We start from the raw sequence: 115343 nt of genomic DNA on the forward strand, positions 1-115343 counted from the left end.
CATTGGCGGGACGGTCACAAGAGTGATCGAAATAAGATATTGACCAATGGTCCCGTAGCTCAGCTGGATAGAGCATCCCGCATTGGCGGGACGGTCACAAGAGTGATCGAAATAAGATATTGACCAATGGTCCCGTAGCTCAGCTGGATAGAGCATCTGCCTTCTAAGCAGACGGTCACAGGTTCGAATCCTGTCGGGATCACCATTAAACTCCCCATTACCTACAGGGGAGTTTTTTTATGACGCACTTTATAACGTATATTCTATTTTCCAAAACGCTCAACACCTATTACGTAGGACACACTGGGGAAGTAGTTTCAGAACGATTACGTAAGCACAATACACACCATAAAGGCTTTACCGGAAAAGTCAACGATTGGAAACTTGTTTATACTGAAATATTCCAAACAAAAAAGGAAGCCTATCTAAGGGAGCGAGAAATCAAAGCTAAAAAATCTCGAGTTTATATTGAGACATTATTAAACAGAAGAAATAGAGCATCCCGCTAATGCGGGACGGTCACAGGTTCGAATCCTGTCGGGATCACCATTAAACTCCCCATTACCTACAGGGGAGTTTTTTTATGACGCACTTTATAACGTATATTCTATTTTCCAAAACGCTCAACACCTATTACGTAGGACACACTGGGGAAGTAGTTTCAGAACGATTACGTAAGCACAATACACACCATAAAGGCTTTACCGGAAAAGTCAACGATTGGAAACTTGTTTATACTGAAATATTCCAAACAAAAAAGGAAGCCTATCTAAGGGAGCGAGAAATCAAAGCTAAAAAATCTCGAGTTTATATTGAGACATTGATATACAGAAGAAATAGAGCATCCCCTTACACATAATCTATACCTTCTCACAAACCAGCACACTACGCTTTCCAGAGGCTAGCGTAGTAAAGAACAGAAAGTTATTTCCTCCATCTTTGAGCTTCCATTTTTTTCGCAAAACAGCTACTGATTCCGGAAAATTTCGCGTGGTAATGTGCGCTTTTCCCAAGGCAGATAGCGCGCGCATAGATTGTTTAGAATAGGGGAGTTGCTGAGTGATCTTGAACCTTCTTCCCGGAAATGCAATCAAGGTACGATGAGTGTATAAATGGGTATGCGCTGCTAGTTTTTGAACGTTAAAACGTCGTGCAATATCATGAAATACTCCCGCTTTCAGGAGCGCAGCATTGGGTTCATAGAGGTAACGATCGGGAGAAGCATAGTTTGCTTCAGACCGATCATAAAATTCAAACCGAAGCGAGTGATCATATTCAGATTGTAAGTTAATCGCAACGATTTGAGGGGTTTTCGGTTCAGAATGTTCTATTTTCCAAAGCAGTTCTTTGACTTCATTTTTTACAGCAACTATATGTATTTCCGAAACACATTTCAGCGATTGCAACCCTACGTGAAGATCTAACATAGGCGAAGTTTTTACCCATAACGTTTCACATCGCTGCATCAGATAGTCTAAATGCTTAGGAACATTAGGCTCACAATCTTCCAAATAGAACACTTTGCCTTTGGTATCGTGACGTCGCGAAGGATCTATATAAATCGCCTCGAAAGTCAAATTTTCAATTCCCTGAAGCCCCTCATTGCAATGAAGGGAAAGTTGGGTTGCCTGTAAAACAGTAGCATTATGTCGAGATATTTCAGTAAGCGCTGAATCTCGTTCGAACGCGGTGGTTACCATCCCTGCTTTTGAGAAATAATAGCTATCCACACCCCAGCCCGCAGTGAGATCGGCGATACTGTTCGCTTTTATGAGAGAAGCTTTATATCGAGCTGTTTCTTCGGAAGAGGTTTGTTCTAGGTTCACTCTAGGAGGATAGAGTATCCCGCGCGTGTGAAACCAGGTTGGTAACTTTTTCTCAATGCGTCTCCTTCCTTCGATCTGCTGCAATACTTCCTGTATAGAGAGCTCAGGAAACGGACTTCCAGAAAAAGCCAAGGCCGAAATATCTCCATCAAATTCATGAATAAACTGTTGAACGTCTGGGTCGAGCAAAGCTTCGGAAAAGGACATTACTAAAGGTTTTTCGTCAAGTGTTTCACGATTTTATATTCGGAAAGAAACTCTTTTGAAATCACTTTAAGGGTAGTGTATACCGGCACAGCGAGAATCATTCCTGCAATACCGAAGACAAAACCTCCCATAAGAATTATAAGGAAGATTTCGAGCGGATGTGATCGCACGCTCTTTCCAAAGATCACCGGTTGACAGATCAAATTATCGAACAATTGCGCGATGGAATACCCAATTAAGGTAATTACCAATAGCGGTAGTAATTCAGAAGAGAAATCGGCACCCAAATTATTGGAAATAACAACAAGCATCATGACCACACTTCCCAGCAGAGGACCGAGATAAGGGACGATATTAAGGAAAGCGCAAATAATGGCAATAGCTAGCGAATTTGAAATATCTAAATAGAGGAGAAGTACAGTATAGAAAAGTGTCAAGATCATTATTTGCAAGAGCAGTCCCATAAAATAGCGCGACAATAGCTCTTTTACTTTATCTAACACCCGCAGGAAACGAATCTCCTTTCCCGGCTTAGCAAAAACCGTCACGGCATTCGTTACGATTTCATCATCTTTCAATAGAAAGAACGAAATGAACAGTACCGAAAGCAAGCCAATTACAAACGCTCCCACGTTTCCGAAGAAAATATCAATAAAGCTTGGTATGATTTCCAAATTAAAGTTTTGAACGTAGCTGGTGTCTTTAATCGCCTCGACTATATCCAGTTGTTGCACGCCCAGATAGTCACTCGCCTGAATATTCAATTCATTCAGGTCTTTTTTCACCATCCGAAAATCAATTTCTGAAATATTCTTGCTCTGCTGAACGATAATCGGCACAAACACATATAACAGTCCGACGATCGCCATCATCACCACGAGTAGCGTTGTTAAGGATGCGAGCGTACGATGGAATTTAAGGTTGTCTTGTAAGAAAAGGACCATGGGCCGACACAAAAGCGCAATAAAGGCGGCGATACCAATGTAGAGGATAAGCGCTTTGATTTTGAAAAGCAACCAAACGAGGAGCACTCCTCCTAGCAGGATCCCAATAGCTTTAAGAATTCCAAACGATATGGTCTTTGCTTTCACAGGCTAAAGATACCGAAATCTGACACGGGAATTACAAATCTTTTGTTAACGCATACAGGGCTATTGCGGTCGCTTGGATCACATTCATACTACTGTTTTGCCCAAACATAGGAATGTGTAACGATTGGTCCACTACCTTTAAAACGTTTTCTGAAACGCCATGCCGCTCATTTCCAATCACTAACGCTAATGATTGTTGCTGCGTTCTTGAAAGTTGCTGAAGCGGGATACTGTCTGTGGTAATTTCTAGTGCATAGACCGGAATTTGTTTGCTTCGAAATTGCTGAATAATCGCTTGGGAACTAACGTCAGAAACATAGGGTATTCTTCTTACCGTATTTCTTGCGGTTCGTTTTAAGCGTTCCGAATTAAAATTGATTGATGCATTCGCAAAATAAAGCTGAGTAACACCAAAGGCCTCAGCCAATCGAAAGAGTCCGCCTACATTTGCTGGCGACTGTACCCCGTCGCAAAGAAGATGAATGCCCGATGAACGATGTTGGAATGGACTTTGCGTGTGTGAGGTTTGACGTCCCATCCCGCTAAAACTCAAAGGCGTATTTAATAATATTGGCCCCCATCTGCAACGCCTTTTGTCGCACTTCCGGCGGATCATTGTGAATTTCTGGACTTTCCCAACCATCCCCCAGATCACTTTCAAAAGTGTATAACAATACGAGTCGGCCTTCCACAGTAATGCCAAGGGCCTGAGGCCGCTTATTGTCATGCTCGTGAATTTTGGGTAATCCTCCCGGGAAGGAATAAGCCGAATTAAAGATGGGATGATTGCCTGCGAGTTCTGCAAGTTGTTGATCTGGAAATAATTTCTTTATCTCTTTCCGAACATACGTATCCATTCCATAATTATCGTCAATGTGCAAGAAGCCACCACTAAGCAGGTAGTTTCTAAGGTTTTCGACATCGTCTGACGAAAAGAAAACATTGCCATGGCCCGTCATGTGTACGTAGGGATATTCAAAAAGATCTACGCTAGACGGCGCTACTGAAGGAATTTGGGTGTCTATAGCCGTTTGTATTTCTTGATTGCAAAAAGAAGCCAAATTAGGCAAGGCAGTTGGGTTACTATACCAATCGCCGCCGCCGCTGTACTTCAATATCGCGATTTGTTGCGAGTAACTACATGCGCAAACTAAGAGAACTAGGGTAATCAGGATATTCCGCATATTCAAAGGTACAAATCTTCGAATGAAATTTGGCTAGAATATTTTACTCGTCATGTCGATATGTAAGTTCCGCGTGAAGCGATCCCAATCATTTTTTAGATCGATAGTGGATTGTTCAGCCTTATGATCAAGAAGATTGTGAAGTATCGATTTCATATCCGCCGAAGTGTAAGCATCTTTTGCTTCGTCTTCTACGGAAGTAGTAGGGTAGGGACCTGAGGAAGTAAGCATAGTTTTTTGTTAGGTTGTATTGGGGAACAAATACAGCGGCAATGTACTATAAAATTGCATTTCAACCAAAAAAAGTGGTGTTTTAACGATTATATAACAAAAAAGCAACGTGGTTAAGTCTGAATTAACAATTCAACAACCTTATGGGAATACGTAACGAAGCATATACTTTATTTCTTTCAATTATTTTATTAAATGTGGCACGCCTCATCGGTTGAACGAAACTTAAGGATATCGCAGGAGATGCTCTTGCATTTCATAGATCTCAACAAAATTCTTGATTCTAACTGCTTTCAGACTTTAAACGAAAACTACCTTCCTTTGTGAGAACGAGACAGCAGAACAGCACCTGTTTTATGCGTAGTATTCAGACATGTATAGCCGGCACAAACATTTATTTTAGCGTACATTCAAAACGTATTATGAGGTAAACTTTTATCGGGAGGAACTAATCCGCTTTCTTTTTACCCAAATCCATTGTACATTTAAAATAAATATTAACGCCGTTGAAAACTATTCCTCGAACATCGCTGATCGTTGTGATTCTCCTTCTCATTTTAGGAGGATCCACTCAGTTTTCTACAGCACAAAACCAACTCACAGCGAAAGAAATGCGTGCCAAGGCGTTGGAAGCAGCACAACATGAAGATGCTACCACTGCCGCCTATTTTTTAGACGCCTATATAAAAGAGTCACTAGATGTAGCGGTCATTCAAAACAGTGCGTTCAATTCCATTCGAGAGCAGCCTCCGTTTCAATCGATTAACAATCGATATCGAACAAAATTATCTTGGGGCCCTAGTCTGTATATTTACGCCGGACTTATCGGGTTTTTTATTGTCATCCTATTTGCATTTCAGCGGAAAATTGATCGCGTTTCCACCATTCTTTTAAGTGCGTTGATTTTTATCCACTCTTTCTATATCATACACGTAGGGCTGCACTATATGAATTATAACCTCTATGCGCCGCACACCTATTCAATGTCCACCGTATTCGCCTTTCTCTATGGGCCTTTATTCTATTTTTACTTTAAACGTATTAAGACGGGGTATTCATTTCAGTGGAAAGACTTGCTACACCTGTTACCTACTATGGTTTTACTCGTTTATTTCCTGCCTATTTATGTGCTCTCTGCGGAAGAAAAATTAAAAATAATGTTGGGCGTAGGGAGGTACCCCGATCGGGAATACGGATTGGAAATTTCTTTCGGAAAAATGCTTTCGTTAATTATCTACGTATTCTTTACGGTGCTGTTGTTCTTGAAAAAACGCAAACACATTGACAATCCGGAGTATCGACCCATTTTCCTCTGGCAACGAAATATCGTAGGGTTTATGGTGGTGTTCACCGTTATCTATACGGTTTATATGCTACTCCTAATCAACTACAGTTCGCCCAGTATCATGTTCCATTTACAGCTGATCACCCTTTCTTCTTTTGTGCTCTATGGGGCGTACGTGGCCTTTGCCTATCCTAAGACCCTGATGGGATATCAACTAGAAGCGTCTTTTCTGAAATATAAGAATTCTGGCCTTACGGCTTCCTATTCCATAGAACTGAAAGAAGCGCTGTTAGACCTGCTGGAAAATAAAAAAGTATACCGTGAAAACGGTCTTAACTTGAATTCCCTCGCTGAGCGACTTGGCACCACCCGTCATAGTGCTTCCCAGATCATCAATGAACATTTTGATTTAAACTTTTTTGAGCTAATTAATCAATTTCGCATCGAAGACGCCATGCAACAAATGGAAGCGGATCTTACCGGCCAAAAGAACATCATAGATATTGCATACGACGTTGGGTATAATAATAAGGCTACCTTCAATAAGTCATTCAAAAAGATCAATGAAATGACCCCCTCTCAATACCGAAAACAACTGAAAAAAAAAGTCTTTGAAGTAGCTGCTTCCTAACCGTTTCCTGCTATTGATTGATCAATGCAATTGTATGACAAGCCACAATAGCAGCCGTTTCGGTACGAAGTCGGTAGTTCCCTAAATCAATAAATTGAAACGAGGCGTCATGAGCGGTTTTTATTTCTTCGGAAGAGAAATCGCCTTCGGGTCCAATCGCAATGACCACCGAAGCTCCAGAGGACACCACATCTTTAAGCTGCTTTTTATTTCCTTCTTCGCAATGCGCTAAAAATAGTGCCGCCCGGGCATCATGTTGCTTATGAATAAATTCTAAAAACGACTGGGCCTTATTCAATGTGGGCAAATAGGCCCGAAGCGATTGCTTCATGGCGCTTTGTACTATTTTTTCATAGCGCTCTGGTTTGATGGTTTTCCGCTCGCTATGATCGCAGTAAATGGGCGTTATTTCCGTGACTCCAATTTCGGTCGCTTTTTCGAGGAACCACTCAAATCGATCGTTGAGTTTGGTAGGTGCCACCGCCATATGCAAAGCATAGGGCAGTGGAGGATGTTCGTTGACCTTCAGAATGGCACCCGAACAACTTTTTGGCGTCACATGGGTAAGCTCGGCTTCTATAATGAGTCCGTTGCCATTCGTGATCGTAATAACATCCCCTTCCCGTTTTCGCAGTACTTTATGTAGATGCCTACTTTCTTCTTTTCCGAAGTGAACTTCAGCATCTGAGGAGGTAATATCAGGTTGATAAAACAGTTGCATACGTATTAAAACTTCATCCGTGGGGTAGCGGCGATGGCTTGTGATGAAAAATCATTCCGCTCGTATTTCAACTGCCCCACCATGGCGATCATGGCGGCATTGTCGGTACAATATTCAAATTTAGGAATGTAGGTAGTCCAACCATAGCCTTCTTGCGCCTCTTTTATGGCGTTTCGAACGCCGCTATTGGCCGAAACCCCACCCCCGATAGCAACTTGAGTGATGCCGGTTGCTTCTACTGCATTTTTGAGTTTATCCATCAAATAGTCTACAATCGTGAATTGAATACTCGCGCAAATATCATTGATATTTTCGGCTACGAAGTTCGGGTTCGCCTTTGTTTCTTTTTCGATAAAATACAGCACCGCTGTTTTTAAACCGCTGAAACTGAAGTCCAACGGACTCACTTTTGGCTTCGGAAATGCAAATCGTTTGGAATCTCCTTGTTGCGCATATTTGTCGAGCAAGGGTCCGCCAGGGTAGGGAAGCCCTAAGAGTTTAGCAGATTTATCAAACGCTTCTCCCACGGCATCATCCAGCGTTTCTCCGATCACTTCCATGTCAAAATAATCGGTCACTTTAACGATCTGGGTATGTCCTCCGCTAATCGTCATCGCTAAAAAAGGAAAGGAGGGCGCGGATTGCGATTCTGCCTTGATAAAATGGGCTAAAATATGCGCTTGCATATGATTCACTTCAATCAAAGGAAGCTGTAATCCAAGGGCTAACGACTTAGCGAAAGAGGTGCCTACCAAAAGCGATCCCATAAGCCCGGGACCTCGTGTAAAAGCTATGGCACTTAATTGATTTTTGTCGATATTTGCGATACGCAATGCCTGGTGCACTACAGGAACGATGTTTTGTTGATGCGCACGCGAGGCTAGTTCGGGGACGACTCCTCCGTATTCGCGATGAATTTCTTGGGTAGCCACAACATTAGAAAGCACCCGACCGTTAGCAATAACAGCGGCTCCCGTGTCATCGCAGGAAGATTCAATTCCTAAAATATAGCTTTTGTTATCAGACATAATACCTGGGCACGAAAATTGGTTGACAAAATTAAAACTTTAAAGGCGTATCAAAAAACTTCGTAAAATAATCATTCGAACGTTTCTAGCGATAGTGATCTTACTTCTTTTGATCATTATCGTTTTTTCTATTCCTGCCGTTCAAACTTATGTTGCTAAAAAAGTTACAGACGACTTGAATGAAACCTACGGTACCGATATTAACATACACCGTCTGGGGTTAAATTGGAAGGGAGAGGTGGATGTTCGCGAAGTGTATATTGCCGATCATCACCAGGACACCTTAATCTACGCGAAACGACTGCAAACCAATATTCTTAGTTTTCAGAATCTAATCAGAGGCGATCTTGGCTTCGGAAATATTGACCTGGAAGAGGCCAAGTTGTACGTTAAAACATACCAAGGGGAAGCAGCCGACAATCTTTACATATTTTCAGAAAAATTCAATACGGGACAACCGCCATCCGAAAACCCATTTTCCCTCTTTAGTAACGATGTAACCCTCACCAACAGCAAGGTGAAGATCACCGATGAAAACCTGGATACACCGGAAATCTTCAATTTAGATCAGGTGAATATCACCGCCGATGATTTTAAAATCACAGGGCCTAACATCGATGTGAATATTCTAGACCTCTCCATGGTGGCCCAACGAGGCTTTACGATCGAAGCCCTTCAGTCGAAATTCTCTTACAGTCTGGAGAAGATGGTCATGGACGATCTCTATCTCAAAACAACGCATTCTACTATTCAAGGCAATATCATCCTAGACTATGCCGAGTCGGGGATGGCCGATTTTCAGAATAACGTGACCATCACCGCATCGTTCGATGATACGCAAATAGGCACAAACGATATCAACGCCTTTTACGATGAATTTGGCCCCAATCAAACCCTATACCTTGATGGATTGCTAGAAGGCACCTTGAATGATTTCAGATTTACAGAAGGGGCTGTCGCCTACGGAAACACCCGAATGTCGGGAACCTTTCGCTTTCAGAACTTAATTTCCGAGGAGAACAACATTCGAATCGATGCCCGCAATCATTATGTGCGTGCCAATTATTATGATTTACGCCGACTCATGCCACGGGTTCTCGGAAATTCGTTACCGGAGGTACTAAAAGAGTTCAACTCCATGACCTTGCAAGGAAATACTGTTTTGAATGGCGATGAGCTTACCACCACCAGTATTTTTAATAGCGGAATTGGGAATGCCGATCTGGATGTGACTATTGGAAACTTTAACGATGTGGATAATGCCTTCTACGACGGAAAAATAAAACTGGACAAATTAAATCTCGGCACCTTGGCAAACACTTCTTCTTTGGGAACCATCACCGCCAATGTGGAAGTTAATGGAAGAGGATTTTCTCAAAACACTGTAAACACCAGGGTCTCCGGAAGCATTTCTGCCATTACTTTTGAAGACTACACCTACCAAAATATAACCCTCAGCGGAACGCTTCGCAACCCAGTATTTAATGGTTCCCTGCGTATTGACGATCCCAATGTGAAATTAAGGTTTGACGGACTTGTAGATGTTTCTAAAGAATTTAACCAATACGATTTTGAGGCCGATGTAGAATACGCCGAACTGAATACCCTCAATCTGTTTACCCGAGATAGTATTTCGGTATTTTCAGGAAGAGTGATTATGGACATGGATGGTACCACGATTAATGACGCGGCCGGAACTATCGAGTTTGTACAGACCTTCTATCAGAATGAAGAGGAAGATTATTACTTCGACGATTTCCTCATTATATCTAGTTTCGATGGTCCCGAACGAACCATTGAGATCATCTCTCCAGATATTATCGACGGGAAGATCACAGGAGAATTTTTAATTGAAGACATTCCGAATCTGTTCCGAAATGGAATTGGAAGTATTTACGCCAATTACATTCCCAACGAAGTTACGGTTGATCAATACCTCAATTACGAATTTGAAGTCTACAATAAGATCGTAGAAGTATTCGTGCCACAGTTGCAGTTAGGCGAGAACACCCGGGTACAGGGATCGGTGGCTTCAGACGAGTCTGAATTTATAATGAATTTCAGGTCACCCATGATCACGGTCTTTGACAATTATCTTGAGAAAGTCAACATTCAGGTAGATAATGATAACCCTTTGTACAACGCTTACATTTCCATAGATTCCATAGATGCCGGGTTTTATGGTGCGAAAGATTTCAACTTGATCAACAAAACCCTGAATGACACCCTCTATGTGCGTAGTGAGTTTAAAGGCGGTACCGAAGGGGACGATATTTTTAACCTGTCGTTATACCATACGATTAACCCGGCCGGAAAATCGGTGGTAGGCGTGCGTAAGTCGGATGTCACCTTCAAAGACAACGTTTGGTACATCAACGAAGAGAACAACGATTTGAACAAAGTGGTTTTCGACGACAACTTCAGCAATGTACGCATCGATTCGCTGGTAATCAGTCATGAGAACGAATCAATACAACTCGCGGGCGAGGTTCGTGACACCGACTATAAAAACATTAAGGCGCAATTTAATAATGTAGATATTGGCAAGATCACGCCGGAAGTAGATAGCTTAGATCTCCGCGGAAACGTGAATGGGACGCTACAGTTTTTAGAGCAGAACGGCGCGTATTACCCCAATTCCTCGGTGGTCATTGATAATGTAGTAATTAACGATATCCCATTTGGTGATCTTGACCTCTTTATTGAAGGAAATGAAGACCTCACGCAATACGCCATAGACATTTCCTTGCTAGATCAGGGCAAAAAACCCTTAAGTGCCGTAGGAACAGTAGATGTGGCACCCGAAAACCCACAAATTGATCTTACCGTTACGATGGACGCTTTCAACCTGCAAGCTTTTAGTCCGTTTGGTGGCGATGTGATTACCAACATACGCGGCTTTGCTACCGGAAACGCTCGGGTTACTGGTAATTATAAATCGCCCAACATCGACGGGCGGATTGATTTAGCAAATAGCGGACTCACCATTCCGTATCTGAATGTGGATTTTGATATCAGTAACAATACGCCTGTTTTTATTTCAAAAAATGCGCTAGAAATCCGTCCAACCAATATTACCGACACGAAATACAACACAGTAGGAACGCTTATGGGAAGTGCCACACACGATAATTTTGGTGACTGGGAACTCGATATGAACATTACCACCAATCGTTTGTTGGTATTAGACACCCCTCCGGATGAAGACGCCTTGTATTACGGAACCGCCTTTATTAGTGGTGCAGCCGACATTACCGGACCTGTAGATGATTTGGCGATAGATGTGCTCGCCACCACCGAAAGTGGGACCACCTTTAAAATTCCGCTAGATGATACCGAGGCCATTGGCGATGACTCCTTTATTCGCTTTTTATCTCCGGAAGAAAAAGAAGCCCGTATTCGTGGCGAGACTATTTTTCAGGAAGAGGTAAAGGGCTTATCGCTGAACTTCGATCTTGACATTACAGACGAAGCAGAAGTAGAGGTAGTAGTTGATAAAGTCAATAATTCCACACTTAAAGGGAGAGGTGCCGGAACCCTACTGATTCGGATCAACACCAACGGTAAATTCCAGATGTGGGGTGAGTTTACGGTGATTGAAGGAAATTATGATTTTCGCTACAGCGGAATCATTCAGAAGGAATTTGAGGTGGTTCCAGGAGGTTTTATTGTTTGGGAAGGCGACCCGATTCGCGGCCGCTTAGACCTGAGTGCGAAATATAAAACCACGGCAAATCCTTCCGTCTTACTGGATAACCCAGGAATCAACCGAAAAATTCCGGTAGAGGTGATTGTCGACCTCAATGGGCAAATCATCCAGCCCGATCTGGCCTTCCAAATCGAATTTCCGGAAGCGAGTTCTATTGTTAGATCCGAATTAGAATACAAACTTCAGAATAGAGAACAACGACAAACACAAGCTTTGTTCTTGGTGTCGACGGGCTCGTTCCAAAGCGATGCAGCGGCCGTACAAAACTCCATCGCCGGTACGTTGGCCGAGCGAGTAAATGCTATTGTAGCCGATATTTTTGCGGATAGCGATTCTAAATTTAAGGTATTGCCGTACTATCAGCCTGCTACGAGAACGGTAAATCAGGAAACCGCCGACCAATTAGGGGTACAATTCTCAACTAATATCAGTGAACGCGTGTTGATCAATGGAACGGTGGGGGTTCCGGTAGGAGGGGTAAACGAATCTACCGTCGCCGGAGACATTGAAGTACAATGGCTGTTAAATCAGGATGGAAGTCTGCGATTGAATTTCTTCAACCGTCAGGCCGATATTCAATTTATCGGGGAAGACCAGATCTTTGAACAGGGCGTAGGGGCTTCGTATTCAGTGGACTTTGATACCTTCCGAGAATTAATTCGGAAACTTTTCAATAAAGAACTCACTTTGGAGTCGGAACTGCAGCCGGTGGTCCCAGACGACAATGAAATTCCCGAAACCTTTCCGGATAGTAATTCCGACGGAATTATAGAAGAAAACGACTAAAGTCCCTTACTTCGAAGCGATCATCGAGATCTCTACATTTACATATTTCGGCAAGTTAGCAACCTCTACCGTTTCCCGAGCAGGAGCCGTCGCTTCCGAAGCAAAATAGGAAGCATACACCTCATTGATCGCCGCGAAATTTTCCATATCACTCACAAAAATGGATGTCTTGATAACGTCTTCGAAATCCATGGAAGCTTCAGCAAGGACAGCCTGTAAATTTTTCATGACCCGATGCGTTTCATCTTTAATGTCTTGTGTTTCTAATGCGCCTGTTTCCGGATGTAATGCGATTTGTCCGGAAGTGTATAAAAATCCGTTTTTAAGTACCGCCTGACTGTAAGGACCAATGGGTGCCGGGGCGTTTGCCGTTTGAATGATTTTTTTCATTGTAGTTTTCTTTATTAGAGTCCGCGATCAGGCTCTCGACGCTGATCGTACTTGATATCTTTCAAAATACTCGCCTTGATATTGATAAGGAAATACCAAGAGGTATTACGCGCACCAATAGGAGTCCATTGGAAACTCATCTGCCAGCTTTCCAAATCTCTTTGAAAGCGCAGTTGTGTCAAGGTAACCCCTTTATTAGTAAAATCATATCCCGAAGACACCCCAACGCTCCAACGCGGCGATAGTTCAACATTCGAGCTGAACATCAGCGATTGAGAGGAAATTCGATTCTCTCTGGCGTTGTTTGAGTAGGTTAGGGTATAGGCCAAGCGCAGATTCCAGGGCACTGTATAGTCGTACCAACTACTCCCCAGCTTGTTGGTGGTGGCGCGGTCGTCCCTATCGATATTCCTATTAAAATCATCGGTATCTCCAAACAAGTCATCGGGCCGCCCTCCATTTCTAAAGGTATCATTATCGAACCGGTTGGGATCTCGGTCGCCCTCATCGTCGGTAACTCGTTCAAAATCTTTGCTAGAGAAGGAGTAGTTCAAACTAATGTTTCCAGCAGTTAAGCGAAACAGGCTTCCTCCATTATTGATGTTCCATTCATCGATCATGCGATTGTTATTGTCAAGCGCATAAGGATTTAGCGTACCATTAAAATTGAGGTCTAGTTTATCTACTATGGGAAGCCCTCCTCGTACCTGAACCGGACTTAATTTCAAAGAATCTTGTGAAAACGAGTAGCCCGACGTCAAATTAAAGTTGTTTAATAACGTGATTTTCTTGGGCTCGGTGGCCGTTGTATCGGGATTGCGGACTTTAGCCTCTAAGGTATTGCTGATACCAAAAGACAAGCCACTGGAGTATTGCGCACTTGGCGCTCCAAATAAAGTGTTCTGAAATCTTGAATACTGTACTACTTCGTCGACTACTTCTGGGTCTATGGAAGGGATCGTATACTCGTCAAAGAATTGATCGAAACCGGGGGAGATGGAGTAGGAAATCGAAGGTCGAACCACATGCCGGATGGCTTCAATTTTCTTCCCCTTTCCAAAATTAAAGGTTCCGTAGAGCGTGGTTCCTAGATTCGTAGAAAAATTATAGGTACGGTAACTATCAAAACCGCGAACGGTATCTCGAACCACAGCCCCGGCTCCATTATTCGCCTCTGGATCAAAACGCTGCGGAAACACAGTCCCTACCCACGTTTCTTGATAGGTAGTACCGGCAGTAGCACTCAAATATTTTAAGATCTTGAAGTTGGTACTTATAGGGATGGTATGCTGTGCACCTAGTTGCGCAGTGTCGAACATCTCACTTTTGAAAAAAAGCGAATCGGTGGTTTGAATGCGGTTCTGTGCGGAAACATCGTATTGTAAATTGATATTTTGTAAAATTCCCTTTTTCGTTCCAGTCTTTGGAGCGAATGGAAAGATCCTAGCAATGTTGGCGGTCACATTGGGGAGCGACATGGTGATTTCCTGAGTATTGGTATTCTGGGTATGTGTTGCCGCTGCTTGAATGTTAATTTCAGGTTGGGTCTCAAAGGTTTTGCTATAGGAAACCGAAGAGCTTAACGTATTCACCAACGAACTGGCGTTGTTGTTCTGGTTGATAGATTGCGTGAAATACCGACTACTACCCAGGTTGACAGAAGCCGAGAAACGGGACAGCGGACTCGATTTTGGGTCTTGCTGATGCGTCCAGCGAATGTTGTATACAGAGCTTTCACTAAAATCGGGAAAACCACGTTCACTGTTGATCAGATTTTCATATCGAACACTAATGTTTCCGCGAAACTTATACCGCACCGCATACGACGACTCTCCCCGTAGCCCATAACTTCCGTTCGTATAATAATCGCCCAGAAGCGTTAAATCTACATAATCACTGATCGCAAAGTAATATCCTCCATTCTGAAAGAAAAAACCTCGGTTGTTGTTATCCCCAATGGTGGGAATGATAAATCCAGAAGTGCGATCTTCAGTTAAAGGGAAGTACGCGAAAGGGAGTCCGATAGGCGTGGGCACATCGGCAATGTACATGTTGGTAAGACCTGTAACGATCTTTCGTTGGGGAACAAATTTGGCTTTCCTTGTATAAAAATAATATTCGGGGTCTTCGATGTTTTCAGAAGTGGTAAACTTTACCTTGCTTAGGTAATAGACCGAGTCATTCTCTTTTTTGGTGGTTTCTGAAATCACTCGGAACCCATTTTGCTCGGTTCTTGAGTTATATACCAACGCCTTTTGAGTGTCAAAATTAAACCGAATGGAATCGGGACGTACTTCATTAGTCGCCTGTTTGAAGATAGGAAGTTGTGTATAAACCCCGGCACTATCTATTCCTTTCGCGTATACTTCGCTCTTGCTGTAATCAAAAATGATCAATCCCGCGTCAATACGCATGTCGCCATAGATAACATAGGCCTCATTGTACATGTATATTTTATTCTCTTTTCGGTCTAAATACACATAATCTTCACCGTAATAATCCACAATATCGGTAAGTACTTCCTCAGACTGTGGCTGTACCGAGTCGGTCCGTACGGTATCTGCTACCCGTTCGTTAGTGTCGGGTAGTATGGAGTCTACGGGAATCGTAATAGTTTCCGAAGGCGGAATACTGTCTCGCTCTGTTTCAGCGGGAATATTGACATCGTTCTTAGGAGGAATGTCCTGTCCGTACGCCGCAACGCTCAGCAACCCGATACTGAAAACTAAGGGGATCACTCTCAAATAATACCGTATACGCTGCACGTTTACCAACCTAGAATTTTGTAATTTTGGCTTAGTTTTTGACCGCTCAAAAGTACATATATTTTTTGGGCTATTATTTTTAATCATTAGTTTTTAAAATAGCGATACCCATAAGACGTTATACCTTTATGAAAACGAAACTTTTTGGCTTTCTTATATGCGCTTTCTGCTTCGGAATCTTTTCCATACAGGGAGCATCCCTCAATAATAATACCCAAAAACCCTTCGTGGTGGTTTTAGACGCCGGACATGGCGGACATGACAGTGGGAATACCGGAAACGGTTACAAAGAAAAAGACATTGCCCTACAGATCATTTTAGAAGTGGGGAAAGCCCTGGAAAAGCAACCGGGTATACGGGTTATCTATACCCGCAAGACTGACGTTTTTATCGACTTGTGGGAACGCGGCGCCATTGCCAATAGGGCAGATGCCGACTTGTTTGTGAGTGTGCATTGCAACGCCCATAATAGTCAGGCCTACGGAACCGAAACCTGGGTCTTGGGGCTGCATGCCAACAAGCGCAACATGGAAGTTGCGAAAAAAGAAAACGAGGTGATTTTCTTAGAGGAAAACTACGAGGAAAAATACGCCGGATACGACCCAAATTCTCCGGAATCCTTCATCGGGCTCACCTTAATGCAGGAAGAATATTTGGATCAAAGCATAATGTTGGCCGGACTTATTCAAAACAACTTTACGAATACGCTAAAGCGTAAAGATCGAAGCGTAAAACAAGCCGGGTTTATTGTGCTTCATCAAAGTTACATGCCTAGTGTTTTAGTGGAAACTGGTTTTTTGACCAACAATAAAGAAGGCGCCTATCTCAACTCCAAAAAAGGCCAACGCGAAATGGCTGAAGCTATTTCAGATGCGGTACTGCGGTATAAAAAGAATATTGAGCTAAGCACCAGTAAAACCAGGGATCCCGTTATTACTGAAGAAGAGATCGAAAAGGCGATTTCAGAAACAGAGACAAAAGAATACAAAGACGTCAACTTTAAAGTGCAAATTTTGGCCAGCAGTAAGCGAATGGACACCAAACCTTCCAATTTTCAGGGGTTGAAGGAAATTTCAAGGGATAAAGAAGGTGGACTCTATAAGTACTACTACGGCGACACCTCCGATTATAATAAAATTACCCTAATGAAAACCTTTGCGCAAGAGAAAGGGTATCCTTCGGCATATATCGTAGCCTTTAAAAAAGGTGAAAAAGTTAAACTTTCCCAAGTGTTAACATCCAACGATAAATAGGGTAGCGTATTGAATTTTTTATTTCTAAATTTGTTAGGTATAAAAAACAATTGCTATTGAAACTTTCTAGAGAAGTTAAAACCGGAATTCTTGCAGTCTTGGCCATACTGCTGCTCATCTTTGGCTATAACTATTTAAAAGGATCGAATCTTTTTATTGAGAGTCGGGTGTTCTACGTAAAATACGATAACGTGGAAGGACTGTCAAAGGCGGCTCCTGTGACCATCAATGGTTTTCAGGTGGGAAAAGTACAGGAAATCGGCTTTGCGAATAAGGCTGGCGGACTGGTCGTTGCCTTCACTGTTGATAAGGAATTCGAATTTTCCCGAAACAGTTTGGTGCAGATCTATAGCAGCGGGTTGATTGGTGGAAACAATCTGGCCATTGTCCCGGAATACAACCCTAATAATATTGCGCAATCGGGAGACACCCTAAACGGAGAGATCGCTCAAAGTCTGCTGGACGCGGTTACCGGAACACTCGGGCCGCTGGAACGTAAAGTGAATGGAACCTTGGCCACCGTAGATAGTCTATTGATCAACATCAATACCGTTCTCGATGACGAAACCAAAGAAAATTTAAAGTCGGCTATCGCTAACCTCAATGTTACCGCGCGTAACTTCGGAAGTGCTTCTAAACAGCTAGACGGACTTTTAGCGAACAATAGCGACAAATTAGATAATACTTTTACCAATCTGGATATCACTGCATCCAACTTTGCGAAATTATCAGACTCACTCGCGCAAATCGAAACAGGACAAATGGTTCGCGATCTGGAAACGGTAACCTCTAAGCTCAACGCCATTGTTTCAGACGTTGACAACGGAAAGGGAAGCATTGGAAAACTGCTGAAGGACGAACAACTTTACAATAATCTGGAAGGGGCTACCCGCCAGATGGAGCAACTTATTCAAGATATCAAACTCAATCCGAAACGATACGTGCATTTATCGGTCTTCGGTAGGAAAGCGAAAGAGTACGAACCTCCCGCTGATCCAGATCAATAATCAACCAACATGCAGTATCTTCCGAACATTATATTTTTAGTGGCCTTGGTCCTGGGCATTGGTTATTTTACCAAAAATATCCGCAAGGTCATCCGCAATATAAAACTGGGAAGGGCAGAAGACCATTCCGATCATACCAAAGAACGCTGGAGTAATGTAGTGCGTATCGCCCTAGGACAATCAAAAATGGTAGTGCGTCCCATTGCCGGGATCCTGCACATTATTGTGTATGTAGGCTTTATTATTATCAACATCGAGGTTTTGGAGATCATTATTGATGGTATCTTCGGAACCCATCGCATCTTCGCATTCTTAGGCCCGGTGTACGACTACCTGATCGCTTCCTTTGAAATACTGGCATTTTTGGTATTACTTGGGGTGATCTTCTTTTGGACGCGAAGAAATATTCAGAAAATAAGACGGTTCTGGGCCAACGAAATGAAAGGATGGCCAAAGAATGACGCTAATTACATCCTTTATTTTGAAATGGTGTTGATGGTTTTGTTCTTAACCATGAACGCAGCCGACCTTCAATTACAACGTCTGGGCGCCGAACATTATGTGGAGGCCGGAATGTATCCCGTGAGTCAGTATTTCCTGCCCCTGCTAGACAGCCTCTCGGAAGGAACGCTTATCCTAATCGAGCGCACCGCCTGGTGGTTGCACATCTTAGGGATCTTAGTATTCTTAAATTACCTCTACTTTAGTAAGCATCTACATATTATGCTGGCGTTTCCTAATGTGTACTTCGGAAGAGTGGTTCCCAAAGGGAAGTTTAATAACTTGGCTTCTGTCACCAAGGAAGTTGAATTGATGATGGACCCCAACGCCGATCCTTTTGCAGCGCCTGCTGATGACGCCGAGGCACCCGCAAAATTTGGTGCGAGTGACGCCATGGATCTGAGTCGGGTGCAACTTTTAAACGCCTATACTTGCACCGAATGTGGCCGATGCACCTCTGAATGTCCTGCCAATCAAACCGGAAAGAAATTATCGCCGCGAAAGATTATGATGGATACGCGCGATCGGATGGAGGAAATAGGAAAGAATATTGATAAGCACGGCGAGTTCCAACCGGATGGTAAGCAATTGTTAGATGATTATATTACCCGAGAGGAACTTTGGGCTTGTACCACCTGCAATGCATGTGTAGAAGCCTGTCCCGTAAGTATTGACCCCTTGTCTATTATTATGGACATGCGACAGTATTTGGTCATGGAACAATCCGCGGCACCAAACGAATTAAATGTTGCCATGACCAACATTGAAAATAACGGTGCCCCGTGGCCGTACAATCAAATGGACCGTTTAAACTGGAAAAACGAAGCGTAATGAAACGAGAAGAAGCAGAGAAGTTACTGCACGAAAAAGTAGAACAAGGCGAACAGGTAAGTCCGGTGCTCCCTAAAGGAGTGAAGAACTACCTGATTGATATTGATGGAACCATCACCGAGGATGTTCCCAATGAACAACCGGAACGAATGGCTACATGCGAACCCTTTCCAGACGCGCTTCGCACATGTAATAAATGGTACGAACAAGGACATCTCATCTGTTTCTTTACTTCCCGAACCGAAGATCATCGTGAGGTTACGGAATCCTGGCTTGAAAAGCACGGATTTAAGTATCACTCCCTGCTCATGGGAAAACCGAGAGGGGGAAATTACCATTGGATTGACAATCACTTGGTGAAAGCCACACGGTATAAAGGAAAGTTCACCGATTTGGTAGAGAAAGAAGTGACCATTCAAGTGTTTAAAGAATAAGTTATGAGTGATTCATTACACGTTCCTACAATGGCAGAGTACGCTGCGGAAGGCAAACAACCCGAGGTTCTCTTTTGGGTGGGCTGTGCCGGAAGTTTCGATGACAGAGCCAAAAAGATCACCAAAGCATTTGTAAAACTCTTACACAATGCCGGTGTTGACTTTGCCGTACTGGGTACCGAGGAAAGCTGTACGGGAGATCCTGCAAAACGAGCCGGAAACGAATTTTTATTCCAGATGCAGGCCATGATGAATATTCAGGTACTCAATGGATACGAAATAAAGAAGGTGGTAACGGCTTGTCCGCATTGCTTTAATACCATCAAAAACGAGTATCCCGGATTGGGTGGAAACTACGATGTCGTGCATCATACCCAATTTTTAAAATCACTGCTGAATGAAGGCCGACTCAAAGTAGAAGGGGGTAGTTATAAGGGAAAGAAAATCACCTTTCATGACCCTTGCTATTTAGGAAGAGCCAATAATGAATACGAAGCACCACGCGAGTTACTTCAAAAATTAGAAGTAGAGCTTGTTGAGATGCGTCGCTGCAAGTCACGCGGACTCTGCTGCGGGGCAGGGGGTGCACAAATGTTCAAAGAACCTGAAAAGGGAGACAAAGATGTAAATATTGAACGTACCGAAGAAGCGCTTGAAACACAGCCTGAGGTAATTGCCGCGGGGTGTCCCTTTTGTAACACCATGTTAACCGATGGCGTAAAAGCTTCAGAAAAGGAAGGCAGTGTGCAAGTGATGGACGTGGCTGAAATGATTGCGAACGCCAAAGACCTGTAAAATGTTAGTACCCTTTTCAGAACTGCCAGATGAATCAAGAATTTGGATCTATCAATCTAACCGAAAACTTTCCGAAGAAGAGGTTCGATATATCGAACAAAAAACAGAAGTCTTTCTCACCCAATGGACCGCCCATGGCGCGAATTTAGAAGCAGGATTCGAGCTGAAGCACGATCGTTTTATTGTCATAGGACTCAATCAAGAAAATGCTTCTGCCTCCGGGTGTAGTATCGATGCCTCAGTACATTTCATTCAATCGTTAGAGCAACAATTCGATATCGATCTTCTCGATAAGATGAACGTTACGTTTTATACAGGCGATTTTATAGCCCACAAAAGTTTGGCCGATTTTAAGAAAATGGCCAAGAATCGATCCGTTTCTCCTAACACCATTGTTTTCAACAATTTAGTAACGAATAAAGGAGAGTATAAAGACCATTGGGAAGTACCCGCCAAAGACAGTTGGCACAGTCGATTTTTAGCATAGTTTTTGTATCTTTCTGGGCATGATAAAAGCCCTCGTAACCTCACTTTTTATTGGTGCTGTCACATTCGTTTCAGCCCAACAAATCAACCCATTAACAGTACCCGAAGACCTGGCCAATCAACAACGCTGGGTTGATAGTGTGTATGGGACTATGTCACTTCAAGAAAAGATTGGGCAGTTATTCATGGTCGATGTCTTTTCAAGTGATCCACAAGCCAAGATCGATAAGGTGAATGATCTGATTGACAACTACTACATCGGAGGCGTTATTTTTTCTAAAGGAGGCCCGATGCGACAAGCGAAACTGAATAACGCCTTTCAGGAACGCTCTAAGCTCCCATTAATGATCGGGATGGACGCCGAATGGGGGTTGGCCATGCGATTGGACTCTACCTTTGCCTACCCATGGAATATGACCCTGGGAGCCATTCAGGAAGATCGCATCGTCGAATTAGTAGGAAAGCGGATTGGAGAACATTCCAAGCGCCTGGGAGTACATATTAATTTTGCTCCTGTAGTGGATATCAATACCAATCCAAAAAATCCCATTATCGGAAATCGCTCCTTCGGTGAGGATAAAGAAAATGTAACCAGAAAAGCCCTAGCGTTCATGAAAGGAATGCAGTCGGCTGGAGTATTGGCAAACGCAAAGCATTTCCCGGGACATGGCGATACCGACACCGATTCACATAAAACACTGCCTACTATCGACTTTAGTGAGACCCGTATTGATTCAGTCGAATTGTATCCTTACCAACGATTGATTCAGGAAGGATTGAGCAGTGTGATGGTGGCCCACTTAAATGTTCCTGCCTTGGAATCAAGAGATGGCTATCCTTCTTCCATTTCAGAAAAAATCGTGAATGACAAATTGCTGGGAGAACTGGGCTTCAACGGTCTGGTGTTTACCGACGCCCTAAACATGAAAGGAGCCTCTAATTTCAGCGAACCCGGAGAAATCGACCTGGCGGCCTTTCTTGCCGGAAATGATGTCTTGTTGATTTCCGAAGATATTCCCAAGGCACATCAATTGCTCGTAAATGCCTATCGCGAAGAGCGTATCACCGAAAAACGACTCCAGCGATCAGTTAAAAAGATTCTGTTTGCCAAATACAAGGTCGGACTGCACGACTACCAACCGGTAGTGACCGATTATCTGGTGGAAAACCTGAATGCCCCGATCGATGAAGTGCTTAATGAAGAAGCCATGGAAAATGCACTCACCGTAGTGAAAAACACCAACGCATTGCTACCCATCAAAGAGCTCAAGAACAAACGATTTGCCTATGTAAATTTCGGAGACGATTCGGGAGCCACCTTTCTCAATGAGTTGCGAAATTACACCAAAGTAGATTGGGTACGCGCGAACAATCTAGAACAGTACCTTGATCGACTGAAAGGCTATGACCATGTGATCATCGGTTTTCATCGCTCGAACGACAATCCGTGGAAGTCGTATGAATTTTCTGATAAAGAATTGGTATGGCTGTATGAGATTGCTCGTACCAACAACGTCATTTTAGATGTGTTTACACGGCCTTATGCGCTCTTAGACCTAAAAACGACTACGAATATTGAAGGGATTATCGCTTCCTATCAAAATAGTGAAGTGGCTCAGGCGCTCTCAGCACAACTTATTTTCGGCGCTCGCAAAGCGGGAGGAACGCTTCCGGTGAGTGTGGGTGAGACCTTTCCCGCCGGAACAGGGATTGATACACCTAGCTTGCGCCGCTTGCAATATGGAACTCCGGAAAGTGTTGGACTAAACCGTGAAAAACTGAAAAAGATCGACACCTTGGCCCGCTCAGGGGTTTGGGGCGCGATGATGCCCGGAGCCCAAATATTGGTGGCGCGCAAAGGTAAGGTGGTCTATCGCAAAAACTTTGGATACCACACACAAGACCGAAAAATTAGGGTTCAAGACGATCACCTCTATGATATTGCATCCATGACCAAAATACTTGCCGCACTTCCTATGGTGATGGAATTGATGAACCGCGGTGTGATCTCCATGGATACGAAACTGTCTGAAATGCTTCCGGAATATGCCAATTCTAATAAAAAGGACATCCGCCTGCAAGACATGCTTTCACACTACGCGCGCTTAACGGCCTGGATTCCGTTTTATACGAAAACCCTGGATACCGTCACGGGAGGTCCGGCTTCAGCATATTATTCACGTACCAAAAAAGAAGGGTTCGATGTGCAGGTAGCTGAAAATATGTATATGCGAAACGATTATCAAGATTCTATTTTCAGCCGAATAAAAGATAGCGATCTTCGAAATAGATTGAGCTATAAGTACAGTGACTTACCCTTTTATATTCTGAAGAAATATCTGGAAGAATTCTATGGAACGCCATTAGAAGACTTGGTGCAGAGTCATTTTTACCAACCCATGGGAATGAATTTTACTACCTACAAACCCCTGGAAAAATTTTCGAAGGCAGACATTGTTCCTACAGAAGAAGACAGCTATTTTAGAATGCAGAAAGTTCATGGATATGTACACGACCAGGGAGCCGCTATGTTAGGCGGAGTAAGCGGTCATGCAGGCCTCTTTAGCAACGCCAATGATGTTGCTAAAATCATGCAAATGTACTTGTGGAAAGGATTTTACGGAGGGCAACGATTTTTTGAACCAGAAACCATTGATGCTTTTAACACCTGTTATTATTGTGAAGAAGACGTCCGAAGAGGTGTAGGGTTCGACAAGCCTCAGTTGGGAGAATCGGGCCCCACTTGCGGGTGTGTATCTATGACAAGTTTTGGGCACAGCGGTTTTACCGGTACCTTTACCTGGGCCGATCCGGAGGAAGAAGTAGTGTATGTGTTTCTTTCGAATAGAACCTATCCCACTGCCGACAATCGCATGTTAATTAGCAGTGACTTACGCAGCAGAATACAACAGGCTATATACGAAGCCATAGAACCCCAAAACGACGACGAATTATGAACATCGCTATAGTATGTTATCCCACCTTCGGTGGAAGTGGAGTAGTAGCTACAGAATTAGGCATCGCCTTAGCCGACAACGGACACGAAGTCCATTTTATTACCTACAAGCAGCCTGTAAAGCTAGAACTACTGTCTCACAATATTCATTTTCATGAGGTTTCGGTTCCGAAGTACCCTTTGTTTCAATACCAACCCTACGAACTGGCGCTCTCAAGTAAGCTGGTGAATATGGTAAAGCTTCACAAGATAGATCTGCTACATGTTCACTATGCCATACCGCATGCCTATGCCGGATATATGGCAAAGAAAATGCTGGAAGAAGAGGGTATTCACATCCCCATGGTCACTACGTTGCACGGTACCGATATTACACTGGTTGGAAATCATCCGTTTTATAAACCTGCGGTGACCTTTAGCATCAATAAAAGCGATGTAGTGACTTCGGTTTCAGAAAGTTTAAAAGAGGATACACTGCGTTTATTCGATACGGAAAAGGAGATTCACGTAGTTCCAAACTTTATTGATGTGACGAAATACAAGCACACATTTTCCGATTGCCAGCGGGAAATGATGGCCGAAGATCACGAAAAGATAATTACCCATGTAAGCAACCTGCGAGCGGTAAAGAGAATTACAGATGTTTTGGAGGTTTTTTATAAGGTTCAGGAGCAAATTCCTGCGAAATTGATCATAGTAGGAGAGGGGCCCGAGAAAGTGCCGGCCGAAGAATGGTGCGACGAACACGGAATTGGCAAGAAAGTCATTTTTCTGGGGAATAGTAGCGAGGTAAATAAAATTCTATGTTTTAGCGATTTGTTTTTGCTTCCTTCAGAAAAGGAGAGTTTTGGACTCGCAGCGCTGGAAGCCATGGCCAGTGGTGTTCCGGTGATCTCTACCAACACAGGCGGCCTCCCGGAAGTGAATGAACACGGAGTAAGTGGATTTCTTAGTGATGTAGGCGATGTGGCCGATATGGCCGAGAATGCATTGAAGATCTTATCAGACAGTAAAGAACTTCTTCGATTTAAGATACAGGCCAAAGAGGCAGCGAAACGATTTGAAACTAAAAATATCGTTCCCCTCTACGAAGAGGTATATGATAAAGCGATGAAACAGGTGACCCCATAAAAAAAGTCCCTTCTTCAAGGGACTTTTTTATTTCTTATTCTTACGATATGTGTTACTAGAATTGATAGCGCACTCCTAACGCGATATCAAAATCGACGTCATCGTTGAAATCTCCAAATCCAATTTCCGGACGGAAATCTAATGACAATAGCAGCGGAAAGTCAAAATCATATTCTATTCCGATGTCTCCGGCAGCGTAAAGATAGGTTTCGGTATCATCTTCGAAGCCTGGTATGTCATCATCAAAATCAACTTGAGCTACACCCCCACCAGCACCAACGTACCAATTAAAGCCACCATCAATATTCCATACCCATTGATACAGCGCAGTTAGTCGATAGGCATCAAAACTGCTATTGCTGCGCCAGCCCAGATCAAATTCCAATCGGTTTTCAGTATTTAGGTAACGCTGATAACTGATCTCAGTACCAAAACCATCACTGTCCCCCAAACGGAGTCCGATGGCATTCTTGCGTTCCTGTGCCTGGGTCATCCCAGCAAAAGCTATACAAGCAATAACAGTAAACAATATTCGCTTCATAATTATTTGGTTTTTAAGGTTTGCCTCACAAATGTAATTCAGTAACCCATGTCAATTAGTTAACGTACTACTAAGGTTTTGTGTATAATTTGCCAATATTATGTTGAAAAAACCGCCGCCTTCACTACTTTTACGATATGTCAACTCCGCCTTTCGATGCCCTTCGTTCCCGCCTTGACGGAGAATGTTTCACAGACGAACTTCATCGACAAATCTATGCGACAGATGCCTCCATCTATCGTAAGCTTCCGCGCGCCGTAGTGCTTCCTAAAAACGAAGAAGACCTTCAAAAGATCCTTGAATTTTCGGTAGAACACCATATTCCCATCGTGCCACGAGCGGCCGGTACGTCACTGGCAGGACAATGTGTGGGCGAGGGAATCATTGTGGACGTATCTAAGTATTTTACCGGCATCGGTTCCGTCAATACAAGCAATAAAACCATTACGGTTCAACCGGGCGTCATTCGAGATGAGCTCAACAAAGCGATTGCCTCAAGCGGCCTCTTTTTCGGTCCTAATACCTCTACAAGCAATCGTTGTATGATAGGAGGGATGGTTGGAAACAATAGTAGTGGGACGACTTCCATCAAATATGGAGTAACACGCGACAAAGTGTTGGCGATTACCGGATATCTATCAGACGGAACGAAGATCTCCTTTTCGGAAATGACCGCGGAAGCATTTCATGAGAAACGCAAACTTCCTACTAAAGAAGGCGCAATTTACCAGACCTTGTATACTGAATTATCTAAACCCGAGGTACAGCAGGGAGTGGCTCACTATTTTCCGAAACCTGAGATCCATAGACGCAATACAGGCTATGCCATTGATCGCTTGTTGGAATCTGAGGTTTTTTCCGATACGGATAAACGCATCAATCCGTGTCATTTGATTTGCGGGAGTGAAGGCACCTTGTTCTTTATTACAGAGATCACCTTACAATTAGATCCTTTGCCACCTACCTTTACAGCCATGGTAGTGCCACAGTACAATTCCTTATCAAATTGCCTGAATGACGTGGTCATCGCCATGCAACACGATCTGTATGCCTGCGAAATGATGGATGACGTGATCCTCGATTGTACGAAGAATAACAAAACCTATGAACCCTATCGCTTTTTCGTTTCTGGGGAACCGAAAGCCTTGTTACTGTTAGAAGTAAAAGACGACTCCCGAATCGGACTTGAAGAAAAAGTAGCCGCCTTACTCACGTCACTTTCTAAAAGTAAACTGAGCTACACAGCGCCGGTACTAACAGGTATTGAGATCGATCAAGCCATGGAGTTGCGGAAGGCGGGACTCGGACTCCTCGGAAATATGATAGGCGATAACAAAGCGGTGGCTTGTATTGAAGATACCGCGGTGGCTCTGTCTGATCTACCATCGTACATTGAGGAATTCACCCAGCTAATGGATAGCTTTCAACAACAGGCAGTGTACTATGCTCATGCCGGAGCTGGAGAATTACATCTACGCCCGATTCTGAATCTAAAAAAGCCTGAAGGTATCGCGCAACTGAGAAAGATCACTACAGAAGTCGCCAAACTCACACAGCGATACCAAGGTTCCTTTTCAGGAGAACACGGAGATGGTATCGTTAGAGCAGAGTTCTTGCCCATGCTGGTTGGAGAAGCGGTTTTTCAAAGTTTAAAAGCTATCAAAAAGGCCTTCGATCCTAATCATCTTTTAAATCCGGGAAAAATAACTGATGCGTGGCCCATGGACGCCTCGCTGCGAACTGATCCTGATCGGGAAACACCAGCGGCACCTACCTTGATGAACTTTGACGACTCTTTAGGCATTACCCGACTCGCTGAAAAATGCAACGGCAGTGGAGATTGTCGCAAAACGGCAGCGGCTCCCGGCGCCATGTGTCCAAGCTATCACGTTACCAAGAACGAAAAAGATTCCACCCGAGGCAGGGCCAATGTGCTGCGGGAGACATTGTATGGAAACCAACAGAAGAATGCCTTTGATTCAGAAGCCCTCAAAGCGGCTTTTGATCTGTGTATCGGTTGTAAGGCCTGCGCTTCAGAATGCCCCAGCAATGTTGATATGGCCACTGCTAAGATTGAATTCTTATACCAATATCAAAAAACAAATGGAACCACTACAGCGACCAAACGTTTTGCTAAAAGCCGCAATTACCAAGCCCTTATGGCACGTTTCCCGGCCTTTTCACGTTGGATATTACAGCAAAAAATAACGGCTGCCTGGATCAAAAATAGCAGTGGAATTGCCCCCGAAAGAAGCCTACCATTGCCTTCAACCAAAACTTTTAGTAAAATTCATAAAAAACTGTCTTACAACATGTTAAAAAAAACAAAAAGAACTGTTTTTTTGTATGTAGATGAGTTTAGCAATTACGCAGATAGTGAAATCGCGCTTGATGCCTTTGAGTTGCTTCGGTCACTACAGTATGAAGTTGTTGTGGTGCATGGCTTAGATAGTGCGCGCGCGCTTTTGAGCAAAGGGTTTTTAGAAGAAGCCCAGCGACACATCAACAAGACACTCTCGGTCCTTACGTCTAGGCTGAATGATACTGATGTTCTTCTCGGAATAGAACCTTCAGCCATTCTTGGATTTCGGGATGAGTTTTTGCGTCTTGCGGAAGATCGAACTACTGCGCAGTTCGTTGCAGATCGCAGCTTTTTGATTGAAGAATTCTTAGCAGCCGAAATCGCAACAGGAGCGATTACTTCAGATGCTTTTACTTCCGAAGAAAAAAATATTAAAATACATGTTCATTGCCACCAAAAAGCTTTGAGTACTTCAAAGGCAACTTTTGACGTGTTGAACCTCCCTGTAAATTATCACCCTACGCTGATTCCTTCGGGATGCTGCGGAATGGCCGGTAGTTTTGGATATGAAAAAGAGCATTACAAACTGAGCATGAGTATAGGGGAGCTCAAATTGTTTCCAGCCGTTCGGAAGGCTTCGCAAGACACCCTTATTGCCGCAAATGGCACGAGTTGTCGGCATCAAATCAAGGACGGTACTCAACGCGAGGCATTGCATCCCGTCAGTATTCTACGACAAGCCCTTGTTCAATTCGGCAAAAGCCGAGAGTAAGCCAGAGGATACATCCTCTTCCTCATCCGGAACGTTGAGATCAGGTTCAGGTCGAAGATGCGGAGTCCCCTCGCCGTGGGTATACAGTTGCCAACGTTCGTTATTGTATTCTAAGGCAGTCAGATTTTCAATCCAATCGCCACTATTCAAATAAGTACATTCTCCTTTTTCGTTGGAAACCGTTTTAATGATGGGTTGGTGAATGTGACCGCATACTACGAAATCGTATTCATTCTCAATGGCCAGATCGGTGGCTGTTTTTTCAAAATTATTAATGAATTTCACCGCTCCTTTTACGCTATTCTTGATTTTCTTGGACAACGAATACTTTTCGCGCCCCAGTTTTTGCAACACTACATTTACGAAACGATTGAAGAGTATAAGCAGGTCGTACCCCCAACCGCCTAATTTTGCAATCCATTTGGTATGTTGTATCGAAGCATCAAAAACGTCACCATGAAAGAACCATGCTTTTTTACCATCGATGTTGAGCACTAATTTATCTAGGATATAGATGTTTCCCATTTTGGTATCGCTGAAGCGACGAAGTTTCTCATCGTGATTACCGGTAAGATAATAGACACGAGTGCCTTTTGCCGCGAGCGCTACGATCTTTTTAATGACTTGCAGGTGGGCCTTGGGAAAGTAGCGTTTTCGAAATTGCCAGATGTCAAAAATATCGCCGTTAAGGATCAACTTTTTGGGTTTTACGCTGTTAAGGTAATTCAATACTTCCTTCGCATGACAGCCGTAAGTACCCAAGTGAACGTCTGAAATAACAACAATTTCGATCTTTCTTTTCACGCCTTCTTTTGGGATACAAAGATTTTTATTCTACCCACAACCGAGATTACGAGAACGTTACCAATTGCTGTCGAGAAGGTTATAAATTTCATTCGCATTTATCGTGAATATTACGTGGGATGCTTATTTTTACGTTCAAATTGGAACCCATACCTTTGAGAAAACCATAGCATGGCGGGAAATACTTTCGGAACGCTTTTTAAAATTACAACCTTTGGCGAATCGCATGGCGAGGCTATAGGCGGGATTATTGATGGTTGCCCAGCGGGTATTTCGATCGATTTTGAAGCAGTGGAACGTGAGATGCAGCGCAGGAAACCGGGACAGTCTGCCATTGTAACGCAGCGTAAGGAGCCCGATAGCGTACAATTCGTATCGGGTATTTTTGAAGGAATCACAACGGGCACCCCCATCGGATTTATCATTCAGAATACCAATCAGAAGTCGAAGGACTATTCACACATAAAAGACACGTATCGCCCCTCACACGCCGATTATACCTACGATCAAAAATATGGACACCGGGACTACCGCGGTGGCGGACGGTCCTCAGCTCGGGAAACAGCTTGTCGGGTTGCTGCCGGGGCTATTGCCAAACAACTCCTGAAAAATATAGAAATTCAGGCCTTTGTAAGTGGAGTAGGTGAGTTGGAACTAAAATCACCTGAAGGCATTACCAATTTCTCAACTATTGAAGATAATCCAGTTCGTTGTCCGGATCCTACTCTGGCTTCGGAAATGGAAACATATATCAAAAAAATTCGCAAGCAAGGAGATACCGTGGGTGGACGCATCACATGTATCGTCAAAAACGTTCCCGCGGGTCTGGGAGAACCCGTCTTCGATAAATTACACGCTCAATTGGGAAAAGCGATGCTGTCCATCAATGCGGTAAAAGGCTTTGAATACGGCAGCGGTTTTTCGGGTACACGCATGAAAGGAAGCGATCACAACGATGCTTTTGATGCAAACGGAAGTACCAAAACCAACTTTAGTGGCGGTATACAAGGTGGCATTAGCAATGGCGAAGCTATTTATTTCAACGTGGCTTTTAAGCCGGTTGCCACCTTAATGCAAGATCAGGAAACCATCACTTCGAAAGGAGATACCGTGGTCATGCAAGGAAAAGGAAGACATGATCCTTGTGTGGTTCCGCGTGCGGTACCCATCGTAGAGGCCATGGCGGCTCTTGTATTGGCAGATCAACTTCTGCTTCACAAAACCTCTAAACTGTAACAACTACCTATGAAGAAATTAGCATTACACTGGCAAATCTTATTGGGAATGGCACTGGGTGTCGTATTCGCCTTAATTCTCACAAATTTTAGTTGGGGAGACGATTTTATTGGCGACTGGATCAAGCCCTTCGGAACGATTTTTATCAATGCCTTAAAACTGATTGCAGTACCCCTAATTCTTGCCTCTCTAATAAAAGGGGTATCTGACCTAAAAGATATTTCCAGCCTTTCTCAAATGGGATTGCGCACCATACTCACCTATGTTTGCACCACCGTGATCGCCGTAACCATTGGTTTACTGGTAGTAAATGCTGTACAACCGGGCGCCACTATTGGAGAAGATACGAGAGACGAACTGGTAGAAGCTTATGGAGGTGAGGCCGAAGCCAGGCAATTAGAAGCTCAAAAGCAAAAGGATGCAGGCCCGTTACAGGCCTTGGTCGATCTGGTTCCTGAAAATATTATCGGAGCCTCTTCCAGCAATCGCAACATGCTTCAGGTAATCTTCTTTGCTATCTTCTTTGGCATCGGACTCATACTGATTCCTGAAAAAACGGCCAAACCCGTTAAAGACTTTTTTGATGGTTTCAATGAAGTGATTCTGAAAATGATCGATCTTATTATGCTGGCCGCACCCTACGGTGTGTTTGCTTTACTGGCGGCTTTGGTCGTGGAAGCGCCCAGTGCCGACTTGTTTGCTGCCCTTGGTATGTACGCCTTGTGCGTGGTGGGTGGATTGATTTTGATGATTGGAGTGTATGTGCTACTCGTGTGGATATTCACAAAAAGGAGTCCGAGTTTCTTCTTAAACGGAATTAGCCCGGCACAACTATTAGCCTTTTCCACCAGCTCGAGTGCTGCTACCTTGCCGGTGACCATGGAACGCGTAGAAGAGCATCTGGGCGTTAAGAAAGAAGTAACGAGTTTTGTACTTCCTATTGGCGCTACCATCAATATGGATGGTACTAGTTTATACCAAGCCGTAGCGGCCGTATTTATTGCTCAGGCCTTCGGAATGGATCTTACTATCGGCACACAACTCGGGATCATTGTAACGGCTACCTTAGCCTCCATTGGTTCTGCGGCAGTACCCGGTGCAGGTATGGTGATGTTGGTAATCGTTTTGGCTCAGGCAGGAATCCCTGAAGCGGGCTTAGCCTTGATCTTTGCCGTAGACCGACCCTTAGACATGTGCCGAACGGTAGTGAATGTAACCGGTGACGCTTCGGTCTCCATGATGGTGGCCAAATCCCAAGGAAAACTTGGCGATCCTGCGGTCAAAGATTGGGATGATAACTATAAAAAGTAAAACCACCACAAAACCGTAATATTTTCATAACTTAGATGGGAGAAAAGTTTCTTACTCTTACACTCCCCAATAATTTTGAAGTAATCTACTGGCTTCATTTGAGAAGTTATGAAACACATTATTTTAAGACTCCTATGTCTAAGCATAGGAATCGCTACCTATTCACAGGTTGGAATCAATACTGTAACCATAAGTGATGCCGCTGTTCTTGATATCGCGAGCTCATCAGATGGAATAACTTTCGGAGGCTTTCACATCCCACATGTAAGCCTCGCAGAGCGTAACAGTATTTCAGTTTCCGCAGCAGATGATGGATTGATGGTTTATCTTTCCGAAGGAGACACACGCTGCGTTCAACTCTACAACGCTACAGAAGATCAATGGGAAAATGTTTTTTGCATGCCTGTTAACGAAGCACCAACGGCCGATCCTGTTTCAGTATCGGGTGCTTCCTACGATGTGGGGGTGCCCCTAAATGGCATTTATACCTATGCAGACAATGAAGGCGATCCTGAAGGAACTTCAACTTTTCAATGGTATCGTGCGGATGACGCCTTAGGAACCAATAGTGTTGCTATTTCTGGGGCAACCGGAAGCACCTACACACCGGTGCCCGCGGATATCGGATTTTATGTAAGTTTTGCTGTCATTCCTATCGCTACCACGGGTACCATTACGGGAATAGAAACCTTTAGCGGTTATGGCGGCCCGGTGGACGCGAATGACCCTCCAGTAGCCTCTTCGGTGTCGAACACCGGTTGCTATATTGCAGGAGAAACGCTTACAGCAACATACACGTATAGTGATGATGAAGGCGATCCGCAAGGCGCCTCCACCTTCCAATGGTATCGAGCAGTAGATGCTTCAGGCACTGGCGCTTCAGCCATTGTTGGGGCAACTGCCAGCACCTATACCTTACAGGCTGCTGATATCGCTCAATTTATTGCCGTAGAAGTAACACCGGTGGCAACGTCAGGCACCTCTCCGGGTGTGGCTGTGGTTTCCGACTATAATGGTCCCATATCAGGTACGGGTACTTGTGGCCCAACACTACTCGGAATTCAAGATTTTGAACCTACACCGGCCACACCCACATTAGGCTACGTAGAAAATGATCCGGGCACCCTTCAAACGGGTATAGGAACCGCACCTGCGAGTCCGACCTACATAGACACCCGCAGTTATGGTGCTCAAAATGATTATGTAGATATGGATTTTGGTCCTGTAGATGCTTCGGCATATACAGATGTTACTTTAAACGTACGATTGGCCGCGTTTTCCATGGGTAGTACTACGAATGGTTTGGATGCAACCGACTACGTAGATCTGTACGTTAGCGTAGACGGAGGCGTGACGTTTTCATACGAAATGGAGATTACGGGAAGCGGCAATGCCCGCTTTGATTTTACGGCAGCGGGAACACAAACGATTGCCTACGACGGCGATGGAACGCCACAAAGTTTTTCAGCAACCACGGGAGCTCCAATTACCTATCTGGAGATCACAGGAATTCCTAATTCGGCGAATTTGGTCATTGGGGTAGTCATGAATACTAATAGTAACAGCGAATTGTGGGTGATTGATAATGTGGAACTCTATGGAAACTAAGAAACCCTATATAGCAATCGTATTCTTGCTCTTTATGATGGTTGGAAACGCACAGGTAGGTGTGAATACGCAAACCCCAAGCACCGCGGCCTCCTTGCATCTTGAGTCCTTAAATGTGCGAACCATGGAATACGGTGGGTTTAAGATGCCAGTGGTTACTGAGGCGCAACAAGCCAGTATTCCGCTTTCCTCCACGAATAATGATGACGACGGTCTCATGATTTTTGTGAATGATCCTGTAACGGGGAAGCAGTGTTGGGAAATCTATGATGCCTTTGCGCAATTATGGCGCAGCATCTATTGTTTCAATTGCAATGGGGATGTTTTGTATGCCGAAAATTTTGACGCCTACGTAGACAACACAGGTATCACAGGTGACAGTGCGAGCAATGGCGATTATCCTGGCGGCGTGTCTCAATGGACGCTGACCAGCTTTCAAAGTTTCGGAAGCAGTATTCCCGATGTGCCAGGCACCTTACTAGATGATGAAGATTATGCGTTGGTTATTGGAGGGCAATTGGAGTGCCGTGACACCAACGGTAGCCTGGTATTTCAATCTACAGCCTTTCCTATTAGCGGGTATGATGAGGTTTTTATTTCGGTAGACGTTAGCGAATCAGGGACGCTGGAATACATTCCGGCCTTTCATGCCAACGACTTTAATTGCGGTGAAAATGAGTCCGATTTCGTCGATATATCCTACTCAGTAGATGGGGGCGCGACTTTCACAGAAATACCCGATTTTGGTGGTCTGGGTTCCACAAATCATACATTGATCGATGACTTGAGCAGCACCGTGACGGTCACGCAACTAGTTACTGGACTTTCGGCCAGCACGATGATCTTACGCATTCAGCTTCAGAACTGGGCGGCTTCTGAATATTATTTCATAGACAACATTGAAGTAACCTGCAATTAGCGGATTCGCAGATTTTTCTTTTGATAGCCTTTCAGAATTACTATCTTTAATATTCATCTCGAAACGAAAGAAGTATGAATGTTTGTTTTATTATGTATCCTTGGGAAGAAATCGATCCCGATAACGACTCCACCTTGGCCCTTATTCACGAATTCGTGAAACGCGGTCATGGAATGGCGATTACCACCCCCGCGAATCTCACTATACGAGACAGTGTGGCCTTCGCCTTTAGTAAATGCGTTAAGCGCATGGAAAAGGTTCCTAAATCCCTAAAAGGGTTTCACAAGCAAACCAAATTCTACGATGAAATGCTTCCTATGGCCGGCTTTGATGTGGTGGTATTGCGAAGCAATCCACCGTTAGACATGATCATGCTCAACTTTTTAGACAGTGTGAAGGATGATGTGTTCATTATGAATGACCTAGACGGAATTCGTCGGGCCAACAACAAACTGTATACGGCTGTATTTGAGAATGAAGATATGGAAATCATTCCGAAGACCCACGTTACAAAGAATAAAGAATACCTCAAAAAAGTAATCAAAGAAGGACCGGAACGAATGATCCTAAAACCCTTGAACGGTTACGGAGGCTCTGGAGTAATTTTGATCGAAAAACGAGCGATGAAAAGTATTAATTCGTTGTTAGACTTCTATATCGACAATAAGGATGGCACCACTAATTATGTGATCCTTCAAGATTATATTGAAGGAGCAGACCAGGGAGATGTACGCATACTATTACTTAATGGTCAGCCTATTGGCGCGATGCGCCGTGTTCCTGGGGACGAAGATCACCGAAGCAATATCAGTGCCGGGGGCTCGGTTCAGAAGCATTCCTTAACTAAACAAGAAAAAGAACTCTGTCGAAGAATTGGACCGAAATTGGTGAACGACGGACTCTATTTTGTGGGGATCGATGTGATTGGCGGTAAACTCGTGGAAGTAAATGTTATGTCACCTGGAGGCATTACTTATATGAACAAAGTTTATAAAACCAGAGTGCAGGAAAAGATCATCGATTTCGTAGAAGATAAAGTATTGGAACGCGTCAATGCCTTCGAACGGCGCCAAAAATTACGTAAAACGGTAAGCGAAGCCTAATGAAAAAATGGTCTGTTCAACAAATGGTGCAAGCGATTGAGGCACAAAAGTGTTTTGAAGCCGTCGCAGAAGATTATTCCTTCACCCTTAAAATTAACGAATACACACCCTATGTTTGCGGGGCCGTGCACGACGGACATCAATTTCGTCGTGAGCTATGGGACAATTGTATCCATACCGAATATGAGCGTTGGTTTGAAGAAGACCCGTGCACCAAAGCCTTTGTTGATGCGATGCCTATCGTGATCTCCGGAAATGACAGTCGGTTTGAATACGACCTCAACCGCGATCCGGAGAACGCTATTTTTGACACGGCATGGGGCAAGAAGCTATGGAAAGAACCCCTTTCAGAAGCAGAAAAGGCGATCAGTTTAGAAAAGCACCATCAGTTTTATCAGGTAGTTCACGTCTTGATCGACACCTTAGAAAAAATTCACGGAACGGTGGTCGTGTATGATATACATAGCTATAACTGGCGACGATGGGATCGGGAGGTTCCAGTGATCAACTTAGGGACTTCGAATATCGACAACGATCGTTTCGGTAATTCGGTAGAGGCGTGGCGCACTTCTCTGGCCAAGTTAGAATTACCAGGGGTTGCAAGTACTACATCGCGAATTAACGATACCTTCTTCGGAAATGGTTATTTTCTCAAATACATTACCGAAAATTTCAAAAATACCTTAGTTTTGGCAACTGAATTCAAGAAAATTTATTGCGATGAAACGCGACAGGTCATCTATCCTGAAGTGGTGTCCGCAATAGCGGCACAGCTTCCGAAGAAAATCAAGGAGCATGCCGCACATTTTCAAGAGACGGTATAAAAGCACATGAGGTACCCGGAGAGCGTCAAAGAAACGTATCCAAACGTAGTGAGGATTGATCATAACCTGAATGAACTGGTTAAGAAGATCGAACTCCTCAACTACGTGAACCCAATCAATATCGAACAGGAAAAGCGAAACTTCTTCGCGTCCAAATACAACGTAAATCCATCATTTCGATACCGGAAAGTCGATTTTGACGCGCATAAACTTCAGCAACAATTGTTCTCACAAGACATCGATAGCATTCGGGATGAAGTCACGAGAGCTTTCTACCGCGATGTGATTTATGATTATTCGGGCTTAATTCAATGTGTAGAGACCGTAGGGCAGGGGGAGAAATTTTATTATAACTCTTTGAAATCCTTCGGAACCCCTACCGATAAAGATGTAGAGAACGCGCGTTTTATTCTTCATTTTGAAGATGATGCCTACGATCAGGAAATGTTTCCGGTGTTTAACGCTTCCGAAGCCGCTGCCTACTTCGAAGAATTCGTGAAGCGGTACGATTTTGAGCTAAACATCAAGTACTCCACAAAAATTTCCGCAGCAGCAATGGTCCTTAATAATATTCAGACCTTAGTGCTGAAAAAGAACCATCATTTTAGCGCCAATCAATTGAAAGTGCTGGCGAACCATGAAATTGGCGTCCATTTAGTTACCACTTACAACGGACTAAATCAATACCTGAAGATATTCCACAACGGCTTTCCGAAGAACGTCGAAACTCAGGAAGGACTGGCTGTTTTCAGCGAATATATGAGTGGTTGCCTTACCTTATACCGACTCAAAGAGTTGTCCTATAGGGTACTAGCGACCGACAGCCTTCGCAAAGGATTTTCCTTTTGTGATACCTTCGACCTGTTGCACAATCAATACAAGCTCAATCGTGAAGAATCGTACAATATAGCCTTACGGGCACATCGCGGAGGCGGGTTTACCAAAGACCATTTATACCTCACTGGCTTGAAAAAAATCTACGAATGGCATAAAAAAGGAAAAAGTCTCACTCCGTTGCTCAGCGGAAAAGTTTCTTTGGCGTATGCGCCGGTACTGGAGCAATGGTATCAACAAGATATGGCGCTTGAAAACCGCTATGACAACGTAGCTTTCGAAAGCAATCAAAACAGCAATCAGAAAGTATCTTTCATCCTAGAAAATCTGCGGTAATTATAAGAATTTGGCTTTCAGTTCTGGCGTAGGGATCATACAACTCTCCTTTTTTCCGTACCATTTGTAACGGTTCTTTGCGATATAATCGTAGACCCAATTTCGGATAAATTTAGGAACGATCATAAATCCGTATAGTAGCGGCCAGCCTCCGGTAAGATATTTAGCAATATTTAGTGCTGCGGAAGATTTGGTGTATGCCTTTCCATTTGAAATCAAGATGATAGAGTCGGTTTCTGAAGGATCAATATCATAGCGTTTCAGATAGGTTTGTCCAATGGTTTCTTGCAGTGCAGTAAATCGGAAACGGTCTTTGGAGTCTCGTTTTATTACGAATAGCACCGAACTATTGCAAAGGTTGCAAACCCCATCAAAAAGGATGATTTTTTTTTCCTGATCCATAGAACCACAAAGATACGAAGGTTTTATAGGGCGTTCAAGTATTCTAACAAATCCTGTCCCTTTTGAAGATGGCGCTTCTTTTGAAGGGTTTTTATTATTTAGAAGCGTATCAGTAATATTACAAACAGGGAAGCGAGTCCTGAATCGTGATGACACCTAGGTATGATACTGCCGTTTACACTTTTTCAAGTTCTTCTAAGCGTACATCCGCAGTAAACTGCCCGTAATTTACGATCGCCTTTTTCTTTTCAATGGTGTCGATCGTACCAATGGCCCTTCCGTCTATCATTCGAACGCGATCGCCTACTTTAAGGGCTACTTTGGGTTTCGGTGGAGGTGCTTTTTTCGCTTCTTCTTTTTTCTTTTTCTTTTCTTTTCGAATAACATCCACTTTCTTCTCCACCTCTTGTTCCACCGCTTTTTTCTTTGCCTTTTGTTGCTGTTTTTGCTTCCGCGGAACTTTTTTACGCTTGCTATTCTCGGTCATTACTAGTTTGAATAGCTCATCCAGTAATTGTCGCTTCCGTTTGTTATTGAAATACGATTCGGCCAGGCTATCCACTTTTCGACCCAAAGAGATCATTTTTTGGTTGCTGTCGTATAATTCTTGATAGCTTTCTAATTTTTCCTGGATCTTGGTGTTAATCTCTTCCAATTGCTTGTATTCCTGTTGTGCTTTCTTTTCGGAAGTCTGCAAAGAGGCAGCCGTCTCACGAACCTTTGAGCGCTCCTTTTGCAGATTAGCAATGGTCTTATCAAAACGAACCTTTCCGCGTTCGATCTTCTTCTTCGCCTTATTAATTAAACTGTACGGGATTCCATTTTTCTGAGCGACTTCAAAGGTGAAGGAAGATCCTGCTTCTCCCAGTTGAAGTTGGTACAGCGGCAACAAGCTTTTCCGATCAAATTGCATGTTGGCATTCACGGCATGCGGCAGTTCATTGGCCAAAAGCTTCAGATTGGTATAATGCGTGGTAATAATTCCGAAGGCTTCGCGCTCATAAAATACTTCCAAGAATATTTCTGCCAGGGCACCGCCCAGTTCCGGATCGCTTCCCGTTCCGAATTCGTCAATAAGGAATAAACTTTCCGAATTACACTTCTTTAGAAATTGATTCATTTTTTTCAGCCGATAGCTGTAGGTGCTCAGGTGGTTTTCAATGGATTGATTGTCACCAATATCCGTAAGGATACGTTCAAAGAAGCAACATTCGCTCTGAGGTTCTACGGGAATCAGCATTCCCGATTGTAACATGACTTGTAACAGCCCCACCGTTTTAAGCGTAATACTTTTTCCGCCGGCGTTTGGACCGCTAATAACGATCACCCGTTTATCGGGCTGTAGTTCGATGGTCTGTGGGTAGGTAGTTTCCTTGCGTTTTTTATTAGCCAGAAGAAGTAACGGGTGATAGGCGTCTTTTAAAAAGAGTCGTTTGTTGTTGGTAAGAATTGGTACCACGCCATCGAGTTCCAGGGCGTACTTAGCCTTGGCATGAAACACGTCAATTTGAATCAAATAGTCCTGATAGGATCGAAGCAGGGAAGCATACGGACGCACATGCTCGGTAAGCGCACGCAAGATCTTTTTTATTTCCTCCTTTTCCTCATATTCCAAGTGACTCAGTTCATTGGCATATTCTAAGGTTTCCTGGGGTTCTACATACACGATACTACCCGTCTTTGATTGGCCTAACACCGCGCCTTTTACTTTTCTGCGATGCATTGCTTTAACGGCCAGCACACGTCGATTATCCATAACCGACTCCCTTATATCATCCAAATAATCTTTAGGAGCATAATTGGATAAAGCACGCCCAAAAGAAGCGTTGATCTGCGACTTCACGTGTTGTAATCGTTTGCGAATCGCTGCGAGTGCTTCGGAAGCAGTATCTTTCACCGCTCCGTAGCGATCTATTTTTTCATGGATCGCAGTGGCTATGGTTGCTGTGTAGGTTATCTGTGCGGAAAATTCCTGAAGGTATCGGTAAAATTCTTCGTATTTCTGAAAGAATCGAAGCAAGTCTTTTGTCGTTTCACAAACCGAAACAATTCGTCGGAAGGAGGAAATCTCCAAAACGCTATTTTCAATGGTCAGTAAGTGAAGCTCTTTCTCCAACGCATCAAAGCCATGGTTAGGAATGCGATTATCTGAATTAAAAGACGCCACAAATTCTTTTACACGGTTCAATTCTGGTGCGATAGCTTCCGTATCCTTAAAGGGTTTGATATCTAGAACAGCCGATTTCCCCAAGTCGGTAATTGTCTTGGCGGCCATTTGCTGGAGTACCGTGTGGAATTCAAGATCTTGTAAGGTCTTTGCGTGTATTCGAACCATAATTTATCCTCCGCCACAGCGGAATACTGTTGGGTAATGATTATTTTTAACTCCCACAAAAATACATAGAATGCCCATAACAATTGAAGCCGGTTGGAAGGAAGTCTTACAACAAGAATTTGAGCAACCCTACTTTCAAAATCTTATCGCTTTTGTAAAGGAAGAGTATCGCCAACACCGCTGTTTTCCTCCCGGACCTGAAATATTTTCAGCCTTCGATCATACTCCTTTTTCTGAAGTTACGGTTGTGATAATTGGGCAGGACCCCTATCACGGACCCCGACAGGCAAACGGTCTCTGTTTTTCTGTACACAAGGAAGTGCCGCATCCACCATCCTTACAGAACATTTTTAAAGAAATTGAAACGGATATGGGAATTCCGATACCTACATACGGCGACCTAACGGCGTGGGCAGCACAAGGTGTACTTTTATTAAATGCTACCTTAACCGTACGAGCACACCAAGCCGGAAGTCACCAGAATAAAGGCTGGGAACAATTTACAGACGCGGTCATTCAACAGGTCTCACAAAAAAAAGAAGGAGTCGTATTTCTATTATGGGGTGGGTATGCGAAGAAGAAAGGGGCGAAGATTGATCGAAGTAAACACCTGGTGTTAACCAGTGGCCATCCATCTCCCTTGAGCGCCAATAGAGGGTATTGGTTTGGAAATCGTCATTTCAGCAAGACGAATACGTATTTAAAGCAACAAGGAAAATCGCCAATTAACTGGAAGATCGACTAAGGCTTATTTCTTTTTTACTTGATTGCGATCTGGGTCATTACAGCTGAATTGTAACAGCAAGAAATTGGTTACTAACAAGCTCCCGATAATGATTAAAAATGTCGTCATACCTTTCGAGTTTACACTACGAAGATGCAAGGCAGTTGTAAAGGTTGCGTCTTTTAGTTAAAAAAATGTACTATTTCTTCGGAAGGGATCGAACGCTCAATCAATTCGAGGGCAACTAATGTCTCTTGAACCGTTTCTATTTGTGCCAAAGGTACTTGGGCCTGCGACCATTCGGTAAGGGCAAGCCATTGCCGAATATCCTCAATTTTCTGGTCGTATCGTTCTGCTAAAAGAACGTCGATGGTGTCGCGTTCCTTGAAGTGGGTTGTATACCGATTGATTGTATTTAGAATGTGTTGGACACTTTCGGGATCTTCGGATAGAAATTCAGTTCGAACCGCGATCACAAAGCAGGGCCAGGGGGTAGGGCATTCACCAACGAGTCGGAAAGGCCCGTCATCTACATAGGGCTTGGTGGTAAACTTTTCCCACATAAAATAATCTCCTTCTCCCTTCGGAAGCGCTACTAACGCTCCTTCCAAGTCATTCACTACGGTAAGCTCCACGTCCGTAGGATCCCACCCTTGTTGCTGCGCATTTACGAACGCCATAAGGTGTGAGCCTGAGCCAAACCTGCTGATCGCGGCTGTCGTTCCTTGCAGTTCTGAAATACTGTGATATGGGGAGTTTTTCGCTACGTGAATTCCCCAAAGCAACGGGGAGTCCACAAAACCCTGGACGATCTTACTGGGATTTCCCAAGGCAATATCTCGAATAATTCCTTCGGTCAAAATCACCGCCATGTCAATGGTACCCTCCCGCAGGGCTTTATTCATCTGTCCCGTACCTCCGTAGAAATCCTGCCACCGCAAATTGATCCCAAATTGATGATATTCTTTATCGCGTAGACTTAGATACCAGGGGTAGTTAAAATGTTCTGGTACGCCACCAATGGTTATTTTCTTCATGATACCAGTGTTTCTAAAGTATGAATAATGAGTCTGTCTATCGTCTTTTCAGGATGGTTACTAAAGGCACCTGTAGCGCGATTTGCCAAGATCGCATTTAAGGAAATAGCGCTATGTCCCAGTAATTTCGACATGGCGTAGATTCCGGAGGTTTCCATTTCCAGGTTGGTAATTCGCTGTTGTTGAAACTCGAAAGCGCCTAATTTTTGGTTCATTTCAGCATCTTCTAGTGCTAATCGGAGTCGGCGCCCTTGCGGACCGTAAAATCCTACATTGGTAGCGGTTACGCCATGGGTAAAAGAATCTTGCTGAAACAGCTTTTGCAATGATACGTCTGCTGCGACTACATAGGGAGAAGCCTTTTGTTCAGACCATTGCATATGAGTCATAAAGGCTTCTGCAAAATCTTCCTCCAGCAACGCTTTCCCCGCGTAAAACCAAATGAGATTATCGAAACCAATCGCTTTTTCAGAAACCAACCAGGAATCCACGGGTATGTCTTTCTGAATGGCTCCAGAGGTGCCAATTCTAATAAACTGCAAGGGCGTATGTTGCTCCTTAACCTTTCTACGGTCAAAATCGATGTTTACCAGCGCATCCAATTCATTAAAAACGATGTCTATATTATCGGTGCCGATACCGGTAGAGATAACGGTTAATTTCTTACCGCGATACATTCCGGTTTGCGTTTTAAATTCGCGTTTTTGGACAGCTACCTCGATGGAATCAAAATGCCGTGTAATGGAAGTCACCCGATCTGGATCGCCTACGGTGATGATAGTGGACGCGATATCACCTGGAGCAAGATTTAAATGATAAATAGTTCCGTCTGGGTTTAGTATTAATTCTGAAGCCGCTAAACTCATCCCCCCACACGCTTTACCCGAAATCCTTTATCTTTCAGAAACTCCATAATTTCCTTGCGGTAATCGCCCTGGATAATGATTGTTTCATTTTTGAAACTACCCCCAACGCCCAGCATGGTTTTTAATTCTTTCGCGAGCTGCTTGAAATCAGATTTCGCGCCGTTATACCCATCGATAATGGTAATCGGCTTTCCTTTGCGTTTTTCGTATTTGCACAACAACGGATCGTCTTGAAGCCACACCGTACTTGGAGTTTCTTCTTGTTCTTCGGAAGGCTCCGGCTCGTGGTCCGGAAACAATTTTTTCAATTGATCTTCGAGGTCCATCCTACTTTTTTATGAGTCCGATTTCCACCAAGCGCTGGTGTAAAAACTCACCCGCCGTAATATCGGGATAGGCTTTTGGATGCTCTTTGTTGACACATTGTTCTAGGCAATTAAGCTTCATGTCGCTGCGAGGATGCATGAAGAAGGGGATGCTATATCGAGGGGTGTCCCATTGATCGCGAGGAGGATTCACAACGCGGTGAATGGTAGAGCGCAACTTATTATTGGTGTGACGCTCTAGCATATCGCCCACATTGATCACCAATTCGTCTTCAGCGGGAATAGCATCAATCCATTCGCCATCTTTGCGCAACACTTGGAGTCCGCCTGTGGAGGCACCCATTAATAAAGTAATAAGATTGATGTCCCCATGTGCTCCTGCCCGTACCGCTCCTTTCGGCTCTTCGGTAATAGGAGGGTAGTGGATGGGTCGTAAAATGCTATTACCGTTGGAGGCCCAATGATCGAAATAATGTTCATCGAGTCCAATGTACAACGCCAGTGCACGCAACACATAGATACCGGTTTTTTCTAGCATTCGATACGCTTCCATTCCCGTGTGATTAAAATCTTTCAGTTCTTCCACCTGCACGTTCTCTGGATAGCTATCGGGGAGGTTGGCATCTTCATCGGGCTCCTGCCCAAAATGCCAGAACTCTTTCAAGTCGCCTTCTTTTTTTCCTTTTGCATGCTCTTTTCCGAAAGAAACATAACCGCGCTGTCCGCCAAGCCCTTCAATTTCATACTTCTTCTTTACTTCTACGGGAAGTGCAAAAAACGCTTTCACTTCTTTATAGAGTTCTTCCACTAAGGCATCGCTCAAAAAATGATTTTTTAAAGAAACAAAACCAATCTCTTCATATGCGGTTCCGATTTGTGTGACAAATTGCTGCTTTCGTTTGGGATCGTCTGAGAGGAAATCAGCTAAATCTACACTAGGTATGTTGTTCATAATTCTCGTTTTTAACAAACTACAAATATACCAAATATCCTCGGCACTTCCGAAGCGAAAAAAAACGTAAAAATCATTTACCATGCGCGATTTTTTCTACTTTTGAATAACTCAATACGATCCATGGAACACCAAAAAACATCCGCTCCAATATTCGACTATTCCACCTACGAGCTTGCACCCGAAATACTATTAGATCTTTATAAGGGTATTTTGCTCCCTCGAATGATCGAGGAAAAAATGCTCATCTTACTTCGACAGGGAAAGATCTCCAAATGGTTTAGCGGAATCGGCCAAGAGGCCATTTCTGTAGGAGTGGCATCGGTACTTCAGAAGGAGGAATATATTTTACCAATGCATCGAAATCTCGGTGTTTTTACCATGAGAGACATCCCTTTATATCGCTTATTCGAGCAATGGCAAGGCAAGGCAAATGGTTTTACCAAGGGGCGGGATCGCAGCTTTCACTTCGGAACCCAAGAATACAATATTGTGGGTATGATCTCTCACTTGGGTCCACAATTTGGCGTAGCCGACGGAATTGCTTTAGGAAATCTCCTTAAGAACAATGGGCAGGTTTGCGCCGTTTTTACCGGTGAAGGCGGCACCAGCGAAGGAGACATACACGAAGCGCTTAACGTTGCTTCGGTATGGCAACTCCCTGTACTGTTTTGTATTGAGAATAATGGCTACGGTCTCTCAACTCCTACCGAAGAACAATACCGTTGCGAGCACTTAGCCGATAGGGCACAAGGATACGGAATGGAATCACATATCATAGAAGGTAACAATATCGTAGCGGTGTATGGTAAACTGAAAGAAATTGTGGAGGACATGCGACAGCATCCAAAACCCGTATTAGTAGAGTTTAAAACCTTCCGGATGCGCGGTCACGAAGAGGCGAGCGGTACAAAATATGTGCCTCAGAACCTTATGGATCATTGGGAAGAAAAAGATCCCGTACGCAACTTTGAGCGGTACTTGATGGAAACCGGTATCCTTTCAGAAACCAAGAACGAAACCTACAAAACCACTATAAAAAACGAAATCGACAAGCATCTGGAGCTTGCTTTTAACGCGCCTGAGATTATACCTTCGTTACCCGAGGAACTCACCGATGTTTTTCACCAAGACGAAACTCCGGAAGTGCCTCCGGCTACGGAAACCAAGGAAATCCGACTTGTAGATGCTATCTCTGAAGGCTTGCGCCAATCGATGGAACAGCACGATAATTTGGTGATCATGGGGCAGGACATTGCCGAGTACGGTGGTGTTTTCAAAATCACAGAAGGCTTTGTAGAAGTCTTCGGAAAGGATCGCGTTCGAAACACTCCTATATGCGAATCGGCGATCGTTTCAGCAGCCATGGGACTTTCTATCAATGGATTTAAAGCGGTAATGGAAATGCAATTTGGCGATTTCGTGACTTCCGGGTTCAATCCTATCGTGAACTATTTAGCGAAGAGTCATTATCGCTGGAATCAAAAGGCAGACGTGGTAATCAGAATGCCATGTGGCGCCGGAGTAGGAGCAGGTCCGTTTCACAGTCAGACGAACGAAGCCTGGTTTACCCACACACCCGGATTAAAAGTAGTGTATCCGGCCTTCCCTTACGATGCCAAAGGCTTATTGGCTAGTGCCATTAATGACCCGAACCCGGTGCTTTTCTTTGAGCACAAGGCCTTGTATCGCAGTATTCGGCAGGAGGTGCCAACCGATTATTATACGCTTCCGCTAGGCAAGGCAGCGTCTATTAAAGAAGGAACACAACTGAGCATTATCACTTACGGAGCCGGCGTACATTGGGCCATGAAAGTAGTGGATAGTGTAGCTGTTTCCGCAGATATCATAGACCTGAGAACATTGACACCCTTAGATACAGAAGCCATTTTTGCCTCTGTCCGCAAAACGAATAAGGTCATAATTCTTCAAGAAGATTCCTTGTTTGGAGGCATTGCTTCCGATATCGCTTCGCTTCTGGCAGAACATTGTTTTGAAGCATTGGATGCGCCCATTAAAAGAGTGGCTAGTTTGGAGACCCCCATTCCGTTCGCTAAAGCATTAGAAGAACAGTATCTTCCTAAAGAACGGTTAAAGGAGGCTATACACGAGTTGCTCGCTTATTAATACTTTAACATTTGCTGTTAAACTTCGCACAAACATAGTTTTACCGCCTCGTTTTTGATGTACTTTAGAACTACTAATCATTAAAAACTAGAAACTATGTTACGCTGGATTATTATTTTTCTGATCATCGCTTTAGTTGCCGCTGTCTTTGGATTTGGTGGAATTGCTGAAGGAGCCACAGACATCGCTCAAATCATTTTTTACATTTTCATTGTACTGCTGGTACTTTCCTTACTATCGCGTTTATTCAGAAGATAGAAACGACACAAATTTTAATCTAAACCAACACTTATGAAAAAAGTACTTGCAGTTTTGCTGTTGGCGTTTGTTGCCTTTGGCTGCGGAACCCCAAAAACAGTGAAAGAATCTAAACGAGTAATAAAAGGGTACTGGAGCCTGAACAACATCTCTTACAGCGAATCCGGTACATACAACGTCACACTCCTCAACGACACCTCTAAAGAATGTTTTGAAGGGAGTACGTGGCGGTTTATTCCGAATAATAACACCGGGATCTACACGGTCAACAATGGGAACTGTCCCACAGGAGATCGTAACTTTATCTTTACGATACAAGAAGTTGATCCGGCAACGGGACTGTATGATTTCCTTCTGAAGCCTACGATGAAACGCGGAAAACCCGATGATTCAGTAGGATTCCGATTAAACCTTACCCAACTTACCGAAAATACGATGCGTTGGGAGCAGACCGTATCTGTAGAAGGAGCGCCCTTTACTATTTATATGAACTTTACTAAAATTGAAGAATAATGAAGACTTTTTTTAAGAATATATCCATAGTTGCGTTAGCCGTTGTGTTTACGGCGAGTTTCGTAAGTTGCGAAGCGACGCGTAATGCCAACAACAAACAGAAAGGTGCCGTTATCGGCGCTGCCGGTGGTGCCATTTTAGGTGCGATCATCGGAAATAACGCCGGGAAAGGCGGAAATGGAGAAATTGGAGCCGTTATCGGTGGTGTTGTTGGAGGTACAGCCGGTGTGCTCATTGGTGATAAAATGGACAAACAAGCGCAGAAGATTGAGCAGGAGATACCCGGCGCTCAAGTAGAGCGTGTAGATGACGGAATCGTTGTGACCTTCGATGAGAATAGTGGTGTGTACTTCGACACCAATAAATACAATATCAATGCAGCCTCTCAGGAAACGCTCAACAAATTAGCTGCGGTACTAGTAGAATATCCAGATACCGACGTACTCGTGGTAGGACATACCGATAGTACGGGTACCGATGCCTACAACATGGAACTATCGAAAAACCGTGCGTATGCGGTAACCAATTATTTCACCCAAAATCGCGGACTGAGTTCTGGACGCTTTACAACCAACTGGTTTGGCGAACAGAGCCCGATTGCAGACAACAGCACCGCCGAAGGTCGTGCTCAAAACCGCCGTGTGAACGTAGCCATTGTACCGAACGAAAAAATGGTGCAAGACGCTGAAAGAGAAGCAAGCGGAAACTAAGCATTCGCCTTGCCAAATTTAAAACCCGTCAGACCTACATGGCGGGTTTTTTATTTGATATATTTACCGTTCGCGCTATGAAGTCATACGATATTATCATTATTGGAGGAGGCTTGGCCGGACTCTGTTGTGCTGTTCATCTGGCACAAGAGGGTGTCGCGGTCTGTTTGCTTGAGAAAAATACGTATCCGCATCACAAGGTTTGTGGAGAGTATATCTCCAATGAAGTGGTAGGTTATCTCAAACGCCTGGGTGTCGATCCGCTCAAAGAGGGAGCGGTGGCTATCAAAGAATTACATTGGTCAACTGCCAATGGCAAAGACGTGTGCATCGATCTTCCGTTGGGTGGCTTCGGAATGAGTCGCTTTGCCTTAGACTATTTACTATTTAAAAAAGCCTCTGAGCGCGCAGAGGTGCGGCAGGCGACAGTTATCGATGTGGCATTCCAGAACGATACCTTCACAGTGACAACCCAGGCTGGAGATTCTTTTGAAGCAGGCTTCGTGGTCGGCGCCTTCGGAAAACGATCAGGCTTGGATAAGGTCTTACAGCGCTCTTTTATTGAAAAGCGAACCTCCTGGATGGCGGTAAAAGGTCATTATAACTACGAATATCCCGAGCATCGGGTGGGTCTTCATACGTTTGAAGGCGGGTATTGCGGTCTCTCGCGAACCGAATCCGGCAGCGTGAATGCCTGTTACCTGGCGACTGTTCCTTCTTTCAAAAAAAGTGGAAGTCTGAAACACCATCAACAGCAAGTGGTTTCCAGTAATCCTATTTTGTATCGTTTCTTTTCAGAAGCCACACCGCTCTTTGACGCGCCCCTTACCATCAGTCAGATTTCCTTCGCCCGTAAACCTCCCGTAGAACAACATATTTTCATGGTGGGCGATAGTGCCGGACTCATTCATCCGCTGTGCGGAAATGGCATGGCGATGGCTATTCATGGGGCAAAAATTTTCTGTGAATTATTTGTACATGCATCCAAAACAGGCACCATCATTCGGCAGCAATTGGAACAGGAATACGAGAGAAAATGGGCTGACACCTTTTCGAGCCGCCTACGTACTGGAAGTTACATTCAGCAACTACTCCTTCGTCCGTTCTGGGCAAATGCAGGGTATCAAGTGGTGCGGGCAGTACCCGGACTCCTCAAAAAAGTGATTCAACAAACCCATGGAGCACCGCTGGCATAATGGTTCAGTTTTCATCAACATATCGATCAAAGGAGGCTGAAATCATGGACGATTTCGAACTACACGGTGCCGAAATGCAACAACTTTTAACCGATCTGAAGACCGTCAACCGCTTGCTGGGAGGAAATGAGGTGACACTTTCCGGTATTGAACAATTGCTTCCGAAGCACCCTTTAACAAGGCCAATCACCATTTTAGATGTGGGCTGTGGCGATGGTGAAATGCTCCGACAGTGCGCACGTTATTTCCGAAGCAAAAATCAAGAAATTAAGTGTCTGGGCATTGATGCGAATCCGCATATTCTGGAGGAGGCCGCAACCCGTTCGGCCGATTTTCAAAACATTCGCTTTCAAAAGCATGATGTGTTTTCTACAAACGCCTCATTACCGCCATTCGATATTGCCTGCTGCACCTTATTCTTGCATCATTTTAAGAATGACCAAATTCGTTTGCTCTTACAACAGTTCAGTGAGCAAGCCGCCCTGGGAGTAGTGGTTAACGATCTTGCCAGAAATCGTTGGGCATTTGAGTTGTTTAAACTATTTGGTTCTCTATTTTTGAAAAGTAAGATCGCAAAACACGACGGATTGGTTTCCGTAGCGAGAGGATTTAAAAAAGAAGAATTATTGGAACTGAGCAATACGATTGAAGGACACCATCAGATCACCCTGAAATGGGCATTTCGATACCAATGGATAATCACAAAACTATGAGCGTACACATTCCTGCAGTGGCTAAACAGCTACCTCCGTACACGAGAAATACTTCGGAAATACTTCCGTTTGTAGAAATGTGGATGAGCGGGCAAGACAAACGATTCCAGCGTAAGGTGATGAAGATCTTTGAAGGCGCTGGAGTAGATCGCCGCTACGCCATCATGGACGCACCCGATGTTTTTGAGCATACCTCTTTTGAAGCGCGAAACGAGCTGTATGTGGAGGCAATGAAAAAATTAGGCAAACAATCGCTTGAGAAAGCCTTGCAAAAAGCGCAGTGGAATCCAAAAGAGATAGATTTTATAATCACCGTGAGCTGCACAGGCATCATGATTCCTTCCGTAGATGCGTATCTGATCAACGAATTGGGCATGCGACAAGATATCGTTCGCTTGCCGGTTACCGAAATGGGCTGCGCGGCCGGTATCTCGGGAATGATCTATGCCTATCAGTTTTTAAAAGCGAATCCCGGGAAGCGCGCTGCCGTGATCGCTCTCGAATCGCCTACCGCCACCTTTCAATGGAATGATTATTCGATGGTAAACATTGTTAGCGCCGCTATTTTTGGCGATGGTGCGGCCTGTGTGCTATTGTCTTCTGAAGAAAATGCCACCGGACCCAAAATTATCGATGAAGGGATGTATCACTTTTACGATGCTACCCACATGATGGGCTTTAAATTGGTGCATAGCGGACTCCAAATGATCTTAGATAAATCGGTCCCGGAAACGATCGCAACACATTTTCCGAAAATCATTCATCCATTTTTAGAACGCAATGGAAAAACAATTGAAGACGTAGATCATTTGATCTTTCATCCGGGCGGGAAGAAGATCGTGCAAACCGTTGAAGACTTATTCGGAAGCCTCGGTAAAAATATTGATGATACAAAGGCCGTTCTCAAAGAATACGGAAATATGAGCAGCGCAACGGTACTATATGTTTTGGAACGTTTCATGGACCGAAACCCGGAACCGGGCAGTTTAGGGATTATGCTCAGTTTTGGACCTGGATTCTCGGCCCAACGGATCTTATTAGAGTTTTGATATGACACAACAATCAATAAAAAATCAGTGGGCGTTAGTAATAGGGGGCAGTAGCGGACTCGGTTGGGCGTCTGCCGCTCAGTTAGCGGAGGACGGATATCATCTGTGCATTGTGCATCGCACTCGTAGAAGTGCCTTAAAAGAGTTTGAAGCAAAAGCGCTCGCCTTAGAAGAACACGGTATACAAGTTCTCCAATTCAATCAAAATGCGTTAGCAACAGAGACCATTAATAAGGTGCTTTTGGAACTCCCAAAACAGTCCGTTGCCGTCCTAATCCACAGTATTGCCAAGGGAAGCTTGAAGCCTATGAATACGTCTGAGGGAGCGTTACAGATTGAAGATCTCAATATTACCTTGCACGCTATGGCTACGAATTGGTACCAATGGACACAATTGGCCATTAACACAGATCGCTTGGCGCATTCGGTGTGTAATGTGGCCTTTACTAGCGAAGGAAACAATAAGGTTTGGCCCGGATATGGGGCCGTATCTGCTGCCAAAGCTACTCTGGAAGCCTTAATGCGTCAAATGGCGGTAGAATTTGCCCCCAAGGGAATTCGCACCAATTGTATTCAGGCAGGAACCACCATAACCCCTTCGTTTGAAATGATCCCGGGGAGTGAGCAATTGGCTAAAATGGCGGAAAAAAGAAATCCGTTTCAGCGACTCACAACGCCTAAGGACATCGGAAATGTGGTTTCCATACTTTCTTCGGAAAAAGGAGCCTGGATCAATGGTACCGTACTCATAGCCGACGGTGGCGAACACTTGCGCTAATGACAAAAAAGTTTCAATACATACTCGATCAGCTGCCCTACAAAGCACCCTTTCGCTTTATTGATCATCTCACGCATGTGGATGAAGAGGGTGCGTCAGGCACCTTCACATTTTCAGAAACCTTAGATTTTTATCAGGGTCATTTTGTAAACCATCCGGTTACCCCCGGAGTGATCCTCACCGAATGTATGGCGCAAATTGGGGTGGTATGCTTAGGACTTTTTTTAGCCGCTTCGGAAAAACTCTCTGATACGGCTACCGTCGCACTTAGTGAAACGAATATTGTATTTCATAAAGCGGTATTTCCGGGAGAAAAGGTGTTTGTTGCCTCAGAGAAAGTATACTTCCGCTTCGGAAAGCTAAAATGTAAGGTGCGCATGAAGAATACCAAGGAGGAAGTCGTTTGCCAGGGCACTATTAGTGGCATGTTAATTCAACCAGACTTATGAAACCACGCATTGTTATCACCGGACTGGGAATCGTTGCTCCCAATGGAGTGGGTTGCACCAACTTTGAAGCCGCTTTGCGTTCGGGAAGCTCGGGCATTCGTTTTTTTCCGGAGTTAGAAGCCTTGAAGTTCTCATGCCAGATAGGAGGGAAGCCGCCTCTTACGCAAAACATCATAGACGCCAATTTGTCTGCGCTACAGCAACGGAACTTTAATGCCAACGGAATTCTATACGGAATCATTTCCGGAATGGAAGCCTTACGAGATGCCAATATACGCCCTGCCACTGCCGAGGAAGATCCGTTATGGAACCTCGGGATCATCTTTGGAACGGGCACAAGTGGTGTTGACAAGTTTCGCGAAGCCATCTACCAGGTAGATGATAAAAAAGTACGTCGATTAGGAAGCACTACGGTGGTTCAAACGATGGCTAGCGGTATTAGTGCCTATTTGGGAGGCATGATAGGTGCCGGAAATCGAGTTACCACCAACTCGGCTGCCTGTGCCACCGGCACCGAAGCCTTGCTTCTTGGGTATGAACACTTGGTGGCCGGAAAAGCAAGGCAAATGCTCTGTGGTAGCTGCAGTGATGACGGTCCGTATCTCTGGGGTGGTTTTGATGCCATGCGCGTCACCACCTGGAAATACAATGATGCACCAGAACAGGGCTCGCGGCCCTTGAGTGCTTCCGCCAGTGGATTTGTTCCTGCAAGTGGTGCCGGAGCCTACGTGCTAGAAACCCTGGAAAGCGCCAAGGCAAGAGGCGCTACAATGTACGCGGAAGTACTGGGAGGCGCCATCAATAACGGTGGGCAACGCCTTGGTGGTAGCATGACCGCTCCTAACAACACGGCGGTGCAACGTTGCATCATCGATGCACTTAGTAATAGCCAGGTTTCCGCTTCAGAAATCGATTATATCAATGGGCATTTAACGGCGACCGTTAAAGATCCGGTAGAAATAGACAATTGGTGCAAAGCGTTGCAACGTTCCGGAGCGGACTTCCCCTATATCAACTCGCTCAAAGGAATGATCGGGCATGGCTTGGCGGCAAGCGGTAGTATGGAAATTGTTGCTAGCCTACTTCAGTTAAAACACAACTTTATTTTCCCCAATGTAAATGCAGAAGATCTTCATCCGGATATTGAAAATCAAGTGGATAGCGATCGCATTCCGAGAAACACTTTAGAAATTCCGCTAACCACCGTGGCAAAAGCGAGTTTCGGTTTTGGAGATGTCAACGCGTGTGTTATCTTTAGAAAAATTTAAAACTCCATGACCACCGAACGGATTTACGCCAAATTACTTCCCATTATTCAAAATTATTTACCTGAAGATGTTTCTCCAGATGAGGTTGACCCCGATAAGGATCTCACCCGAGAACTGAATATCAATTCGGCACATCTGGTGGATGTGGTTTTAGACGTGGAAGACGCTTTTGATATTGAGTTTGCAAATGACGATATGGAAAGTTTGCGCACCGTAAACGACGCCATTAAGATCATTCAGAAGAAACTCAACCAAGATGCCTAAGCATGGAAGGACTTTTTACTCCCGAAAACTTCATAACACTTGCGCTCCTAACCCTACTTCAAGCGGTTCTAGGGCTCGATAATTTATTATACATCTCGATTGAGTCGAAGCGCGCGCCCCTTGAAAAACAGAAGAAAGTGCGCCAATTGGGCATCGGGCTCGCCATTGTGCTGCGTATTGTACTGTTGTTCGTTTTATTGCGACTTATCGAATTGTTTCAAGATCCCTTCTTCGGAATTCACGGGAACGGTATTTTTGAAGGTGATTTTAACTTACACAGCATCATTGTTTTATTTGGCGGCGTATTTATCATGTATACAGCTGTAAAAGAGATATTACATATGATGACTATCGAAAAGCATCAAGCTGAAGCTGCTAAACCAAAATCGGTGGGCATGATTATAACCTCCATTGTGATCATGAATCTGGTGTTTTCCTTCGATTCTATTCTGGGCGCTATTGCCCTGACGGATGTCTTTTGGGTGATGGCAACAGCGATCGTTATTGGTGGATTGCTCATGATCTGGCTCAGTGGAAAAGTCACCGAATTCTTAAAAAAGAATCGGATGTATGAGGTACTCGGACTCTTTATTTTGTTGATCGTCGGGGTTATGTTGCTTTCGGAAGGAGGACATATTGCCCATTTAAAACTCTTCGGAAACGAGGTTACACCTATGAGCAAAACGACCTTCTATTTTGTCATTGCGGTCCTGGTGCTTATTGATATTGTGCAAAGTCGCTATCAGAAAAAACTCAACCAACAATTGTAGCCAATGGAAAGCGGGGGCTTAGAACGTACTCCGAAGCGACTTGCGGTTAAACTTAGCGCGGCGGGCGAACGCATTGTGCGCAGTGGACACCCTTGGATCTTTTCTAAACATATCGTAAAGTGCAAAGAAGGAGGGAAGCCGGGTGATATTGCGGTAATATTTGGGCAACAGTCGAATACCGTCATGGGAATAGGTCTCTTTGATCCGCTTTCTCCCATACGCATAAAAATGATACACGCAAAAGGACCTGCCCTCCTCGACAGCACCTTTTTTTCAGAAAAAATAGCAAAAGCCAAACACTTACGCACGCCGCTCTTAGCCACCCAAACCAATAGTTACCGACTCTTATTCGGAGAGAACGACGGACTCCCGGGTCTCATTGCAGATGTCTTCGATAAGGTGCTTGTCGTAAAACTTTATTCGGCCATTTGGATTCCATTTCTTAATACTATACTGCCACTCTTGGAAGAACAGGCCCAAACGGAAACTACCGTGATCCGCCTCAATAGAATGCTTCAGAAACATCCCCAATCTGGACTTTCGGAGGGGATGCTTTGGACGGGCACACTGCCTTCAGAAACCATTCCGTTCCTGGAACATGGGATTAAATTTCAAGCCAATGTCATCAAAGGACACAAAACCGGGTATTTTTTAGACCATCGTCACAATCGGAAACGCGTAGGCGAAATGGCTCGAGGAAAGACGGTTCTAGACGTTTTTTCGTATGCCGGAGGATTTTCCGTACACGCCTTGGCAGGGGGTGCAACAGAAGTAACGAGTGTTGATATTAGTGCGCAAGCGCTCGCCGTCGCAGAAGAAAATGCAGCCCTCAATAGTTTCAGTGGCACGCATGAGACGGTAGCCGGAGATGCCTTTGAGGTTTTGGAACAATGGGTTTCCGAAGGAAGAACGTTCGATATGGTCGTGATCGACCCTCCCAGTTTTGCAAAGCGCGCTTCAGAAATTCCGAAGGCTATCAAAAAGTACCATCAATTAGCCCTTTTGGGAGCGCAACTCGTAGCGCCCCAGGGAACGCTTGTATTGGCCTCTTGCTCATCCCGTATAAAAGCAGATCAATTCTTCGAAATTAACAACACCTCTTTACAGCGTTCGGGTAGCATCTTCAGCTTGGTTCATACGACAAGACACGATATTGATCATCCCGTCACCTTTCCGGAAGGTTGGTATTTGAAGTGTGGTTATTACAGAAAAGATAAAGAATCTAGGGAATAGGCGTCTTATTCCCCCTCTACGTCCCCTTAATTTTTAGGTCTTATATCTTCAATGATCTCGGTACTCACCCAGAATATGTCTGCATTTTCAAAAGCGTCTGACCCCATATTTCTATGAAAAAAAAGATATTTCCCGTCTGGTGTGACGGAAGCCGCCGCTTCCCAAGCCTCCGTATTGACCCTATCGCCTAGATTGAGTGCCTTTCCCCAAGAACCATCTTGTTGCCGAAAGCTAATGTAGATGTCTGAATTACCCTTTCCGTCTTCTCGTTCACTGTCCCAAATCAAATACGTTTCATCGGGAGCAATAAAGGGATGTGCCGTCCTACTTCCTGAATTAATTTCTTCGCCGAATGCTTTTGGGCTTTGACGCACGCCATTTTTCAAAACAGAATATTGAATGGTGCCAATGGTATCTCTTTCATCAAAAACATAGGTTCCTAATTTAGAAGCAGAAAGGCGCATGATGGGTAAGGTATCGAAAGGAGCTGGAAGTTCTTTTATTTCAGACCATTCACCATCTTTATTGCGATTCTTATACCTTCTGCCTAAGTGCATGGTTTTACCATCTGGAGAAAAGATGGGCTGGCCAACCCGTGCGGAAATAACGCTATCTTTCCATTCACCATCGTGATCTTGAATAAGAACAAACTGCTGACTTGGTTTTCCTTCCTCATCGATTACTTCTCTGATAAAATAAAACTCTTTTAAATCAGGAGTAATAGCTCCACCATATTCCCAACCCTGTGTGGTAACTATTCCAGGAGCGAAAGGTTCGGGCATTGGTCCAGGTGGTTTTTGGCCAAGATACAGACGCTCTTCGGCTGTTGCATCTTTGTTTTTTCTATCGTCTCCATTTGTCTTACAAGCCGTTAGAGCCAGTAAAAGTAGGAACGTTGAGATGTTGAATAAATGATTTTTCATTGTGTGTATAGTTGTGGTCTTACTTTTTCTGTAAGATTTATTCGTATTCTTTCGTTCATGTAAACAACTAGTTCTTTGAATTCAAAACGCTCTAAGAATAAGTATTTACGCTTTTTCTCCTTGCGGAAATCCTGAATTGCAACATTCAACGCAACTGGGTACATCTCTAATGAAAACTTAGAGGCTCCCCGAAACGATGAATAGGTTTTCCAAAGTTGCAGCACAATTTCTTGAAACGAATCTTCTCGATGCGTCTTATTATCACAGTACATCCTACAGTCCTTGTGACTGACTCCTTGAAACCCATCTACTCGCTTGACAACTGAATCTTCTGATATTTTTTGTTCCAACAAAAGCAACTAGGTTACAACTATTGGTTGCAGTTGACACTCAATAATTATAACCGAGCAGTGTTTTTTCAGATTCCCTTCAACACTATCGATAACACTAAAACACTCGCAAAGCCAGTAAACGCCAATAAAGTGGTCATCACCGTCCAACTCTGAAAGGTTTGTTTTTCATTCATTCCCAAATACTTACTAACCAACCAAAAGCCACTATCGTTTACGTGGGATAGGATGGAAGCACCTGCTGCGATGGCAATTACTAGCAACGCTTTGTCCGTTGCTCCGGAATCTGCCAGCAACATGGGCGCAGTTACTCCCGCGGCGGTAATCATGGCAACCGTAGCAGACCCCTGTAGGATACGCACTAAGGCAGCCACAATAAAGGCAAACACAAGGGTGCTAAGACCTAAATCTGAGAAATACGTGGCGAGCATGTCGCCTGCGCCTGTAGTAATAAGCGTTTCCTTGAAAACGCCACCTGCTCCGGTGAGAAGAATGATGACGCCAGCAGGAGCCAAAGAACGCGTGGTAATATTCTGAAGTGCCTTTCGGGACGTCCCGCGACGAACTCCCAGCACATACCAGGCCAATAGATTTGCCAAAATAAGTGCCACAAAGGGGTGGCCTATCATTTGAAGCCAGTTGGTAACCGTTTCGGGAAGCCAATTGCGACCTATCGGACTATTTAATAGCGTGTTACACACAATAAGAATAATGGGAAGGCCGATGATCACAAAAATCACTCCCACCGATGGCAACTGATGGCGCTTTTCGCTATTCTCAAAACCTTCCGGCGCCGAGATATGAATTCGATTGGCGATATACTTTCCGAAGAGCGGACCACTCACGATGGCCGTTGGAATTCCTACTATAAATCCAAAGACAATCACCCAGCCGAGATCAGCATTCAGAATGTCCGCCACTGCCACCGGACCCGGCGTTGGAGGAATAAAGGCATGCGTGATAGCAAGTCCGGCCAACAAGGGAATTCCGTATAGTAAAAGCGACTTTTTAGACTTGCGTTGAAGCGAATAAATAAGCGGCACCAGGATAATAAAAGCGACGTCGAAGAAAACCGGAATGGCTACAAAGAACCCGGTACCCATCAATGCCCAGGCGGTATTCTTATTCTTTGTTTTGTTCAGCAAAAATCCAGCAACGGCTTCCGCGCCACCACTGTGTTCTAAAATAGCACCGAACATGGCACCGAGTCCGACGACCACCGCTACAAACCCCAAGGTATTGCCCATTCCTGTTTTTATGGTGTCAATAATGGCGAGAGGCGGCATGCCGGCCAGGATCCCCACCAGAATACTGGCGATCAACAAGGCGATAAACGCTTGCATACGAAATTTCAAGATGAGTATCAGCAGCACGGCAATCCCCGCGCCTATGGCAAGTAGTAAGGTACTATCCATTTGAGTCGTTCCAATTGGTGGTAAATGATGCTGTGTCGGGATGATCTTTTCGACGATAGGTATGTCCGCCAAAACTATCTCGTTGCGCTTGAATTAAATTTGAAGGTAACGATACTGAAATTATTGTATTCCAGTAATTTAGAGCGTTTGAAAAACAAGGGATTGGAATCGCACTCTCCAGAGAAACAGCAACCACCTCTTTGAGGGCAGAAACGCCTTTCTTTCGGTGCTCGTCATAGGCTGAAGCAAGCAGCAGGTCGTTTTCCTTTTCAAGGGTTTCAGATATTGTGACCATCAGTTTTGAAGCGAGAATACAGCCGTTGGTCCAAACTCTTGTGATTTCCTGAAGCGAACAATTCCATCCGTAATGGTTAGAAGCTATTTGTAGCAACTGCAAGCCTTCATGATGATTTAGCAAACGGGCCCATTGGTAGGCATGACGTAATTCTGTTGGCGACAGATCCGTTACTGTTCCGGAAGTAGGGTTTTGCAATTCAGACCAGGCGGAACGTTTCTTTTTGAACGTCGATAAGGATCTGGCAAACAAGGCTGCGGCTGTAAATGTAGCCGGAGCTCCTAACTCGGTTGCTGCCTGCACCGTCCAGCTTCCCGTTCCTTTGGCCGCTGCTTGGTCGCAAACCAGTTCCAAGAGCGGTTTGCCTGCTTCTTTTTTTCGAAGAATGGCGATGGTGGTTTCCAGTAGAAAGCTTTGTGCTTCGCCTTGATTCCATTCTGAAAGGAGGTCGGCCATCGCGTCTTGTGACATATGCGGCCGAAGCAGCGCGTAGACTTCACTTAGCAATTGCATTTCGGCATATTCAATTCCGTTGTGAACCATTTTCACAAAATGGCCACAGCCTTGCGGTCCTAAATAGGACACGCATGGTGTACCGAAACGATCTTTAGCCGCAATGCTTTGTAAGATGGGTTCTATAAGATAATAGTCTGAATAGCGCCCCCCAACCATCATAGACGGGCCGTTTCGCGCCCCCTGTGCACCCCCGGATATGCCTACGCCAAAAAAGGAGATGCCCTCCTTCTGAAGGTCTCCGCAGCGTCTAAAGGTATCTTTATAATGAGAATTTCCCCCGTCAATAAGTATATCGCCTTTGTCGAGTAGGGGAGTGAGTTGATTGATCACGCTGTCTACGGCAACTCCTGCTGGAATCATCATCAAGATTCTCCTGGGTTTGATTAGCGAAATTATGAAGTCGGTTAACACCGTATGTCCTTGGACAGCTGCCCCTGAATGGCGCTGCAAAAACTTCGGAATCACGCTCGCTTCTTCACCTTCCGAACGGTTGAAAACCGATAGGGAAATGCCTTTCTCTATGGTGTTGCTCGCAAGATTTGCTCCCATGACACCCAAGCCTATGATGCCAAATTCAGCTTTTTTCATACAAGGAGTATTGGGTTACTATTGTTGAAACAAGGGCTTCCGGTGAATGGGTTACTGCCAGGTGCAGTGCATTTTCCGGCACTTCCAACGTATCAAATTGCGATTTCAACAGGGACGGAGGCATGTAATGGTCTGTGCGTTGCTGTAATCGTTGTACGATGGTGTCGTAATCACCTTGTAAGTACACCCAAAACGCAGCACGAGTGGGATCTAGTAGGTTACGGTACCTGTGTTTTAATGCGGAGCAGGCGAGTACCGCTTCCCCTTTCTCTGACCACGTTTGGATACGGTTCGCCAAGAGGCGCAACCAAGGTTCTCGGTCGGTATCGTTCAAAGAATTTCCGCTTTGCATTTTCTGTACATTTTCTTCGGGGTGGAAGTCATCTGCATCGTAAAAGGGAGCGTCTAGTTTTTGGGCCAAAAGCGATCCTACCGTTGTCTTTCCGCAGCCACTAACACCCATAATTACAATCAAAAGTTCTGTTTTAAAAAAGAAGCTACAAGATACACAGAATTTCAATTCTTTTAAAAGCCTGTTAATGGGGGCGTTAAAGAGTTTTAAAAGCCCTCGGAATACGGTATTGAAGCGGTATCTTCTAATTATAAAATTATTACGTTATGAAAAAGATATTGTTACTAGGATTATTACTCATTGCCACAGGGGCTTTCGCACAAGATGCTTTTCTTCAGAAGGACAACGACGAAATGGAAGCCAGAGCCGAAGTTTTGACACAACGATACAATGAAGAACTAGCGCTTACACCCAAGCAAATGACCTTATTTCAGAAGAAGGTAGAGGAATTTCTAATACGTGCCGAATCCATTCGAATGAAAACCGAAGGAAAGAACGAGATGGATGCTTTGGCTGAACTTCAGATTCAAGAAATTACTGAAATGAACAATGTGCTTACGCAGCCACAAATGGACTTGTATAAAAAGATGCGGCCCGTTATGCAACCTATAGGCGAAGTTTCGAGCAAGGATAAAATGTAAGCAGACAACGAGAGAATAAAAGCGAAAAGCGCAGTTAATACTGCGCTTTTCTTATAGGGAGTTGTTCGTGGGAGAACGGTTATTTAAATTTTTCATCTTTGGTGGTTGATTCGATGGTCGGGTCGTCTGTGTGCATCGTTTTCTTGAGTCCGGCAGAATCTACTTCGAAAAACTCCATGATCTCGGTGGGATTTTCAATCTGCTTCATGGTTTCTCCATTGATGGCGATAGGTTGGGTAAGTACTTCATTATTATTCTGAAGGATCTTTACCCAATCTTCAGTGTTATAGTCAGATCGGTCGGTGTCATCATCCTTCAAAACGCGTTTATCTACCAAATCGCCCACCTTTACGTTAAGGCCATCAGCAATTTCTGCCCATTGGGTTCCCGTTACCTTTACTTTTGCAATATCAATTTCATGAATCTTCTCACTGATCCCTTGTAAGTAACTAAGCGTGTGTTTTCCCACTCTTGTGTTACTGCTATACACTAAGGTAAGCTGTTTGTCGTCTCTTGCGAGTACTGCCATATCTTCCATCTTAATGAGTTTGCATCTTTTCTTTCCGCTTCTGTAGTTGACGCTTCAATTCATTATACGATTCACTAACAGATTTTTCAAAACTATCATTCGATGCTTCTGCAAATATACGAGGTCCGGGAGCACTTAAACGAATATTACAGATTTTTCCGGTTTCGTCGCTTGAAGTGTTCTCCGTTTTGAAGAATACATCGGCCCGTACGATAAAATCGTATCGGTTAAACAATTTTTCTAATTTCTTAGCGGTAAAAATTTCCAGCGCATCGCTAGCTGACACCTTATCATATTCAAAGTTGATGTTCATAATTATTGATTTTCCTTTAAAGATACAATAGGAGAGAGGGGAGGCAAAATTTTTAATAGTTCTTTGTGAAAAAACCCCTCAAAATTCCTGCGATGCGTTAAATGTTTTGTAATTGTTTTTCGAAGCCAAACACAGTCGTTACTTTTAGAAAACTAAAAAGAAAAAAATGGCTGAAACACTTGAAAAGATTAAAAAAGTAACTCCAACCGAATTTGACATTCATCCGTTGCTAGCATCCCGATGGAGCTCTAGAGCATTCGATTCGAAAGCGCTTACGGAAGAAGATATCCACGTGCTGTTGGAGGCAGGACGATGGGCCCCTAGCAGTAACAATCTACAACCCTGGCGGATTGTTTGGGGATTGAAGGGAACAGAAACCTATGATCGCATTTTTGATTGTCTCGTGGAATTCAATCAAGGTTGGGTCGACGGCGCTCCCGCTTTGTGGTTAGGAGCCATTAAAACCGATATGAAAAAGGGGGAAAAAGAAAACTTTCATGCGCTTCATGACCTCGGTCTTTTTATGGGGAACGTGGTAACTCAGGCACAATCTATGGGAATTGCCGCGCATCAAATGGCCGGACTTGATTTTGAGAAGGCGAAGAAAGAGTTTGGTTTTCCGGAAAATTATCATGTAGCTACCGCCACGGCCTTCGGGTATTATGGAGGAGACCCAGAAACGCTTTCCGAAGACCTACAAGAAGAAGAACTTAAAACAACACGCGAACGCAAGTCGCAAACCGAATTTGCCTTCAACGGAAATTTCAAAAAAGACTAATTATGGAAAAAACAAGAAAACAAAAGAAGCACGCCGACTTCCAAGATGCGTACCGCAGATCTTCCAATTTCAATAAAACAACCAAAAAGGAGGATTTTCAACCGGGAGATAATGGAGAGTTAACCTTAGCTCAAAAAGAAGAACGTGATGCTAAGAAAATTGCCGATGCGATGAAGCATTTGGAAGATGAAGATACAGACGAGAACAGTTAGTGAATTGTGTTTTGGTTAAAACGGCGGTATTTGTAACAGAATATCGCCGTTTTTTTATGAGGGTAAATGAGGGTCGTCGGTAGGAGAGGGGTTGGTTTCGGAAGGCGGTTCATGGATATAGATCGATGCCAGAACACCACCCAAAAGAGCCACCGCGATAACAGCCAAAGAGGCCCATTCCGGAATTTCGATATGGTGTGAAAAGATCATTTTGAGTCCGACAAACGTCAGGATCGCCACCAGGCTATAGTTGATATATCTAAATTTCTGAAGCATTCGAGAGATCAGGAAATACATAGAACGGAGCCCCAGTATCGCCAGTATATTAGAACTGAATACTAAGAAAGGATCGGCGGTAATGGCGAGGATGGCGGGAATACTGTCGAGCGCAAAAAGTACGTCCGTCAGTTCGATGACGATTAACGCCAGAAAAAGGGGAGTGGCCATGCGTTTCCCCATTTTTCGGATAAAAAATTTGTCGCCTTCGGTATGGTGTGTGACGGCGAAGAATTTCCGCACCCAGCGATAGACCTTCGAATCTTTCGGATTAAAATCCTCTTCGCTATCAGACCGCAGCATCTTGTAGGCCGTATAGAGCAGAAAGGCTCCGAAAACATAAATAATCCAGTCGAATTTATTGATGAGCGCTACACCAAAGAGAATCATGAGTCCGCGAAACACCACCGCGCCTAGTATTCCCCAAAAAAGTACTCGATGTTGGTATTTGCTGGGAATATTAAAAGACGAAAAGATAATCGCGATCACAAATACATTGTCGATGCTCAGCGATAACTCTATCAAATACCCTGTGATGTACTTAAGTGTTGCGTTAGGAGGCGTGAGGTTGGTGGGATTCTCGACGAGACCGTTTTGAAAAAGCAAATAGATGACCCCTGAAAATGCTAGGGCAAAGGATACCCAGACGGTGGTCCAGATAGCGGCCTCTTTGGTCTTAATGACATGTGCCTTTCGGTTAAAAACACCTAAATCTAAGGCAAGAAAGATAATTATGAGCGCGATAAAAGCAGTCCAGATCACGAGCGGTTGGTTTTACGGCAAAAATACGGCGACCGTTCGGGAAACTGTTTTAGAGAAATGTTAAGGTTGGGGGTTGGTTAGTTAGTTAGTTAGTTAGTTAGTTAGTTAGTTAGTTAAGATATGAGAAAAGAGACAAGAGGCAAGAGACGGGAAGTAGGATGTAGGACGTAGGATGTAAGAGAAAGAAGAAGCAGCTTAGTGAATTGGTGAATTAGTGAGTCGGAAGCGTATAGCAGGACCATTGCCATCGTTTTAGGGCATTGGGGCATACTTCTTGTACTATAAGGATTGTTAAACTCGTTGTGTCTATGGCATACAATGCTTATCTTAAACCTATGAAAAAGAAATCCTTATATCGTCGATTGTTCCTTATTGCCGTCATGGTTATTGTGTTTCAAAGTTGTGGTTCTTCTGAAAGTGCCAATGAGGAGGCACAAAATGCGCAAGCTTTTCAGGCAATTTCTGAGTTGGTCGCTTCTGAAATGTACCGCATTGATGTGGAAAGCGTACAGCCGTTTAATACGGCGACGACCACTGCCGTGCTAAATGACCTGGCGCCGTATATGAATGGAAGTACTACCGGAAACATACAAGTGGGTGGCGACAATTATTTTTTAGAAGTGCGACAAGGAAAAGTCGTGGCGAATATGCCATTTTTTGGACAACAGTTGCAAGGCAGCGGCGGAAACCGAAATGCTCAGGATGTGGGTGTGGATATGGAGGGACGTACGGAAACGTATTCGGTGAACGAGCGCAACGAACATATTGAAATGTATTTTGAAGCAGATGATTCAAATAGCAGAACAGAACGCTACCAGGTATTCATTAGAGCGTATCCCAACAATCGCGCGATGATTCAGGTGACGTCTTCCCAGCGCACGGTGATTCGATATATGGGTAGAATTCATGCCATTCCGGATGCGATGTAGGGAAGAGCGCTCCCAATTTTTATAATTCTTAAAGCGCGTAGCTGAATGACCGTTTTTCTCTGTACCAAAATTTTCTATTTTACATAATATAAATTATAGTACATTATAGTACATTTAAGTATATATACGGATAGCGCTTTTTCTGCGCTATTTTATATAATTCCAGATATAATGCCTTTAGGCTTATATCGTCAGGAATTATGTAAAAGCATATTTACGCCAGGCACAATTTCTCTTCAGCTATGATTCTAAATTATAGAGAAAAATATCGTTAAAAAAAATATTTCGGATTTGCTCGCCCGAAAAGGATCCAAAAAAGGACGCTCTATACGAATTATTTTCACTGCCTAAAACCAAGACGCAGCGCTCTTATTCTGTGTAAAGTAGTATTTAGCTACAACCATTGAGTGAAATCTAATCGCCAAATTGATGCAAAATGTCTTCCTCTCGCTATGCTCGTCGGAGACACTAAAAATCAAGGCTGCATACGGGCGATCGTTTAAAAAGGTCTACTAGACCTTTTTAGGGAGCAGCGAGGCGGTGCGCTGGCAGGAAACAATTAACGGCTCATTCCACTATATTTTAGGAAGCATTGTAACTAGTCAAGAATGTTTTGAAATTTGTTTTAAAGTTGAAACTCGCAAGATTATGTATTACTAAACCCATAAAATAGGGTCGCTCCACTCTCCTATTGTTTTAGCCATAATTTTATGAGGCAGATTTACCTATTTAGCTTCCATTTTTTGGTTTTTTCATCTTGAATCACTACTCCTACGGTTTTCATTATCTCAAGCATAGTTCTTGGTATGTGATCTTGATGCTTACCACTATGACCATAATTTATACCTATTGTGCGGCGTATATATACATTTCTGATGCCATCCTTTGGATGGAGCATCTTTTAATATCATATGAATTGCGGCTTTCAAGTTTGCAAGACCTTTTTGTGCCATTTGATAAGGATAATGCATTTATGCTACATTTTTTAGTTCATTCATAATTTCTTTTATTTCGTTGGATTCCAGGAATGGTAGGTTTTTTACCCCTCCAACTAGATTTAGCATCTTTAATATTTCTTGAACTGATTTTGAAGTTATTAAAGAAGGATTTTCTGAAAAAAACTCAAGAACACCAGTTCTAATATTTTTATTAGTGCCTATTGCCCTTTCTAACAAACTTGTAGGAAGATCAGTTCCTTTCAACAATGTTTCGGTTAATTCCCAAGGATTTTCACGGTTTTCATCATAGGTTAGATATCCAAACCACCATAACCTTGAAATTCCATTATGAGTTAATGTCCTAAGATTTGTTGTGGTGAGTAAATATCTTTCTTTAATATAATTTTTCTTTTTATCCTTTTGTAGTTCTGCAACTGGCCATCGTTTTCTCATATATTCCCAAAAAGTTACATGGGTTAAATATGTCCATAATCTCGGATCTGATGCCTGCGTAGGTGTTAAAGTTCGAAAGGCTTCGTAAATAATCTTAGTATTCTCAATCTCCTTTAAATCAGCACCTTTATTTCCTTCAGGAATAGCTAAGGTTATATTATTAGGTACATATATTCTACTTCCACCATTTGGATGAACATTTTCTTTTTCCAGAGGAAATTCCATCTGTTCATAATGCGAAAATTTCTTATTATCGAAAACCTGAAGATATATATGATTTAAGTAGCCAGACGAAAATATTTTTTGCTCAATATGACTTTCTTGTATTTTCATAAGATTATTTTACTCATTATAGACTAGGTTATCAATTGTTTTAAAAGTTCTATTTAAAGGATTATCAAGAATTTTTTGACCAGAAAATAATGCATTATCATTGCCTTTACTTTTTTCTTCTACTAAACTCTGTAATATCTTGAACCAGCTATTATCACTGAACTCACTTGTTGGATCTTTAACAATTTCAATCGCATCCATTAATGCAGGTAAAACTACAGAGCTGTGCAGAAGTTGTTCAGCATATTGATGCCCAGCTATATCTCTATATTTTTCATAGTCGTTCTTAGATAGTTGTACTATAATTTTTTCACCGTGATAAGAATTTTGTATTGGACCATTTTCTTTTTCTGTTTTTTCAATTTGCATAAATGACGAAATAGCTTTTAACTCTTCTGGAGTTTTATTTGCATGGAAAACACCTTGCCCTCCATAAGCCAGAATTTCTCCTTTGCCTAATTGAAAATAAACACCGTTATAATCTGCATGTGCTTGAGAATTGCAGTAATCCTTTATATCCTTTGCAGCACAAACAAAAAAATCTAATTGAACTTCATTTCTTAATTCCTTTGTTGGGATAATAATCTTTTGCTGAACACTACTTTCTGATTTAAATAATGATCTATACATTGTTGACCTGCAATATACTTGCGTAGCAAATAACGCTTGTCCATTTTGAATCATGCTGATAATATCCATGTTTTCCAAATCAAAAACGGGTTCTATTTTAATCGTATCTTTCCCGGCTTTGACACTTAAATGCACATTAAATTTCCCTTTAATTGCATTTTCAATACCTAATACAGGGTGAGGATATTCTCTATTATTGTAAACCATAGCCTTCTAATTTTAATGACATTTTTATTAAACTATTGATTTTAACATCTAACATTAGTTTATTGCCTTTTGACAGAGGAACCTTCATTATTCTATATCCACTTGCTAAATATTTATTCCCATTTACGTCTTTTGCATCTAAAATTTTAATTTTTTCAACAGACGTTTCACCTATAGCAAACAGTTTTAAATTACAATTACCCGTAATTTCACTATCTATTATAATTCTATATAGTAATTCATTGTTCTTCTTGTCTTTCAAATAAATTCTCGATTTAAGTCCTTCACGCAAAAGAGCATTATTTTTCCCTTCTCCTCCTCCACCTCTTTTTTTCTTTTTTGTTCGTTTATTTTTTGTCCTACCTAAAATAATAGCTTCTCCACCGACTCCTTCTATAGGTGTGTTTATAACTGCTACTTTGTATGGTGAAACCAAGACATCCTTTTCAAACTCTTCACTTTTGCCAATTTCCTTACTTGATTCACTTTCACTTTCCTTCCCAGTATATTCTCCTCCATTTCCATTATCTCCTGAAAGGTCCCCGCCTTCATCAAAAGGAAGATACTTATGAACACCAGGAATGTCTAAAAGCTCACTTTCTTCTATACGTGTTAAAGATTTCAAACTGCTTTTAATGAAAGTGTTTATTTCAAGCTCTATCTGACTTCCTTTTTCTTTATGCCTATGCTTATCCCATCGATCGTGTTCCGGCGATTCCATTTTTCTTAACTCACGATTTCCTTTATCGTTCTCACAAATGAAAACCCCCGAGTAGTTGGCTGGAAAGCGAAATGCTCTAGTGTAAATAACCATTTTCGATTTCCGAATCATTGCTATTCTATTTAAATGTTCATCAGATTTTCTAAAATAAAATCTAACATCACTTAGAATCTCAGTTTTATCATCAAATATTTCGTCACTATTCTTAAAAGCTCTAAAATACTCCAGAGGGTTCCCTTCCGGCTTATTATTGTCTTTGGTGGGTTCATTTATAAAATAGTGGATTAATTTTTCTTCAAGATTTCTACTACTTAAGGTTTCACCGTCAATCTCTACCTCTAATTCATTATGCAAGATTGCAGGCCAAAAATTTCTGAGAACTGATTCGAGTAGCTTCCGTTGCCAATCATCTTCAATTTTATAACCCATAATATAAATATCAAGGCCTCTACCCTTTCTAACCATGTGCTCATCAATCTGTTTTCGATTTCTTACAGAACTCTGATTATCTAAGCCAAAAGAACCATATCCTCTTTTAACATCTCCATTATTATCATCATGACTAACTATTTTACTAACACCTTGAAATACATTTTGTCCAAGTTTATTGACTGTAGAATAAAAGCATGTTCTTAAATAAGAAGCTGCAAAGGGCGCACCTTTACCAATACCAAATGAACCTCCTTGACCTTCATTTTTATTGGAAGAACCAACAGATCTAACCAACCCAAACCACCCCTCTTCTCTATCATTATCTCCACCGTTAAGACCTTCAGTATTGTAATCTGAAATTTTTAAAACATTTATTTTGTCACTAGTCAAGCAATTAAAACCGTTTTTAAGAAACTCTTGGCACTTTAAATTATCTTTCGGCCAAAACTTTTGTGCACTTTTCCATATTTCTAAAAATTGTTTGTGATCAGGAAACATTAACTGGGAGAATTCTTCTAAAGAAAAAACTACTCTAACAGGTTTTTCTTTATCTAGTCGTACATCAAGAGCATTCTGTAAAATTTCCCTAGCCAAGAAGTAATTATAGTCACCTTCAAAGTATTCGACTTCAGGATTTGAAACTCCATCTTCAGAACCACCACCAGTTGAAGCAAATTGCCAATAAGGAAGTTTTAGTGTCATAGTTTAAAATTTAAATGATTGCTTTGACTTTTTTGCGATTTCGTCATTAAACCTTTGCTCAGTTTTTCTTAAAGTATCTTTTATAACTGAAAACATTTTCTTTACATCATTCTCATTAAAGTCATAGTTATTCCTATTTGAACAATTGCCTAACAATTCGAGTTTGTCAATTATATATTGGACTCTTTTACTAGCAACATCTTCAAATCTTTCTCTTTTAGATTTCATAATATATTAAAAAAATGTATTTACAATACAAATGTATGATTTTAATGGAAATATAAAAAGTATAATATTAATATATTACTATATACTAATTATATAGTATACAAAATGAAAATATTCATATATTATTTCAGAATATTTGAAACTATTTCGCCCATTTGTTTGGCTAAATAAGGCGGAACAGCATTACCTACTTGATGGAATTGTTGTGTTCTGCTACCTCTAAAAAGGTAATTATCTGGGAAAGTCTGAATTCTTGCTGCTTCTCTTACAGTCAAGGAACGACATTGAGTAGGATCATAATGAATAAAATAATGTCCGTCCTTTGAAATATGACTAGTAACAGTAGTGGCTGGTAGATCAGGAACTTGAACACGAAAACGATCTGTAAACTTTCCTGAATTTACATTCGCATGATCTGGCACCAAATCTTCATTATGTCTTGCAAAGTCTGAAAGTCTAGGAAATGTGTTCTTCTTCTCCACATATAAACTTGCAAATAAGTATCTCATTAGGTCTTGAGTGAGATGCGATCTCGATTCATGATTAGCCAAACCTCTTAATTTCGCATCATAATACCAGTCCCTTAAAGGGTGTGTTTTTGATATTGAAATTTTATAAGGAATGAACTCACTACCAATTCCAAACTTAAAAAATGGAGCACCATCACTTAATCCGTTTAAATTTAGTTCTCCCCATTCTTTAATTTTCAAAATGAATTTATTCAAGTACAATTGCCATTCAGCATCAGAATCTTGTATATTTTTGTAAATACGTTTTGAGCTGCCGTTTGCATTTCTCTGGTTCAAATCATATTTATCAAACTCTCTATTCAATCCACTCCTTAACGACGGTAATTCTTCAATAACAGATCTCAATGTAATTGGCTTCTTTGGCTTGAGAAAAGTATTATTATGCTTAACTCCTTTCTTGAGACCTAGTAAAATAACTCTGTGTCTTTTCTGCGGTACTCCATAAAATTCAGACTTAATTAGAAAATCTTTATCACTACTAACAGGTTTTATAAATGAATGTATTCCATACTCACCTCCGAGTTGTAAATCTCTTTTCATCCAATCAAACACCTTCTCTTCTTCGACTTTTGCTGATAACAATCCCTTGACATTCTCCATAACAAAAACTGAAGGAGAATGTTCTTCAATAATCCGTAAATATTCCTTATACAAATAAACTCTGTGATCTTCTTTATGTATTCCACCAACTCTAGATCTACCAACATTTGAGTAGGCTTGACAGGGAGGGCCTCCAATTAAAACCCAATTTCCAGAATATCCGCTTAATTGTTTTTTAATGAGATTATCCACCTTTTTAGCAGGCCATTTATCAGCTCCTAACTCAATAAGCCTTGCTTCATTTCTTGCAATTTTTCCTTCTGGATATTTATCAAGGGTATTTTCAATTAGATGTTCACGTTTCTTAAGATCTCTTTCTCTATAAGCTTCGTAATATTCTTTAGGGACTTCTTTATTGTGTTTTACAAATTGCCTATAAAAACTACGCCAAACTAATGTTTTATGAGCATGTATATCTTTTTCAATCGATAGCTTAATATCAAATACAGATTCACCATTGTTGTCAGTTACAGACATAAACCCTTCACCTAAACCACCTGGTCCTGCAAATATGTCAATTACAGGTATTTTCACAATTTTAAATTATTAAGAATATTATTCAATGTTTGTTCTCTTTTTTTTGATAGTTTTTTTCTTGGTTCCAATTGACATTCTCCCCATATAACAATTACTTTCCATCCAGCTTCATTCCATAGCGACATATTTATTTCATCTCTTTGGACAGCAAATTTTCTTTTGGAAGTCATCTTCTCTGACGGAGTGTTAACCAATTCTCCATATTTACAACCTTGATGTAAATGCCAAAAACAGCCTCTTACATCCACTATTGCTTTGTACTTTTTCAAGACAATATCCGGTTTACCGGGTAATCTTTTGTCATGTAAAGTATATCTATAACCATGAGCATGTAGAAATTTTCGAACTAATAATTCAGGCTTTGTATTCTTACCTTTTATTTGACTCATATTATAACTTCTAGTTTCTGAACTATGCACATCCATAACTACAATCTATTTGAATTAATTAAATCCTTTGCATCAACTTCCAGAATTTCTGCTATTTTGAAAGGCACTTCTAAACTTGGCTGAGTCCTATTCTGCACATAAGAATTGACCATATTATAGCTTTTTCCCAGTTTTTCAGATAACCAAGTCTGTTTAATTCCTTTAGATTTTAAAACTTCTTTTATGCGATTCATATCTAAAAAATTACATAATAAATATAAGTGAACATTTGAAATATGAGATATTATTGTGGAATCTTATTGGTTAGATATTAACAAATATCTCCATTCCACACACATTACACTCCCCTCCTACCATCAGTTACCCAAGCCTTTCCCACTAACTAACCCACCAACTCACCAACCCCCTAACCTTATTGTCTATAGAAATGATATATTTGCGTCTCAGGACATTTAAACCCTACTTATGAAATTCGTTTTTTCCTTTCTTATTTTCCTTTTTACGTTCACTGTTTTCGCCCAGGACGAAGACTATACCAACTCCTTAAAAACCACCCGTTCTGGTTTCGGAAACCAAAGCGGCTTTAATATGGGCCCAGAATTTGTCAATGCCAGAACCCGAACCGACGGTTCTGCGTATTATTTCGATGCATGGGACCTGGAAGCCACGATCTACTTAAAAGAACAAGGGCGCTACAAAATTGACAAGGCCAATATCAATTTAATGGATAACAAATTTGAGGCACTATATGACGAAACCAAAGTATATACCTTCGACACCAAGAACATTCTGCAAATTATTATCAAAGACAAAATCTTTAGAACCCTTACATTAGACGGGAAACCAACCTTGCTCGAGCTTTTCTTTAATGAAGACATTACGATTTATAAATACTATACCATCAAATATTCCAAGAGTTCTCCTAACCCTATGGTCAACCGCAGAACAAATAAATATATTCGGAATGAGCGGTATTACGTGGAAGAAAACGGCAGGCTTGAAAAGGTAAAACTCAGCAAACGCGGGTTTGCAAAACAGTTCGCCACAAAAGAACTAAATAGAGACGCCATCGAAACCTATATCGAAGTCAATGGTATTTCGCTCAGTGACGAAGCCGAACTCCAACAACTTCTCAACTATGTTGGAAGCTAATTTTTTCCAGTCCATGCATAAAAAAAACGACTCCGGGGACGGAGTCGTTTTTTCATTTCATAGGTTTTACGTCCTGAATACTATGTCATAAATTCAAAGTCCTACGTCCTTTTTCTTATTACTCAATACTCAAAACTAAATACTAACTGATATCTAATTCCCCATCAACCCCTGCCCTTCGATCCACGGGGCACCCGCAGCTTTGAGTCGGCGTTCCAGCGCCGGCAAGGTGTTGTTCTGCATGGTTTTTAATTTCGACTTCACCGTGCGTAACTGTCCTTCAACACGCTCCAGCAACGCTTTGTGCGTTCCGGTAGGCCCATAGGTGTTGCCAAAGGCTACCCAACCAATTCTTCCGCCATCATTGGCTGTTGGGTTCGACCGCTCCCCTATTTCATCCTTCACCGAATCGCCACGCAGTTCTTTTTCGATCGCCAATAGGTCCATGCGCGCTTTGTTGATGTCTTGCAATAAGGCGTCATTATTAGAAGTTGCTTTATTAGCCGCTCGTTTCATGGCCGCAACTTTATCCAATTGGCGTGTCATCATCATATTCGTGGCCGTGAGGTCTTGCTGAAACGCAAACACTTCTTCTCTAAAGTTGTTCATTTCTTCAAAGGACTTGCGTGGCAGTGCACCGTCATACATGGCGACTACTTTAAATTCTTGCGGACCTTGAAGCGTGGTCGTTACTCCGTCCACGCGTTTTACCAAAGTAGCTGAATAGGTTCCGGGCGTCACCATCACATTTCCGGTACCGATACCGTCTCCCTTACCAGAAAGTCGCTCACCTCGTTTATCTGGGTAGTTCAATTCCCAATTCACTCGATTAAAACCTTTTTTATTAGTCCCCTCAATCGTATTGACCAAATTTCCATTAGCATCTTTGATCAAGAACAATACTTTGGGTCCGTCTTGGTTGGTTTCTGCTTCTAATGCCTCCCAGCCGGGAAAGTTAGTATTCGTCTTTTCACGTTCTTTGCGCTCGTCTTTCAACGATTTATAGCCATCGGCTAAGTAATAGGTGAATCGTGCGCCAAATGGAGCGTTCGGGGCTTTATACTCCGCGTCACCCTGACTCCCTACTCTACTCGCTTCCGAATACCAATGCGCATCCTTAATTGGGAATAGCGTGGCTTCTTTAGAAAGCATAGCGGCGTTAAAGTTTCGCAACGGACTTATATCATCCAGAATAAAAAAGCCACGTCCAAAGGAAGCGCCCACCAGATCGTCTTCCCGCCGTTGGATGGTAATGTCTCTGAAGGAGATGGTAGGTACCCCTCCACCGAGTTCTACCCAGTTCTTTCCGCCGTTGTACGTAAAATAAATACCGTATTCGGTGGCAGCGAACAATAGGTTTTTATCCACGTGATCTTGTACCAAACGCCAAACCAACATGCGTACCGGCAGGTCGCCACTGATCAGCGACCAGCTTCTTCCCTTGTCAGAGCTTTTCAGAATATAGGGCTTGTAATCGCCGTATTTATGATTGTCTACGGTAACGTACACCACATTCGCATCAAACAAATCGGCGCGCACATCATTCACAAACGGCACGTTTCCGAGTCCTTTAATGTTGCTGAGCGTAGATTTCCGCCAGGTGTTTCCGCCATCTTCCGTAGTTTGAATAATTCCATCATCAGTTCCGGCGTAAATAAGTCCCTCTTGCTTGGGCGACTCTGCCAACGAAGTAATGGTGTTGTAATTCGACATGGCCACCACATCCCAGGCGTTGTCCCAACTTTGTTGTTTTCCGTAGTACGGAAAAGTCATACGGTCCTGATTAAGGGTAAGATCTTCGGAAATAGGGGTCCAATCGTCTCCCCGATTCTCCGAACGCCACACGCGCTGCGACGCGAAATACAGGCGTTTGGGGTTATGCGGACTCACCAGGATGGGGGCATCCCAATTGAAGCGCTCAAAAGGTTCTCCAGCTCTAGCCTGCGGCTGAATAAACACGGTTTCTTTGGTAGTTTGATCGATACGCCACAAGGCTCCCTGCTGAAACTCTCCGTAGGTAATGTTGGGGTTTCCGGGTTCGATAGCCGACTGGTGACCGTCGGCTCCTAAGGTTTTCCACCAATCGGAATTGGTGATCCCGTCAGAATAGGTGGTTTGTGAGGGTCCGCCGTGCGATCCATTGTCTTGGGTTCCCCCGTAAATATTGTAAAACGGTTCTGAATCGTCTACCGCGAGTTTAAAATATTGTGTAATCGGAAGGTTTCGAATGAACTTCCAACTATCGGTAAGATCGAAGCTTTCGTACAAACCGCCATCGGTTCCGAAGAGCACATAATTTGGGTCGGAAGCTTTAAACGCCATCGCATGACTGTCCACATGTTTGTTCTCTTCATTCATGGTGTAAAAGGTTTTTCCGTGGTCGTCTGAAATCTGAACATAATTGCTCATTAAGAACAGCTTCCCTTCGTGATGTGGAGAGGCGTACAGCTCCTGATAATAGTGAGGGCCGGTTCCGCCGGAAACCGCATCCGATTGTTTGGTCCAGGAGGCGCCTCGGTTCTCCGACATGTACACGCCTCCTTTGGTGCGATCTTCTTCGATGGCCGCGTAGATCACATCCGGATCGAATGGAGAAATCGCGAGTCCGATTTTTCCCAAATTAGAACTTGGGAGTCCGCTACTTAACTTCGTCCACGTCTCGCCCCCATCGGTACTTTTATGAAGTCCGGAACCGGGTCCGCCACCCAAATACCCGGCCACCGTTCGTTGCCGTTGCCAGGTGGCTGCGTATAACACATCAGGATCTAAAGTATCGATCACCAGATCGGTGGCCCCTACCCATTCGGCATCCCCCAGGGTTCGCTTCCACGTAGTTCCGCCGTCGGTTGTTTTATAAATTCCGCGTTCTCCTCCAGCAGTCCACAACGGCCCTTGAGAAACGACCCAAACCACGTTCGAGTCGTCTGGATGCACCACAATCTTCGAGATATGTTCCGAATTAGGCAAGCCCATGTTTTTCCAGCTCGCGCCGTCATCATGGCTCACGTATACTCCATCTCCAAAAGCCACGTGCCGTCCTCCTACATTTTCGCCCGTCCCTACCCAGATAGTATGCGGATTGTTGGGGTCTATGGTAATAGCTCCAATAGAATACGAGGCTTCATTGTCAAAAATAGGCTTCCAGGTCGTTCCAGAATTTGTTGTTTTCCAGACACCACCCGATCCTACGGCTACATACCATACGTTTTCGTTTTCGGGATGAATGGCGATATCTGCAATTCTACCGGAGGTGAAGGCCGGACCGATATTCCGCAGCATTAAGCCGGAAAAGGTTTTATCGGTAATTTCTTGCCCCTGAAGCGGTACAGCAAATAAAAAGGCAAAAAGGAGTACTACTGGGAGTGTAATTCGGTGTTTCATGGTTAATACTTTTTGGTTGATTCGAATGTCTATAGAAAATAGTGTACCGTTCAAAATACGATTATTCTATAATTTTTTTTAGGAGTTGAAGGGTTTTAACGTTCCAGGACCAAGCAAAAAAGAAATGCTGCGACCCACTACCAAGTTCATTCAATGAGCAGCGCCGCAGCATATATGACTTTAGAACTTTTTCGTTATGAAGTTTTTTTATCTTCAAGAGCTGGGTAATCAATATACCCCTTCTTCCCCGGCGTATAAAAGGTATCCTTATCCCATTCGGCTAAGGGCGCATCTTCCGCAAAGCGTTCTACGAGATCGGGATTCGAAATGTATAGCTTTCCGAAGGCCACCAGATCGGCATGTCCTGCCTCGATCACCTTATTTCCAGACTCCTGATCGAAATTGCTGTTGATCATTAAGGTGCCGTTGTACAAAGGGCGAAAGTGCTTGGCAATTTCGGTTACCGCAAACGGGATGTTGGACACATCGGTAAAGGGTTCCGAAAGGTGAACATACGCTAGGTTGTAGTCGTTGAGTTTTTGAATGATGTACTCAAAGGTGGGAATGGTTTCTTTATCCATGGTCATTCCGAAGACACCATGTAAGGAAGGATTAAATCGGGCGCCAATTTTTTCCTGCGGAATTACTTCCTTGATGGCATCGAGGGTTTCAAAAAAGAAGCGTGCCCGATTCTCGATGCTTCCCCCGTACTTGTCGGTTCTCGTATTTGAAGTTCCGTTGAAAAACTGATGAAATAAATAGCCGTTAGAAGAATGGATCTCTACGCCATCGAAACCAGCTGCCACTGCGTTTTTAGCGGCTTGTTGGAAGTCAGATATCGTCTCATCAATCTCGTTCTGCGTCATTGCTTTAGGGGTTACCGTATCTTTAAAACCTTCCGGCGTATAGGACTGGGCCTCCGGGTTGATGGCAGAAGGCGCTAACGGCAATGCGCCATCGTGAAAATAAGGATGCGACATACGCCCTACATGCCAAAGTTGAATAAAGATCTTCCCTCCTTGCTGGTGCACCCGATCGGTAACCTGTTTCCAACCGGCTACTTGCGCTTCGGTATGGATACCGGGGGTGTTGATATACCCCACGGCACGTTCGGATACCTGAGACCCTTCCGTAATAATGAGTCCGGCAGAAGCGCGTTGCTCGTAATAAACGCCGTGCAGTTCATCCACGGGTTTCTTTTCAGGATTATCAGCCCGACTACGGGTCATTGGCGCCATTATGATGCGATTCTTTAGCGCTACGTTATTTTTATATGGGGTGAGAAGAGGTTGCTTTGTCATGTGTTCTATTTTTTAATTTGAATGTTTCCGAAGATAGAAATTGTCTACCTCACTTTAGAGGAACATTCATACTTCCCTCCTATGCTACTATCAATAAAATATTGGGAGTCCCGAAAATTCTTAAAAACCCTTAAACCCCTATTAAACTTATACTAAAGTGGGTTTTAAATTATGATCTGGCTATAGTTATCACGTATCTTTAAGGTACTAATTAATAAAAAATCAAGACACTATGAATAGACGAAACAAGCAAACAGGAATTTGGGCACTTATTGGATTAGGAACAGCAGCAGCTGCCTATTTTGGATACCGCGCCCTTCCTGCCGACACAAAGAAGAACATCGGCAATAAAGTTCAAGGTGCCGGACAAAGCATCGCAGACAAAGCACGCGAGCTTGAAAGTTTAGTAAAGAAAAATGCTAAGAAAAAAGAACAAGCGATTACCTCCTAGAGGCATTATCGCTTATCAAAAGCCCTGTGAGATTGCACCCCTCGCAGGGTTTTTTTATACGTAATTTTAATTTGTTAAATCGTATACGTTTAAGTATCTTGCTGAAGTGAACTCCGCATTACACTTTCGTACTACCGTTAAGCAGCAGCTTTTAAAGGCCATGACTGAAGGCACGTTAGGTCCGGGTGATTTTTTGTCTTTGGCCCAGTTGGCGCGTGATCTTAACGTAAGCGTCACCCCCATTCGGGAAGCACTCACGCAACTCGAGCAAGCGCAGATCGTACAATCGGTTCCAAATCGTGGGTTCCAAATTCCAGAATTAGAAACTAGTGAGATTCCACAACTCTACCCCATCGTAGCCGCTTTGGAATGTCTTGCTATGGAGCAAACTCAATATGGAACTGTCTTGATTTATAAATTAAGAGAGAAGCAACGGTTATTCAGCACTGCAAAAACAGCCCTCGAACGCATTCAGGCTGATATGAGCTTTCACGAAACGCTCACCCAATACTGCGAGAATGATACCGTCCTTCATATTCTGAGTGATCTGAAAGTTCGCATTTTTTTCTATGAATTAGACTTTATGCAGGAATACGGTTTTGACACCTCTTCCGAAGCACAGCATGATCAAATCATCTCCCATTTGGAGCGTCACGAAATCAACAAGGCCATTGCCCTATTGAAAACAAATTGGTTACAAATCTTAAACAATACCTTATGAAACAGCTAATAATTGCCATCACATTATTGATACTTGGCGCTTGTAACGCTCAAGAAGTTCCAATTACTTCGTCACATATTTCTGAAACGATCATTGACACGCCACAGGTATTTTTGCCCGGAATTGTTTCCATGGACGAATCGACTCAATTCGATCTGGTCTTCGCTCCTGATAATAAAACTATTTACTTTACGCGTCGCAAAGGTGAAGAAAAACAGCGTATTTATTATGCTACGTATTCTGAAGAGAAAGGTTGGTCAACACCGGAAATCACCTCATTCTCTACAGATCGCGACGAGTACCCGAATCTCACTCCGGATGGCAGCACATTGTATTTCGGAAGTGAACGTGCTATTGAAGGGCGCCCAAATCTCGGCAACTTCGATACCAATGTCTGGATGACGAAAAAGAGCGACGAAGGATGGAGCTCTCCCTCCCCACTTTCACCAACAATCAATTATGTGCAAGCCGAAGGTGAGCAATGGCCTGTAAGCAATGAAAACCATTTTCACACGGTTGATGGTGAAACGTTTTATCTCTGTACTCAGCGTCCCGGAACGGAAGGTATTGATCTCTACCAAACCACAAAAACCGAATCGGGTTTCTCGGAGCCGCAACCTTTAGCGGCCACTATCAATACCGAAAAATACTGGGAATACGCTCCAAAACTTTCACCTGATGGTAACTATTTATTTTTCCAATCCTACGGCCGACCCGACACTCAAGGAGGCGACGACATTTATGTAAGTAAGCGCGGAGCAGATGGACAATGGCAACAGGCACAGCCTTTGGGAGCGATGATCAATACAGGGCAAAATGAATGCCCTACCGGCATGACCTGGGATGGTAACTTCTTTTTCTTTACGCGCGATGAACCATCCCCGGAAGGCGACTATGGCGGAATTTCAAAGGTCTATTTCATTTCTATGGAGGCCCTGATGCTCGATCAACTATTTGAACAATGATGAACAAATTCTGTTATACAATATTAAAGTTGTTATAAATAATTGTTGGAGGAGCTTTGGTATCTTAATTTTATAGAAAACAACTCACCTATGAAAAAATTACTTCGTGCCATTATCGCCTTTTGGGCAGCTCGTAAATTAGGCGGCAAACTTGGTTGCCTCGGAACCATCATTTTATTTTTTGTAATTTTTTGGCTGTTGGGTTGGATCTTTTAATTTAAGTGTCACTCGCTTCGTGTGCTTCCAAATCTTTTCGCAAGTCTAATTTTCGCAACTTCGGAAGGGCCAAACCGGTACTTACCACGGTGATCAATGTCATGGTACCACCAAAAACAACAGCGGTTACCGTTCCCATGAGTTTAGCGGTTAATCCACTTTCAAAGGCACCTAATTCATTGGAAGACCCTACGAACATCGAGTTTACAGACGCTACCCTTCCGCGCATCGAATCGGGAGTTCTCAGTTGAAGAATGGTTTGACGAATGATCATCGAAATTCCATCGGTCAAACCGCTAAAGAATAAGGCGACCACAGACAACCAAAAGGAAGTGGAAATTCCAAAGATGATAATACAGATTCCGAAGCCAAAGATCGCCATCAACAATTTCATCCCGGCATGTTTATTCAAAGGGAAGTACGCCGAGGTGAACATCATCACCAAGGCACCCACTGCCGGTGCGGCGCGCAGGACTCCAAAACCTTCGGGGCCTACTTTTAAAATATCCTGTGCGTAGACAGGAAGCAGCGCGACGGCTCCTCCAAAAAGCACAGCGATCATATCGAGCGTAATGGCTCCTAAAATGACTTTCGTCTTTCGCACGAAGCGGATGCCTTCTTTCAAACTCTGCCAGACCGGTTCACCTAGTTTTGGGTTTAAGATGGGTTTCTTCGGAATTTGAAGCAATACCAATAAGGCGGTCAACGAACAACCAAAGATCGCGAACATCGAGCCGTGTACGCCGATCCAATGAATTGAAAAACCGGCAACTGCCGGACCTACCACCGCGCCCATTTGCCATACCGAACTACTCCAGGTCGCAGCATTGGGATAGACTTTCTTCGGAACTAAGAGTGAAAATAATGAAAAGATAGTAGGACCTATAAAGGCACGTACTACGCCACCTAAGAAGACCAACACATAAATAATGGTGAGTTTGGTGCGTGATACGAGATCTCCTACTACTTCCGGCCAAGTGATCAAAAACAGTCCTAAGCTCACCACAGAAAACCCAAAAATACAGGTTACGAGTAGGTTTCTTTTTTCCCGTTGATCGACAATATGGCCTGCAAATAAGGCCAGAGACACTGCGGGAATCACTTCCATAAGTCCGATGATCCCAAGCGACAGCGGATTTTTAGTTATACTATACACCTCCCATTCAATGACCACAAATTGCATGGACCAAGCGAATACCATGGCAAAACGCACCAACAGAAATAAGTTGAATTCTCTAAAACGCAGGGCAGCGTAGGGATCGTTCTTAGCCATGGGGTAAAGGTAAAACTCCCTTTTGAAAAAATCTCTTAACGCACCGCTACTTTTTTATGAAGTAGTTGTGCTCCTACCTGAACGCGTATAAAGTAAACTCCAGCAGATAGCTGATCTGCCCCTTCCCAGCGCAGCGTACGCTGTTGTAGGTCGCTAGCAGGGTGTATTAGTTGCACCTCTCTCCCCTGCAGATCGATCACCGAAATACGCGTTGTCTGTGCTGTCGGAAAATTAAGATCGATTACCGTTTCTGAAGTGACCGGATTGGGGTAGATGGTAACGGCATCGGCAAGGGGCACTTCGGCAAGTCCGAAGGATTCGGGTTCGATAAAGGTGTAGTACACATCTTGTCCGCCATTTAAGGTATTCGCCCAGGCCAGATGCGCCCCTTGATTGGTGCTAACCATATCGAAATAGTCGCCCATCTTACTTTGATTCGGATACCCAATAGTTGGATCGAAGGCATCCGAAAGAATCATTTCGGGTTCCCAGGTAGTTCCCTGATCGTCCGAAAAGGTATAATATAACACAGAGTCAACGGTTCCTGAAGGCGCATCGCGAGTATCGAGCCACACCACGTCGATTCTTCCGTTTGGTGCTACCGACATGGTTCCCATCCATTGATAAGCATTTGAACCCGCATCGGTGTTCAAACGCAGGGCAGTTTCAAAGGTCACACCGCCATCGGTGCTTCTTGAAAACATAACATCGGCCGGATCACCATTTGTTCGCTCTACGGAAGCCAATACATACACATTTCCGGCGCCGGGACCACTCGAAATATCTACATCTACCCAGGCTTGCCCGAGCAGCCCAACCGGATTTACCAAAACACCGGCATTTAGAAAGCCTTGCAGGTCAACTTCCGAAGGAGTCTCCCAAACAATGCTGCTCCCAGCATTTTGAGCGTTCAGAGAACGCACCACGATCACTCCCGAACTTCCCCCTACTCCTACGAGGTAGAGCACTCCACTGTCATCCACGGCTAAGGTTCCCCAAAAGGGATCGCCGGCCACCTCGATACACGTTTCAAAGGTTTCACTGCCATCGGTGGAACGGGTAAAATTGCCAGGCGGACAGGTGGTGAAGCTAGAATTCCAATAGGAATAATTAAAGCCGTCGCTATCGCTTCCGCTTCGGTCGATTCGCATCCACTGTTTGTCACCGCCCCGGGCTGGTACCGGGGCTTCCCAAACGACACCACCATCGGTTATTTCGAATACATCGCATTCAAAGCTATCTTGCAAACTGTTGTAATAAAAATTTCCATCGAGATCAAAATCCAAAACCGGATCACTTCTAAAAACGCCGGGATCTAACACTCCGGGAAACGTAAATGTAATACCTCCATCTGTTGAATATCCGTACCCGGCCTGCCGGAAGTTGCTGGCGATGGCATCAAACTGCCGCCACCCTATCACAATGCGATCGGCATTGGTAGGATCCACGGCAATACTCGGTTCGTTAGCAGCATCGCCAACGATATCCATCCCGCTGCCATCCACATTTACCTGAGTCGTGAAAAAAGTGGCCGTGCGTTGTACATAGGCAGGTTGCCGCTGCATGGTATCTTTGTCAACGGGAAGGTACGGATCGTCTATACCTTCGTGGTACTTAGATTGTAACTCGTGCCAGGGATTTTCTTGTGCTTGAAGTATGGAAAAGCAACCTAGGAAGCATGCGAGTAGTATGTATATTGATTTCATAGCATTTAATTATTGAATTAAGATACGACATTTTGGGAGAAGCGTCTTGCGAAATTCGTTGACCAAAGACTGCAAGTAATTTAAAATTGGTAAGTTTATACAATAATTTATTGCTATTTCTTATTCGTATTTCTTCTCAAAAACCTGTTATGAAAACAACCACACTTTTGCTTTTTACGTCCCTATCTCTAGGAATCGTTTCTTGTAATCAAAATAAAACTTCTGAAAAGAAAGCTATGTCTGAAACCGAACTCATCGCGAAAGCAAAAGCCATTCATAAAAATGTGATCACCTTAGACACGCATTGCGATATCAATGTGGCCAATTTTACCGACTCTATCAACTATACTCAAGAACTGGACACGCAAATTACGCTTCCTAAAATGAAGGAAGGCGGCCTAGATGTAGCGTGGTTCATTGTATATACTGGGCAAGATAGCTTAACACCGTCGGGGTATGAGAAGGCCTATGCCAATGCAATTTCTAAATTTGATGCGATTCATCGGCTTACGACTGAAATCGCACCCAACGAGATCGCCCTGGCCCTTACTAGTGATGACGTACGCCGAATCCATTCCGAAGGGAAAAAGGTGGCCATGATCGGTATTGAGAATGGGTATCCGGTAGGCGAAGATCTCAGCCGGGTAGCAGAGTTTTATGAATTAGGGGGACGTTATATGTCGTTGGCTCACAACGGCCACAGTCAGTTGTGCGACAGCAATACGGGGGAAGTAAACGATGAGTGGCTGCACGACGGACTCAGTGATTTGGGCAAACAGGTGATTGTGGAAATGAATCGCCTGGGAATGATGATCGACGTATCGCACCCGAGCAAAAAAGCGATGAAAGACATGATCGAACTTTCAAAGGCCCCTATTATAGCCTCCCATTCCTCTGCCCGAGCGCTTTGTAACCACAGTAGAAACCTAGACGACGAGCAATTGGAATGGCTCAAAGAAAATGGCGGCGTTGTTCAAACGGTGGCGTTTCAGAGTTATCTGAACAAAGAAAAGGACGATGCGCGTACCGAAGTGGAAATTGAAGTAGCCAAACAAGTGGCAGATTCTCTTGGAATGGAATGGCTAGAGCGCGAAGAAGTGATGGCCTTGCCTACGGTAGAACGTCGCGCTTACTTCGAGCAGTATCGAAAACTAATTCCGCTGCGCGATAAAAAACTTGAGAAGCTTCCCGAACTACCGCCTCAGGTAGATGTGGTGGATTTTGTAAACCATATCGATTATTTAGTAAAAAAGATCGGGATCAACCATGTGGGGATTAGTTCCGATTTTGATGGCGGCGGAGGAATTGAAGGTTGGAGCGATGCTTCGGAAACCTTTAATGTGACCTTAGAATTGGTTCGCAGGGGTTATTCGGAAGCTGAAATTGAAAAATTGTGGAGCGGCAATCTTCTTCGTGTGTTAGATGAAGTGGAAGCAATTGCTAAAGAAATCGAGGCGGAGGCAGCGCGTTCGTAAATGACCGATATCATTCACCGTCATTTCAAAATCTACAAGCCTTCGGGCATGCTCAGTCAGTTTGTGAGTCAGCAAAAAAAAGCACACAAAAAGAAATTTTTAGGCGCGTTGTACGATTTTCCAACAGGCACGATGGCTGTGGGCAGACTCGATGAAAAAAGCGAAGGGTTATTGTTATTGACTACCGATGGCGCTGTAAGCTTTTCAATCAATAACGGACCCTATGAAAAAGAATATTGGGCGCAAGTTGCGGGTGTGATCTCTTCCGAAGCCATAACACAGTTGGAAAACGGAGTGACCATTGGAATTCATGGAACAACCTATCGCACCAAGCAATGTGTCGCCACGAAACTAGATTCCCCTACCCTTCCTAACGCCCAACATAAATTACCCGATGACCGGCATGGCCCAACCTCCTGGGTTCGAATAGTCCTTACGGAGGGAAAATTTAGACAAGTACGGAAAATGACAGCCGCGGTGGGCTATCCTACACTTCGATTGGTTCGGGTGCGCATTGGCGACCAACTGTTGGATGGGTTACGACCAGGGGATGTAGTTCCTATAGAAAAACCGGTTTAACGTTCCGCTTCAAAATAGCTATCTAAGAACTGAAAGCGATCGGTGATCCATTGAGTAAGGTATTGTTTATTTTCTTCCGTGAAGGTATTCTCCCAGATCAAGGCTTCCCTCGCATAGACTTGTTCCGACTCAAAACGTTGGTATTGCTCCTCGATCTGTTGCAATACCGTTTTTGTAGCATACAGGTCTTCCCGAAGTTCAAACCAACGGCGAGCTACTTTTTGACGGTAGCCTTCAGGATTTTCTTCCCAGAGTCTTTTGAAAAGGCCGTTGTCCAAAATATCATTGGTGGTAGGAATGCGTTTGCCGGCTTGAATCACTCCAAAACTTCCGTCCACATCCCACGGAATAAAGAGATAGGGCTCGTCGTTGTCATATCTTCCGAAGTAAAAATTCTTCCCTAAGTTATCGGTGGCACGAATCGCATTCACGAAAAGAAAGTAGTCTATCGCATTTTCTACATCCAGCCATTGTTCGAGATGTTGAGAGAATTCAGAGGCTGACGAAGTGGTCAAAAACTTCATGAAAGCGTGTAAGTTATCATAAAAAGCGACGTAATCTTCGTAAGGGTACTCCATTTCGAAGCCTGCCCAGGTAGGCAGTGAATTCTTAAAGTCTGGCGCCGCAATAAATTTTGTGCCATCGGCATAATAGCCCGCTTTAAATAACTCACCGCGTACGGTATCGCCATCCTTCTTCTTAAGCCGCATCAGCTTTCGGTCTACCTGTTCTCCCAAATAATAGATACCGCGGTAAGTGTCATTCACAAAAAGGTCTACATAAAATCCTTCCGGCCCCGATTTTCCCTTTTTACTATAGGTCCATGGCCGTTGTTCCTGCCACATCGCTAAGGCCGTCTTAGCGCGCAGACGAAGGGCTTCGTTATACATTCCGTCCAGCACATAATCGTCGTCCTCACGGAGGTTTTTCAGCAAGACGTCTTCCGACTCGGTGGTGCTTCCCTCCTCTTGAAATTCGATGTCAAAATTCTTCTTCGGAAACTGAAGGGATATATTTCCGCGTAAGCGCATCGTAATAGGCTGCGCGAAGGCTGTGTCGGCATCATAATACGAAAAGGTGGCCGGTACTCTAGGATGTTTTTTGAGCGTATCGGCTTCATACGAAATACGAACCACGGGATGTGTCGTAGTAAATAATTGATATTTTTTGCCATTGGATTGAAGGTTCACCGTATTTTTTGGATCAACGCTCCCCGCTTCTGTATTTTGATATGCGACATCAAACATGATTGTCTTGGGGCTTATTCCCATTCGTTCTGCCGATGCATTCCAAACGATCAGTTGATTTTTATGATCTACACCAAAAGAATAATCCGTTGCGGTAATTTCTTCTTGAGCGCACGAAGCAAAGGGAAGAGCCAGAATGAATCCTACTAAATAAAGCGTATAAATTTTTTTCAAAACGTATTAATTTTGTCCTTCGGAAAAATACACAAATTGCCTCCTACCCTTCCTTAAAAGGATGTTATAATTTTAAAGAAGACCTACCCGTCCTTTTCTTCCAAACTGAAAAAATCGTTCACCGGCTTATCGAACACCGCGGAAAGTTTTAGGGCCAGTACTGTGGAAGGTGTATACCTACTCGCTTCGATAGAATGTATGGTTTGGCGGGAGACGCCAATGCGATCGGCCAATTCTTGCTGGGTAAGGTTAAGAATTGCCCGCTCTACTTTTAACGTATTTTTCATACGGTACATTTTTTGAGCATTACGCGAAAGAACATAATTTGAACAAGCAGCATAAAGGCCAGCACCTGAAAGTAGCTCATATCTAATGTCGCATCCGTAGGATCTAACACAAGTGCTACCAAATAATCTACATATGGTTGAATTAAGGCGTACAACACGCCCATCACAAAGGCAATCGCATAGGATTGTGCTCGCAAGGCTCCCATCATTTCATCTTCTACCCGCTCTTTTGAGATAGAGATCATAAGGAGGCCGATTAATAATAAATTTCGCAACAGATTGCGCAGCCACATCGGTTCGGCCTCTGTGTACTTTAAGGAGAACATAACTGCGATCACTGCGAGAAACAAAAATAGTCCCAGTCGTTTGCAATAATGCGGTAGCTGAAAATTTCGAAGCTTCTGAAAAGCCTTTCGATCCCATTCGATAATCTTCTTAATCGTCATCTTGAATAGTTTAGCGTGTTTTACAATATGACAAATATACATATATTTTTGTAAAACATGCTTTACATTTTATAAAAAGATCGATACTGGTTTTAGAAAGCGCTGTATTATTCTTTGATTACGGTTATATTGGCTTTGTATCCAGTGAGCAGATTCCAGCCTTTTGCTGAAATAATTCGGCCGTCCTCATCATACACGTGTAATTCGGCGGTATTCGGTCCCGAATCCCCTTGGTTCAAGGCTTGAAAACTTATTACATTGGGGCCATCGTCCAGACTTATTGTAATTCCCTGAAAGCTGCTCGTGAGGGAAATATCCGATTGTACGATGTCTTCATTGACGTATACTCTAATTCGATCGCCATCTACATGTTGATGATCACGATACATGACACGCACGAATCCGGTCTTGGTACGTACTTCCCCCAAAGCCTGGTCACGAGCCATGGTTTCTTCCTCTTTTTTCTTTTCCTCAAAATACTTAGGCCCTTTGGCCATAGGAGAATCCAATAATCCATCGTCCTGATTCATCTCGAACGGCTTTTCTTCCTCTTTACCCAAATCGGAATCGGCATCAAACTGATACTTTTTATTCTCCAGGTTCGAAATATTTGGGCGTTCGATCGCCGGCAATTCTAACCCTGTAGGGTCGTTCTCATTATTATCTACGGCTTCAAAACGCACCGTATTATTTCCTGTTTCCACCTGAGCCATCGCAAGAGACGTTCCTAACAATGCCAGTCCTAGCCATACATATTGTTTCATAATTGTTGCCTTGTCGCTTTTTATGCGTCAAAATTCACGCCAAAAATAAGGAATGATTAGCGAGTACTCATTTTATTTAATTTCCCTATCTCCTCCTCCGTGAGCTGCAATTGTATGGCTTCTTTGAATGCTTGCAGGTGACTGTCTTTTGTGGCGCTGGCAATGGGTGCCGAAATACCCTTTTGCTGCATGATCCACGCAAGGGCCACCGCGGCTGCCGTGCTTTGCTGATGATTGGCAATGTCTTCCAACACCATCAATAATTTTTTGGTGTCAGCATTCCAATGCTTTTTCACGTAATCGGTTCGGGAAGAATTCTCAAGATCTTTTTCATTGCGATACTTTCCGCTAAGCAAACCACTGGCCAACGAAAAATACGAGGCGACGCCTAATTGGTGCTCTAGGCAGTAGTCTTGTAATGCCCCTTCAAAAGTCTCGCGAGCGAGTAAATTGTACTCGGGTTGTACTACTTGATAGTTGGGAAGATTATTTGCTTCGGAAACTTTTTTAGAAGATTGTAAGCGTTCTACTGAAAAGTTGGAGGCTCCAATATACCGCACCTTACCTTCCTGAATCAATTCTTGGTAGGTACCTAAGGTTTCTTCCGGCGGGGTCGTTTCATCATCCTTATGGCTATAATACAGATCGATATGGTCGGTTTGGAGTCGGCGTAACGAATCCTCCACCGATTTCCTAATGTGTGCTTCCGATAAATCGATCTTACCCTGCCCCATATCCATCCCTACTTTGGTACAAATAATCAGTTCATTTCTAAGGTTTCGATCTTTCATCCATTTGCCAATAATGGTTTCACTTTCTCCTCCCTTGTTTCCCGGAGCCCAGCGAGAATAGACATCGGCAGTATCAAGGGTTTGAATGCCCATGTCGAACATGGCATCTAAAATGGCAAACGATTCTTTTTCATCAAGCGTCCAGCCAAAAATGTTTCCGCCAAAAATAATGGGTGATATGGTAAGGTCTGTCGTTCCAAGTTTTTTATAATCCATAGATTTATTTGGTTTTGTCTTGTTTTTTCTTTCGCATCCAAAGGAGTACCAAGATCGCGGCAACAATGGGTAAAACAATATAGATAATCCAATCCGCGGGATCTGAAAAATCGATAGGAGTGTTGTTGTCGGGATGGGGTACATTTTCCGGAATCTGTAAGGCTTTTCCTAAAAATGTTACGGGGTAGCTCATAGCGTTTAATTTCTATTGAAGGTACAGAAAGCGTATTTTTTGCCCCAATTTTTAACAATTTCTGTTAAGGTTTTGGAATTGTCGAATCTAAGAGTTACTATAGAGGGTTAAACAAATGTAAATAGGATTATATGAGACAACTCAAAATTACCAAGCAGGTTACTAACCGGGAAACGAAATCATTAAATAATTACCTACAAGATGTTAGTAAAATTGAAATGATTTCAGCAGACGAAGAGGTAGAGTTGGCAAGAAAGATTAAAGAAGGTGATCAAGTTGCATTGAATCGATTAACGAAAGCGAACTTACGCTTCGTGATTTCGGTAGCAAAACAATATCAAAATCAAGGATTACGACTCCCCGATCTTATAAATGAAGGAAATGTAGGGCTGGTGAAGGCCGCCAAACGATTCGACGAAACGCGTGGATTCAAATTCATTTCGTATGCGGTATGGTGGATTCGACAATCCATTCTTCAAGCCATTGCTGAACATGCCCGTGTGGTACGTCTTCCATTAAATAAAATTGGAGAGATTAATAAAATCCGAAAGGCTTCCAATCACCTACAACAGGTTTATGAACGGGTACCCACCGCCAAGGAGATCGCGCAAGAGCTTGACATCACTGAAAGCAAAGTGAAATTAGCACTTAAAAACAGTAATCGCAGCTTGTCCATGGATGCTCCTTTTCAGGAAGGAGAAAACGACAATAACCTGTACGACGTGATCAGTAGCGGAGAGTCGCCCAAACCAGACAAGACTTTATTGATGGATTCCCTTAAGACAGAAATCAATCGCGCGCTCGCCACACTTTCAGAAAAAGAAGCGAACATTATCAAGTTGAACTTTGGATTGGAAGGGCAGCCAGCTAAGACACTGCAAGAAATTGGAGATGACTTTGACCTGAGCAGAGAACGCGTACGTCAAATTCGCGAAAAGGCCATCCGTAATCTTCGCAGAGAATCGAAAAGCCATATCCTCAAGAAATATTTAGGATAAGAAGCATTTCCCAGCTAATTTTTATGATTTCCTTAGTGATTCGCTAGAGGTTTGCCTTCTATCTTTATAGCAGACTAACCTTCCGTATGACTGGAGAAATTCTTTTGGTGTTCGGCATTCTTCTGGCAACCATCATCATGTTTGCCATTGAAGTATTTCCTGTCGATAAAGTAGCGCTGCTCTTGATTGTGGCGTTGAGTTTATCTGGGTTGGTATCGCCTGAAGAGGCGATTTCAGGCTTTTCAAACACAGCGACAATTACCATTTTGGCCTTGATGATATTAGCTTTGGGGATGGAAGACACTGGAGTCATTGCAACGCTGGCACGGTTCCTTACCAAACTGCACGCCTTGCCCCTGCTCCTACTGGTTCCGGCGTTTATGTTTATTACCGCTGGAATTTCAGCATTCATAAGTACAACCGCAGTAGTTATTGTCTTTATTAAAATCATCGGCGAACTAAGCAAGCGTTTTGACATCCCAAGAGCCAAGCTTTTGATGCCTATTTCATTTGCTGGTATTATGGGCGGAAGTTGCACTTTAATGGGTACCTCTACCAACCTACTTGTTAACAGTACTGCCCAGAAATTAGGCGCCGAACGCTTTAGTTTTTTTGAATTTTCGCTATACGGTCTTGTTTTTTTAGTCGTCGCCGTAATCTTAGTGACCATTGCGTCACGATGGTTACCTAAGGATTCGCCACCTAGTTTGGAAGAAGAATACAAGCTGGAAGATTACGTAACCACGGTTCGTATCTTGGAAGATTCGGAATTAATTGACAAAAAGATCCAGGATACGTTTCTTTTCGGAAACAAAAACATTACGCTTCTAAAACTATTCCGAAATAGTGTGGTGACCAATGCTCCGGGAAAGTATGTAAAATTGCAAGAGAACGACAAGCTGATTTTGATGTGTGATTTTGAAAACCTCGTCCGGCTACGCCAGGCAGAGCATCTTAGCGTCCATGAAAAGCAACAATTACACGACACCCCTGATGAGCACGCAGAAGCGGTTTCGGAAGTTCCCGAAGCGGAAGTACCCGTAGAGTTTGTAGAACTGTTAATTCTTCCGGGCTCGGATTTGATCGGAAAGAATCTACGAGATTTGCGCAGTGAAAATATTGGGGACGCTACTCCGATAGGAGTTCAAAAACGAAGAAATATTCGAAATACCAAGGAACGTTTGATACGAAAAGACTTTGAAAAAATAAATCTGAAGCCGGGAGATCGCCTGTTGGTGAATGTTCCTCAAAATGAATTACACGGCCTATACCAAATGAAAAACATCGCTGTCTTACGCGCTATGAAAGCTACGGAGTCGCCTTCCGGTACGAAGCGATATCTGGGATTCGGAATCTTACTTACAGTCATTGCATTAGCGGCATCGGGGCTATTATCGATTTTAGTGAGCGCTCTTCTGGGCGTTTGTTTATTATTACTCACCAAATGTATCTCCTTGAATAATGTTTATCACCGCGTCAATTGGCAGGTCATTTTCTTACTTGCCGGTATGATTCCGCTAGGAGTGGCTATCAATAATACCGGGGCCGACATCTGGATTTCAGAACAACTCATGGTAATCATGAGTGGACAGTCGAATATGTTTATCATCGGACTCATCTTTTTGGTCACCATGCTCATGAGTGGGATTATTAGCAACAATGCCACGGCTATTATAATGACACCTATCGCCATTGCAGTAGCTTCAGGGCTTGAACTCACCCTAATGCCTTTTTTACTCGCTGTATTATTTGGGGCGAATTTCAGCTTTTTTACCCCCATGGGGTATCAAACCAATACCTTGATTTACGGTATGGGTATCTATAAATTCAAACATTTTTTGTGGATTGGAGGTATCCTGTCAATCGTCTTGTGGGCGATCGGGACCTTATTATTATCCACCTTATTATAAACCAACAAATATTTATTTATGGAATTTTCAATAAACGACGCTATCAACAATTTATGGGAAAAACTCGATGGATGGTTGGACGCCATTATTCTTAAGTTGCCAAATATGGTCGTGGCTATTTTGGTCATGATCCTTTTCTATTTCCTGGCCAAATATGTAAGTCGGTTTACCAAAAGAATTGCCTTTAAGGGAATTAAGCAAGAATCCATAAAACAGATGCTAACCAAGCTACTGTTTGCGGTTATCCTGTTAGTTGGGTTTTTTATCGCTCTCGGAATTTTAGAACTGGATAAAGCGCTTACTTCCATCTTGGCCGGTGCCGGAGTAGTTGGATTGGCCATTGGTTTGGCACTTCAGGGTACCTTGGGAAACACGGTTTCGGGATTGGTGCTTTCTTTTCTACCAAAGGTGCGCATTGGCGACTTTATAGAAACTGGCGATAAAAAAGGATATGTTACCGAAATAAGCCTTCGGAACATCGTGATTCGTCAAACCGATAACGAATATGTCATTATTCCTAACTCCACTTTTGTAGACAACCCCTTTACCAATTACTCTTGGACGGATCGTTCAAGAATCGACGTTGCTTGCGGCGTGGGATATGAAGATGATCTCGAAAAAGTAGAACGCCTGGTGAGCGAGGTAATCTCTGAAAATTTTGAGCAGCACGATGGAGAAGGTGTCGAATTCTTCTTTACGGAATTTGGAGATAGCTCTATTAACTTTGTGACTCGTTTTTGGATCAATAGTACCAAACCAAAACCGAAGTTGGCCGCAAAGCACAAGGCCATCATGCTTATCAAGAAGCGTTTCGATGCCGAAGGCGTCAATATTCCGTTCCCTATTCGCACCCTGGACTTCGGAAAAAACCAATTACAAATGGTCTCTAAGCATTCAGGAAATGGTGCCTCCTAGTCTTGAAAGCATATAGCCAAAAAATGAAAGAGGGTGTTGTAACATCCTCTTTTCTTTTCTTTGAGAATCAGCAACATACTTTTAGTCGTTTCAGACTTTTAACAAAACAATAGCATTCCTTAGGGAAAAACTTTAAGGATACGACCTTTTATTTGTACCCAACAAACCTATTAAATTAAATAATCATGAAAATGAAACTTGCACTTCCCCTAATTGCAGGAGCCTTAATTTTTACCTCCTGTGTTTCCAAAAAGAAATACGTAGAATTACAAGACCAGTACAATGAGTCGCAATCGGCTTTGATGAAGACTCAGGTCGAAAAAGAAGAGATAGAGGCTAAATATGCTGCTATCGAAGATCGCGTGGCAAATTACAATGCTAAAATCAAGTCGCTTTCGGAAGAAAACGAAGATCTTGAAATGAATAGCCTGCGTAAGTATGACAATGTTGTGCTCTCTAATAAGGAGAAAGAGCAGATGAAAAAGGCCTTGGCCAATGTCGATCAACAAGAGCTTGCGCAAGCAGAGACGCTTGAAGATAGTATGAACTTGATCATTTCTTATAACCTAAAGAAAAACCTGGATAACAACTTGGTTGCTGAAGGTGAGGAAGATGACATCAATATTGATATCGATGACACCGTAGTGATGATCAATATTTCTGATAAGTTGCTATTCAACTCTGGAAGCTATCGTGTGAACCCTAAAGCAAACGACCTTCTAGGACGCCTTGCCGAGGTGATTAATAGCGAGCCTGCCTTAGAAGTCATGATTGAAGGTCATACAGACGCTCGTACCGTGAAAAACGGTGCGTATATCAAGGATAACTGGGAGTTGAGTGTTGAACGCTCTACCGCAGTGATTAGAACCTTGCAAGAGAAGTTCAACGTGGCACCCGAAAAACTGATTGCTGCCGGACGCAGTAGTTATAATCCTATTGCCGATAATGAAACGGCTGACGGGCGCTCTAAAAACCGTAGAACGCGTATTGTGATTTTACCGAACCTTGATAAATTCTTAGCGCTCTTATCAGCGAATTAAGAAATATGATATGGCATACGAAAGCGACTCTAACGAGTCGCTTTTTTTATGCAACTCTCACAAAATTAATACTATCTTTATTCAGACTAACTACTTTAAACAGAGCCATGCGCATTACGGAGTCGCCGTATTTTGATCAATGTCTGCATACCATTACCAAGCCATTTGGCGAATTTTATGTGTTTGATCATTATGTGATTGGTGAAATTTCAGAAGGAGTGCATTTTCATTGGGACTTAGCCATCCAGGTGATCGAGGAAGTCTATGATTTTTTTGGCTCAAGAGCTATTGAAGTCACCTATATCTCCAACCGTATTCACTCCTACTCTGTGCATCCACAAGATTGGCTGAAATTTTATAAAGATCGTCATTACATCAATGGTTTTGCTATTGTAACCTACAATAAGATTACCTACAAAAATGTATTGATTGAAAAACTGTTTTTCAAATCGCGCATGCGGCAGTTTGAAACTCTCGCGTTGGCTGTTGATTGGGCACTTTCCCTTTCTGATGGAGCAACATCAAAAAAACGTGGATGAAAAGTCTTTTGCTGTGTTAAATTCTTAATTTTTTGTTAAGGCAATTTGGAAATAGATTAAATTTGTCGCTTACTTTACACTTATGGCGTTACAACAGCGTACCGACTTTTGCGAACTTGATTTCTTTGATCGATACGCAATTATGAAAACTTTCGAAAATCAAATTATAGATCTAGAAAAAGTAAAGAAGCTCCAGCAACTGTTTGTGGATCACTTTAAAAAAAATGATTTTGTTTTGATTTCAGATCGACGCCATCAATACGAGATAGATTTGAATGTTTATAAGGGATCGAAAATCCCAAGTACGCTGAAAGGATTTGCCATCGTTTCAAATACCCCAAGCGAACGAGAACGCGCCTTAAAAGAGCAAACGCTCTTTGATAATAGCTTCGCTTTTTTTGAGTCTTTAGAAGACGCTGTGCATTGGGCCAATGCCTTCTTTCGGTATTAAGGTTGGTCTCCCGAGACGACTGATGGGGAAGCAGCAGGAAATTCATCTAATGCTTCTACCAATTGGTAAATATCAGAGATATCACGCTCCGGCTCTATTTCTTTTAGTTCCGAAATATTCTGATATTTCAAAGAATAGCAGTTTCCATTTTCATCACAGGAGCACAATTCGTCAATAAGACACATGTTGTTCTGAAATTTTATGATGTAAGGGGTTTCCTCCTTGATTTTTGTTTTTCGAATTTTCTGTCCAACCACTACACTTCCTTTCGCTACAGAGGGATGCGTAGCATCGAAGGTTTGAAATACGATGATATTTCGATTGGTATTAATGAGCTTCAGCTTTCGAACATCTTTTGACGCTTTTAACGGATGGATCACTTTCTTTAGAGCTCCCTCTTCTTTAGATTCTGATACCGTTGTTGCACCTGCATCTTCTTCTCCAAAAAATATGTAATTGAGATTAAGCTGGTTTTCATTACAGAGTGCTATAACTTTATTAAAGTCGAGCGTATCTCTCTTCTTCCAGGTAGATAAGGTATTCGCTTTGATTTCCAACAACTTACAAAGCGCCTTGTCGGAAGTAAGACTCAGTTCCGCTTTGATACGATCTATTACAATACTAGCCGATTGTGCCATATATTACAGTTTAAAATACATGCCCAGCTGGGGATATAAGGTGAGTATTTTTCTATTCCATTGGAAGAGAAGAATATTTTTAATTAGGGGGTTAATCCATTAAATATAACATAATTTGTACAGTAATCAATAAAAAAAATGTTTCTCCTTCTTTAAGAGCGAATGAAGGCTACAATTATACGACTATTGTTAAAATCAACTTCAGTAGTGTAACTCACTCACTTTCTACCCTTTACCTGTAACGTTTTTTCCATAGGTATCGCTATTTCTCAATACGAGAACTCTCTATATGAGAACTTTTAACTTTTTATTAACTTTTTTATTCTTAAATTAGACCGTATAACGATGTTATAATCATTTCATCGTTAGTCGGAATCCCCAGAGTGTTTCAGCCCACTACTCCGATTACTAGCGTTGCTACGCTAAACATAAGAAGAATTTTAAAGCCCCGAATATATGATACGACTACTACCTAACCCAATTGTCTGTCTCCTATTTATGTTACTTTGTTTTAGTGGTGTTTCACCGCTGATGAGTCAGACCCCATCCTTAGCCGATCAAGTAATCCTCAGCAACAACGTGGATGATCCCGAAAACGCCACTGCCGATAACGGAGCATTTGCCGTACTCAATTCGTACGGAGGAGATATTCTTGGAGGCGGCAGTTTTTCCGGAGAGTTAGAACTTGCGTATCCCAGTCAAGTTCCAGCGAATACCACTACCTATATTCAAATTGATTTCGATGAAGATATATTAAACTCACTATTAGGGGGAAGTCTCGGAACATTGCTTGCGGAAGTCATTGGGACGGTTGTCTTCGGAAATCATTACTTTAATGTCGAAGCTCGTTCAGGTGCGAGCACGGTTCTTAGCAAATCCTCTCTTCTTCCTCCCGATGATTGGCGATTTCGAATTGTTCAGGATGAAGCGGAAAACTTCTATATCGCGATTACTCCCAATCAACCCTATGATCGCATCTATATTGAAGACAACACAGACGCCTTGCTGCTGGGCACCTTCAATAGTATGAATGTGTATAAAGCCTTTTACTATGCGGAAGCCGAATGCGCTATTGATCCTTTGTACACCGACTTTGACGGAGATGGACTCACGGTCGACCTACTTGGCCTTGGCGGCGCTGGAGTAACCAATGCGCACCACGCCATCGATCAGGATACGACAAATTTTTCTGAATTGAGCTTGGGAATCATTGGTGTAGCAGCATCCATAGAACAGAATATTTATTTTCCGAAAACCTACAGTCCTTCGGAAACGCTCGAAATTACCTTACAAACCGAACCGACCTTGGTGACGCTTGGTATTCTCAATGAAGTGGAAGTGTTGGCTTTTGACAAGGGTACACTCACCTATAATAATGACATCAATACCTTGCTCACCGCCGATCTTTTGACCCTACTGCAAAATGGTGAGCAAGCTACCATCCCGATTTCCCCGGGGGTAGCCTTTGATCGTATTACCGTGCGCCTTAATTCCCTTATCGGGGTAAGTCTTTCTCAATCTTTAGACCTTTATGGTGTTAGCATTATGGGGCCCGCGACTCCCACTACTGCTGATGACACGCAAACCTTCTGCTTGGTAGATGCGCCAACGATAGCCGATTTAAATGTTAATGAACCTCAAGTGATATGGTATGACGATCCTGTCGCAGGGACCCCCTTCGATCCTACCGATCCGTTGAGCGATGGAGAAACCTACTATGCCGCACAACTCGTTGATGGATGTGAAAGTGACGGCCGACTCGCTGTGACCGTAACCATTAACGATACAGAGGTGCCAACTACCACCAACCCTACTCAAGACTTTTGTGTAATTGATACACCCACCGTAGCCGATCTAGAGGCTAGTGGCCCGATGATTCAATGGTATGGTAACGCCTCTGGCGGAACACCCCTGGATCCTACCGATCCCCTTACTAACGGAGCAACCTATTACGCGACCGCTACCGGAGCAAATGGTTGTGAAAGCGCCGATCGATTAGAAGTAACCGTTTCGGTTTCCGACACCCCCACTCCCACTACATCTGACGCTACGCAAGAATTCTGTGCAGTGGAAGCCCCCACTGTAGCCGATCTACAAGCAGACGGCCCCATGATTGTTTGGTATGATGCCGCAACGGGAGGCACTGCGTATGATTCAACCGATGCTTTATTAGATGGAACCATCTATTACGCAAGCGCCACAGATGCCTCGGGTTGTGAAAGTTCAAATCGATTAGAGGTTACGGTGAGTATTGAAGACACGAGCACTCCCACCACGGCGAACACGAACCAAGAGTTTTGTGTGGTTGCGGATCCTACGGTAGCCGACCTGCAAGCAGACGGTCCAGACATTCAGTGGTATGATGACGCCACAGGAGGTACTCCCTTAGATCCATCTGAACCACTTGTAGATGGAGCCACCTACTATGCGACCGCTACCGGCACCAACGGATGCGAAAGTTCAAATCGTTTAGAAGTTACTACCACTTTGAACGACACCCCCACGCCTACCACCGATAATAGTACTCAGGCGTTTTGCCTAAGTGATGCACCTACGATAGCCGACTTACAGGCCGAGGGGCCATCGATTCAATGGTATCTCACACCCAACGGTGGCACTCCATTAGATCCTACGGAACTACTTACCGACGCTACCACATATTACGCCACGGCTACCAACGGTACGGGTTGTGAAAGTGCAGAGCGCCTGGAGGTATCAGTTAACCTTACAGACCCCGGAGCTCCCACCACTGATGATAGCACCCAGTCCTTTTGTGCTATTGACATGCCCACGGTAGCAGACCTGTCAGCATCCGGAGGTAGCATTACCTGGTACGATATGGAAAGTGGAGGCACTCCCTTAGATCCTACAGAACCGCTAGCAGACGGACAAACATATTACGCAACCGCCACCGATACAAATGGTTGCGAAAGCTCAGAACGCCTCGAGGTGCTGGTAGCAATTAACGATACCGATGCGCCTACTACAGATGACCCCAATCCGTCGTTTTGCGTTGTAGACGTCCCAACCATAGCCGATCTGAATGTGGAGGGTCCTAATATTCTTTGGTATGAAGAAGCAACAGGAGGCACACCTATAGATCCTTCAGTGGCACTGGTTTCCGGAACTACGTATTACGCCTCGGCTACTGGGACCAGTAATTGTGAAAGCGCTAACCGACTGCCGGTTACAGTGACCTTAGAAGATACCGATGCGCCTACCACAGACAATGATTTGCAGGCTTTTTGCCGCATCGACAATCCTACGGTAGCCGATCTCCAAGCCGATGGTTCCAATATTATTTGGTATGACAGCCCTATTGATGGCACCCCATACAACCCAACCGACCCACTTACTGATGGAACGACGTATTATGCAACCGCTACAGGCGCCAATGGGTGTGAAAGTGCTAACCGACTCGAAGTTGTCGTTCAACTGAATAATACAGCACCACCCACCACCGATGATAGCAGTCAGGTTTTTTGTACTACGGAAGCGCCTACGGTGGCAGATTTACAGGTAGATGGTCCTGGTATAATCTGGTACGATATGCCTACCGGTGGCACTCCGTATGAGTCTACCGATCCTTTAAGCGATGGTACTACCTATTACGCTTCGGCTACGGGAGCATCGGGTTGCGAAAGTACCGAGCGCCTGGAGGTAACCGTATCGCTAGATCCTGCTTCAGACCCTACCATCGCGTCCGAAAATGACGGTCCGGCTTGTCTGGAAACAGTTGTAACGTATACCACGGAAGTCGGTCAAGATAGCTATATCTGGAATATCAATGGAGGTATCGTTACAGATGGCGGAAGCACCAACGATAATTTTATTTCGGTACGCTGGACACAACTCGAAGACACCAACGTCTCTGTTTCCTACACTCCCGTGGGAGAATGTAACACAGGATCAGAAGTGACCTTTTCCGAAGAAATAGAAGTATGTGCAGATATCACCATTACCAAGACGGTGAATAATGAAAGACCCCGTGTGGGAGAAAATATCACCTTCTTCATTACGGTTACTAATGATGGTCCCAATGATTTCGAGGGATTACGAATCGCTGAAAACATACCTTCCGGATTTGAATTAGTTTCCTTTGAAACGACCTTAGGAACCTACGATCCGTCGTCCGGACTTTGGTTAATTGACCTCCTACCAGCTGAAGAAATGGCCCAACTAAGTGTGGTGGTAGAGGTTTTAGGGAGCGGAAACTATACCAATATCGCTACGATCATTAGTTCGCAACCCCTAGATGATGATGCCAATAACGCAGCGGAAATTACGGTAGAACCGGAATGTCTAACCATCTATAACGAATTTTCGCCCAATGCCGACGGTTTTAATGATCGTTTCACCATTACCTGCATTGAGAATTACCCTAATAATGAACTTCAGATTTATAATCGCTACGGAAGCTTAGTCTATCAGGAACGCGGCTATGAAAATCAATGGGAAGGAACCTCGAATGTCGCTGGAGCCAACAGCTCACAGGATGGACTGCCAGCGGGTACCTACTATTATATTCTGAAGCTGGATAACGACACCCAGGCACAAACCGGGTGGTTATACCTGATGAAGTAATTCTATGCACTGTTCACTTAAAACTTTCGATATGAAATCATTACAATCTATATCTACCACCGTCTTTCTGTTATCCATATTGTGGATAAGCTCGAAGGCAGCGGCACAACAGGACCCTCAGTACACCCAATATCTGTACAATACCATGAGTATCAACCCGGCTTATGCGGGTTCCTTAGAAACCTTAGACGTGGTAGGCACCTATCGCGATCAATGGGTAGGAATAGACGGCGCCCCAAACACACAAAACTTAGGAATTCACACACCGCTTCGGAACGAAAAGATTGGTGTTGGGATCAATATTTCTCATGATCGACTAGGCCCCTCCCGCGAAGTACTTATTAACGGTAATTTCTCGTATAAACTTCAATTGAGTCCGACCCTAAAACTGGGACTCGGAATAAAAGCCGGGGCCGACTTTCTGGACATCGACTTTTCTGAAGGAATTTTTCAGGACCCGAATGATCCTGTTTTAAATACTAATGTCGACAACCGCACGACGCTTACGTTGGGAACCGGGGCTTATCTATATTCCAACAATTGGTATTTGGGTCTTTCGGTTCCTGATTTTATTACCGATTCATTTTACGATAATATGGACCAATCCGTTTCCGAAGAAGAACTGCAATATTATATGATTGGTGGGTATGTATTCGACGTGAGTACCGACTTCCGCTTGAAACCTGCGTTCTTGTTGAAATACCTTCGCAACACCCCCATTGTAGTAGACGTCTCTGCCAACGTGCTTTATCGAGACCGACTCACCTTTGGGGTCTCTTATCGCTACGAAGATGCCATCAGTGGTATTGTGGGAGTGCAAGTGATCCCCAGCGTATTTGTAGGCTACTCGTACGATTACACCCTTACCGATCTGAGTGATTTCAACGACGGAACGCATGAAATCGTCTTGCGCTTCACCCTTGTAAAACAAAGCAAACGTATTAACTCACCTCGATTCTTTTAAAACCCATCTCTATGAAATTTCAATCCACTTTATTGCTCTTACTTTTCAGCACTTTTTGTTTTAGTCAGAGTGCCCTTAAAAAAGCGAATCGATTATTTCAAACGAAAGCGTATACCAGCGCTGCAGAAGTATATGGTGAGCTTTTAGAAGAAAATACAGCATTAGACCTTGAAACCCTCCTGCAAGCGGCAGATACATATCATTACATAAAAGAGCCACGACAAGCGGCTCAATTATATGAGAAGGCTTATAATAAAAACGACAAAGATTTGGGAGCGCCCTTTCTCTATCGATATTATCAGTCGCTTCGAGGGCTTCGAGAATACGAAAAGGCCGATGCCTTATATCGCAAGTTTCTAAAGGGCCAAGAACAGACCGATGCCTTGGCTTCCTACGAAGTAGCCGTACAGCGATTTGATTCGCTTCGGAAAGACAATACTCCTTCCCAATACAGCCTACGCAACCTCGATATTAACACGGAATATTCTGAATTCGCGCCGGTAGCCTACGACGGAAGGATCATCTTCTCTTCGTCTCGTCCCGGCGCCTCTAAAGAACTGTATGCCTGGAATCGACAGCCGTACCTTAGCTTGTTCATCGCCGATGAAAACGAACAGGGAAATTTAGAGAACGTCCGCGTTTTTTCGAAACAAATTGGAACTCAGTTTCACGATGCTACGCTTGCCTTTGTACCAGATTCAGATCAGGTATTCTTCACCTCTAGTAATGTCAAAAAGAATAAACTGATACTCGATTCGGGTCGAACTAATAATTTTAAGATCTATCGAGGCCGCATGGAGGATACTAAGATCGTTGAGAAGCAGGAATTACATTTCAACAGTAATACCTATTCGGTGGGGCATCCCGCAGTGAGCTCTGATGGGAAGTACCTGTTATTTGCCTCCGACATGCCGGGCGGGTATGGCGGTGCCGACCTGTATTATTGTCGTATTTACGAAGATGGTATGATCTCAGACCCTGTGAACGCCGGTAGTAGCATAAATACGTGGGGAAATGACTTTTTTCCACATGTTGTGGACGGCACCTTGTTCTTTGCCTCGGATGGTCATGTAGGTTTTGGCGGTTTAGATTTGTACGAAGTTGAGTTTACTCCGGAGTTTGGTCTGGGGGTGCCTAATAATCTAGGGAAGAACATCAATAGTGTTGGGGATGATTTCGGATTGATATTGAATGCTGAAACCAATACTGGATATGTTTCCTCCAACCGGGCTTCCGGAATGGGCGACGATGATTTGTATCACTTCAATCGCGTTCCTCCGGAATGCAACCAATGGGTTATCGGAAACGTTAAAGACAGCACCACACAACGTCCTATTTTTAATGTGACGGTAGTAGCGAAAGATTCCACAGGTACGACGGTGGAAACAACCGTTACCGATGCCGCAGGAGATTTTATTTTTAGTCAGCCTTGCGAAGAAGCGGTAACCATCGTCGCCTCTAAAAGCGGCTATTATGAGTCGGAAGAAAGAGCCTATACCGGAAAAGCCAACGATGGAAAAACAGACGGTATCGCTATTTGGATGAAGAACGCTGAAGAGAAGATCATTCAGGATGCCAATACGGGCGAAGAGAAAATAGATTTGGAAACCATCTTCTTCAACTACGATCAATGCAACGTCACCTCAAAAGCAGCGGTGGTTCTGGATGAGGCCGTGTCTCTAATGAAAACCTATCCCGACATGGTCATAAAAATTGAAGCACATACTGACGCTCGGGGCTCTGCGGAATACAACAGATCCCTATCCGACAAACGCGCTAAGGCCACAAGAGACTACCTATATTCTCAAGGAATTGCAAAGAACCGAATTGTAAGTGCCATTGGGTATGGAGAATCGCAGTTGCTCAATCGTTGTAGTGATGGCGCTTCTTGCGACGAATCATTACATGCTCAAAACCGACGCTCAAATTTCATTATTGTAAAAAGATAATACCTACAACATCCTTATGACTTGATATTATTCAATAAAAAACGGTTATTACTTAATTTTACGTAATGAATTAGGAAAATTAGTATATTATTCATAATTTACAACAACTAACCAATAAGCCATCAAGAACCAATATGCCCCAAAACCAAGAAACATATGGCTTCAAAAATTATTCAATCAGACGCTAGAATCGAAGATGCCAGGGGGTTCGCACACCTAAAATACATCTCCGATCAACCCGAAATGAATGAGATTTTAACTGGTATCTTGAAAGTTACCGAGATCTCTATCGAACCCGGTATGGGCTTTTTACCACACACCCATAAGCACATTGACCTGGTAACGATTCCGCTTCAAGGATCCTTGGAGCGAGTGAATAGCAATGGCGAAAACATCCTCATCCAACCCGGCACGGTCAATGTGATTCGCGCTGGTAATGGCATTAGCCATTATGAATACAACAGCTCTAAAGAGCACTCCTGCCAATGTCTTGAACTGGAATTTACGAATGCTTCTAACAAACGCGCCACCAGCCTGTTGTATGAAACAAGCCGCTTGGACAATTGTTTGAAAGCGATTATACGTAATAAGGAATCTAAATCGCCGCTTTCTTCGGGATATGATGTCTATGTGGGAAATTTCAGAAAAGACCAGGTGTATACCTACAAAAAGAAAAAGGACACCAATGTAGTGGTAGCCTACATTCTTCAGGGGAAGTTAGAGGTAGGGAAAGAAATAATGAGCGAGCGCGAAACCCTGATTTGTGATAAGGATGATTATTGCCGACTTACTTTTAAGGAGGACTCCTTTATTGTACTCGCAGAAATCATACTTCCCTGGAACAAATCTACTCTTAATTGATCACGTTACGAAGAAGGAGGTCGTGTAGGCCGTACCTCTACTTTACTGGGAAGCGTTCTTGCCGGCAACTGTAGCAACTGTACCACCATTTGCCCAATATCCTCTATTTGTATTTTCCAGGCATCGGAGTCGTCGGGTTCATTTCCGTTAAAATGGGTAGCCACACTCCCCGGCATGATGGTCGTGGTTTTAATGTCATATTTTCGAAGGTCTAACATGGCAGCTTGCGTAAATCCCGTAACTCCAAATTTACTTGCGTTGTAGGCGGCGCCTCCTGCAAAGAAATTGGTGCCCGCAAGGCTAGAAATTGTCATGTAGTATCCCTTGCTTTTTTTGAGGAACGTTAACGTAGCTTTCAAGGTGTAAAAAACACCGGTTAAGTTGGTATCAATCGTTTCCTTCCATTGTTCTGGAGTGAGCGTTTCCACATTATCAAAATGCCCCAGACCTGCATTCGCAATAACAATATCGATGGCCCCAAATGCTTCTACTGTTTTTTCGACGGCGTGCTCCTGACTCGCAAGATCGCGAACATCTGCCTCAAATCCTTTAACATAGGCCGAATCGTTGCCGTATTCATTTAATCTGCGAACTGCTTCCTGAGCCGCGTCCTGGCTTCGACTGGTGATTGCAACGTGTACTCCCTGTTTCAAAAGCGCCTGCGCAATGCCATAACCGATTCCTTTGGTGCCCCCTGTGATAAAGGCTACTTTTCCGTGTAGTGTACTCATCGTTCTGTTTTTTTCAAAGGTAAGGGCTAGCCGACGGCTACCTTGCTAAATAATCCTTAAATTTACCCTATGAAATATCTCCTTGCTTTGATTATGGGTAGCGTCTTCGGAATGGTTTCCGCACAACCGCAATTAAAGAATATCAAAGACCTGTCTTCCGAATTCGCCTTTGAGATCCGCTATGCGACCCCTAATAATTTCATGAAGGAAACCCTCTACCCCTGTGCTGTTTGCATCTTACAACCGGAAGTTGCCGAAGCGCTCAACCGGGCCAATGAATATTTTTGCAAACAAGGGTATCGTATAAAGATCTTTGACTGCTACCGCCCGGAAGACATTCAGAAAATGATGTGGGAAAAAGTACCCAACGCTGCTTATGTGGCCAACCCCTATGACAAAGGTTCGATTCATAATAAAGGCGCTGCGGTAGACATCACCTTGGTCACTTTAGACGGTTGTTATGTAGAAATGGGAAGTGACTACGATTTCTTCGGAAAGGAAGCGCATATCGATAACTATAATTTTTCAGAAGAGATACTCGCCCATCGGAGGTTGTTAGCCGAGGGCATGCAAAAATTTGGTTTTCAAACCATTCGAACCGAATGGTGGCACTTCAGCTATCAAAAAAACTACGGCTATCCAACCTTGAATGAACCGCTACCCTGCGATTAATCGGTTGAATTCTCTTGTCGCAGTCGAAGAGGAATATCCCGTTCGCTCTTGTATAATTTCAGTTCGGTAATATTCGCCGGCAAATTGAAGTCGGCTTCCTCCAAAGCTTGTTTCACTTTTTGAATCACCCTGCCTCGTAGCACTCTTGATGCCATGCGGTAATCGATGGTATGCACCCAAAACAACACTTTTAAATTGACGGTACTGGCCGCTAATTCGTCTTCAATTACAAAGTTATCATGAATATCGTCCTGCACGATCTCGGGATGCGTATCCAATATATTCTGAATGAGCAGTTTCGCATCTTCAATAGAATCTTCATATCCGATACCCACCACAAAATCCACGCGAAAAAAGCCATCAGCCGTGTAGTTTTCAACCGGGGTGGTTAATACATCACTATTTGGAATGTAAATATCCCTACCATCAGGTGTTTTAATGTGGGTATATCTAAAATTCAACGCTTTCACTTTTCCGAAGTGATCGGTTACCAATATGGTATCGTTGATGGAAAACGGTCGATTGAACGCCAAAATAATTCCGGCCAAGAAATTCTTTCCGATGTCCTGAAACGCAAACCCTAAAATAATGGCAGCACCTCCAGCCGCTGTTAAAATTCCCGTTGCCACTCCTTTTAATCCGGCGACATCCAACGCCAACATGATAACCACTAAAATGAGTACTATTTTCACCGCTTGGGCTAAAAACCGCGCCATTAGCGGATCTTCGGCTCGTTTTAAGAAACGTTTCTTAAAAAAATTTGTGAGAAGTTGTGCCAGGAGAATGCCTGCCACAATAATAAATATACCCAGTGCTATGCGCGGAAGAATATCAATGAAATGTTGGTAATATTCTTCCACCGACTGGCTAAGGCGTTCGCTCGTATTGGTTTCTTGCATACTTAGAGTTCATTTTTAAAAGTACGTGCTTCTGCAATGCTTTGCACTTAAAATAGTCTTAAAATTACGGCTCCTTAAATTCATATGGTATCTTTGCAAAAAAGTTTTTACATGGACCTATCGGTACGTACGTTCAAAATCATCAGCACCTTAGAAGCCATTTCTTTTCTGGTGTTGCTAGGTATTGCCATGCCGCTGAAATATGTCTGGGGCCTTCCACAAATGGTGCGTGTGGTGGGGATGGCACACGGACTCCTTTTTGTGGCCTATCTGGGAGGCGCTTTGTATATGAAAGAAAAACTAGGCTGGAACTGGAAGACACTTGGTATCGTGGCCCTTTGTTCGGTGCTACCCTTCGGACCATTCTACGCTGAGAAAAAATATCTGTAATGGAGCGCGAAACCGTTAAAATATACGTACAATGGGGGTACGAGTTTTTGGTGTCACAAGGAATGAATCCCTATTGGGCCATGATCATCAATACGCTTGTGGCAACGGTGGTGGTAGCGCTATTAGTGACCTTGCTGGATATTATCACGCGAAAGGTTATTGTTCAGGTTTTTAAGGCGTTCAGCAATAAAACAAAAACATCGTTCGACGACTTCCTCGTAAAAAGTAATTTTCCAAGATTTATTGCGCACTTTGTACCGCTTGGAATCGTATGGTGGCTGCTCCCCATCCTATTTGAAGCCTACCCTTCCCTTCAAAGGGCGCTCTCCATAATATTGGAATTATACCTCGTGGTGCTTTGTATTTTAGTATTTCGAAGCATTCTACGCACGCTCAATAATTATCTGAGATACAGTAAAGAAAGTTATAGTGATAAACCATTAGAAAGCTATGTGCAGGTACTAATGATCTTTGCCTGGGGGGTTGGCGTCTTCTTTTTTGTCAATTTGCTTACAGGGTATAGCATCAAGAGTTTGGCCACGCTGGGAGCGGCCTCTGCGGTACTCCTTCTGATTTTTAAAGATACTATTCTTGGTTTTGTGGCTAGCATTCAAATTTCGGTCAATGACATTGTGCGCATTGGTGATTGGATCACGTTTAGCAAATATGGCGCCGATGGCTACGTAACCAATATTAATCTAGCCACGGTAAAAGTTCAGAACTTCGATAATACCTATACCACCATCCCCACTTACAGTCTCATTGCAGATTCGTTTCAGAATTGGCGAGGAATGCAAGATTCTCCGGGGCGTCGTATCAAACGATCTTTGTTTATTAAACAACGTTCGGTAAAGTTTCTTTCTTCGGAAGAAATAGAAAACCTAAAAAAGATTCAACTCATAAAACCATACTTAGAACATCGCGAACGCGATGTAAACAAGTACAATCGTGCCACGGAAGCGGACAAATCACTATTAATCAACGGGAGGAATCAAACCAATCTTGGTGTCTTCCGTAAATACGCCGATGCGCTTTTGCATGAAAACCCAGCCATTAATAAAGATATGTTCTTGATGGTACGCCACCTTCCGCCTACTTCTGAAGGCATCCCTATTGAGATCTTTTGCTTCAGTTACGACAAACGTTGGGAGAATTACGAGCATATTCAGGCCGATATTTTTGATCATCTTATCGCTGCGATTCCGTATTTCGATCTTGAATTGCACGAGGTGCCTTCCGGTAGTGACCTTGCTAAACTTACGCTAAAGGATACGGGCGAGACCGATTAATTCTGTATCTTCCCCCAACCAACCAAATCAAAATGCTTAGAAAATTTCTTCAATTCTTTGGCGGACTTGCCATTGTACTTACCCTATTTCGGTTTATTGCTTTGGACTATTGGTGGGTACGTATGTTCGATTTCCCTCATGTGCAACTTACCGTATTGGTGGGAGTTGCGTTAGCCACCTATTTCATACGATTTGACAGAACCTGGAAAAAAGATTACCTCTTTGTTCTTATGCTGCTGGCTTGCTTTATCTATCAGGTCGTACGAATCATTCCCTTTACTCCCCTCGCTGCTTATGAGGTGCTGGATACGACGGAAGATGATGCCAACCAACAGCTATCCATTTACTCGGCGAACGTGCTTCAGAAAAATAAAAAAAGAGCGCAACTACTTCAAGAATTGCAAACCACAGACGCCGATGTCTTGTTATTCATGGAGACGAATACCGCCTGGCAGCAAGAAATCACTGCGGTTTTACCAGAAAGCTACCAATACCGCGTAGAATATCCGTTAGACAACACCTACGGAATATTAATGTATTCAAAGAAAGAGCTCATTAGTCCGGAAGTAAAGTTTATGATCGACGACAGCATCCCTTCTATTCATACGAGATTGAGGTTAGACAACAATGAGATCGTTCAACTCTACGCCATTCATCCCACTCCACCCATGCCAATGCACAACCCCATGTCTACCGATAGAGATCAGGAAATGATGCTTACGGCAACTTTAGCGAGACAGTCAGATCTACCGGTAATAGTACTGGGCGATTTTAACGATGTAGCGTGGTCGCAAACCACGCGGCTTTTCCAGCGGGTAAGTGAATTATTAGACCCTCGGAAGGGGCGCGGACTGTTTAATACCTATAATGCAGACAACCCAATATTGAGGTGGCCCTTAGACCATTTGTTTGTTTCGAAAGAATTTCGAGTGGTTGCCATTGAACGCGGAAAAGATATTCATTCCGATCATTTTCCCATCTATGCGAAACTGAGTCTCGAGCCCAAAGGAGCTGCTGAACAAGCCCCGAAACCTCCAAACCAGCAGGATTTAAAGGATGCGAAAGAGCAAATCAAAGGCAATCAATTCAACCTGTCGATTGATCCTCTTCAGTAGTATTGGAAAGTCGGTCTTTCACAAATTCAATTTCGGTTTTTCCATGCGGTAAGGGCAGTCCGTTGTCTCCTAATCCCACCATGATAATTTTTTCTATGGTAATGATCACGGCACGGGTCATCTTGTTACGTACCTCACAGGACAAGGTAAGCGAGCTTTTTCCGAAGTGAAGCACGTCAATACCTATCTCAACGATATCGCCTTGTTTAGCGGAACTTATAAAGTTAATTTCGCTCATGTATTTGGTCACCGTACGCGGGTTTTCCAACTGAATGATGGCATAGAGTGCTGCTTCTTCGTCAATCCATTCCAGCAATCGTCCTCCAAAGAGTGTTCCGTTAGGATTAAGATCTTCCGGTTTTATCCATTTTCTTGTGTGAAATCTCATAGGTCAATACGGGGTTTTCGGGTTGCTAATGGTTGGTATTTTCAAGGCAGTCCCAAACCGATCATTGGCGGCTTTAATAAAGTGTGTGGCGAGCAAGGGAGAGGCTCGTTCGATATTCTGGTGAATAAAAAAATAAATGTGCTGCAATCCTTGATCAAGCCACGATTCCAGACGATTTATCCAATCCTCTAATCGGTTATAGTCACTAGAATGATTGGCACCATTGTACCGAATAAAAGCACTTGGAGAGGTGAGTCTCATATGCATGAGGTCTCTTCTTCCAGCGGTATCCACAATGATATTCGTCACCTGATATTTTTCCAGTAGCGTATAGAGTTCTTCCGCTACGGTGGGATCATTGAACCAATCGGTATGTCGAAACTCTACTGCAATACGAATATCGTTAGGAAAAGCTTGAAAGAAAGGTTCTAGACGATCTATATTTTTGGGGCCGAAGTTGCCGTGCATTTGCACAAAAAACAGTTCCAGTTTCTCCTGTAGGTTGGAAGCATTCAGTAAAAAATCAGAAAGGTACGCTTCAAACTCGTTCAAGCGCTTCCAGTGCGTAACCCCTTGAAACATTTTCGGAAAGAATCGAAAATCAGGCGGCGTCTTTTCATACCAAGAAGCAAATACTTCCGAAGGAAAAATCCTATAGAACGTAGCATTCAATTCGATGCTGTTAAACTGACGGCTGTAATAGGTTAATTCATCTTTGGTGCCCCGCGGATAGAACCCTTTTAGATCGGCGCGGTTCCATTTGGCGCAACCCACGTAGAGCTTTGGTTTTGACGGCTTTTTTTGAGTCGACAATACTTTCGCCGTACCCGGATGATCTGATGGCAGTGTAAAGTCGACTGCCTCCGGATTGGTAACTTTTCCAAATTTCATGATCAAAGTTTCCATAAAGGTAGCCTTTTTAAAATGTTAAAAAGAAGGAAAATTGGAAGCAATCTGTAACATTTTTATGATCCATATGACGTACCTTTACGTAAAACCATAACAAACAAGTAATGAAAATCACAAGAACCTTATTTATTGCCGTATTGTTAATCGCTATGGCACCGATGGCATCTGCTCAAACCGCTGATGAGATCATCGATACGTATTTTGAAAATACGGGTGGAAAAGCCAATTGGGAAAAAATTACCTCCATGAAGTCTACCGGTAAGGCTTCTTTTGGTCCACAAGAGTTTCCTTTCACCCAATACATGATGGCCGATGGCCGTATGGCAGTGACCATCTCTTTACAGGGTCAGGAACTTACTCCTCAGGCCTTTGACGGCGAAAACATGTGGGGTACGAACTTCCAGTCAATGCAGGCGGAAGCGCAGGACTCTGAAACTTCAGAAAACTACAAAAAGAACGAAGCGAAAGATATGCCGGATGTATTCCTTAACTACAAAGACAAGGGATATACTGTAGAAAAATTAGAAGATGACACTATCGAAGGTACAGAGGTATTTGCCATTAAACTTACCAAGAATCCGATCATGGTAGATGGTAAAGAAGAAGAAAGCGTAAGTATCTATTATTTCGATAAAGAAAATTTTGTACCGATTGCTACGGAAACGACCATCAATGCCGGACCTCAAAAAGGAATGACCGCACAAACCGTGTTTAGTGAGTATTTAGAAGCGGGTGATGTCTACATGCCGCATAATATTACGCAAAAATTCAACGGACAGGTTGGTCAGTCGATTACCGTTGAAAAAATCGAGATCAACCCTGATATCGACGACAGCATTTTCGAAATGCCTGAAAAAAAATAAACATTGTATACCTATAAAAAATCCCCTGTATCCTGCTGGGGATTTTTTTTAACCAAAAACCAAAAACATGAAAAAGCTACTACTTACATTTCTGTCGTTGGCCCTGCTTCCTTTGATGCAAGCCAATGCTCAGGAAGAGGTTTCTTTGCAAGGCAAGGAACTCTTTGGCGGCATGCAAGCACGGCACATTGGCCCTGCGTTGATGAGCGGCCGTATCAACGATTTAGAAACACATCCTACCAATACCCGAATTTTTTACGCTGGCTCCGCCGGTGGCGGGGTTTGGAAAACCAACGATGGAGGCGCTACCTTTTCCCCTATTTTCGATGACCATGTACAGTCTATTGGAGTCGTAACCCTAGACCCTAAAGATCCAGATAAGACCATCTGGGTAGGAACCGGAGAGACGTGGACGCGTAATTCGGTGTCCATTGGTGACGGTCTGTATAAATCAACAGACGGCGGTTCCAACTGGAAAGAGATACCGGGATTTGAAAACAGCGAGCGTATTGCTTCAATTGTGATCAATCCAAACAATACAGACGTAGTGTACGTGGGAGTACTTGGAGCACTATGGGGAGACAGCGAAGACCGCGGTGTATATAAGTCGACTGACGGCGGTGCTACCTGGAAAAAGGTACTGTACATTGGGCCTTCCACTGGAGCCGGGGATGTCATTATGGATCCCAAAAATCCAAATGTACTCTATGCTTCCATGTGGCAATTCCGTAGAACCGGATGGGGTTTTAACTCGGGTGGAGAAAACAGTGGTCTCTATAAGTCAACCGACGGCGGTGCTACCTGGAACAAAATTCACAATGGATTTCCTAAAGGGAAACTAGGACGAATCGCTGTGGCTGTTGCGCCTAGTGATGGAAATATTTTGTACGCGGTGTTGGAAACTGAGGATAAGTCGAAAAACGGACTTTGGAAATCGTCGGATGCAGGTCAAAGTTGGGAACATCTCAACAATGATTTCGGCCTAACGGTGCGTCCTTTCTACTTCTCACGAATTACCGTAGACCCCAGAGATCCAGACGTAGTGGTAAAAGGAGGACTAACAGGTTCTATTAGTCGCGATGGCGGAAAGACCTTTAAGCCTCTTGGAAATATGCATAGTGATATTCACGATATTGTATTCCACATCAATGACAGCGATATTATCTACTCTGGAACGGATGGAGGCGTGTACCGCTCTTGGAATGGAGGAACTACTTTTGAAATCGTAGAAGACCTGCCATTGTCTCAGTTTTATCAGATTAGTGTTGACGATGCCGAACCATACAATGTATATGGTGGTTTGCAGGATAACGGAAGCTGGTACGGGCCTTCGTCTTCTCCAGGCGGAGTGAATGCGCGTGATTGGAATAGCGTAGGTGCCGGAGATGGTTTTAGAGTATTGAAGCATCCAACCAAGAATATCATTTATTCCGAAATGCAGGGCGCTGAGAATGTATGGCGCTATGATGTAGATCGCAATAAAACAAAAACGATCCAACCCTTGCCACAAAAAGGGGATGCCGAGTTACGGTTCAACTGGAATGCGCCTATGGCGGTAAGTGCTCATGTGCCTGATCGATTCTATATGGGAAGCCAGTTTGTACACAAATCGGATGATATGGGAGATACCTGGACCATCATTTCCCCTGATCTAACGACCAATGATCCTGCAAAACAAGATCAGTCGAAGTCTGGCGGACTTTCCGTAGACAACAGTGGTGCTGAAAATCACACGACCATCTTTACAATAGCGGAATCGCCGCTAGATCCGAATATCCTTTGGGTAGGTACGGACGACGGAAATGTACAAGTAACTACCGATGGCGGGAAGTCTTGGAGTAATGTCACGGCGAACTTAAATGGAGTTCCAAAAAACACTTGGGTGTATCATATTGAAGCCAGTGTGCACGGAAAAGGAACGGCTTACGCTGTTTTTGATGGTCATACTTCTGGCGATATGAAACCCTATGCGATGAAGACCACCGATTACGGAAAAACCTGGAAATCGATTGTTTCAGAAGACATTCAAGAGAATGCCTTTGTACGTAATATTCAGGAGGATTATGAGAATGAGGACCTGTTGTTCCTGGGAACCGAGATGGGATTATATGTAACCATCGATGGCGGAAAGAATTGGTCTAAATTCACCAACAACATGCCTTCTGTGGCGGTTCACTTTATCGACCTGCAAAAACAAACCAACGACTTGGTGATGGGTACCCATGGACGCGGTGTCATTATCATTGATGATATTAGTCCGCTGCGCGAATTAAACCAAGACGTATTGGCCAAAGACGTTCACTTTTTTGAAACCGAGCCATTCACCATGTCTGAAGAAAGCGGTTTTAGTGGTAGTTTTGGCGGAGAAACACAGTTCGTTGGGCAGAACAAGCCTACTTCGGCGCGTATCGCCTACTATCTGAAAAAGCGCCACACGTTTGGAAAAATGACTATGGAAGTTCAGGATATGGAAGGAAATAAGGTTGCCAACCTTGTGCCAGGAAAGTCAAAAGGAATTAATATCGTGAATTGGGATTTCAATAAGAAGGCACCGAAGATGGCGGAAGCCAAAACCATTTCTTTTGGAGGGTTCACCTCCCCTAGAGTTCCTGCCGGAAAATACAAGGTAGTACTCACCAAGGGCAAAGATACCTATGAGCATACCTTAGACTTGAAATACGACGAGAAGGCATTGACCACTCTGGCTGAGCGTAAAAAACAGGAAGAGATGACCACTACCATGTTCAATATGGTGGAAGACCTGGCCTACATGGTATACGAGATCGGGACGATGCAAGACAAGGCTCAGGAAGTCATGGAAAATGATGCCAAAGGCAAGAAAGTGGCTGAAAAGTACTATAATGCATTGGAGGCGCTTCGGAAAGACCTGGTAATTACTACCGGTGATAATTATGTTGCTTCCGCAGAACCAGAGCTACGAGAACGCATGGGAGAGTTGTACGCCAATGTAGCGAGTAGTTACGACCGTGTAAGCGGGGCGCAGCTACAGAACTATGAAGTAATCAATGCTGAATTTTCGGAAGCCAAAGAACGGTATGCTGAAATTCAGAAAAAGGAAGGCGCGAAGTTCATGAAGTATTTAGAGAAGAACAACATGGAAGCTCCAAAACTTGATTCAAAAGAAGACTTTTTGGACGCAAAATAAGCTCATATCTAATGGAAATGGAAAAGCCCTGCGATGCAGGGCTTTTTTTACTTTATATATACCGTCTTTCTGTTGCAGAACTCCCGAATACCATGTGCGCTTAGTTCACGGCCGTAGCCACTTTCTTTGACCCCTCCAAAGGGCAATCGGGGGTCGCTTTTTACTAATTCATTGATGAAGACAGCACCTTCCTCGAATTGGGAAACAAATTTTTCAGCAGCCTCCACATCTTCCGTAAACAGAGATACTCCCAATCCAAATTTCGATGTATTCGACAGAGTAATCGCTTCCTCTATATTTTTAAACGTGGTAATGGATAATGCAGGACCAAACGTTTCTTCTGCAAACATTGCCATCTTTGGCGTCACATCTTTGACCAAGGTAGGCTCATAATACGCGCCTTGACGTTTTCCTCCCAACAATAAGGTAGCCCCCGCTGCGATAGAATTGTTGACTTGTTGTTCGAGATCTTCCGCGAGATCGGTACGTGCCAAGGTTCCTATAAACGTGTCTTCCTCGGCTGGGTCACCACTTTTCAGTTCTCTAACGGCAACAACCAGTTGTTCGATAAATTCTTCTGCAATGGAAGCCGCCACCAATAGCCGTTTTCCGGCGATGCAACTTTGCCCCGTATTTTGAAAGCGCGCTTGTACGCACGTAGCCACCGTGGCTTCGATATCACAATCTTCCATAACAATCAGGGCATTATTCCCTCCTAATTCCAAAACCGACTTCTTTATTTGCGAACCTGCTTTTTCGGCAACCGCCGCTCCGGCAGGCCCGCTACCGGTTAGGGTTACAGCTTTCACAATAGGATTTTCGAGTACAGGAGCAATAGCATCACTACTAGCCAGTAAGGTGGTAAAGCAATGTTCTGGAAAGCCGGCACGTTCAAATATCTTCTGAATATTCAAGGCACAACCAAATACATTTGAAGCGTGCTTTAAAACTCCAATATTTCCAGCCATCAAGGCGGGTGCCGCAAAACGAAAAACCTGCCAATAGGGATAATTCCATGGCATCACCGCAAGCACTACACCCATGGGTTCGTAAGCGACATAACTTTTGGAAGCATCGGTATCGATTATTTCGTTGGCCAGATGCTTTTCCGCAGTATCGGCATAATATTCACATACCCAGGCGCATTTTTCAATCTCAGCCATGGCCTGCTGAATTGGTTTTCCCATTTCGGCCACCATGGTTTCTGCGTATTCTTTTTTATTTTTAGTTAGCTCGGCAGCAGCAGCCTGCATAAGTTTCTTCTTTTTTGTATACGGAACACTTTTCCAGGACTCAAAACGCTGCTTTGCCTTTTCGAGCAAGTCTGAAACTTCCTTTTTCGTGTGA

The 115343-nt window shown here is 43.4% G+C and carries 108 protein-coding genes and 1 tRNA gene (1 of these 109 running past the window's edge); 62 read left to right on the plus strand and 47 right to left on the minus strand.

Going from position 1 to position 115343, the window contains the following annotated elements:
* Positions 1-128 precede the first annotated feature (128 nt).
* The 3 genes from PO830_RS00005 (at position 129) to PO830_RS00015 (ending at position 859) form a co-directional block, all read left to right on the plus strand.
* Positions 129-205, plus strand: a tRNA-Arg gene (locus PO830_RS00005).
* A 34-nt stretch (positions 206-239) separates the two neighbouring features.
* On the plus strand, positions 240-509 hold the full coding sequence (locus tag PO830_RS00010; protein WP_272851471.1) for a GIY-YIG nuclease family protein: 270 nt from the start codon (positions 240-242) through the stop codon (positions 507-509).
* A gap of 74 nt (positions 510-583) precedes the next feature.
* Positions 584-859, plus strand: a complete 276-nt coding sequence (locus PO830_RS00015) for a GIY-YIG nuclease family protein (protein WP_272851472.1) — start codon at positions 584-586, stop codon at positions 857-859.
* Between the two features lies 1 nt (position 860).
* Here the strand turns inward: PO830_RS00015 and PO830_RS00020 are convergent, their stop codons facing one another.
* Genes PO830_RS00020 through PO830_RS00040 form a run of 5 tightly spaced genes read right to left on the minus strand, consistent with a single transcriptional unit; the run spans position 861 to position 4539 of the window.
* On the minus strand, positions 861-2033 hold the full coding sequence (locus tag PO830_RS00020; RefSeq protein ID WP_272851473.1) for a THUMP-like domain-containing protein: 1173 nt from the start codon (positions 2031-2033) through the stop codon (positions 861-863).
* A gap of 2 nt (positions 2034-2035) precedes the next feature.
* Positions 2036-3124 (minus strand): AI-2E family transporter, encoded by a 1089-nt coding sequence (locus tag PO830_RS00025; protein ID WP_272851474.1) that lies wholly within the window; start codon positions 3122-3124, stop codon positions 2036-2038.
* Positions 3125-3155: 31 nt separating this feature from the next.
* Positions 3156-3662, minus strand: coding sequence for a TrmH family RNA methyltransferase (locus tag PO830_RS00030; RefSeq protein WP_272851475.1), 507 nt, complete (start codon positions 3660-3662; stop codon positions 3156-3158).
* 4 nt (positions 3663-3666) lie between these two features.
* Positions 3667-4308 carry a DUF4159 domain-containing protein gene (locus PO830_RS00035; protein WP_272851476.1) on the minus strand — a complete coding sequence of 214 codons (642 nt, stop codon included), beginning with the start codon at positions 4306-4308 and terminating at the stop codon, positions 3667-3669.
* 33 nt (positions 4309-4341) lie between these two features.
* Positions 4342-4539 carry a hypothetical protein gene (locus PO830_RS00040; protein WP_272851477.1) on the minus strand — a complete coding sequence of 66 codons (198 nt, stop codon included), beginning with the start codon at positions 4537-4539 and terminating at the stop codon, positions 4342-4344.
* Between the two features lie 506 nt (positions 4540-5045).
* Here PO830_RS00040 and PO830_RS00045 point away from each other — a divergent pair.
* Positions 5046-6455 carry a helix-turn-helix domain-containing protein gene (locus PO830_RS00045; protein ID WP_272851478.1) on the plus strand — a complete coding sequence of 470 codons (1410 nt, stop codon included), beginning with the start codon at positions 5046-5048 and terminating at the stop codon, positions 6453-6455.
* A gap of 10 nt (positions 6456-6465) precedes the next feature.
* Here PO830_RS00045 and PO830_RS00050 read toward each other — a convergent pair whose 3' ends face one another.
* Together PO830_RS00050 and tsaD are read right to left on the minus strand one after the other, a co-directional pair.
* Positions 6466-7176, minus strand: coding sequence for a 16S rRNA (uracil(1498)-N(3))-methyltransferase (locus PO830_RS00050; RefSeq protein ID WP_272851479.1), 711 nt, complete (start codon positions 7174-7176; stop codon positions 6466-6468).
* A 5-nt stretch (positions 7177-7181) separates the two neighbouring features.
* The gene (gene tsaD / locus PO830_RS00055; protein WP_272851480.1) at positions 7182-8204 is read right to left on the minus strand and encodes a tRNA (adenosine(37)-N6)-threonylcarbamoyltransferase complex transferase subunit TsaD; all 1023 of its coding nucleotides are present in this window, start codon (positions 8202-8204) and stop codon (positions 7182-7184) included.
* A 94-nt stretch (positions 8205-8298) separates the two neighbouring features.
* Here tsaD and PO830_RS00060 point away from each other — a divergent pair, with 94 nt between their 5' ends.
* A complete protein-coding gene (locus tag PO830_RS00060) occupies positions 8299-12699 on the plus strand; it encodes a translocation/assembly module TamB domain-containing protein (protein WP_272851481.1) in 4401 nt (1466 codons plus the stop codon).
* 6 nt (positions 12700-12705) lie between these two features.
* Here PO830_RS00060 and PO830_RS00065 read toward each other — a convergent pair whose 3' ends face one another.
* Positions 12706-13089 carry a Rid family detoxifying hydrolase gene (locus tag PO830_RS00065; protein WP_272851482.1) on the minus strand — a complete coding sequence of 128 codons (384 nt, stop codon included), beginning with the start codon at positions 13087-13089 and terminating at the stop codon, positions 12706-12708.
* Positions 13090-13103: 14 nt separating this feature from the next.
* Positions 13104-15941, minus strand: coding sequence for a putative LPS assembly protein LptD (locus PO830_RS00070; RefSeq protein ID WP_272851483.1), 2838 nt, complete (start codon positions 15939-15941; stop codon positions 13104-13106).
* A gap of 41 nt (positions 15942-15982) precedes the next feature.
* Here PO830_RS00070 and PO830_RS00075 point away from each other — a divergent pair, with 41 nt between their 5' ends.
* The 8 genes from PO830_RS00075 to bshA are packed head-to-tail and all read left to right on the plus strand — an operon-like array spanning position 15983 to position 25248.
* Positions 15983-17107, plus strand: coding sequence for an N-acetylmuramoyl-L-alanine amidase family protein (locus PO830_RS00075; RefSeq protein WP_272851484.1), 1125 nt, complete (start codon positions 15983-15985; stop codon positions 17105-17107).
* 56 nt (positions 17108-17163) lie between these two features.
* Complete coding sequence (locus PO830_RS00080; RefSeq protein WP_272851485.1) at positions 17164-18114, plus strand: MlaD family protein; 951 nt, start codon at positions 17164-17166, stop codon at positions 18112-18114.
* A 9-nt stretch (positions 18115-18123) separates the two neighbouring features.
* The gene (locus PO830_RS00085) at positions 18124-19446 is read left to right on the plus strand and encodes a (Fe-S)-binding protein (protein ID WP_272851486.1); all 1323 of its coding nucleotides are present in this window, start codon (positions 18124-18126) and stop codon (positions 19444-19446) included.
* Entirely contained in the window at positions 19446-19880 is a 435-nt protein-coding gene (locus PO830_RS00090; protein WP_272851487.1) for an LNS2 domain-containing protein, read from the plus strand. The genes PO830_RS00085 and PO830_RS00090 overlap by 1 nt, the downstream gene beginning before the upstream one ends.
* A gap of 3 nt (positions 19881-19883) precedes the next feature.
* Positions 19884-20675 carry a (Fe-S)-binding protein gene (locus tag PO830_RS00095; RefSeq protein WP_272851488.1) on the plus strand — a complete coding sequence of 264 codons (792 nt, stop codon included), beginning with the start codon at positions 19884-19886 and terminating at the stop codon, positions 20673-20675.
* Between the two features lies 1 nt (position 20676).
* The gene (locus PO830_RS00100; protein WP_272851489.1) at positions 20677-21162 is read left to right on the plus strand and encodes an ABC transporter ATPase; all 486 of its coding nucleotides are present in this window, start codon (positions 20677-20679) and stop codon (positions 21160-21162) included.
* Positions 21163-21181: 19 nt separating this feature from the next.
* On the plus strand, positions 21182-24118 hold the full coding sequence (locus PO830_RS00105; protein ID WP_272851490.1) for a glycoside hydrolase family 3 N-terminal domain-containing protein: 2937 nt from the start codon (positions 21182-21184) through the stop codon (positions 24116-24118).
* Positions 24115-25248, plus strand: a complete 1134-nt coding sequence (gene bshA, locus PO830_RS00110) for an N-acetyl-alpha-D-glucosaminyl L-malate synthase BshA (protein WP_272851491.1) — start codon at positions 24115-24117, stop codon at positions 25246-25248. The genes PO830_RS00105 and bshA overlap by 4 nt, the downstream gene beginning before the upstream one ends.
* A 55-nt stretch (positions 25249-25303) precedes the next feature.
* Here the strand turns inward: bshA and PO830_RS00115 are convergent, their stop codons facing one another.
* On the minus strand, positions 25304-25789 hold the full coding sequence (locus tag PO830_RS00115) for a hypothetical protein (protein WP_272851492.1): 486 nt from the start codon (positions 25787-25789) through the stop codon (positions 25304-25306).
* A 137-nt stretch (positions 25790-25926) separates the two neighbouring features.
* On the opposite strand from PO830_RS00115, the gene PO830_RS00120 reads away from it, so the two are divergent.
* Positions 25927-28863, plus strand: a complete 2937-nt coding sequence (locus PO830_RS00120) for an FAD-binding and (Fe-S)-binding domain-containing protein (protein ID WP_272851493.1) — start codon at positions 25927-25929, stop codon at positions 28861-28863.
* Here the strand turns inward: PO830_RS00120 and PO830_RS00125 are convergent.
* Positions 28822-29667 (minus strand): UDP-2,3-diacylglucosamine diphosphatase, encoded by an 846-nt coding sequence (locus PO830_RS00125; protein WP_272851494.1) that lies wholly within the window; start codon positions 29665-29667, stop codon positions 28822-28824. The two genes, PO830_RS00120 and PO830_RS00125, sit on opposite strands and share 42 nt — an antisense overlap.
* Before the next feature lie 171 nt (positions 29668-29838).
* Between PO830_RS00125 and aroC the strand changes: the two genes are divergently transcribed.
* From aroC to PO830_RS00160, 7 genes are all read left to right on the plus strand, one after another.
* On the plus strand, positions 29839-30903 hold the full coding sequence (gene aroC / locus PO830_RS00130; protein ID WP_272851495.1) for a chorismate synthase: 1065 nt from the start codon (positions 29839-29841) through the stop codon (positions 30901-30903).
* 9 nt (positions 30904-30912) lie between these two features.
* Complete coding sequence (locus tag PO830_RS00135; protein ID WP_272851496.1) at positions 30913-32214, plus strand: dicarboxylate/amino acid:cation symporter; 1302 nt, start codon at positions 30913-30915, stop codon at positions 32212-32214.
* Between the two features lie 108 nt (positions 32215-32322).
* Positions 32323-33822 (plus strand): hypothetical protein, encoded by a 1500-nt coding sequence (locus PO830_RS00140; protein ID WP_272851497.1) that lies wholly within the window; start codon positions 32323-32325, stop codon positions 33820-33822.
* The gene (locus PO830_RS00145; protein WP_272851498.1) at positions 33812-34741 is read left to right on the plus strand and encodes a hypothetical protein; all 930 of its coding nucleotides are present in this window, start codon (positions 33812-33814) and stop codon (positions 34739-34741) included. The genes PO830_RS00140 and PO830_RS00145 overlap by 11 nt, the downstream gene beginning before the upstream one ends.
* Positions 34742-34815: 74 nt before the next feature.
* Positions 34816-35844, plus strand: coding sequence for a glutathione synthase (gene gshB / locus PO830_RS00150; protein WP_272851499.1), 1029 nt, complete (start codon positions 34816-34818; stop codon positions 35842-35844).
* A complete protein-coding gene (locus PO830_RS00155; RefSeq protein ID WP_272851500.1) occupies positions 35844-36668 on the plus strand; it encodes an N-formylglutamate amidohydrolase in 825 nt (274 codons plus the stop codon). Before gshB ends, PO830_RS00155 begins: the two co-directional genes overlap by 1 nt.
* Before the next feature lie 6 nt (positions 36669-36674).
* Positions 36675-37838, plus strand: a complete 1164-nt coding sequence (locus tag PO830_RS00160) for a flavohemoglobin expression-modulating QEGLA motif protein (protein ID WP_272851501.1) — start codon at positions 36675-36677, stop codon at positions 37836-37838.
* On the opposite strand, the gene PO830_RS00165 is transcribed toward PO830_RS00160, so the two are convergent.
* Together PO830_RS00165 and PO830_RS00170 are read right to left on the minus strand one after the other, a co-directional pair.
* Positions 37839-38240, minus strand: coding sequence for a thiol-disulfide oxidoreductase DCC family protein (locus PO830_RS00165; RefSeq protein WP_272851502.1), 402 nt, complete (start codon positions 38238-38240; stop codon positions 37839-37841). It abuts the gene before it with no gap.
* A 175-nt stretch (positions 38241-38415) separates the two neighbouring features.
* Complete coding sequence (locus PO830_RS00170; RefSeq protein WP_272851503.1) at positions 38416-40575, minus strand: endonuclease MutS2; 2160 nt, start codon at positions 40573-40575, stop codon at positions 38416-38418.
* Positions 40576-40645: 70 nt separating this feature from the next.
* Here PO830_RS00170 and ung point away from each other — a divergent pair, with 70 nt between their 5' ends.
* Positions 40646-41320: a uracil-DNA glycosylase gene (gene ung / locus PO830_RS00175; protein WP_272851504.1), complete on the plus strand. Its 675-nt coding sequence runs from the start codon at positions 40646-40648 to the stop codon at positions 41318-41320.
* 161 nt (positions 41321-41481) lie between these two features.
* On the opposite strand, the gene PO830_RS00180 is transcribed toward ung, so the two are convergent.
* The 4 genes from PO830_RS00180 to PO830_RS00195 are packed head-to-tail and all read right to left on the minus strand — an operon-like array spanning position 41482 to position 44480.
* Positions 41482-42336 carry a substrate-binding domain-containing protein gene (locus PO830_RS00180; RefSeq protein WP_272851505.1) on the minus strand — a complete coding sequence of 285 codons (855 nt, stop codon included), beginning with the start codon at positions 42334-42336 and terminating at the stop codon, positions 41482-41484.
* Positions 42333-43202: a nucleoside phosphorylase gene (locus tag PO830_RS00185; protein ID WP_272851506.1), complete on the minus strand. Its 870-nt coding sequence runs from the start codon at positions 43200-43202 to the stop codon at positions 42333-42335. The genes PO830_RS00180 and PO830_RS00185 overlap by 4 nt, the downstream gene beginning before the upstream one ends.
* Positions 43199-43528, minus strand: coding sequence for a translation initiation factor (locus PO830_RS00190; protein ID WP_272851507.1), 330 nt, complete (start codon positions 43526-43528; stop codon positions 43199-43201). The genes PO830_RS00185 and PO830_RS00190 overlap by 4 nt, the downstream gene beginning before the upstream one ends.
* Position 43529: 1 nt before the next feature.
* Positions 43530-44480: an isopenicillin N synthase family dioxygenase gene (locus PO830_RS00195; protein WP_272851508.1), complete on the minus strand. Its 951-nt coding sequence runs from the start codon at positions 44478-44480 to the stop codon at positions 43530-43532.
* 123 nt (positions 44481-44603) lie between these two features.
* Between PO830_RS00195 and PO830_RS00200 the strand changes: the two genes are divergently transcribed.
* The 13 genes from PO830_RS00200 (at position 44604) to PO830_RS00260 (ending at position 55808) form a co-directional block, all read left to right on the plus strand.
* Positions 44604-46607: an alpha-ketoacid dehydrogenase subunit alpha/beta gene (locus PO830_RS00200; RefSeq protein ID WP_272851509.1), complete on the plus strand. Its 2004-nt coding sequence runs from the start codon at positions 44604-44606 to the stop codon at positions 46605-46607.
* A 96-nt stretch (positions 46608-46703) separates the two neighbouring features.
* The gene (locus tag PO830_RS00205) at positions 46704-46865 is read left to right on the plus strand and encodes a DUF1328 domain-containing protein (RefSeq protein WP_272851510.1); all 162 of its coding nucleotides are present in this window, start codon (positions 46704-46706) and stop codon (positions 46863-46865) included.
* 33 nt (positions 46866-46898) lie between these two features.
* Positions 46899-47378 carry a lipocalin family protein gene (locus tag PO830_RS00210; RefSeq protein ID WP_272851511.1) on the plus strand — a complete coding sequence of 160 codons (480 nt, stop codon included), beginning with the start codon at positions 46899-46901 and terminating at the stop codon, positions 47376-47378.
* Positions 47378-48088, plus strand: a complete 711-nt coding sequence (locus PO830_RS00215) for an OmpA family protein (RefSeq protein ID WP_272851512.1) — start codon at positions 47378-47380, stop codon at positions 48086-48088. The genes PO830_RS00210 and PO830_RS00215 overlap by 1 nt, the downstream gene beginning before the upstream one ends.
* A gap of 77 nt (positions 48089-48165) precedes the next feature.
* The gene (locus PO830_RS00220) at positions 48166-49284 is read left to right on the plus strand and encodes an NAD(P)/FAD-dependent oxidoreductase (RefSeq protein ID WP_272851513.1); all 1119 of its coding nucleotides are present in this window, start codon (positions 48166-48168) and stop codon (positions 49282-49284) included.
* A gap of 44 nt (positions 49285-49328) precedes the next feature.
* Entirely contained in the window at positions 49329-49997 is a 669-nt protein-coding gene (locus PO830_RS00225) for a methyltransferase domain-containing protein (RefSeq protein ID WP_272851514.1), read from the plus strand.
* Complete coding sequence (locus PO830_RS00230; protein WP_272851515.1) at positions 49994-51046, plus strand: type III polyketide synthase; 1053 nt, start codon at positions 49994-49996, stop codon at positions 51044-51046. The genes PO830_RS00225 and PO830_RS00230 overlap by 4 nt, the downstream gene beginning before the upstream one ends.
* 1 nt (position 51047) lies before the next feature.
* On the plus strand, positions 51048-51824 hold the full coding sequence (locus PO830_RS00235; RefSeq protein WP_272851516.1) for an SDR family oxidoreductase: 777 nt from the start codon (positions 51048-51050) through the stop codon (positions 51822-51824).
* Positions 51824-52273: a 3-hydroxyacyl-ACP dehydratase FabZ family protein gene (locus PO830_RS00240; RefSeq protein WP_272851517.1), complete on the plus strand. Its 450-nt coding sequence runs from the start codon at positions 51824-51826 to the stop codon at positions 52271-52273. Before PO830_RS00235 ends, PO830_RS00240 begins: the two co-directional genes overlap by 1 nt.
* On the plus strand, positions 52270-53541 hold the full coding sequence (locus PO830_RS00245) for a beta-ketoacyl-[acyl-carrier-protein] synthase family protein (protein ID WP_272851518.1): 1272 nt from the start codon (positions 52270-52272) through the stop codon (positions 53539-53541). Before PO830_RS00240 ends, PO830_RS00245 begins: the two co-directional genes overlap by 4 nt.
* Before the next feature lie 6 nt (positions 53542-53547).
* On the plus strand, positions 53548-53805 hold the full coding sequence (locus tag PO830_RS00250) for an acyl carrier protein (RefSeq protein ID WP_272851519.1): 258 nt from the start codon (positions 53548-53550) through the stop codon (positions 53803-53805).
* A 2-nt stretch (positions 53806-53807) separates the two neighbouring features.
* Entirely contained in the window at positions 53808-54575 is a 768-nt protein-coding gene (locus PO830_RS00255) for a TerC family protein (RefSeq protein ID WP_272851520.1), read from the plus strand.
* A 3-nt stretch (positions 54576-54578) separates the two neighbouring features.
* Positions 54579-55808 (plus strand): class I SAM-dependent rRNA methyltransferase, encoded by a 1230-nt coding sequence (locus PO830_RS00260; protein WP_272851521.1) that lies wholly within the window; start codon positions 54579-54581, stop codon positions 55806-55808.
* Between the two features lie 26 nt (positions 55809-55834).
* On the opposite strand, the gene PO830_RS00265 is transcribed toward PO830_RS00260, so the two are convergent.
* From PO830_RS00265 to PO830_RS00285, 5 genes are all read right to left on the minus strand, one after another.
* Entirely contained in the window at positions 55835-56731 is an 897-nt protein-coding gene (locus tag PO830_RS00265; RefSeq protein WP_272851522.1) for a hypothetical protein, read from the minus strand.
* The gene (locus PO830_RS00270) at positions 56728-57003 is read right to left on the minus strand and encodes a sigma factor (RefSeq protein ID WP_272852008.1); all 276 of its coding nucleotides are present in this window, start codon (positions 57001-57003) and stop codon (positions 56728-56730) included. The genes PO830_RS00265 and PO830_RS00270 overlap by 4 nt, the downstream gene beginning before the upstream one ends.
* A gap of 146 nt (positions 57004-57149) precedes the next feature.
* The gene (locus tag PO830_RS00275) at positions 57150-58496 is read right to left on the minus strand and encodes a GntP family permease (protein WP_272852009.1); all 1347 of its coding nucleotides are present in this window, start codon (positions 58494-58496) and stop codon (positions 57150-57152) included.
* The gene (gene gndA / locus PO830_RS00280) at positions 58489-59895 is read right to left on the minus strand and encodes an NADP-dependent phosphogluconate dehydrogenase (protein ID WP_272851523.1); all 1407 of its coding nucleotides are present in this window, start codon (positions 59893-59895) and stop codon (positions 58489-58491) included. Before gndA ends, PO830_RS00275 begins: the two co-directional genes overlap by 8 nt.
* Positions 59882-60370, minus strand: a complete 489-nt coding sequence (locus PO830_RS00285; RefSeq protein ID WP_272851524.1) for a gluconokinase — start codon at positions 60368-60370, stop codon at positions 59882-59884. The genes gndA and PO830_RS00285 overlap by 14 nt, the downstream gene beginning before the upstream one ends.
* Before the next feature lie 143 nt (positions 60371-60513).
* Between PO830_RS00285 and PO830_RS00290 the strand changes: the two genes are divergently transcribed.
* Complete coding sequence (locus PO830_RS00290) at positions 60514-60888, plus strand: hypothetical protein (protein WP_272851525.1); 375 nt, start codon at positions 60514-60516, stop codon at positions 60886-60888.
* Between the two features lie 79 nt (positions 60889-60967).
* On the opposite strand, the gene PO830_RS00295 is transcribed toward PO830_RS00290, so the two are convergent.
* Positions 60968-61426, minus strand: a complete 459-nt coding sequence (locus PO830_RS00295; RefSeq protein ID WP_272851526.1) for an arsenate reductase family protein — start codon at positions 61424-61426, stop codon at positions 60968-60970.
* 1 nt (position 61427) lies between these two features.
* Positions 61428-61730, minus strand: coding sequence for a ribosome hibernation-promoting factor, HPF/YfiA family (gene hpf / locus PO830_RS00300; protein WP_272851527.1), 303 nt, complete (start codon positions 61728-61730; stop codon positions 61428-61430).
* 166 nt (positions 61731-61896) lie between these two features.
* Between hpf and PO830_RS00305 the strand changes: the two genes are divergently transcribed.
* Together PO830_RS00305 and PO830_RS00310 are read left to right on the plus strand one after the other, a co-directional pair.
* The gene (locus PO830_RS00305) at positions 61897-62508 is read left to right on the plus strand and encodes a nitroreductase family protein (protein ID WP_272851528.1); all 612 of its coding nucleotides are present in this window, start codon (positions 61897-61899) and stop codon (positions 62506-62508) included.
* Between the two features lie 2 nt (positions 62509-62510).
* Positions 62511-62720: a hypothetical protein gene (locus tag PO830_RS00310; protein ID WP_272851529.1), complete on the plus strand. Its 210-nt coding sequence runs from the start codon at positions 62511-62513 to the stop codon at positions 62718-62720.
* Positions 62721-62774: 54 nt separating this feature from the next.
* Here PO830_RS00310 and PO830_RS00315 read toward each other — a convergent pair whose 3' ends face one another.
* Positions 62775-63758, minus strand: coding sequence for a TerC family protein (locus PO830_RS00315; protein ID WP_272851530.1), 984 nt, complete (start codon positions 63756-63758; stop codon positions 62775-62777).
* 335 nt (positions 63759-64093) lie between these two features.
* Here PO830_RS00315 and PO830_RS00320 point away from each other — a divergent pair, with 335 nt between their 5' ends.
* Positions 64094-64687: a DUF4251 domain-containing protein gene (locus PO830_RS00320; RefSeq protein WP_272851531.1), complete on the plus strand. Its 594-nt coding sequence runs from the start codon at positions 64094-64096 to the stop codon at positions 64685-64687.
* A gap of 971 nt (positions 64688-65658) precedes the next feature.
* Here the strand turns inward: PO830_RS00320 and PO830_RS00325 are convergent.
* From PO830_RS00325 to PO830_RS00350, 6 genes are all read right to left on the minus strand, one after another.
* Positions 65659-66411 (minus strand): DUF6339 family protein, encoded by a 753-nt coding sequence (locus tag PO830_RS00325; RefSeq protein ID WP_272851532.1) that lies wholly within the window; start codon positions 66409-66411, stop codon positions 65659-65661.
* Between the two features lie 9 nt (positions 66412-66420).
* Positions 66421-67248, minus strand: a complete 828-nt coding sequence (locus PO830_RS00330; RefSeq protein WP_272851533.1) for a hypothetical protein — start codon at positions 67246-67248, stop codon at positions 66421-66423.
* Positions 67235-69103, minus strand: coding sequence for a hypothetical protein (locus tag PO830_RS00335; RefSeq protein ID WP_272851534.1), 1869 nt, complete (start codon positions 69101-69103; stop codon positions 67235-67237). The genes PO830_RS00330 and PO830_RS00335 overlap by 14 nt, the downstream gene beginning before the upstream one ends.
* A 350-nt stretch (positions 69104-69453) precedes the next feature.
* Positions 69454-70995 carry a DNA cytosine methyltransferase gene (locus tag PO830_RS00340; RefSeq protein ID WP_272851535.1) on the minus strand — a complete coding sequence of 514 codons (1542 nt, stop codon included), beginning with the start codon at positions 70993-70995 and terminating at the stop codon, positions 69454-69456.
* Complete coding sequence (locus tag PO830_RS00345; protein WP_272851536.1) at positions 70992-71423, minus strand: very short patch repair endonuclease; 432 nt, start codon at positions 71421-71423, stop codon at positions 70992-70994. Before PO830_RS00345 ends, PO830_RS00340 begins: the two co-directional genes overlap by 4 nt.
* 2 nt (positions 71424-71425) lie before the next feature.
* Positions 71426-71620, minus strand: coding sequence for a helix-turn-helix transcriptional regulator (locus PO830_RS00350; RefSeq protein WP_272851537.1), 195 nt, complete (start codon positions 71618-71620; stop codon positions 71426-71428).
* Positions 71621-71852: 232 nt separating this feature from the next.
* On the opposite strand from PO830_RS00350, the gene PO830_RS00355 reads away from it, so the two are divergent.
* Positions 71853-72539 (plus strand): hypothetical protein, encoded by a 687-nt coding sequence (locus PO830_RS00355; RefSeq protein ID WP_272851538.1) that lies wholly within the window; start codon positions 71853-71855, stop codon positions 72537-72539.
* Between the two features lie 153 nt (positions 72540-72692).
* On the opposite strand, the gene PO830_RS00360 is transcribed toward PO830_RS00355, so the two are convergent.
* Both PO830_RS00360 and PO830_RS00365 read right to left on the minus strand, forming a co-directional pair.
* Entirely contained in the window at positions 72693-75920 is a 3228-nt protein-coding gene (locus PO830_RS00360) for a VPS10 domain-containing protein (protein WP_272851539.1), read from the minus strand.
* Positions 75921-76114: 194 nt separating this feature from the next.
* On the minus strand, positions 76115-77221 hold the full coding sequence (locus tag PO830_RS00365) for an alkene reductase (protein WP_272851540.1): 1107 nt from the start codon (positions 77219-77221) through the stop codon (positions 76115-76117).
* Between the two features lie 232 nt (positions 77222-77453).
* Between PO830_RS00365 and PO830_RS00370 the strand changes: the two genes are divergently transcribed.
* The 4 genes from PO830_RS00370 (at position 77454) to PO830_RS00385 (ending at position 79574) form a co-directional block, all read left to right on the plus strand.
* The gene (locus tag PO830_RS00370) at positions 77454-77672 is read left to right on the plus strand and encodes a hypothetical protein (RefSeq protein WP_272851541.1); all 219 of its coding nucleotides are present in this window, start codon (positions 77454-77456) and stop codon (positions 77670-77672) included.
* A gap of 106 nt (positions 77673-77778) precedes the next feature.
* Complete coding sequence (locus PO830_RS00375) at positions 77779-78393, plus strand: GntR family transcriptional regulator (protein WP_272851542.1); 615 nt, start codon at positions 77779-77781, stop codon at positions 78391-78393.
* Positions 78390-79358, plus strand: a complete 969-nt coding sequence (locus PO830_RS00380) for a hypothetical protein (RefSeq protein WP_272851543.1) — start codon at positions 78390-78392, stop codon at positions 79356-79358. Before PO830_RS00375 ends, PO830_RS00380 begins: the two co-directional genes overlap by 4 nt.
* 90 nt (positions 79359-79448) lie before the next feature.
* Entirely contained in the window at positions 79449-79574 is a 126-nt protein-coding gene (locus PO830_RS00385) for a hypothetical protein (protein ID WP_272851544.1), read from the plus strand.
* 1 nt (position 79575) lies between these two features.
* Here PO830_RS00385 and PO830_RS00390 read toward each other — a convergent pair whose 3' ends face one another.
* Entirely contained in the window at positions 79576-80847 is a 1272-nt protein-coding gene (locus PO830_RS00390; protein ID WP_272851545.1) for an MFS transporter, read from the minus strand.
* Positions 80848-80882: 35 nt separating this feature from the next.
* On the minus strand, positions 80883-82553 hold the full coding sequence (locus PO830_RS00395) for a T9SS type A sorting domain-containing protein (RefSeq protein WP_272851546.1): 1671 nt from the start codon (positions 82551-82553) through the stop codon (positions 80883-80885).
* Between the two features lie 149 nt (positions 82554-82702).
* Between PO830_RS00395 and PO830_RS00400 the strand changes: the two genes are divergently transcribed.
* On the plus strand, positions 82703-84028 hold the full coding sequence (locus PO830_RS00400) for a dipeptidase (protein WP_272851547.1): 1326 nt from the start codon (positions 82703-82705) through the stop codon (positions 84026-84028).
* On the plus strand, positions 84029-84607 hold the full coding sequence (locus PO830_RS00405; RefSeq protein WP_272851548.1) for a pseudouridine synthase: 579 nt from the start codon (positions 84029-84031) through the stop codon (positions 84605-84607).
* Here PO830_RS00405 and PO830_RS00410 read toward each other — a convergent pair.
* The 6 genes from PO830_RS00410 to PO830_RS00435 form a co-directional block, all read right to left on the minus strand.
* Positions 84604-86028, minus strand: coding sequence for a CotH kinase family protein (locus PO830_RS00410; RefSeq protein ID WP_272851549.1), 1425 nt, complete (start codon positions 86026-86028; stop codon positions 84604-84606). The two genes, PO830_RS00405 and PO830_RS00410, sit on opposite strands and share 4 nt — an antisense overlap.
* 83 nt (positions 86029-86111) lie before the next feature.
* Positions 86112-86315, minus strand: a complete 204-nt coding sequence (locus tag PO830_RS00415) for a helix-turn-helix transcriptional regulator (protein ID WP_272851550.1) — start codon at positions 86313-86315, stop codon at positions 86112-86114.
* Entirely contained in the window at positions 86312-86761 is a 450-nt protein-coding gene (locus PO830_RS00420) for a hypothetical protein (RefSeq protein ID WP_272851551.1), read from the minus strand. The genes PO830_RS00415 and PO830_RS00420 overlap by 4 nt, the downstream gene beginning before the upstream one ends.
* 107 nt (positions 86762-86868) lie before the next feature.
* A complete protein-coding gene (locus tag PO830_RS00425) occupies positions 86869-87525 on the minus strand; it encodes a hypothetical protein (protein WP_272851552.1) in 657 nt (218 codons plus the stop codon).
* A 56-nt stretch (positions 87526-87581) separates the two neighbouring features.
* Complete coding sequence (locus tag PO830_RS00430; RefSeq protein ID WP_272851553.1) at positions 87582-88532, minus strand: aldo/keto reductase; 951 nt, start codon at positions 88530-88532, stop codon at positions 87582-87584.
* A gap of 4 nt (positions 88533-88536) precedes the next feature.
* Complete coding sequence (locus tag PO830_RS00435) at positions 88537-88725, minus strand: adenylosuccinate synthetase (RefSeq protein ID WP_272851554.1); 189 nt, start codon at positions 88723-88725, stop codon at positions 88537-88539.
* A 131-nt stretch (positions 88726-88856) separates the two neighbouring features.
* Here PO830_RS00435 and PO830_RS00440 point away from each other — a divergent pair, with 131 nt between their 5' ends.
* The 6 genes from PO830_RS00440 (at position 88857) to PO830_RS00465 (ending at position 94578) form a co-directional block, all read left to right on the plus strand.
* Positions 88857-89723, plus strand: a complete 867-nt coding sequence (locus tag PO830_RS00440) for a sigma-70 family RNA polymerase sigma factor (RefSeq protein ID WP_272851555.1) — start codon at positions 88857-88859, stop codon at positions 89721-89723.
* 86 nt (positions 89724-89809) lie between these two features.
* Positions 89810-91633, plus strand: a complete 1824-nt coding sequence (locus PO830_RS00445) for an SLC13 family permease (RefSeq protein ID WP_272851556.1) — start codon at positions 89810-89812, stop codon at positions 91631-91633.
* A gap of 18 nt (positions 91634-91651) precedes the next feature.
* A complete protein-coding gene (locus PO830_RS00450) occupies positions 91652-92548 on the plus strand; it encodes a mechanosensitive ion channel family protein (protein ID WP_272851557.1) in 897 nt (298 codons plus the stop codon).
* Positions 92549-92733: 185 nt separating this feature from the next.
* Positions 92734-93588, plus strand: coding sequence for an OmpA family protein (locus tag PO830_RS00455; protein ID WP_272851558.1), 855 nt, complete (start codon positions 92734-92736; stop codon positions 93586-93588).
* 107 nt (positions 93589-93695) lie between these two features.
* The gene (locus PO830_RS00460; protein WP_272851559.1) at positions 93696-94127 is read left to right on the plus strand and encodes a hypothetical protein; all 432 of its coding nucleotides are present in this window, start codon (positions 93696-93698) and stop codon (positions 94125-94127) included.
* A gap of 82 nt (positions 94128-94209) precedes the next feature.
* Entirely contained in the window at positions 94210-94578 is a 369-nt protein-coding gene (locus tag PO830_RS00465; RefSeq protein WP_272851560.1) for a hypothetical protein, read from the plus strand.
* On the opposite strand, the gene PO830_RS00470 is transcribed toward PO830_RS00465, so the two are convergent.
* Positions 94575-95216 carry a helix-turn-helix domain-containing protein gene (locus tag PO830_RS00470; RefSeq protein WP_272851561.1) on the minus strand — a complete coding sequence of 214 codons (642 nt, stop codon included), beginning with the start codon at positions 95214-95216 and terminating at the stop codon, positions 94575-94577. The two genes, PO830_RS00465 and PO830_RS00470, sit on opposite strands and share 4 nt — an antisense overlap.
* 456 nt (positions 95217-95672) lie before the next feature.
* Between PO830_RS00470 and PO830_RS00475 the strand changes: the two genes are divergently transcribed.
* From PO830_RS00475 to PO830_RS00490, 4 genes are all read left to right on the plus strand, one after another.
* The gene (locus tag PO830_RS00475) at positions 95673-99800 is read left to right on the plus strand and encodes an Ig-like domain-containing protein (RefSeq protein ID WP_272851562.1); all 4128 of its coding nucleotides are present in this window, start codon (positions 95673-95675) and stop codon (positions 99798-99800) included.
* Positions 99801-99831: 31 nt separating this feature from the next.
* A complete protein-coding gene (locus tag PO830_RS00480) occupies positions 99832-100764 on the plus strand; it encodes a PorP/SprF family type IX secretion system membrane protein (protein WP_272851563.1) in 933 nt (310 codons plus the stop codon).
* 11 nt (positions 100765-100775) lie between these two features.
* Positions 100776-102713 carry an OmpA family protein gene (locus PO830_RS00485; RefSeq protein WP_272851564.1) on the plus strand — a complete coding sequence of 646 codons (1938 nt, stop codon included), beginning with the start codon at positions 100776-100778 and terminating at the stop codon, positions 102711-102713.
* A gap of 156 nt (positions 102714-102869) precedes the next feature.
* Complete coding sequence (locus PO830_RS00490) at positions 102870-103574, plus strand: pirin family protein (RefSeq protein WP_272851565.1); 705 nt, start codon at positions 102870-102872, stop codon at positions 103572-103574.
* Positions 103575-103579: 5 nt separating this feature from the next.
* Here the strand turns inward: PO830_RS00490 and PO830_RS00495 are convergent, their stop codons facing one another.
* Positions 103580-104305: an SDR family oxidoreductase gene (locus PO830_RS00495; RefSeq protein ID WP_272851566.1), complete on the minus strand. Its 726-nt coding sequence runs from the start codon at positions 104303-104305 to the stop codon at positions 103580-103582.
* Positions 104306-104374: 69 nt separating this feature from the next.
* Between PO830_RS00495 and PO830_RS00500 the strand changes: the two genes are divergently transcribed.
* Positions 104375-104977, plus strand: a complete 603-nt coding sequence (locus tag PO830_RS00500; RefSeq protein ID WP_272851567.1) for a M15 family metallopeptidase — start codon at positions 104375-104377, stop codon at positions 104975-104977.
* Here PO830_RS00500 and PO830_RS00505 read toward each other — a convergent pair.
* Entirely contained in the window at positions 104974-105876 is a 903-nt protein-coding gene (locus tag PO830_RS00505) for a mechanosensitive ion channel family protein (RefSeq protein WP_272851568.1), read from the minus strand. The two genes, PO830_RS00500 and PO830_RS00505, sit on opposite strands and share 4 nt — an antisense overlap.
* A 111-nt stretch (positions 105877-105987) precedes the next feature.
* Here PO830_RS00505 and PO830_RS00510 point away from each other — a divergent pair, with 111 nt between their 5' ends.
* From PO830_RS00510 to PO830_RS00520, 3 genes are read left to right on the plus strand one after another with little or no spacing between them, the layout of a single operon-like run.
* The gene (locus PO830_RS00510) at positions 105988-106266 is read left to right on the plus strand and encodes a DUF3817 domain-containing protein (protein WP_272851569.1); all 279 of its coding nucleotides are present in this window, start codon (positions 105988-105990) and stop codon (positions 106264-106266) included.
* Entirely contained in the window at positions 106266-107555 is a 1290-nt protein-coding gene (locus tag PO830_RS00515; protein WP_272851570.1) for a mechanosensitive ion channel family protein, read from the plus strand. The genes PO830_RS00510 and PO830_RS00515 overlap by 1 nt, the downstream gene beginning before the upstream one ends.
* 32 nt (positions 107556-107587) lie before the next feature.
* Entirely contained in the window at positions 107588-108670 is a 1083-nt protein-coding gene (locus tag PO830_RS00520) for an endonuclease/exonuclease/phosphatase family protein (RefSeq protein WP_272851571.1), read from the plus strand.
* On the opposite strand, the gene PO830_RS00525 is transcribed toward PO830_RS00520, so the two are convergent.
* Together PO830_RS00525 and PO830_RS00530 are read right to left on the minus strand one after the other, a co-directional pair.
* Entirely contained in the window at positions 108642-109058 is a 417-nt protein-coding gene (locus PO830_RS00525; protein WP_272851572.1) for an acyl-CoA thioesterase, read from the minus strand. The two genes, PO830_RS00520 and PO830_RS00525, sit on opposite strands and share 29 nt — an antisense overlap.
* 3 nt (positions 109059-109061) lie before the next feature.
* A complete protein-coding gene (locus PO830_RS00530) occupies positions 109062-109949 on the minus strand; it encodes a DUF72 domain-containing protein (protein WP_272851573.1) in 888 nt (295 codons plus the stop codon).
* Positions 109950-110071: 122 nt separating this feature from the next.
* On the opposite strand from PO830_RS00530, the gene PO830_RS00535 reads away from it, so the two are divergent.
* Together PO830_RS00535 and PO830_RS00540 are read left to right on the plus strand one after the other, a co-directional pair.
* Complete coding sequence (locus PO830_RS00535) at positions 110072-110830, plus strand: outer membrane lipoprotein-sorting protein (RefSeq protein ID WP_272851574.1); 759 nt, start codon at positions 110072-110074, stop codon at positions 110828-110830.
* Positions 110831-110897: 67 nt separating this feature from the next.
* The gene (locus PO830_RS00540; RefSeq protein ID WP_272851575.1) at positions 110898-113996 is read left to right on the plus strand and encodes a WD40/YVTN/BNR-like repeat-containing protein; all 3099 of its coding nucleotides are present in this window, start codon (positions 110898-110900) and stop codon (positions 113994-113996) included.
* A 47-nt stretch (positions 113997-114043) separates the two neighbouring features.
* Here the strand turns inward: PO830_RS00540 and PO830_RS00545 are convergent, their stop codons facing one another.
* A protein-coding gene (locus PO830_RS00545; protein ID WP_272851576.1) for an NAD-dependent succinate-semialdehyde dehydrogenase crosses the window boundary here: on the minus strand, positions 114044-115343 show its 3' portion. 59 nt of this gene lie beyond the right edge of the window; 1300 of the gene's 1359 nt are visible here — the last part of the coding sequence; its start codon lies beyond the right edge, outside the window; the stop codon is at positions 114044-114046.

Origin of the sequence: Altibacter sp. HG106, assembly GCF_028561755.1 — a bacterium.
Classification (GTDB): Bacteria; Bacteroidota; Bacteroidia; order Flavobacteriales; family Flavobacteriaceae; genus DFVG01.

Excerpts from the sequence above, each read along its gene's own strand:
- PO830_RS00010 (WP_272851471.1), top strand. The coding sequence starts at position 240 with ATGACGCACTTTATAACGTATATTCTATTTTCCAAAACGCTCAACACC.
- PO830_RS00015 (WP_272851472.1), top strand. The coding sequence starts at position 584 with ATGACGCACTTTATAACGTATATTCTATTTTCCAAAACGCTCAACACC.
- PO830_RS00020 (WP_272851473.1), bottom strand. The coding sequence starts at position 2,033 with ATGTCCTTTTCCGAAGCTTTGCTCGACCCAGACGTTCAACAGTTTATT.
- PO830_RS00030 (WP_272851475.1), bottom strand. The coding sequence starts at position 3,662 with ATGGGACGTCAAACCTCACACACGCAAAGTCCATTCCAACATCGTTCA.
- PO830_RS00035 (WP_272851476.1), bottom strand. The coding sequence starts at position 4,308 with ATGCGGAATATCCTGATTACCCTAGTTCTCTTAGTTTGCGCATGTAGT.
- PO830_RS00040 (WP_272851477.1), bottom strand. The coding sequence starts at position 4,539 with ATGCTTACTTCCTCAGGTCCCTACCCTACTACTTCCGTAGAAGACGAA.
- PO830_RS00050 (WP_272851479.1), bottom strand. The coding sequence starts at position 7,176 with ATGCAACTGTTTTATCAACCTGATATTACCTCCTCAGATGCTGAAGTT.
- tsaD (WP_272851480.1), bottom strand. The coding sequence starts at position 8,204 with ATGTCTGATAACAAAAGCTATATTTTAGGAATTGAATCTTCCTGCGAT.
- PO830_RS00065 (WP_272851482.1), bottom strand. The coding sequence starts at position 13,089 with ATGAAAAAAATCATTCAAACGGCAAACGCCCCGGCACCCATTGGTCCT.
- PO830_RS00070 (WP_272851483.1), bottom strand. The coding sequence starts at position 15,941 with ATGATTAAAAATAATAGCCCAAAAAATATATGTACTTTTGAGCGGTCA.
- PO830_RS00075 (WP_272851484.1), top strand. The coding sequence starts at position 15,983 with ATGAAAACGAAACTTTTTGGCTTTCTTATATGCGCTTTCTGCTTCGGA.
- PO830_RS00085 (WP_272851486.1), top strand. The coding sequence starts at position 18,124 with ATGCAGTATCTTCCGAACATTATATTTTTAGTGGCCTTGGTCCTGGGC.
- PO830_RS00090 (WP_272851487.1), top strand. The coding sequence starts at position 19,446 with ATGAAACGAGAAGAAGCAGAGAAGTTACTGCACGAAAAAGTAGAACAA.
- PO830_RS00095 (WP_272851488.1), top strand. The coding sequence starts at position 19,884 with ATGAGTGATTCATTACACGTTCCTACAATGGCAGAGTACGCTGCGGAA.
- PO830_RS00100 (WP_272851489.1), top strand. The coding sequence starts at position 20,677 with ATGTTAGTACCCTTTTCAGAACTGCCAGATGAATCAAGAATTTGGATC.
- PO830_RS00105 (WP_272851490.1), top strand. The coding sequence starts at position 21,182 with ATGATAAAAGCCCTCGTAACCTCACTTTTTATTGGTGCTGTCACATTC.
- bshA (WP_272851491.1), top strand. The coding sequence starts at position 24,115 with ATGAACATCGCTATAGTATGTTATCCCACCTTCGGTGGAAGTGGAGTA.
- PO830_RS00115 (WP_272851492.1), bottom strand. The coding sequence starts at position 25,789 with ATGAAGCGAATATTGTTTACTGTTATTGCTTGTATAGCTTTTGCTGGG.
- PO830_RS00120 (WP_272851493.1), top strand. The coding sequence starts at position 25,927 with ATGTCAACTCCGCCTTTCGATGCCCTTCGTTCCCGCCTTGACGGAGAA.
- aroC (WP_272851495.1), top strand. The coding sequence starts at position 29,839 with ATGGCGGGAAATACTTTCGGAACGCTTTTTAAAATTACAACCTTTGGC.
- PO830_RS00135 (WP_272851496.1), top strand. The coding sequence starts at position 30,913 with ATGAAGAAATTAGCATTACACTGGCAAATCTTATTGGGAATGGCACTG.
- PO830_RS00140 (WP_272851497.1), top strand. The coding sequence starts at position 32,323 with ATGAAACACATTATTTTAAGACTCCTATGTCTAAGCATAGGAATCGCT.
- PO830_RS00145 (WP_272851498.1), top strand. The coding sequence starts at position 33,812 with ATGGAAACTAAGAAACCCTATATAGCAATCGTATTCTTGCTCTTTATG.
- gshB (WP_272851499.1), top strand. The coding sequence starts at position 34,816 with ATGAATGTTTGTTTTATTATGTATCCTTGGGAAGAAATCGATCCCGAT.
- PO830_RS00155 (WP_272851500.1), top strand. The coding sequence starts at position 35,844 with ATGAAAAAATGGTCTGTTCAACAAATGGTGCAAGCGATTGAGGCACAA.
- PO830_RS00160 (WP_272851501.1), top strand. The coding sequence starts at position 36,675 with ATGAGGTACCCGGAGAGCGTCAAAGAAACGTATCCAAACGTAGTGAGG.
- PO830_RS00165 (WP_272851502.1), bottom strand. The coding sequence starts at position 38,240 with ATGGATCAGGAAAAAAAAATCATCCTTTTTGATGGGGTTTGCAACCTT.
- PO830_RS00170 (WP_272851503.1), bottom strand. The coding sequence starts at position 40,575 with ATGGTTCGAATACACGCAAAGACCTTACAAGATCTTGAATTCCACACG.
- ung (WP_272851504.1), top strand. The coding sequence starts at position 40,646 with ATGCCCATAACAATTGAAGCCGGTTGGAAGGAAGTCTTACAACAAGAA.
- PO830_RS00180 (WP_272851505.1), bottom strand. The coding sequence starts at position 42,336 with ATGAAGAAAATAACCATTGGTGGCGTACCAGAACATTTTAACTACCCC.
- PO830_RS00185 (WP_272851506.1), bottom strand. The coding sequence starts at position 43,202 with ATGAGTTTAGCGGCTTCAGAATTAATACTAAACCCAGACGGAACTATT.
- PO830_RS00190 (WP_272851507.1), bottom strand. The coding sequence starts at position 43,528 with ATGGACCTCGAAGATCAATTGAAAAAATTGTTTCCGGACCACGAGCCG.
- PO830_RS00195 (WP_272851508.1), bottom strand. The coding sequence starts at position 44,480 with ATGAACAACATACCTAGTGTAGATTTAGCTGATTTCCTCTCAGACGAT.
- PO830_RS00200 (WP_272851509.1), top strand. The coding sequence starts at position 44,604 with ATGGAACACCAAAAAACATCCGCTCCAATATTCGACTATTCCACCTAC.
- PO830_RS00205 (WP_272851510.1), top strand. The coding sequence starts at position 46,704 with ATGTTACGCTGGATTATTATTTTTCTGATCATCGCTTTAGTTGCCGCT.
- PO830_RS00210 (WP_272851511.1), top strand. The coding sequence starts at position 46,899 with ATGAAAAAAGTACTTGCAGTTTTGCTGTTGGCGTTTGTTGCCTTTGGC.
- PO830_RS00215 (WP_272851512.1), top strand. The coding sequence starts at position 47,378 with ATGAAGACTTTTTTTAAGAATATATCCATAGTTGCGTTAGCCGTTGTG.
- PO830_RS00220 (WP_272851513.1), top strand. The coding sequence starts at position 48,166 with ATGAAGTCATACGATATTATCATTATTGGAGGAGGCTTGGCCGGACTC.
- PO830_RS00225 (WP_272851514.1), top strand. The coding sequence starts at position 49,329 with ATGGACGATTTCGAACTACACGGTGCCGAAATGCAACAACTTTTAACC.
- PO830_RS00230 (WP_272851515.1), top strand. The coding sequence starts at position 49,994 with ATGAGCGTACACATTCCTGCAGTGGCTAAACAGCTACCTCCGTACACG.
- PO830_RS00235 (WP_272851516.1), top strand. The coding sequence starts at position 51,048 with ATGACACAACAATCAATAAAAAATCAGTGGGCGTTAGTAATAGGGGGC.
- PO830_RS00240 (WP_272851517.1), top strand. The coding sequence starts at position 51,824 with ATGACAAAAAAGTTTCAATACATACTCGATCAGCTGCCCTACAAAGCA.
- PO830_RS00245 (WP_272851518.1), top strand. The coding sequence starts at position 52,270 with ATGAAACCACGCATTGTTATCACCGGACTGGGAATCGTTGCTCCCAAT.
- PO830_RS00250 (WP_272851519.1), top strand. The coding sequence starts at position 53,548 with ATGACCACCGAACGGATTTACGCCAAATTACTTCCCATTATTCAAAAT.
- PO830_RS00255 (WP_272851520.1), top strand. The coding sequence starts at position 53,808 with ATGGAAGGACTTTTTACTCCCGAAAACTTCATAACACTTGCGCTCCTA.
- PO830_RS00260 (WP_272851521.1), top strand. The coding sequence starts at position 54,579 with ATGGAAAGCGGGGGCTTAGAACGTACTCCGAAGCGACTTGCGGTTAAA.
- PO830_RS00265 (WP_272851522.1), bottom strand. The coding sequence starts at position 56,731 with ATGAAAAATCATTTATTCAACATCTCAACGTTCCTACTTTTACTGGCT.
- PO830_RS00270 (WP_272852008.1), bottom strand. The coding sequence starts at position 57,003 with ATGTACTGTGATAATAAGACGCATCGAGAAGATTCGTTTCAAGAAATT.
- PO830_RS00275 (WP_272852009.1), bottom strand. The coding sequence starts at position 58,496 with ATGGATAGTACCTTACTACTTGCCATAGGCGCGGGGATTGCCGTGCTG.
- gndA (WP_272851523.1), bottom strand. The coding sequence starts at position 59,895 with ATGAAAAAAGCTGAATTTGGCATCATAGGCTTGGGTGTCATGGGAGCA.
- PO830_RS00290 (WP_272851525.1), top strand. The coding sequence starts at position 60,514 with ATGAAAAAGATATTGTTACTAGGATTATTACTCATTGCCACAGGGGCT.
- PO830_RS00295 (WP_272851526.1), bottom strand. The coding sequence starts at position 61,426 with ATGGAAGATATGGCAGTACTCGCAAGAGACGACAAACAGCTTACCTTA.
- hpf (WP_272851527.1), bottom strand. The coding sequence starts at position 61,730 with ATGAACATCAACTTTGAATATGATAAGGTGTCAGCTAGCGATGCGCTG.
- PO830_RS00305 (WP_272851528.1), top strand. The coding sequence starts at position 61,897 with ATGGCTGAAACACTTGAAAAGATTAAAAAAGTAACTCCAACCGAATTT.
- PO830_RS00310 (WP_272851529.1), top strand. The coding sequence starts at position 62,511 with ATGGAAAAAACAAGAAAACAAAAGAAGCACGCCGACTTCCAAGATGCG.
- PO830_RS00320 (WP_272851531.1), top strand. The coding sequence starts at position 64,094 with ATGAAAAAGAAATCCTTATATCGTCGATTGTTCCTTATTGCCGTCATG.
- PO830_RS00325 (WP_272851532.1), bottom strand. The coding sequence starts at position 66,411 with ATGAAAATACAAGAAAGTCATATTGAGCAAAAAATATTTTCGTCTGGC.
- PO830_RS00330 (WP_272851533.1), bottom strand. The coding sequence starts at position 67,248 with ATGGTTTACAATAATAGAGAATATCCTCACCCTGTATTAGGTATTGAA.
- PO830_RS00335 (WP_272851534.1), bottom strand. The coding sequence starts at position 69,103 with ATGACACTAAAACTTCCTTATTGGCAATTTGCTTCAACTGGTGGTGGT.
- PO830_RS00345 (WP_272851536.1), bottom strand. The coding sequence starts at position 71,423 with ATGGATGTGCATAGTTCAGAAACTAGAAGTTATAATATGAGTCAAATA.
- PO830_RS00350 (WP_272851537.1), bottom strand. The coding sequence starts at position 71,620 with ATGAATCGCATAAAAGAAGTTTTAAAATCTAAAGGAATTAAACAGACT.
- PO830_RS00355 (WP_272851538.1), top strand. The coding sequence starts at position 71,853 with ATGAAATTCGTTTTTTCCTTTCTTATTTTCCTTTTTACGTTCACTGTT.
- PO830_RS00360 (WP_272851539.1), bottom strand. The coding sequence starts at position 75,920 with ATGAAACACCGAATTACACTCCCAGTAGTACTCCTTTTTGCCTTTTTA.
- PO830_RS00365 (WP_272851540.1), bottom strand. The coding sequence starts at position 77,221 with ATGACAAAGCAACCTCTTCTCACCCCATATAAAAATAACGTAGCGCTA.
- PO830_RS00370 (WP_272851541.1), top strand. The coding sequence starts at position 77,454 with ATGAATAGACGAAACAAGCAAACAGGAATTTGGGCACTTATTGGATTA.
- PO830_RS00380 (WP_272851543.1), top strand. The coding sequence starts at position 78,390 with ATGAAACAGCTAATAATTGCCATCACATTATTGATACTTGGCGCTTGT.
- PO830_RS00385 (WP_272851544.1), top strand. The coding sequence starts at position 79,449 with ATGAAAAAATTACTTCGTGCCATTATCGCCTTTTGGGCAGCTCGTAAA.
- PO830_RS00390 (WP_272851545.1), bottom strand. The coding sequence starts at position 80,847 with ATGGCTAAGAACGATCCCTACGCTGCCCTGCGTTTTAGAGAATTCAAC.
- PO830_RS00395 (WP_272851546.1), bottom strand. The coding sequence starts at position 82,553 with ATGAAATCAATATACATACTACTCGCATGCTTCCTAGGTTGCTTTTCC.
- PO830_RS00400 (WP_272851547.1), top strand. The coding sequence starts at position 82,703 with ATGAAAACAACCACACTTTTGCTTTTTACGTCCCTATCTCTAGGAATC.
- PO830_RS00405 (WP_272851548.1), top strand. The coding sequence starts at position 84,029 with ATGACCGATATCATTCACCGTCATTTCAAAATCTACAAGCCTTCGGGC.
- PO830_RS00415 (WP_272851550.1), bottom strand. The coding sequence starts at position 86,315 with ATGAAAAATACGTTAAAAGTAGAGCGGGCAATTCTTAACCTTACCCAG.
- PO830_RS00420 (WP_272851551.1), bottom strand. The coding sequence starts at position 86,761 with ATGACGATTAAGAAGATTATCGAATGGGATCGAAAGGCTTTTCAGAAG.
- PO830_RS00425 (WP_272851552.1), bottom strand. The coding sequence starts at position 87,525 with ATGAAACAATATGTATGGCTAGGACTGGCATTGTTAGGAACGTCTCTT.
- PO830_RS00430 (WP_272851553.1), bottom strand. The coding sequence starts at position 88,532 with ATGGATTATAAAAAACTTGGAACGACAGACCTTACCATATCACCCATT.
- PO830_RS00435 (WP_272851554.1), bottom strand. The coding sequence starts at position 88,725 with ATGAGCTACCCCGTAACATTTTTAGGAAAAGCCTTACAGATTCCGGAA.
- PO830_RS00440 (WP_272851555.1), top strand. The coding sequence starts at position 88,857 with ATGAGACAACTCAAAATTACCAAGCAGGTTACTAACCGGGAAACGAAA.
- PO830_RS00445 (WP_272851556.1), top strand. The coding sequence starts at position 89,810 with ATGACTGGAGAAATTCTTTTGGTGTTCGGCATTCTTCTGGCAACCATC.
- PO830_RS00450 (WP_272851557.1), top strand. The coding sequence starts at position 91,652 with ATGGAATTTTCAATAAACGACGCTATCAACAATTTATGGGAAAAACTC.
- PO830_RS00455 (WP_272851558.1), top strand. The coding sequence starts at position 92,734 with ATGAAAATGAAACTTGCACTTCCCCTAATTGCAGGAGCCTTAATTTTT.
- PO830_RS00460 (WP_272851559.1), top strand. The coding sequence starts at position 93,696 with ATGCGCATTACGGAGTCGCCGTATTTTGATCAATGTCTGCATACCATT.
- PO830_RS00465 (WP_272851560.1), top strand. The coding sequence starts at position 94,210 with ATGGCGTTACAACAGCGTACCGACTTTTGCGAACTTGATTTCTTTGAT.
- PO830_RS00470 (WP_272851561.1), bottom strand. The coding sequence starts at position 95,216 with ATGGCACAATCGGCTAGTATTGTAATAGATCGTATCAAAGCGGAACTG.
- PO830_RS00475 (WP_272851562.1), top strand. The coding sequence starts at position 95,673 with ATGATACGACTACTACCTAACCCAATTGTCTGTCTCCTATTTATGTTA.
- PO830_RS00480 (WP_272851563.1), top strand. The coding sequence starts at position 99,832 with ATGAAATCATTACAATCTATATCTACCACCGTCTTTCTGTTATCCATA.
- PO830_RS00485 (WP_272851564.1), top strand. The coding sequence starts at position 100,776 with ATGAAATTTCAATCCACTTTATTGCTCTTACTTTTCAGCACTTTTTGT.
- PO830_RS00490 (WP_272851565.1), top strand. The coding sequence starts at position 102,870 with ATGGCTTCAAAAATTATTCAATCAGACGCTAGAATCGAAGATGCCAGG.
- PO830_RS00495 (WP_272851566.1), bottom strand. The coding sequence starts at position 104,305 with ATGAGTACACTACACGGAAAAGTAGCCTTTATCACAGGGGGCACCAAA.
- PO830_RS00500 (WP_272851567.1), top strand. The coding sequence starts at position 104,375 with ATGAAATATCTCCTTGCTTTGATTATGGGTAGCGTCTTCGGAATGGTT.
- PO830_RS00505 (WP_272851568.1), bottom strand. The coding sequence starts at position 105,876 with ATGCAAGAAACCAATACGAGCGAACGCCTTAGCCAGTCGGTGGAAGAA.
- PO830_RS00510 (WP_272851569.1), top strand. The coding sequence starts at position 105,988 with ATGGACCTATCGGTACGTACGTTCAAAATCATCAGCACCTTAGAAGCC.
- PO830_RS00515 (WP_272851570.1), top strand. The coding sequence starts at position 106,266 with ATGGAGCGCGAAACCGTTAAAATATACGTACAATGGGGGTACGAGTTT.
- PO830_RS00520 (WP_272851571.1), top strand. The coding sequence starts at position 107,588 with ATGCTTAGAAAATTTCTTCAATTCTTTGGCGGACTTGCCATTGTACTT.
- PO830_RS00525 (WP_272851572.1), bottom strand. The coding sequence starts at position 109,058 with ATGAGATTTCACACAAGAAAATGGATAAAACCGGAAGATCTTAATCCT.
- PO830_RS00530 (WP_272851573.1), bottom strand. The coding sequence starts at position 109,949 with ATGAAATTTGGAAAAGTTACCAATCCGGAGGCAGTCGACTTTACACTG.
- PO830_RS00535 (WP_272851574.1), top strand. The coding sequence starts at position 110,072 with ATGAAAATCACAAGAACCTTATTTATTGCCGTATTGTTAATCGCTATG.
- PO830_RS00540 (WP_272851575.1), top strand. The coding sequence starts at position 110,898 with ATGAAAAAGCTACTACTTACATTTCTGTCGTTGGCCCTGCTTCCTTTG.